Source organism: Desulfosporomusa polytropa, from assembly GCF_055380075.1.
The window spans coordinates 4699191-4814533 of sequence record NZ_AP042400.1 but is presented as its reverse complement, the minus strand read 5'-3'; the positions used below and the strand labels follow the sequence as shown (position 1 = coordinate 4814533).

Here is a 115343-nt window from a genome sequence, read left to right as displayed (position 1 = left end):
GACTATAACCTGCCGCTCAGCGAACAAATTTGTTGATCGATGTCGTCAAATCTTCGGCTAACTTAGCCAGCATCTTACTCGCCGAGGTAATTTCCTGCATAGTTGCAGATTGCTCTTGTGTAGTTGCCGCCACTGTTTCAGTCCTATCAGCATTACTCTGGTTCATGACACCAATGTTCCGTACTGATTCCACCAGCTTTTGACTATTTAAACTCATTTTTTGAGCAGACTCAACTACCCTATTCAATTCAGAAGCTATCTGCTGTACCATCTCTACAATAGTTCCGAAGGCCCTACCGGCAATATCAACCATCCCAGTCCCTGCATTAACTTCTTTTGTCCCCACCTGCATAGTAGCAACTGCTTTACTGGTCTCACCCTGAATTTCTCTGATAAGCCCAGAAATTTGTTTGGCAGCTACCTGCGATTGTTCTGCTAAATTGCGGACTTCTTCGGCTACAACAGCAAAACCTCTGCCTGCTTCCCCAGCACGAGCCGCTTCTATTGCCGCATTTAATGCCAAGAGGTTGGTTTGTGCCGCGATAGTGGAAATAGTATCAACAATTTGCCCAATTTCCCCTGAGTAATTTCCCAGTTTATTGATTACCTCTGCCAAGTTACCTACTGCTTTTTCAATACTATCCATCTGTGTTACCGCCGAATGTATTGCTTGTCTGCCCTCACTGGCAGTACTGGTTGTTTGGTTAGAGACATGGGTCACCGTAATTACCTGATCAGATATCCGATTAATTTCCTCATAAATCCGCTCTACAAGAGCAAGACTTTCTTTAACGCAAGATAATTCTACCTCAGTTGCTCCCGCTACTTCGGTAACCTCAGCTGCCACTTGATTAGACGCCTGTGCAGACTGTTCAACATTGGCTGTTAATTCTTCAGATGCTGCCGATACTTGCTCTGCCGAGCTACGTATGCGGTTAAACAATTCCTTTAGATTGGCAACCATTACCTGCAGACTCTGAGCCAACATACCAATTTCATCCTTGGTTCCGACTGGAATCTGCGCAGACAAGTTACCTTGGGCTACCAAATTGGCGGCCTCTTTAAGCTTACCAAGCGGACCGCTAACCTTACGCGTAAAGAAAAATGTAAGTAGTGCAAAGAACAAGACGGCAGCCATGACAAAGCTGGTTGTGCTGGCAATAATCAGCTTATTTAGGCTGTTAAACACTTCAGACTTCGGCATTACCATCAGCAGTTTCATCCCCGTATTGCCAATAGGACATATGCCTATGTAACTATCCTTTTTATCAATTGTTCCGTTTACCATTTTAATCTCATTTGCCGCTATAGCTTGTTCTCCAAGCTTCCGAACAACCACATCCTGATCTTCAGTGATCTTTTCCTTCATATTCTTTTCAGCGACCGGATGTCCCAGATACTGCCCGCTTGGGCTGACTATGAAGGCATATCCTGTTTGGCCAACCTTGATGTTCGCTACGTAATCGTTTATTTCTTTTAGACCTATATCCATGGTAGTAACCCCTATGACTTTGCCAGCTCGTTTGACCGGAGCCACACTGGTAATCATATTGGCTTTTAATACTTCATCATAATAGGGATCAGTCCAGGCTACTATGCTATTACTATTTAAACCTGCTTTATACCAATTCTGAGAATGATAATCGCTTTGCGGTGTACTAAATTCCCAGGTTAAATTAACCGTGTTATCCTTTTTCATCAGATATGGTCCATAGTACCTTTGAGCACTGTCGAATACATAAGGCTCATAAAAACAGCCGCCACCAAAAATCATCTTGTCAGATTGCATGTAATTAGCTAGGATTTTGAGTAGATTATCGACGTCTTTTTCACTTGTTTCCATATCTCTTGCTGTTGCTTCCGTTAATGTGGCAATATGAAACAAATCCCGTTCAACCTTTTGGGCTTCAAAACTAACTTGATATGATAATGATTTTTCTATCTCAGCAGCTAAAATTTCTTTACTCTGGAAATAATTAAAAACTCCCTGTAACGAAAAAACAGAAAAACTTATTGCAATAGCAACAAGAATAAATATCGTCTTAATACTCTTCATAAAACATCCCTCCTATCCATGCAACAGTAGCCTTTACACTGTAGATCCATACTAACTATGTGTAATACAATGTAAACTCCGCACCAATTTATCAGGGCGGACAGGTTTTAGCATATAATCGACTGCCCCCAATTGGGCAGCATCCTTTTCATGACTTGAATTGCCGGATGCAGTTAGAAAAATAATCTTTGCTTTTGGTACGATTGTACGCATATATTTAGCAGCATCCAGACCAGTCATTTCCGGCATACGGATATCCATCAGAACAATATCGGGCTGTACCTGGGCTGCAACCTGTAAAGCCAGCGCGCCGTCACTGGCCTCACCTACAACTGATATTTCTGGGCAATTCCTATCTACAATAAAACGAATTGCCTGCCGCTCTAACTCTTCATCATCTACGACAATTAGCTTATACACTTGCAATCCCCTCCTTTAAACAGTACGCTTTGTCATTAGCACCACAAGGGCTAACCTAAATAAAATAGCTTTCAATATAGATCAGTCCTTTTTCACTTTACAACTCTGACCAATTCGCAGGATATGTAACATAAAATACTTTGGCTTGATTCGGCGACCCGAAAACCACCTGGGTATCCTTTGGTATATAAAGAACATCACCGGCAACACATGTATACACTTTCCCGCCGGTTTCTACCGTAAAAGTCCCCTCTACTACATAATCCACTTCATCATATGTTAAATTCCAAGGAAGCTTAGAGCAGTCAAATGCCATAAAGCCTGCGGCAAGATTTGCTTGCCTGGCAGTAATCACATCTACCAACTTTATATTCTGTCCAGGAGGAGCCTGATCAAAAGGCTGTAATACAACGGCTGAGCCTTTCACTTGGGTCACTTTGGGATTGGCGCAAGCCGGTTTTAAAAGCTCGGATAACACTTTTCGAACTTGTGTTTCAAGAGTACTGGTTGTGTCCTCTGGCTTATCGTTGTTAATGCAAATTGCATCCAGTTGGCTGCCTTCAACTTGTAGTTCTTTGGTGTTTTTTCGGACAATTTGAATACCAAGCTCTTTGGCAAGATCTTGTGCCGAGGGAGTTAATACACATTGTTGCGGAATTACTACTCGTTTATCAGTTTCAGCCATTTGCCGCAAGGTTGTAGCAGAAATTAGTTTTTTCACATCCACACCCCCCTTTTCATTATTCTGATTGACTTGTTAATCTTGACATATGTAGTGCAAGTTCTTGTATACCTTCGCCACTCTTAGCAGATATACGATAGATCTGGCCAACAATACCTGCTTTACGCAGGTTACTTTCGGCATTTTCTGGACAAGCGTCACCATGGTCTACTTTAGTAACGATCCCAATAACCGGCCTGCGGAAAGCTGTGGAAAACTTAGGCGGAAAAGGACAGTTGCGGCGGGTTGCATCATGCAGGGCCCAGACTTCAACTGCAGCAAAACTGGCATCAATCAACACATGATAGTAGCGAGGTATTTCCAAATACTCACCAGGACAATCAATAAAAATGCTGGAATAATCCAATGACTGTGTTTTTAAATATACAAGCGATTCGTTCAACAGTCTTTGTTTTAAGGTAGTTTTGCCTGCGCCAACACCGCCCATAAGTAGAATCTTGTTTTTCATCGTCAACTCCGTGTCACGTCTGCTGCCGAAAACCCTAATATGGTGACAAGTGTATTCACTGCCGCCCGGACAGCCGCCTCTACATCGGCTACGTCGCCGGTCAGCACAAGTGAGCCGGTAAACCGATCAACAAATCCAATTTCAACATTGCCAGCCTTTGATGCAGCATCGGCAGCAATAATAGCGGCCTCACTTGGAGTGATTGTCATGATCCCCAAGGCTCCGTCACCACCTATTCCTAGACGTTCATGCAAGCCGCCTTGCGGATTAGGCAGGATATGAGCCATTGTAACTTGTTTACCTGGAACATATTCTTGAATCATTCGCTGTTTTTGTCCTGTAGTCATTCCCTTGTCACCGGCCTTCCGACTCTATTTAAAGCTATCAATCACCTGTTGATTAGGACGGGGAATGACTGTGCTATAGACCAGCATCCCCTTGCTAGCCGCCAATTCACTGCCGGCAGTAATGGCTGACTTTACAGCAGCCACTTCGCCTGTCACAATACTGTAGCCTTTTCCCCCGATGCCAAACGCCATATGCAGCCTAACAGGAATTACGGAAGCATTTTTGACAGCGACATCGGTGGCTTCAATCGAAGCAGCCACACTATAGGTCTCAATGATGCCAATGACCTTAACATTGCTTACGTCATTGCCGCCGCCAATGGCGGGCAGTATCGACGGATGAACATTGGGAATCACAAAGTGATCGACCGTGTGCTGCGCCCCCATTTCAACACCTGCGGTGATCGACTGCCTGACTGCTGAGACATCCCCATTGACTAACACCATATACTTTCCAGGACACAGGTGCTTAGCCACAAGCAACGTGACGTCAGCCGTCTTTGTCATGAGATCAGAGGCTTCAATGCCTTTCGCAATACTGGTAAACTCAATAAGGCCAATCGCATTAATCATGCGGAGCACCCCCTCTTCGAATCGTAATCGCTTGTAGTGAAACTTGTTCAACAATCCCTGTTATGCTGGCATGTATACATGCACCTAAGGCGTCAACCGGTATCTCCGCGATCAGCTGTCCTACGGTCACTGCGTCTCCACCCTTGACAACCGGAACTGACGGAGCCCCAATATGTTGGCTTAGAGGAATAGTAACTTGTTCCGGCTCATAAAGCGCTGGCTGCAACGGTGCTGCCGGTGGATACCATGATTGTAAATTCAGTCGCGAGACTAAACGAGCTGAGGGGATTAACCGGTATTCGGCCATGGGATCGGCTTGTCCCAATTCCCCTTCATACCGGAGATTATGAGTGCGGAATTCTTTTTTCAGCGCCATGTTCACCCGCATCGGCGAAATCCCCACCGGACAGGAGTAGGCTTCACAGACACCACATTCTGAACAGGTTAATGCACTGCGAAGAATTTGCGGGTTGCCTACCGAGTTATAATTGACGCACCGTACGATTAAGTGTGGTGGTAATTCATGTCCGATAATATGCCGTGGACACAGTTCAGTACAATAGCAGCACTGTTCACACACGGTCTTGGCAATCCGCAGTACCGATTCAACCGTCTGTTCTTTACTCTTAATCAGCAAATGGTCTGCTGGCAACACGATCAGCCCACCTGTTGTTTTGGTGACTGGACTGGATAAATCAGGTACCACTTTCCCCATCATTGGACCACCATCAATATAGGCGGCCGGGTCACAGGTAACGCCACCGGCCAAAGCCAGTACGTCGGCCATTGAGGTGCCAATGGGTACGGTAACGGTGACTGGTGACTTGACCGCCCCAGTCACGGTCAGGGTCTTGGTTGTCACGACCTCACCTTTCATGGCTCTGGCTACATTGATTAGGGTCTGAACGTTGTTGACGACAACGCCAATGTGGAGAGGGATACCGCCTGGCGGTACCCGCCGTCCGGTTGTCAGCCAGATTGTAATCACTTCGTCGCCGGCTGGGTAGATATCCCGCAGAATCTCAAGCCGGATCTGGGGCGGCAGCAAGGGCTCCAGCGCTTTGATGGCTGCCTGATATTTAGCCTTCAGCGCGATGATGCCTTCTTTCGCGCCAGTCGCCTCCATGGCATGAGTTAGGCCTTCAATCAGTAATTCCGGATAGTGGGCAGCTAATTGTTGGTCGGTTCTGAGCATTGGCTCGCATTCAGCCCCATTTACTATATAAATTTCGGCTTTGGCTTCGAGTTTAACATGAGTAGGAAAACCTGCGCCGCCTGCGCCCACTACCCCAGCTGCTTTTACTTTAGCGACAATATCATTCATAATGATCGCCACTTTCTGATGCAAAAGTCTCTTTATCAATAATTCCGACCACCATGGCATCAACAGGTATATGGCTATCAGGCAGACTTTGTCTGGCCGAAGAGCCGCTGGCAATCATAACGAGCTCGGTTTCACCAGCACCAATTCGGTCACCGACAACCAGGGTATCGCCGCGTCCCTCTAGATACACTTCGCCTGTTTCTTTGTATTTCATGACCACCGGCTGTACCACCAGAAATTTAAGTCCTCTCAGGGACTCTTCTTTACGTGTCGCCCACACATTTCCAATCACACGGGCAATGATCATAAAAATCGAACCCCTTCCCTGTAGACTTCTACTTTCTGTTGTTTGAGTACATCAATGGCGCCAGGCGTAAGGACTGTCGTCTTACCCAGTCGCACGACCCCGTTCAGTCGCAGGGCCTCTTTGTCTGATAGCAGTCTTTTCTCATAAGTTACCTCTGGGTGTGCTTGCCGTTCCTGTGGTGGTTGATCTGCCTCAATTGGCGTTGCCTCCCGCACTGGCGTCGGTAGTTCTGAGGACTTTTCGCCAAGCACCACGCCAAACTCGGCGACTTGGCGGATGTAGCCGGCAAACAGTTGCCGGTATGTTTCTGGTGTTTTAGCGGTGAAGCCCCACTGTACCTGCCCGATTTCCACCGGTATGCCAGTGGCGATGGCCCAGGCCACCAGCTTGGTGGTTGGGTCTGAGCTGAGGCCGAGGGCGATTTGGGCCAGTTGATCGGGGGTACATACTGGTACTTGCAGACGAGCCCAGTTTGACTGCTTAATGGCTTGTTCGTAAGTAACCTGAGTTACTTTGTTGGCGGCAAGTTCAACTGGGCCAACAACACAGACTTCCAGGCAGTAGTCCTGTCGATACCGTTCGGCTAATTCCGGCAGTTGGCGCACACCGTCTTGGTGATTGAGCACGATCAAGCAGCCAGGCTTAGTGTCTTGTGCCCGAGAGCTTGTGGCAAAAAGGGCTTGTAGCTCAGGTGACAACAAGATCTGGGTGATGATTTCCTTTAACAAGGCTTCGTTCATGAGCTACACCTCCAAAATGACACATTCCGTATCTGGTTTCACTAATGCTGCATTTGCTTCATCGGTATCCAGGTGCAGCTCTCCTTTGAATTCAGAGCTAACCCGGACAAGCACCTTCTGAAAGATCGCAGGCCGCTCACTGTCGACGCGCACATTCACTCGGTCTCCGTCCTTAAGATTCCATTTCTTGGCCTGATCACTGTGCATATGAATGTGACGAGCCGCAACAATCACACCGCGTTCTAATAGTGCGGTACCGGCTGGGCCTATGATTGTTAACCCCTTTGTCCCGGCAATCTGTCCTGAATCACGAAGTTCAGGCTTTATCCCTAGTTGAAAACAATCAGTAACACTCACTTCTACTTGGGTCTCTGGACGCACAGGCCCTAAAACGCGAACTTTTTCCATGCGTCCTTTCGGTCCCATCAAAGTTACGGTTTCCTGCGCTGCAAATTGCCCAGGCTGGGAAAGGTCTTTGTGTTTCTGCAGGGAGTAACCGGCGCCGAAAAGTAGTTCCAGGTGCTTCTCTGACAAGTGAATATGCCGATTGGATATACCGATTGTGAGGCTTTTACTTTCTCGCTGTTCACTCCGCCGTTTACAGATGAGCACATAAAACAGGCTTGAGAGCCGGTTGAGCAGCAAAATAATATCAGGGCGGCTGCACGTGCCGTCTGCGGCTGTAAAAGCGCGATTGGCGTAGAGTTCAACCTCTCGGATCTTGGACCTCAAACTATTTAACCGAGCGACAATCCACCCATCCTGATAACTCATCGTCGTATGCGGAATACCGAAATATTTGTCCGGATGGTGGGACATGTCCCTAATCTCAGCTTCCTGCCAACCGAACAATGTTCCAAACTCGATTGGCTGCTCTCTAACCTCTGCCGCCATGAGCTGCTGGGCCCGCAGGACCACTTCTTCTAGTTGGGCGGCTAACTTGGTTTCCCCAGCCTTCACTAGCATGGTTTGCATTTCCACCAGGTCACAGTCAAACTGATCAAGCTGTCCCCGCCAGGCAATGACTGGATGGGTTTTTAAAATCAATTCTTTACCTCTCAGATGTGTCATATATTCAGGTTTGGGAGATGAGACTCTGCCAGCAGAAGCTCTGCTGGCCGCATCCCCTTGGGTTGTCGACAGCACCTCCCCAGTTGCAGCAGTATTCTCCTGCTCCACCCTTACTACGGTCTCCTCTTCATACTGAACCTGTATCCCTTGCGAGCGCAAGAAATCCCGCGCTGAGGGCGTAATGATACTTCCCTGGGGAATGGTTATTGTACTTGATTTCGTCTTATGCCAATTGGCTCTAAGTATGTGTTCAGAAATAATCATAGGTATCACCTCCCGTTTGTTTCATTGGTAGCGGTTAGAGGTGATTTATTAATTGCCGTAGGATTTATTATCGCCGACAGGCAAAACATATTCTACACTAGCGTGCGGCCGTGGGATAACATGCACACTAACAATTTCGCCAACACGTTCTGCCGCTAAGGCACCTGCGTCGATTGCGGCCTTAACTGCCCCAACATCACCGCGGACCATCACAGCCACATAGCCGCCAGATACATGCTCTTTGCCACACAAAGTAACGTTGGCGGCCTTTAGCATTTGATCAGCAGCCTCAATGGCCGGAATTAACCCCTTGGTCTCAATCATGCCCAACGCAACTACACTGCGTACTTCTGCCATTTTATTTTCCTCCTCAGTGTTTTTTTATTAATGGTATTTATCAATTCAAAGTACACTTCATTGCCTTCATCACTTCTTCAACAACGGCTTTTACAATCTGTGCATCAACAGTACTTGCAGCATTACTGGTTGGTGCTCCGGCTGCGGGTTGAATTGCTGGGCGTTCTGGAATAGTTACATGCCAGGCGACCCGTTTGATGTTGATTAAATGTAAAGGCGTTACATTCTCCGAAACACTAGATCCGCCCCAAGTTCCACAACCCAGAGTAAACGAGGGAGCAAGTTCAGTTGTAGCACCAACACCACCTAACGCCGAAGGGGTATTTACCAACACACGGAAAATTGGCTTTCGCAGGGCAAACTCTCGGATTACCGCTTCGTTATTGGTATGGATGGCCAAGCTATGACCAATGCCGCCAATATCCAATAGCTGCATGCACTTTTCGCAACCTTCTTCCCAATCCTTAACCTGGTAGAACCCCAACACAGTAGTCAGTTTTTCGTAAGACAGCGGCCATTGTGACCCAACACCGTTCAGTGGAGCTACTAAACACTTGGCATGCTGCGGCACATTGATACCAGCCATTTTCCCAATAACTTGCGGATCTCGCCCAACTACGCGGGGATTCATGCTGTTGTTTGGCAACATGACCACCTTAGAGACCTTCTCAACTTCCTCAGGATCAAGAAAATGTGCACCAAAGCGCTTTAATTGCTGAATCAGTTCTCCAGCAATACATTCTTCGGCGACTATTGCCTGTTCAGATGCGCAAATTGTGCCATTGTCGAACGTTTTGCCGGCAACAATATACTCAGCCGCCTTTGCCAAATCTGCTGTTCGCTCAACAAAAGCCGGTACATTGCCAGGACCAACCCCAAGCGCCGGTTTGCCGCTGCTATACGCAGCTTTCACCAAAGCGCTGCCGCCAGTGGCTAAGATGACTGCTGTAATCGGATTTTTCATTAATTCTTGCGTAGCATCCATTGAGATATTTGTCAAACAACCAACTATGCCCTCAGGGGCTCCGGCGGCAACAGCCGCACGGTTCATAACAGCAGCAGCCTCAGCAGTACAACGAGCTGCTGTCGGATGCGGAGAAAACACAATCGCATTGCGAGATTTTAGGGCAATCATCGCCTTGTATATGACCGTAGAAGTTGGATTTGTTGTTGGTACAATCCCAGCAATCACGCCAACCGGCTCAGCAATCTTCCACAATTTTTCCCTTGTCTCAATGATCCCGACTGTTTTCATGTCCTTAATATAATCATACACATGCTTTGCGGCAAAATAGTTTTTGAAACACTTGTCCTCATACTTACCCATACTTGTCTCATTTATTGCCATTGATGCCAATCGGCACGCTTCTGCTTCTCCGGCATTTCGCATTGCCTTGATAATATCGTCTACTTGTACCTGTGAAAAACTTTTAAAGACAGTTTGCGCTTCTTTGGCTTTTTTCAGCAGGTTACGTACTTCTTGTACAGATGCCAAATCTCGGTCAAGTTCCATAGTATCCACCTTTCTCCCAGTTAGAACTTCAGTGCATTGGTTGCCACGTCAATTACAGCCCGCTGAAAAGCTTCGCAGGCTGCCCGGCAAGCACTTTGCGTCCCTGTTAAGAGCGCCCCGCCGAAGTTAGTCTCAGTCGGGGGACCGTAGAACACTTTCATTTCTACTTCCGCTGCTTTCAGCGCCGCATCAATTCCATACATTGCCTCAAGAGGAGGCGCAATCAGATAAGCTAATGGCTCACCCTCTGCAATGTCGGAAATTTTAGACAGATAACTCCCGGTTCTGGATATGGTGTGCGCAAACCAAGCTGTATCCCCACCATCACAAGTGTAAAAAAATGCTTCATTTTCCAGATGACTAATACAAGCGTCCATACCGGCGCTGACTTCAGCTGGCGAAGGCCCAGCCAACACGCCGATAATTTCACCAGACCGCGGTCCGGAGGCATGGGCTGCGCCCGCATAAAAGCTTTTTGCATAGACAACTTCCACTTCAGCTTTTTTGGTTGCCTCATCAAGAGCCGTATAGGTCGCATCGTCAATTGTAGCGGTAATTAGGCCAATTGATTTTTGATACGACTCCAATCCCAATTTTTCAGCAAAATCGGGTGCAACATTAGGAATGAAGCGTACAGCAAGAACCTTCGGCTTAATCGGTTCGATCATTTCATAGCCTCCCTTTTCCAACACTACTAGAGCTTTATTTAAAGTTAACGCCTGTCGCCTTGGCATCAAGGATTCTTTTTAGCAAATCTGCCAAATGTGCCCCAGCTTCCGCTGACGGCAAGCCGCCTTTATGAATATTACTGACTACCGTTCTTTCACTTTCAAGCATCCCGCGACGAGCATTATAGCCGATATAGGCGCTCATACTTTCCCCAGTCCCCAGACCAGGTCGTTCCCCAAGGAGAATAATAACGACTTCCGGTTTGAGTTCCTCACCAATTACGTCCATAATCCCCACGCGGGCATATTTAACAAAAATAGTTGTTCCCACAGCAATTCCCATGCTGTTTAGCCCTTGAATCATAGCCGGCAGCAAATTGGGAATATTGGCTTCCACTGCCTTGCTGGACAAGCCATCGGCAACTACTACCTGTACTTTGACCCCTTTTTCACACTGCTTGCGCAAAATTTCAATATTCTCAGCATCAAGTAATCTGCCCAAGTCCGGTCGCGTCAGGTATTCATCCTTGCTAGAACATTTCGTTACTACCGGTACCATGTTATATTGAGCGGCAAACTTCTCTGGAACCTCTCCCAATACAGAGTCCTGCGCCATGGCGTGATCAGCCCTAAAACGGAGCAAGGTATCTGTCAAAGGACGTACACCGGTACGCCATACTCCAATCCGAGATGGTGTTGCCAGTTTCATATCTTTATATAATTCTGCATTTACCGGCTTTGGAACTTGCAGATATCTCTGCAAATCTATCCCTGCCAGGTCGTCCAAATAGTCGTCTGTAAATTCAGCCTGTTCCTCAGAAGTCACTGGCTGCCGTAGAGTTACGCTGCTTTCAACAGCACCTTTTGCTGTTTGATTCATCTCCGCCAGCACCTGTTCCACGATCAGACGGATATTAGTTTCCACCCCCATAAATCCTGCCTCCTATTTCGTAAAGATGGTAGCGTCACCGGCCTTAGGCGTAAGCTTGCCGTCTCTCATAATACCCATTCGCTCTGCCCAATTTTCAAATTCCGGCAACGGCCTACGGTCATACACCTCACGCAAAGCTGAAATATCGTGATAACTGGTCGTCTGATAATTTAACATAACATCATCGCCCATTGGTATCCCCATAAAGTAGGTACAACCTGCTGCAGTTAGTAACACAGCCAGATTCTCAATATCATTCTGGTCTGCCTTCATATGATTGGTATAGCACGCATCTACCCCCATCGGCAGGCCTGTCAGTTTCCCCATAAAGTGATCTTCCAGACCAGCGCGGGTTACCTGTCGAGTGTCATACAAGTACTCCGGACCGATAAACCCGACCACGGTATTTACAAGAAACGGTTTATAATGACGTGCTAAACCATAACAACGCGCTTCCAAGGTAACCTGATCGGCATTATGATGTGCCTCTGCTGACAGCTCAGAGCCTTGTCCTGTTTCGAAGTACATGATATTGGGTCCAGTAGCTCGGCCTTCTTTCAGGCCTGCTGCATAAGCTTCATCTAAAATCTGGCTATCAATACCAAAGGCCTTATTTCCGGCTTCTGTACCGGCAATTGACTGGAATAAAAGATCAACTGGTGCACCCTTTTGTACCGCCCGCAGCTGAGTTGTAATATGAGCCAACACACATATTTGTGTAGGAATTTCCCATTCTTGTACAAATTGATATAGTGTCTCTAAACTGCGGATCACTGCCGGTAAGGTATCATCTACCGGATTCAGCCCAATTACAGCGTCACCCACACCATAGGCTAACCCCTCGCGAACACTGGCAAGAATCCCATCAACCCCATCTGTAGGATGGTTGGGCTGAAGGCGGGCAGCCAAACAGCCGGGAACACCAACCGTTGTATTGCAGTGAGCAATATTTCTAATTTTCCGTGCTCCTACTACTAAATCAAGATTGCTCATCAACTTAGCAGCCGCCGCTACCATTTCTGGCGTTAAACCTCGGCTGATACGGTGAAGATCATCATGTACAATGTTCGCACCTAAAATATACTGACGAAGTTCGGCCACCGACCAATTCTTGATCGACCGGTAGACTGGCTCGTTTACATCATTGTCAATTATTCTTGAAACCTCGTCCGCTTCCAGTGGCACCACTGGATTATTACGGAGGTCTTCAAGTGTTAGTTGAGATAGTACATACTTAGCAGCAATCCGTTCGGCGGCATTCTCTGCTGCTATACCTGCCAGGATATCGCCAGACTTTATCTCATTTGCTTTTGCGAGAACCTCTTTAACGCTTTTAAAACTAAAGCTTTGGCCCATAAGCCTCGTTTTCAGCTTCACGCGTTTCACTCCTTCCTTGCCTGGCAACACGTTATCGTGCAAACACCAGGGTTTTTACAATAACCGGAACTGCTTCTTCGTAAGGCAGGGGTTTTGCTATATCGAGAAAATCACCAAGCTTTAATTCTATGCCATCCAGACATACTATTTCTTGCTTAGGCAGAATGCACCGCAGGCTTTGTCCCAAGACCTTGCCGATGTCTTGCTGTGTTACAACTACTTTAGGCGTACCGTCTAGCTGCATCAACTCTGTGGCAAGCTGCTGGGCCAAGGCGACAATTGTCGTGAAATTAGTGTCTGGCAGCGGCGGCACTACTAAAGCAAATGTCCGATAGAGAGAATTGTCAAAATTACGAGCAAGATTCACCCATGTCCAAGTTCCATCAGACTTTAGCTCAGGATAGATTGCTGGGATATTTCTGAGCGGTAACACATTCTTACTGACCATGACAGTCGATCCAGATACATTTACAGTATGTACGCCTGCCCCAAGAACAGTGGCATGAATGGTTTCTTCTCCCTGATAAACCTGCAGCGATTTAAATGCCTTACTGTCACGATAAGCCTCGGCAAGTAAAGGCCCAACATCGCCGTGAACCCACCAATTATCGGGTTGCGGTTGATATACATAGCGAGCAACGCCACCGGAAAAAACGATGCCATCTAAGGCGACATCTGGCAGATGATTGGTCATTACCAATGCCGCATCGCCTGCTGCCGGTGGTTGATGAAACAAAACATGATCTACACAAGCTGTCATCTCAGCTAAACAGGTTTTAATGGCGGCCTGCTCTGCCTCAAATGAACAAGCAGGAAAAAGTGTCTTGCCTGATTGGTTTTCTAAACAGTTTGCCAATTTCTGCGCCGGGGGACTAATATAGGAAAGCCGACGCGACAGTGTGTCAACCTCAAATAGTCGCCCTCCCACATTTATACATGCTGTTCCGATGCAAACCCCGCGGTCAAAAATCGCGATATTGGAGGTACCACCACCAATATCCAAGTTCGCTACCCGAATATGCTGTCGCTTGGAAATCTCTTCGGCGCCAGATCCCTTGCCAGCAATTACACTTTCTAAATCCGGACCTGCGGTCGCAACCACGAATTCGCCGGCGAATTCTGCCAAGGCATGAACAATTTCTGATGCATTTTCTTTCTTGGCAGTTTCTCCAGTGATAATAACGGCCCCAGTGTCAACATCCTGGGGTTGAATGCCTGCACATTGATACTCATGAGCAATAATATTGCGCAAAGCAATTCCATCAACCCGGTTACGGTCCAGAAAGGGCGTAAAGTGCACAGCGCCCATATACACCACACTCTTTCGAGTGATTTCGATTTTCGGAACCTGAGTTCCCGGCATAACATTGACCAGTGTCAGCCGGGATAACACCATTTGAGTAGTCGTCGTTCCAATATCAATTCCAATACTGGTAAGCGTGATTTCCTTTGTCATAATGCTTCAGGATTACTTATTGGTATCAGCAGGCTTTATTGCTGCTTTAGCCGGTTTTTCTTCAGCTGGCATACTCGGCAATATGGCTTCCAGCTCCGCGTGTGGCCGGGGAATAACGTGACAACTGATAAGTTCGCCAACACGTTCAGCGGCAGCGGCACCGGCATCGACAGCTGCCTTCACTGCTCCGACATCACCACGCACCATTACAGTCACCAGCGCTCCACCTACTTTTACTTTGCCGATTAGCTGAACATTAGCCGCTTTTACCATGGCATCTGCGGCCTCAATGCTTCCCACTACCCCTTTTGTTTCAACCATACCTAAAGCTACTAATCCATCTTTGTATGACATTCTTTATTGCCCCTTTCCTAAAAGTGATTAACCCTACTACTTGTCCAACTCATCCAACACACCGAATTCTTCTTCGAAAGGCCGGATGTTTTTATTACCCCAGATGAAATAATAGACGATCGCTAGGACGTAAGCCACCGCAACCCATATTAGACTATCAACACTTGCCACTAACAGGCTAATTACGCAGAATACTGCAATTACCAAGCTGATGGCCGGTACAGCCGGAAACATTGGAACTTTAAAGGGACGGTTCATTCCTGGTTCCTTAGACCGTAGCACAAACAAGCTTACCAAACTGATAATGTACATGATTACCGAACCAAATACAGAGATGGTAATTACAACATTTGTCAAGCCTGTCAAGGCTGCCCCCAGCCCTACTAGTCCTGGCAAAATCAGCGCCCATACCGGTGTGTGATGTTCCGGATGAACATATGCCAGGAATTTCGGCAAGTAGCCGGTACGAGCCATAGCATACGTTTGGCGAGAGTAACCGACAATAATGCCATGCAGTGACGCAATCAAACCAAATAACCCAATAAAATTGATGGCCATAACCCAAAAAGATTTTTCACCAAGGACATTGCTTAAAGCCAATGGTAGCGGAAAATCCACTGCTTCAATCAATTTGACATCCGCAATACCGGCAGTAAGGAACAGTGTCGCAAAAGCCATGACTGTTAAAGTTCCCATACCAGTCAAAAAGCCAACAGAAATATCTTTTTGTGGATTGACCATTTCTTCCGCCGCCATAGCGCCGCCTTCAATGGCCAGGTAGAACCAAATAGCAAAAGGAACTGCCGCCATAATACCACTATAGCCATACGGCAAAAGTGGCTCAGCCATTACCCTGGACATTTCAAAATGCGGTATAGCCAAACACCAGTAAATCACTAGACCAATCAGCGCTACAATTGTTACAACCAGCTCAAATGTAGCAGATACCTTCATTCCCCAATAATTGATAAAGATAAATAGCAAAAATGCAATTATTGTCGCTGTCATCGCGGGAATATCCGGCATGATATTATGGATATACCCGCCTACCGCTAAGGCAATGGCCGGTGGCGCAAATACAAATTCAATGAGGCAACTGATCCCACTCATATAGCCCCAAAACTTGCCTAAGGCCCGCCGCGCATACGCGGATGGACCGCCGGCATGTGGAATAGCTGTTGCCAGTTCTGAATAAGAGAGAATAAATGTTATATAAAAAATAGTAACTGGGATAAGCGCAATGGCTAACCCCATTACCCCACCTGCACCAAAACCATAACTCCAACCAAAATAATTTCCTGAAATGACCAGTCCTACCGCCAAAGCCCAGAGATGAATGGGTTTCAAAACTCGCGTAAGTTGAGAATTCTCGCCTCCGGTATTGGCCTGAGCACTATTAACTATCGGTTTTTCCAAATTACTCATTACATACTCCTCCTTACTTTACTAATTGGATAATCAAGTACTACATAAAATAAATACGCTCGTTACTACTCCCCCCTAACCCGCAAGTTTCTATTCAGTTCACCCGCCACTTTAATGTCACTCATAAGGCTGGATGTTACTGCTTGGTTATATAAGATAAGACTTGGCTTGTGCCAAGTCCCTCAGGACGACGGCAGAAGCCTTAGTCGTTCTTATGTCAACAGAATTTTGTTATAAATTCTGGTAGACTAAAAAAGCGCCCTTTATGACTGTTAAGATTTCTCTTAACAGTCATAAAGGGCGCTTTTGCCCAGTATTCCCTTGTCTGTTTCAAACTTTACACTGACCGATTGCTATACCATAACTTTGAGTGCCGCAAATTATAGCATGGGCGCTATTGCCCGCACTATTATTATAAAAATTCGCAAAAGATTAATATTCAGATAAATTTATATATTGCTAATTCGCTATACATTAAGCATTTCCTGCAAGATATTGCTGAAAAATATAAAAAATTTGCCTAATCTGCTCCATTTTTTTGCTTCTGATTGGCTATAATCCGTTTAGCCAAATCAATCACCGTTACTCGCTCTTGCATAGCTTGGCGCAATAAATCCCGGTGCGCTTCCTGTTCAGAAATGCCCAGTTGATCTTTCATGATAATACGAGCATGTGCAATTACTTTTTGATTAGCCAATTGATCCTTTGTATCAGCCAATTCCTGTTTGATATTCTGCGTGTCCTTCCACCTGGCATAAGTGATACGAACCATAGCCAATAGACCACTTTCTGAGGTTGGTTTTACAAGATAGCCACAAGCATGCACACATTCGGCACGACTGATAAAACTCGGTTGACTGTAGGCAGTAAGTATAATAACAGGAATATTCATACTCTGGAAAATCTTTGCTACTTCTAATCCGTCCAGTTTGGGCATCATAATGTCTAAAATCGCCAAGTCCGGCGAAGTACGTTGCGCGACTTCAACAGCCTCTCGTCCATTGGAGCACTCTCCGCATACCACATAACCAGCGTTTTCAAGCATTGCTTTAACGTCTACCCGAGTAAGTGCCTCATCTTCCGCGATCAGTACCGACAATGGAATCATAATCTCCCTCCTTCCTGAATATAGGGAATGAGACCTTCGCTATTGTTGTACCAGTACGACGTTCAATCTGAAATGTGCCCCCCATTTGCTCACAGACCAATAAGTTGACTAAATACAATCCCAGTCCCTGACCTTTTTCACAAGATTCACTGTCAGTGTCTTGGGATTCTGTGTCTGCGACCACCATGTGGACAACTTTATCAGATTCTTTTACAAAAATACTAATTTCTCCGTTCATTGCCTCCTTGATGCCATGCTTTAGACTATTTGTGATGAGTTCATTGAGGACTAATGCGACAGAAACAGCCTGACTATCAGGAATTCTTACGTCTTGCCCCTGTACAGATATTCTGATGTTCTGCTCCAATAAAGTGTAGCTGTCTACCAAATTTTCGGCAATATCACCAGCTAGCTCTAGAAGATTTAGGGAACTCCAACTTTGATGCGCAAATACGTCATGGACCTTTGCAATAGAGATAATTCGGCTCACACATGCTTCGAACTCTTTTTCCACGACTTCTGATCCCATTCGTCGTCTTTGTAAATTTAAAAGAGATACAACATTTTGCAAATTATTTTTGACACGATGATGAATTTCTCTGATAATGGCACTTTGCACATCTAACTGGCGTTCTTTCTGTCTCAATTCCGTAACATCCTGAACAGAAACAACACATCCTGATAATTCCATATAATTCACTAACGGATGGGCTCGAAAAAGAAAATGAGAATTGTCCACCTTATACTCCATTGGAGAGGCAAGACTATCCACCATATCCTGCATCGACATAAAGGATAACGCTTGCATTAAATTGGCACCTAATGATGAATTAGGAAAATAGGCCTTACTTATCTGTGTTGCATTTTTATTTAAATAAATAATTTCACCTTTTTGATTAAGTACAAAGATCCCGTTACCTACCCACTCCTCCCAGGCAAAACCAGTAAACGTCAATGACATCAATGTATTACTTAGCCGTTCTGCTGTTTGACTAAGAAATTCGACTTGTTCTTCATGGCGAATTTCTGCTGAAATATCCTTTTCCATAATAATTACACCGATTATTTTGTCATTTTTACTGCGAAGTGGTACAACAGTCTGGTCAATAGGCACTCCCTCCTGGCTTAATCCCCGAACATTTCGGACAATCCCGGCCCGAGAGAACGCTTGAAATACTGCAGGCTCTTTAGTAGCGTAAGCAATCTCTCCAACTACACTTTGCTTGTACAATGAATGTCCTGAAGGACGCGCCCATGCAACCACAACAGCATCAATAGCATTTTTCGATAATACATCAATGAAAATGTCTGTTCCTGACAATTCAGCAACAATTGGCAACTGCTGTACGATTTTTTCAAGATCTTCGACTTCACTCATGCTTAAATCCGTATACTGCTTGCAAAGATTACGAACCACTAGCAAATCACATTCTTCTTTCACAGACTAAAGCCTCCGTAACACATTCATGATTAAGCCTTTTTAGCTTATTGTATCTGTAAAATATTATTAATTCGTAAAATAAAAGAAACGCGTTGATTAAGACACTTTTTAATGAAAAGTGCTTTTCAACGCCAGTTGCAATTCGGAAACTATACGCCCATTCTTACATGATTCCGCCATCTTTGTCAAGACTTGTCAATTATAGAATTCCACCATTATGTTCCTGCGACTTCGGTAAACAATTGAGTATTATCAAATATCCCAAAACCAACTGTTTATCGCTAATTAAAATCAGTACAACGATTTTAGTAAAAAAGAAGCATCTCTTGTCTGACAACAAAGAAATGCTTCTTTCTATTCATACTATTTTGCTAGAATTTTTGTAGTTCACTCAGGACAAGAATACGGAACAATGGTAACAGGACACTGAGCGACGTTAACCACACCATAACTGACGCTGCCAAGTACCCCACCTAGCATCGGATTCATTCCGCGGGATCCCATTATAATCATCCGTACACCGTTTGGTGAACAACTGCCCGCTGGAATAGTATCGTCAATCCCCGCTTCTTGGCAAATCTGATCCTTGGCATCACCTATTCTTAGTTTTATTTCATATTCTACACTGGAGTCGTCCAATATCTTCTTGGCCGACACAATTGTCTCTTGAAAAAGCTGTTCCTGATATTCGCGTATGGTGGCTTCCTTGAAAAACATTTTGGTATGAGCAGTATGAAAGCTAGATTGAACATTCAAAACGATGATTTTTTCTTGCAATGCTTTTGCCAAAAAAACAGCCAGATGTAATGCTTCAACGGCATTTTTTGATCCATCAAAAGGAACAAGAATATCTTTCTTCATGGCAATACCTCCAACCTTATAGTTTATCCCTTTGTAATAATTCGCCACAGATTATCTCTATTCCTTTATTTTAGTGCAAATATTGTTACAATTTGCAACTAAGAGGTTGTAGGAATTTTTCACTTCAACCCATACTCTTACGAATGGCATAGGAAAGCCTTCTTATCCCTTCTCTAATTTTATCTTCCGGCATATTGGAATAATTTAGTCTAAGCGTGTTTGTCACCCCACCATTAGGGAAAAAAGAGTCTCCCGGCACAAAGGCAACATCATGCAACAAACATTCTTTCAGAAGCTCTACGGCTTTCAGCTGCTTTGGCAGCTCCAGCCAGAGAAACAAGCCGCCTTGCGGCTGAGTACATGTTACTCCTGTTGGCAGCATCTCAGCTAGCGCCTCTACCATTGCGTTCCTGCGACCGCGGTATACCTTGATTATTTTTTGTATATTGGCTTCAAAATCATAATGAGCTATAAAATAGGATATTTCCATTTGCGTCTTGAGCGATGTACATAAATCGACCCCTTGCTTAAGTAAGACGCATTTTGCAATTACTCGGCCATCTGCAGCAAGCCATCCGATACGCATTCCCGGACAAAACGTCTTGGAGAACGTCCCTAGACAGATAACTAACCCCTTACCATCCATTGATTGCAGGGAAGGCAACATTTCATTCTCAAACCGCAATTCTCCATAAGGATTATCTTCAATAACCGGAACCTCATACCTTTGAACAAGCTTCATAAATTCTTGGCGCCGCTCGTTAGGCCAGGTCTTGCCAGTAGGATTTTGAAAGTCTGGAATAACATAAATTAGCTTTACTTTTCGGGTTGTTTGAAGAATTTTTTCCAATTCTTCAATAATCATTCCACCTTCATCAGTAGGTACTTCGATAAAACGCGGCCGGTATGATCGAAACACGCTGATAGCCGCTAGATAGGTCGGACTCTCACAGAGTATAACATCATCCTCATCGATAAACAGCTTGCCTAATAGGTCGAGAGCTTGTTGTGATCCAGAAGTAATCAATATTTCATTTGCTTCAAAGTTTGTTCGGAAATTTTGCTTCATACGAGCGGCGATTTGTTGCCGTAATGGTCCATAACCCTCTGTAGTTGAATATTGAAGCGCCTTTTTTCCTTCCGTTTCAAGGACTTTGACTGACACCTCCTTCATTTCTTCTATTGGAAATAATTCCGGTGCAGGCAACCCTCCGGCAAAAGAAATGACTTCTTCCCGCTCCGTAATCTTTAAAATTTCCCGGATTTCAGACGCCCTTAACAGCTCTGTCCGTTTCGCAAAATGAAATTCCATCAAATTACCCCCTCAGTTTGCTATTACGAATACTATGTACTTTGTATTCATAATAAGCAGCAGGAGAATCTCTGTAAATATCCAATATAAATACTAAAAGATACCAATTACTAATAGGAGAGGAAAATCAGCAAATGGATATAACCAAAATAGTAAGTAACATGCAACTTACCCCCGATTCTTCTGCACCCCTCTACTTACAACTGGCTAATAACTTTGCTTCTCGCATCTTGGAATCGGCCATTCCCTCTGGAACTAAATTGCCGCCTGAACGTGAACTGGCTCGACTGCTGGGCGTCAGTCGGACTACCACACTCAATGCCTACCGGCTACTTGAAGAGCGCGACCTGATCACAACAAGGCGAGGAAGCGGTACCTATGTAAATGACCTATCTCAAAGCCAAACAGCTTATACCATGCCCTGGGCACAGCTATTTACCCCGCAATATAAGTCTCCCTTGTCCTCCTTGTTGCGAACCTTAGTAGCAACGCCTACTGCCAACAATATCATCTCGCTTGCTGCCGGAATGCCTGACCCAGCACTTTACCCCTTGTCCTTGCTGGAAAGTGCGCTTACTACCAAGTCTCCTCCCCTGGACCCGGCTGATATGGGCTATATACCTACTGAAGGCTACTTTCCCCTCAGACGCGCTTTAGCGACCTGGCAAACTAATCAAGGTATTCGAACCGCCCCTGACAATATATTAATTGTATCTGGTTCGCAACAAGGGCTATATCTCACCATTAAGGCTTTTGTCGAGCCCCGGGATTACGTTATTGTGGAATCTCCTACTTACCTTGGGGCCATTCAAATACTAGAGGCTGCCGGTGCGCGCACGCTCTGTCTGCCTAACACCAAAGAATTGGACTTAGCCGTATTGGAAGACTACCTAGTGCGCTACCGACCAAAATTATTTTATACTATCCCCACATTTCAAAATCCTACCGGACGAGTGATGTCTTTGCAAAACAGGCAGGATTTAATCCGTCTGGCTGCCCGTCACCGCCTGGTTATCATTGAGGACGACCCCTATGGTCAACTATACTACGGCCAACAGCCACCGCCGTCGCTTAAATATCTGGATAATTACGGCGGGGTAATCTATCTGGGAAGCTTTTCTAAAATTCTGGCTCCTGGACTGCGCACCGGCTGGGTGGCTGCCGCCCCATCTGTCATTAATCATCTTGCCCAAGAAAAACAATATATTGACCTTCATAGCAACAATCTGTCACAACGAATCCTCCATGTCTGCTTAGAAACTAACGTTCTCACCGATCACCTAACCACAGTGCGAACAGAATATAAAAAACGCCGTGACGCCATGGTTAGCGCAGCCCGGCGTTATTGCAGCAACCAGCTTACTTTTACTACCCCCGAGGGCGGCTTCTATCTATGGTGCAATGTAACCACCCCGGTTTCTGCCCCCGAGTTACTGCACCGAACCGCCGCGGCAGGCGTATCGTATGTGCCAGGCGAGGCTTTCTATAGCAACCAGTCAACCAGCACCGAGATTCGGCTATGTTTTTCCACCCACAGCGAAGACCGCCTGGTTGCAGGAATGAAGATTCTTGGACGTGTTTTAACCTCCTGCGCATCTTGTCCTCCTGCCTCTACCGGCTTGGCAGGACGACCAATCCTATAGAACAGATACAATGGGAAAGGGAGTGCACCACCTTAGCTTGACGCACTCCTTTTCCCAGTGTTTCCAAGACTGACCCTACGCCAAACTAAAATTAATAAAGCCTCCCAAGTAAAAAAAACTGGAAGGCTAGGTCAAATACAGCTTTATTCTCGAACCTTAGAAAACAAGTTTAGACCTATCATATTTGATAAGTCTAAGCTTGTTTTTACTATAAAGGCAATGAAAATCCGACTACAAATTTCCCTAACCATTTATATACTAATGAGCAGCAACCGATGCTAATAGTGGGCAAAAATCACTTAGTAAGCTCTCTTGTCCAGGATTAAGAACGAGAAACTCTGAGTCCCATGGTCCTGTTAGCAATAGGCGCAATAATCGTAACGAGCCTGGGGTAACGTCGTACTGCATATTAGATTTTTCGCAAAACTCTTTAATTTTAGGCATTATGCCCTCTATGCTATAAGCACCGGTATCGATGATCATAAACCGAGTATAATTATTCAGCATTTTTTTTATTATCCGTAAAGCCTTCTGTTCGCCATAACGTTCAATCCATTCCCTATATGACCACATTACGTTGCCTTCCGGGTCTAGCCAGCCTTTAGTTATAAAGTAAGTACAAATCCCGTTTGGGATGCTTTCTCTCTCTTTTTTTGAACCAAGCAGTAAACTAATGCAGTCGTCAATCCGCGGAATTACAAGCTTAGCTTTGGTAGACTTTATTCCTACGAGGCCGTTTCCACAACAACCATACGCCATGAGAATGACATCAGCAGTATCTAATGCATCAATCTGCGCTTGAACTTTCTGGTGCAGAAGTTCAGGGAAGCTGTGTAAGCCCGATTCCATATACACCACTGGGTAACTTATACCTAACTGCTGCAAAACAAGCTCAACTTCATCTCTCATTGTCTGGCAAGCCAAAATTACTGTTTGCACTGTAATCACCCCCAATTATCTCCAGCAGTAATCATTTTTTATGCAACGTAAGTATGCTGGTTTCTTTTAGTGTCAAATCTTTTGTTTCTGGTGCCCAAACTACACATACCATTAAACCAAGAAATGTCAGTAGGGTGCTAATTAACATGGTATTGCCTATTCCGAGCGTATGTAAGGAATAGGGTAAGGCAAAAGTCCCAATTGCCGCGCCGATACGGCTGATGGCCGTTACTACTCCTACAGCAGAGGCACGGACATTAGTTGGGAATAACTCGTTGGGATAGATCCAATCAAGAGCACTTGGCGGACCGGAAAAAAAGGCATAAACAGCGAAACCCAGGAAGATTAACCATGCAGGTGCACCTGGAACTAAACCTAAGACTAACATGGACAATGTCATAAAAATAAAGCTCCAAATAATAAGTGGGCGTCTTCCAAAGTGATTTACAAGAGACATTGACGCAATAGTACCCGTCAAAAAAAATATATTGATAACAGCATAGCCGATAATCCAGTCATTACCAGCACCTAAATGGAACGCATCTAAAATCTGTGGTGCAAATGTATAAATGGCAAAGCACGGCGCTACCTGGAATGTCCAGAATAACCCAATAAACAAAATTTTTCTAAGGTAGTCTGGTTCAAGTAACTTGCTGAATCGAGTTTTTTCTGTTGTGGGTTCGTCTAAATCAGCAAGGCTGGCGTGAGTGCCATATATTTTTTTAATAATATTGAGAGCCTCTTCGGTACGTCCCTTACTTACAAGCCAGCGGGGAGATTCCGGAGTATCCCAACGGCCTACTACCAGTATTAAAGCTGGAATGGCGGAACTCCCGAGCATCCATCTCCAAGCGTCAGGACCTGTAGCTAATAGTAAATAACCTGCGATGCCGGCCACAACGGCACCGGCATACCATGCACTTGCCAATAATCCCATCGTGGCACCCCGATACCTACGAGGACAAAACTCTGTTAACAGAGAGGTTGCAATTGGGTAATCTGCCCCGACGGCAATTCCAATAAGAAACCGTACTATAACTAATTCCAAAGGCGTACTGATAAGCATTTCCATAAGCGATAAAATTATGATTGCAATAAGATCGAGTTGGTACATTACTTGGCGCCCAATCAGATCAGTCACATAGCCAAAGATTGCTCCTCCAACTAACAATCCGATAAGGGCTGCGGCGCCGATCATAGCTGTCCAAAATGTGTCCAGCTGGAGCTGAGGTTCCAGTTGTAATAAAGCCATCCCGATAATTGTCAGGATGTAGCCGTCCAAAAAAGGACCTCCGCTGGTATAAATCGTAAGTTTCTTCAAGAAAGGGGTTAACGGAGAATCTTCGATACCGAGTGATTGATTCACATTTTTCAGCCTCCTTGACGTAGAGCATTGTGTTCTTCCTTATTAATAATGAGCAATTATCATGCCAAATAGTGCGATATAGAGCTACACTGAAAAATTAATATTTATTCGATAATTAAGCCGCTTTAATATTTCCATCTTATACCTGTTTCTTTAGGTATAAGTGGGAGTATTAAAGCGGCTTAGTCTTACTTTGTAAAATCAGCTTTATCAGTTTTATAGGAGGTTGATTTAATTCCCAGCTTGCGTAACCGATAGTGTAGGTCTTGTCTGGAGATGCCTAACTGCTTAGCGCTATCGCTTACATTGCCATTAGTCATCTTTAACATGTTTTGAAGCAAATCTGTTTCGCACTGCCGTAGATACTCAACTAACGGTTTCCCTGTTGGTATATCCGTTACCGAGGTGTTGCTTGACTTATTTGCGGATAAATTACTGAGCATTCGTTTTACTAAAAAAGTGGGTAAGTCTTCAAGAATTACTTCTGCCGCCGTATGCTCAGCAATACTCATCGCACTTTCAATCACATGCTCCAATTCCCGGACATTTCCTGGCCATTTATATAAGGATAATAAATCTAATAGATCGGGGGATATCTGCGTAATATTCAAATTCAATTGGTCATTAAAGCGAGAAATAAACTCTTTAGCAAGCACGGGTATATCTTCTGGACGCTGCCGAAGCGGTGGGATATGCAAAATTACTGGCGTTAAGCGGTAGAAGAGGTCATCGCGGAAGGAACCATTACTCGATGCATCGTACAAATTTTGGTTGGTTGCGCTGATTATACGACAGTTGATCTTACGTTCGGTTTTGGCACCGAGACGACGGACACTCTTATCTTGTAATAGACGTAATAGCTTTGCTTGTAAAGGTACACTTAATGAATTGACTTCATCCAAAAACAAAGTTCCATTCTCAGCCTGTTCAAACAAACCAGGAGCATCAATGGCGCCCGAGAATGCACCCTTTACTGTACCCATGAGTAGGCTTTCCATCAACGTCTCAGGTATAGCGGCGCAGTTAACAGCGATAAAAGGTTGTGAACTGTAGGAGCTCGCATTATGGATTCCCTGCGCAAACAATTCCTTTCCTGTACCAGTTTCTCCATAAATCATTACAGTGGAGGATGTTAGTGCGATTTTCCGGGCTTGTTTTATAACTTGTTTGATTAAAGGGCTGATGCCCACAATGTCATTTAAACTAAAACTAGTGCCATTTGGTCGATTTCTCGATTTATTTTGGTCAAAACAATGCACAACCTTTGTTAATAGCTCATTTATAGAAGGAATGTCCCGGTTAATTGAATATACCGCCGTAAGTTCTCCATCTACAAAAAATGGGTAACAATTATAGCCAATATCAACCTTTTTCCCGGTATGTAAATGATAAGTCATATACTGATCTAATAGAGGTTTTTTACTATTTAGTACTGCCATGCGTTGGAGGTTTTCTAGGGGTAATGCATATACGTCGGTATCTTTCTTCCCTAACATATTTTGACGATTTGTGGCTTCCAGTCGTTCAAATGCCCGATTATAAATCAGAATGGTGCCGTCTTTATGTGCGGCATACACGCCTTCTGATATTGAATCTATAATTTCGTGCAATAATTGATTCTCTATAACTAATTCTTTCAGACTTTTCTGATTATTTTTAAGCATATATAGATTTCAGCCCCTTCGTACTACAGAATGTACATTGTTTACAGAAAAGAATCTTTTCAGTGAAAAAATTCTTTTCACTTGTCTGTAAGTCAGCAAATGTACTACTTTTGAGAAAAAAGGTGAAAGAAAATTCTACACTTACAGAAAAATCTATATTGATTTTAAAATTGGAATTATACGAAAAATTACGCTATTACGTGTTATTGGCATAACATCGTCGACATGGCATGAGAATTGCATTGATAAAAAGTGTGGATTTATAAGGATATCTTATTCCATTTGGAGAGGGGGGTCGATTAGACAGCTATAGTATATCATCTAATTGAGTTAAGGGCTATTTTAGATTTAGTAAGGGGAGGGTCGTGCAATGAGTCAAGAGGGAAAAAAAATTGATCAAATGTTATTTTGGCCTCCGCTATTGTTAGTTGCTATTATGTGCAGTGCAATTATTTTGAATCCAGAGGCTGGGACTAACGCCGTAAACAAAGTATTTTCTTTTTTAACTGGTAAAATGGGCTGGACATACGAAGTTTTTGTTCTGGCGAATTTGGGAGTAGTGCTATATTTCATATTTGGTAAATTTGCTAATAAGAGATTTGGCGGGGAAAAGCCAGAATTTAGCACCCTGAGTTGGTTAGGGATGCTTTTTTCCGCAGGAACCTCTGCCGCTATCGTATATTGGAGCCCTATAGAATTCTACTTTTATCTTACAGCTCCTCCTTTTGGTTTAGAGCCTATGTCACCGCAAGCCACAGCTCTGGCTACAGCGTATCCCCTGTTCCACTGGGGGCCAAGCAGCTATGCACTCTATGTCGGTGTCGGTGTGGTGTTCGGATACCTGTTTTTTGTTCAGGGGAAAGAAGTTTTCCGACCAAGCACGGCCTGTGAATCCTTGCTTGGTAAGCATGCCAACGGCTATCTAGGTAAAGCCATTGATATCTTCTACATGGTCGGGATTATTGCCGGGATCAGTACTTCCGTTGGTTTGGGAACGCCGCTGCTTAGTGAGGTAATTACCAAAATAACTGGCATTCCGCACACGTTAGGATTAGATGCAACAATTCTTATTATTTGGACAGTAATTATAGGTATTAGTGTGTACGGGGGCTTGGACAAAGGAATCAGACGGTTAAGCGATTTCAGAAATTGGTTGGGTTTTGCTTTACTGGCCTATGTTTTAGCAGTAGGACCAACCGCGTTTATGTTCAACAACTTTATTGATAGCTTGGGAGTCATGTTCAATAACTACTTTAGAATGAGCTTATATACTGACCCTGTTCTAAAGTCTGGCTTCCCTCAAGACTGGACAATATTCTATTTTGCCTGGTTTATCGCTTTCGCTCTTAGCACAGGAATCTATCTGGCGAGAATTTCCAGAGGAAGAACGGTTCGGGAATTTACAATAGGCGCTATGTTCTCAGGTGTTATCTGCGTCTATACGTACTTTATGGTCTTTGGCAACTACACAATGGATTTACAAGCCAGAGGAGTAATAAACCTCGCAGAAATTATTAAAGCGCACGGAGTACCGTATGCGATTGTAGAAATATTTTCTACACTTCCCTTCGCCTCTATCATACTACCCATAATTTTAGTGTTGCTATTTATTTCAACGGCAACCGTTATTAATAGTATAGCATATACACTTGCGATGGTAACTACTGCACAACTAAAAACAGGCGAAGAACCTGCTAAATGGAACCGGTTATTCTGGGCTGTGGTTTTAGGAGGCATTTCGCTGACGCTTATATTCTTGGGCGGTATGAAGCCACTGCAGGCCGCATCAGTTGCGGGGTCTTTCCCGACCATGTTTATCATGGCTATTATACTGATCGGTTTCATTAAAAAGGCAGGAAAAGAATGGGATGTCTCGGATGAAACGAAGCCTAGCGACTCAACAGATACAAAGGATAAGTAAAGACCCTAATGGCCCAGTTAATCCGAAAAGATAAATAACATCAAAATTTAAATTATAAACTGATGTAGGAGTGTGAAACAAATGTTCAGGTTTACAGCAGAGCAGCATGTGTATGACATTAACGGCGTAAAGATTGGGGGCCAACCGGGGGAATTTCCCACAGTGCTAATTGGCAGCATGTTCTACCGAGGACATAAAATTGTCATCGACTCGATAAAAGGAATTTTCAATGAGGCTGAGGCAAAAGCACTGCTTGATCAAGAAGCTGAAATGAGCGCAGAGACTGGCAACCCCAGAATCATCGATGTTTTGGGAGATACCCCGGAGGCGTTAGCGCACCATGTTGAGTTTATTCTGAAACATACTTCATCCCCGTTTTTACTTGATAGTGTGAGTCCGGAAATTCGGACAGGCGCCTTAAAATTACTAGGCAAAGACCCGGCTATTATCAACCGCCTTATCTACAACTCCATAGAAGAGAATTACACGGAAGATGAACTGAGCATTATTAAGGATTTTGGTATCAAAACTGCGGTCGTTCTGGCCTTCAGTAAAAAGCATCTTAAGCCAAGCAGTCGACTTAAGTTGTTAAATGGCGACGAAAAAACGGAGGGATTAATTGCGGCAGCAAAACGGGCCGGGATTGAGCAGTTTCTTGTAGACCCTGGTGTGCTGGACGTGGCCAGCAACAGTTGGACTACCAAGGCCATCTATGAAGTAAAGGAACAATTAGGTTACCCAGGAGGCTGCGCCCCATCTAATGCATTATATTTGTGGAAAAAGATGCGATCTAAAGGATCGCCTTACTTTGAAGCAGCAGGTACTGCAGTATTTACCTATCCTGTCACTCAGGGGGCTGATTTTCTTCTTTATGGTCCTATTGCAAATGCGCCTTGGGTTTATAGGGGAATTGCTACAACTGATGCAATGATGGGCTATAGCACCAAAATTACCGGTACCAAGCTGGGTACTTCTGAGCATCCGTTATTAAAGCTGTTTTAACCGTGGATCCTAGCTCCCGGTAGACATAATTAAAATAATAAATAAGAGGTGTTGGCAATGATTCCAAAGTTTGATGTATTAACACCTGAACAGGTGAAGCAAGTTCATGAGCAGAGTATGAAAATCTTAAATGAAATTGGTGTAGAATTTTCATACCAACCAGCCCTGGATGTCTTGAAAGCTAAGGGGCAAAAGGTAGAAGGTCAGCGGGTTTATTTCCAAAGACAGTTTGTGGAAGAACAAGTGGCTACTGCCCCTGCCGAATTTACTCTTCACGCCCGTAATTCGCAAAACAACCTAGTAGTTGGTGGCGAGAATATCATCTTTATGCCTGGCTATGGCTCACCATTTATTCATGAAGCAGATGGCACACGCCGCAACTCAAATATGAATGACTTTGACAACTTTGTTAAGTTAGCGCAAATGAGTCCTAATATGCATATGACTGGCGGCAATGTTGCCGAACCAAATGATGTGCCAGATTCAATCAGACATTTAAAAATGGTTTACAGTGCCATAAAACATTCTGATAAATGTTTTATGGGCAGCGCCTCCGGTTATGACAAAGCCAAAGATACTATCGAAATGACCGCCATTCTCTTCGGTGGAAAAGATGTCATTAAGAAAAATCCAGCTTTAATATGCCTTGTCAACTCAGTTACTCCATTAAAATATGATGACCGCATGCTCGGAGGCTTAATGGCCTATGCAGAAACTGGTCAGGCTATGGTAATCGCATCCTTGGTCATGGCCGGCTCGACAGGACCGGCAACAATGGCTGGCGCTTTAGCCTTGCAGAACGCGGAAGTATTGGCTGGTATCGCCTTAGCTCAAAGCATTAATCCCGGAACTCCCGTGGTTTATGGTTCAACATCGGCCATTACTGACATGCAGACAGGTTCACTGTCTATCGGTAATCCCGAAGGAGCGCTATTTACTTCTGCCAGTGCTCAGCTGGCAAGGTTCTATGATGTTCCGAGTAGAGGCGGCGGCGGCTTAAACGATGCCAAGATTGTCGATGCACAGGCTGGTTACGAATCCATGATGACGCTGATGGCCGCCAGCGTGACCGGGATCAACTTTGTATTGCATACAGCAGGTATACTTCAATATTTTATGGCCATGTCGTATGAAAAATTTATCGTAGATGATGAGATTGCTGGTATGCTTCTACGATATCTGAAAGGCATTGAGTTCTCGGATGATAATTTTGCCTTTGACGTCATTAAAAAGGTTGGTCCAGGAGGACATTTCCTTACGCAAAAACATACCCGGAAAAATCATGCCACAGAGCTGAGGCAGGCTACGCTTAGTGACCGATTGTCTTATGACGGTTGGGGTAAGGAGGGTCTGGATACTAACAAGCGGGCAGAGCGGAAATGGAAAGCTATGTTAGCTGAATACCAAGCACCGGAACTGGATAGCAAAGTCAACCAAACTCTTCAAGCTTTTATGGAGAAGAGAACATCTGAACTGAAGGGCTAGTTTTAGTTTCCTTACGACAGTGCTTAATAATACAAATCAAAAATTAACGGAGGTATAATGATATGAGTGATATTTTTGAAAACTTGAAGCAAGCTATTCTCGATGGTGATGAAGATTTGGTGGTTGAATATGCTCAACAAGTTATTGATGAAAAGATTGATCCGACTGCGGCAATACAACAAGGACTCATTAAGGGTATTGAAGAACTCGGCGCAAAATGGAAAGTAGGCGAGGCGTTCTTACCTGATGTCATGATGGGAGCAGATGCTCTTAAAGCTGGCCTTGATATGTTGGAACCAGTTATTGCCGCATCAGGCAACACTGTTAGTGAGTCTAAAGGGAAGATTATTGTGGGTCAAGTTGCCGGCGATATTCACGATATCGGCAAAAATATCGTTGGTGCGCTGATGACGGCCGCCGGATACAAAGTGTATGATATCGGTATTGACCAACCCTCAGAAAACTTCTTGGCGAAAGCCGAAGAAGTAGGCGCTAGCATCATTGCCGCTGGGGCCTTGCTGACCACTACTATGGCCGCCCAAAAGAATATTATCGAATATCTTAAATCTAAGAATGTGCGTGAAAAATATAAAGTCATGATTGGCGGTGGTCCAACCAGTCAAGCCTTCGCTGATGAGATTGGTGCTGACGCTTGGGCCGAAACTGCTGATGAAGCAGTTAGTCTGTGCCAAAAGCTTATTGCAGGCTAAGCATAGCAAGCAACTGACTTTCGAGTTAACTTGTTAGATCGGAATTTTAAGAAAGCAGCCTCAGCCCCTAGCAAAAGTTAGGCTGAGGCTGCTTTTGTACATAAAGAATAAGAGCGGTATGGAAATCCAGAATAACGTTGCATGCTGGGAGTGGAAGTATGGCTGAAATGAAAAAAAGAGCTAACGCAGAAGTGATTGTTGACTTTGAACCAATTGGCAGACGGGTCTATGCCAATATCGGTCAGACTATTTTAGCAGTGGCCAAGGGAATGGATTTGTTTGAACATGGCATCAGCGCTCCTTGCGGCGGCAAAGGATTGTGCGGTCGGTGTCTAATACGTCTAATAACAGGGCAAGTAACCTCACCCTCACTTACCGAAGAAAATATACTTACTCCGGAACGTCTCAGTCAAGGCTACCGGTTGGCATGCCAGGCAAGAATTGTCGGTCCCTGCAAAATTGAGATTCCGGTAACATCGCTGATTGGTCGCCAACAACTGCAAGTAGATGGTTGCTCGCAAGTAGTTGAAGTTGATTATTTACTTAAAAGGTATATGTCTGTGGCTACTCCGGGGACTAACTATGAGCCGTTAGGACTAGCCATCGATTTAGGGACAACCAAGATTGCCGCCTTTCTTATCAGGCTGACTACGGGAGAGATGGTGGTGGCAGAAGGTATTTTAAATCCACAAATTGCTTACGGCGAGGACTTAATGAGTAGACTGGCATATGCCTTGGAAGATGAGGCAAATGCTCAGCAGATAGTAAATGCTGCTGTCAGTGGAATTAATGAATTGGCCAAACGCTTAACTTTGCAACAGGGTTTGGATGTCCAACAAATTAGTCAGGCAGTTATTGTAGCTAATACGGCCATGCATCATTTGCTACTTGGTTTACCAATAAGGCAACTTGCCACATCGCCTTATGTTCCTGCCACGACTAGCCCAATTGAGATTGCTGCAGAAACTATCGGTCTTACGTTAGGGCCTCAAGCCCAAGTATATTTTACACCACCTATTGGCGGGTTTGTTGGCGGCGATCATGTTGCCATGATCCAAGCAACCGGAATTGATAAAGGGAAAGGTATAGTTTTAGGGATTGATATTGGAACAAATACCGAAATTGCCCTGTCGGTTAATGGAGAAAGGATTTCTTGTTGTTCCTGTGCATCTGGCCCTGCTTTTGAAGGCGCACATATTTCGCAGGGAATGCGCGCAGTTAACGGCGCTATCAGCGAGGTAAAGCTTTTTCAACAAGGCAAGGAAGTACTTTGGCAGACAATTGGCGATCAGAGGCCTATTGGTCTATGCGGTTCTGGCATTATTGATCTAATTGCCGAATTAAATAAGGGAGGAATCATAAGCGCAAATGGTAGGCTGAATCCGAACAATACCCGGGTTAGAATTAAACCGGGTAAAGCTCCTGAATTTATCGTCGTCTCAATAGAAGACAGTGGGTGTGATAGTGATATTGTTATAACTCAGAATGATATTGGTGAGATACAATTAGCTAAAGCAGCTATTGCTAGCGGGATTAGTAGTTTATTAAATGCCCTCAATATTAGAGTGGAGGACGTTGACCGAATCGTTATTGCCGGTGCCTTCGGCTCTTTCCTGCGACTTGAGAGCGCGATTACCATCGGTATGCTGCCGGATTTGCCACTGGAGCGGTTTGAACAGGTCGGTAATGCGGCTGGTGCTGGTGCATGTATGAGTTTGGTATCTTCGAAAGAACGTCGCCGGGCTGAAGCTATGACTGCTTCTATTGAACATTTGGATTTAGCGTTGCAGCCGAATTTCAAGAGAGAGTTTGCAAAGGCGTTAAAATTTCCGCGGTATATACTTCACCAATAGTAATAAACAGGCCCAGCAAGACCGACCCTACGTCAAACTAAAATCAATAAAGCCTCCCAAGTAAAAATCCTGGGAGGCTAGGAAAAATATAGTTTTATTCTCGAACCTTGCGGTAATCTATCAAATCATCCACTGTAACCACCGGCATATTGTTCTTTTGCGCAAAAGCCACTATTTCAGGCAATCGCGCCATGGTTCCATTGGGGTTTGTCAGTTCGCACAGTACACCATATGGTTTGAGACCGGCAAGCCGCATTAAGTCAACATTGGCTTCGGTATGGCCCGGCCGTTCTAAAACACCACCTGGTTTAGCTTTTAAAGGAAAAACATGCCCTGGATGCCGCAGATCTTGAGCACAAGCCTTATCAGCAATTGCCGCTTTTATAGTAGTAACACGATCAGCAGCTGATACACCTGTAGTAACTCCTTTTGCAGCTTCAATTGAAACGGTAAATGCAGTCTGAAAACTACTTGTATTATTGTCTACCATCATTGGCAATGCCAATTCCTGGGATTTCTCCTCTGGCAGACACAGGCAAACTATACCACTGCATTCACGAATTAGCATAGCCATCTGTTCTGTTGTCAGCGACTCAGCAGCAAAGAAAATATCACCTTCATTTTCCCGCTGTTCGTTATCTGTTACTAAAACTCCCCGGCCATTGCCCAGAGCGCTAAGTGCCCTTGTCACCCGCTCCTCTGCATTGCCAAATTGACTTAATAAATTCTGATTCAAAGTAATGCGCCTCCTATAGTAATAGTAGGACTTACTAGATCAGGGCAATTAGGTAGGCAGCTAGGAAACAATACTAAATAATACTTCAATTCTCCGTATTGATACTGACCGCCTTATCCTCTTTCGTCCGGACTATACCGTCGGCACTGGCATTTCACCAGTTCTGCTGACCTCTTCCAACACACGAAGAGCGCTCGCGGGCTCCCCAGTACAACTGGGATACCGCCGGTGGGGACTTGCACCCCGCCCTGAGAATAAGTCTCATAGTTGTTATTATACTCCTCGACCATTATTTGTCAACAACCTCTGTCCTGTGAGCCAGGGTGTGTTCATGAAATCAGTCCAGCATAAAACAACTGCCCTAGAATAGTGGCGAACCGCGCCAGTGTTATACCGGTCTTCCATTCAAAATGAAATGACAGGCAGCACTGTGTCTTTTAGAAATCTCTTTGAGCGCCGGTTTTTCTTGCCTGCAAATCTCCCTGCATTCCGGGCACCTGCTCTGAAATGGGCACCCTGGCGGCAAAGCAAGGGGACTTGGTATCTCCCCCGCCAGCGGCCGGACCGCTGCAACCCCTTTTTTTCTCACCGGGAAAACCGCCTGCAGAAGCGCCTTCGTATAAGGATGCATTGCTTCATTCAGCGCACCGCCCGCAAGCACCTCTACGATATTGCCGAGATACATAATGGCGATGCGATGGCTTATCTGCGATACCAGGGCCAAATCATGACAGATAAAAATCATGGACAGATTCTTTCCCTGTTGTATTCTGACCAGAAGTTCCATAATTTTTTCCTGCACAGATACATCCAGTGCACTGGTCGCCTCATCACAAACGAGGATTTCCGGCTCAAGCGCCAACGAACGGGCAATCCCGATGCGCTGGCGCTGCCCGCCGCTCATATTGCCGGGATAGCGGTCGGCAAAATCTTCCGGCAACTCAACCATGCGCAAAAGTTCTCCGACCTTTTTCCCGGACTCGCTGTCTTTTATCATATTGAAATTGCGCAACGGCTCGCAAAGGATGTCTTTGGTCTTCATCTTCGGATTGAAAGCCTGCGTCGGATCCTGAAACACCATCTGGATATGTCGCCGGCTCTGCCGCATACGCTCTCCCTTAAGCTGCGTAAGATCCTCGCCCCGGTAGCAGATCGCCCCGCTCGTCGGCGGATACAGCTGCAGGATCAGTTTTACAAGCGTGCTCTTGCCGCAGCCGCTTTCACCAACAACACCAAGTGTTTCTCCCTGATACAGCGACAGCGATACGTCATCGCAAGCTGTCAGCATGCGCCCGTCAGAGACCGGGAAACGCTTTACAACATGCTCGATTTCCAGAATTTTTTCCATTTCAGCCGACATATCTTTTCCCTCCGACCTGCGGTACGGCATCTAAAAGCTCTTTTGTATACGCCGACTGCGGCCGAGCGATAACATCATCCGTTCTGCCAGACTCTACGATTTTTCCTGCTTGCATGACGATCAGCTTATCCGACATATAGGCTGCCACACCGATATTATGTGTAACAATGACGATTGCCGTTTTATCCTTTTGGCAGATCTCCATCATTTCCTTTACCACTTGCGCCTGCGTCGTCACATCCAGGGCCGAGGTCGGCTCATCCGCCAGCAGCAGGCGCGGTTTAAAGAACATGGCCATGGCCACGCCGACCCGCTGGCGCATGCCGCCGCTCAGTTCAAACGGATAGCTCTTCATAATATTGTCCGGATTGGGCAAGTGCATCTTCCTGAGCATGTCCTCTGCTGCCTTGGCTGCTTCCCTTTTCGTCAGCGGCGAATGCTCGCGGATATACTCTACGAATTGGCTGCCGATACGCCGGATAGGGTCCAGCATATTGCCGCTGTCCTGAAAAACCATGGCAGCCTTTGTGCCACAGAGACGGCGCCACTCGGCAGACGTATTCTCCAATATATTTTTGCCTTCAAAGAGAATTATCCCGCCGCTCACACGGCCCTCATGTGGCAGGCAGCCAAGGATTGCGCGAATAACTGTTGTCTTGCCGCTGCCGCTTTCTCCCACAATCGCAAGGATCTCGCCTTCATCGAGCGACAAATTCACATTTCGGACGATTTCATATTCGGCGTAGGATACCGAAAGCTCCGATACCTCTAGTAACATCTCAGATCTCCTTCACGTGATGTTATTTTTTTGCCGGTCTAATCTTGTGGGTCAGCCAGTAATAATCGGACGGATACATCTTCGCGCCTTCGATCGAAGTTGCGCTGATGATGTTGGTTTCCGGATACCCCAGGAACAGAGCCGCGCCATCGTTCAGGATAAGCTGCTGAATATCAATGATGAGCTGGCGCCGTTTTTGTCGGTCGAACTCTGTGGAAAGCTGCGCAAACTTCGCATCCAGGGCAAGATTGCTGTAGCCGGAGCCGTTCTGCGGATTATCACCGTTGTTATTCGTTCGCCAGTACCAGTTTAAGAAAATTTCCGGATCGCCGGTATTGGCCGTTGTTATGTTCGAAATCAAAAGGCCATACTCGCCGTTAATCCCCATTTTATCAATCAAGTTATAGTCCACCGATTTGATTTTTACATCAAAACCAACCTTTTTCGCATCCGACTGTACGGCCTCCGCATAAATCGGCAGTTCCGCGCGGCTGTTGTACACTACAAAATCCACAGTAAGCTTCTTGCCGTCCTTTTCCAGTATGCCGTCGCCGTCCACATCCTTCCAGCCTGCTTCTGCCAAAAGCTGTTTAGCCTGCTCGACATTGTAGCTGTTCGGGTCCCTGAGCTGGTCGAAGCCGTAATCCATCGACGGCGGTACAGGGGCCTTGCCTTCGATAAAGGTTCCTTTCAAAATAACCTCATTATATACCTTTCTGTCGCAGGCGCTGATGAAAGCCGCGCGAACCTTCGGATCGCCCAGGACGCCCTTTTGATTAATCCGTGCCAGTACTGTGCGCAGCGAGGAAATTCTGTCGACATGGAACTTAGCAGTGTCGTTAAAGAGGTTTATGTCACCAGCTGCAATGTTAACCGCCATGTCCACCTCGCCGGACTGCAGCGCCATTGCCCGTGTGTTCGGATCGTCAATGGACGGGATTTCAACTGCTTCATAGGGCACTTCCCCGTCCCAGTAATAAAGGTTTTTTACCAGAACCGCTTTATCCTTGACGAAGGAATTACACATATAAGGACCGGTGCAAATGGGACCTTCCTTGGCAAAATTACGTCCCGCCTCAGCCGATACATCGACAATCAAAAAGAGCGGGTCGGCTAAGAATCCCGGCATATTCGGCTCCGGCTTTTCCGTACGGATCACAAGTGTTTGACCGTCAGCCGTCATGTCCTTATACTTAAAAAATGTCATTGCGCGTTTATTCTTGGCAAAGGCTCTTTCCAGCGAAGCCTTGACAGCTGCTGCATCCAGCGGTTTTCCGTTCGAGAATTTCACCCCGTCTCTGATCTTGAAGGTCCAGGTCATGTGGTCAGCACTGATCTGCCAGCTTTCAGCCAGCCAGGGTGTTACATTCATCTTCTCATCAAATTTTGTAAGGCTTTCCCCTATACCATAACGCATAACTACCCAGCCAAAATAATTTTCTGTCGGTTCCAGTGAATCTGCAAAATTTGTCACACCAATTCTCAGTGTCTTCTTGTCTGTTTCCTTTTTACTACTGCCGCCGCAGCCCGTCATAAAGACCGCTGCCATACAAATAGTAAGCAGCACGCAAATAATTTTCCCCAATTTTTTCATAAACCTCATCCCTTCCCATATGTTTATCTTAATCGCTGAGTCAAGACTCCCGCCTCTACAGGCGGCGTCAGTTCAGGTGGAGTAGACTCTCCACCTGAACCCCCGATGTTTCAGCTCTGCTGAAACGAGTTCACTCAGTTTGTCCGCTGTGGGTCCATGATGTCGCGCAGGCTGTCGCCCCAAAGGTTAAAAATTGCTACGACTATCAAGATCGCAGCCCCCGGATACAGCATCAGCCAGGGAGCCGTCTGGATATGCTGCCTTCCTTCATTGAGCATTAGGCCCCATTCCGGTGTCGGCGGCTGTGCACCAAAGCCCAAAAAGGACAAGCCTGCCAGTTCCATAATCATCGTACCGATATCCATGGCAGCCGTCACGACAATAGTCGGCAGGATATTCGGTAAAATATGGCGCCATAGAATATGTAGCGGTCTTGTCCCAGTGGTTACGGCCGCCGCGATAAAATCACGTTCGCGCTGCTTCAGCGTAAGGCTGCGTCCCAAGCGCGCATATTTAGTCCAGCTCACTGCCGCCAGCGCCAAAATCGTATTCAGTATATTGCCGCCCAGCATGCCGGCAATGGCAATAGCCAGCACGATACCCGGAAAGGCAAGCATCATATCCACCATACGCATAAGCACCGTATCCACCTTGCCGCCCGAGTAGCCTGAAACCACACCGACAGACGTTCCGACCCCCGCAATAATAACTACCAGCGACAGCGTCATCATCAGTGAGGTCTGCGTCCCGTAAAGAATGCGCGACAAGCAGTCGCGCCCGAGCTTATCCGTACCGAATAAATGCTCCGCCGACGGCGCCTGCAGCGACTGCCGCATCACCGCATCATATGGGTCATAAGGCGCCAACCATGGCGCGAATAGCGCAAAACCGGCAATCAACAGAACTAAAAACGTATACAGCCCGAACAAGAACTTGTCCTTTGTCAAAAACGTCACTCAGCGTCCTCCTTTCCGCAGCCGCGGATCAAGATAGGTATAGGAAATATCGACAAGCAGATTAATCCCCATATACAAAACAGCAATCCAGAGGACAAAGCCCTGTACTAAAGGATAATCACGCATCTCAATGGCGTGTACGGCCATCTTGCCGAGTCCCGGCCAGGAAAAGACCATCTCAATAACAGCCACGCCGCCCAACAGCCAGCCAATCGACAGTCCCAGCAACGTAATGAGCGGCAAACAGGCATTTGACAGCACATGCCGCCAGAGAATCTTCCGCATGGGAAATCCCCGCGAACGTGCACCAATGATATACTCCTGCCCCAGTTCCTCCAAAACCGCCGTACGCACCTGCCGCGTGTATTTGGCCGCCATCGCAATGGCCAGCGTAAGCGCTGGAAGCACCATCCGGTCCAGCGACACTACACCGCCTGCAACCGGAAAAAGCCTCAGCTTCAGCCCCAAAACATACAAGAGGATGAGTCCTACCCAAAAGCTCGGCATGGATACGCCTAAAAATGAAATTCCGCGGATCAGATAATCAACCGTGCGGTTTCTATACACGGCGGAAAGAATCCCGCAAGGTACTGAAATCAGGAGCATCATCACCAGAGCCGAGCCTGCTAGCACCAACGTTCCCGGCAGGCACTGCCAAAGGCGCTCAACTACCGGCATCTTCGCCGAGTACGACATACCCATATCCCCTTGCAAGACACCAGTAAACCAGCGGATATACTGTATATGAAAAGGCTGATCCAAGCCCAGCTGTACCCGCGTCTCCGCAATCGTTTCCTCCGAAACAATGGTATCGCCTACCTCCAGCAGCATCTCTACCGGATCTCCCGGCGACAGATACATCAGGCAAAATGTTAGAAAGCTCACACCGATAAGAGCAATCACCATTTGTACCAAGCGATGTACAATCTCTTTTCGATTCAAAGCACCATCTCCTCTAGTAAAAAATAAACTCCCTGCCATAAAAAGCAGGGAGTGATACAGCAAAGTGAAATAAAAAACTCCTGGTGTAAAACCAGGAGTGAATTCAGTAAAATACGCATATAGCACTTAACTGTAATCCCCTCCCCATACCACGTGGGTGAAAACGGTGATTGTCAGATAGGCAGTTCTCCTGGCTTCGGATCATGGCTTGCTTAAACCTTCCCAAGACTGTTGTCCCAGTGGTATACCTTAAGCTTGCTCCCCGTTACAGTGGCGGGACCGCGCCGGCTTTTAACCGGTCTTCCCTATTAAGCCCAAATGGGCACCTAACTCAATATATTCAGTTGTCTGTTAGAGAATATAATATTCTATATTTTTCCAACCATATCATTGGTCGACATAGAACGTCAATGATTATTTCACAACATTCACCATCAGGTAACTCACGCTTACAAAGCGAGGCTGGCGGCCAGCACCACCATTGCAAGATAGACGACAGTACCCACTACAGTAACAATAACTCCCAACTTGACGCCAAATATTGAAAGATTTGTTGGTAATACGCGAGATACAGCATCATATATATTATGAAAAAAGGACGCCACCAAAAGCGTAAAGATTATCTCCTCTGCCACCAGTGCACCGTTTTGTAGCAGCGTTCCGGCAACACCTATGGCCGCAATCATCGTAGGTATACCCGCCAAAATGACCAAAACTCCGGCTGCAGTCAAATTGACCTTGTGTAAAACAGGGGCAACACCTGACAGAATCCCGTTAATATTATCTGTATGCATAAACAGCGCGAAAACAAACGTAACCGGCACAAAAACTACAGCTATATCCCAAAATTGCCAAAAGGCCGTCCTAGCCGCAGCTACCAGATCGATCTTATCGGCTGTCGCACTGGAAAATGCCTGCTGATGTTCCGAATGGCTGGCGTCATCTTGTCGGAAGTTAATGCGATTCCATAAGATGCCAATTACTGTTACAAGAGTACTCATGCCAATGTTTATCGCCATAAATGCCATACCCAGTTTCCAGCCCAACCCGGCGATCAAAGCTGGACTGAAATAAAAGATAGTGAAATAGATGCCGGTAGGCAACGAACCCATCAGATAAACAGCAATGATGCCATTTTTATTTACAACAGCGTTACGCCCAAACTCTGCCAGCATAGCATTAGCCGCATACCTGTTCAGTAAACATAAAATAAAAAATGGGCCTAAAGCTTCCGGCAATTTACCCAGTGAAGTCATTGGCCGCAACACTTTGCTGAACCAATCGAAAAAACGTCCGTTTTTAAGAACAACCCCACAATAACAGCCTAAAAACATGGCCGGTAATGCAGTTTTCCACATTTTCAAAACATCTGCTAATGCTAATGAAATATCCATATTATTATTCCTGTCTTGTTAATATAAAATATTAAAACTCCTGACCGTTTATAGTCAGGAGTGATAACCAGTAAGCTAATATAAAGCTCCTGGCGGTTAGCCAGGAGCGAATTAAACTAGGTACACTTAAAAGTGCCTACTGTAATCCCCTCCCCATACCTCGTGGGTAACAAACGGTGATTGTCAGATAGGCAGTTCTCCTGACTCCGGATCGTTGCTTGCTTAAACCTTCCCAAGACTATCGTCTCAGTGGCATATCTTAAGCTTACTCCCCGTTACAGTGGCGGGACCGCGCCGGCATTTAACCGGACTTCCCTATTAAGCCCTTTAAGGCACCTATCTCGTACTATTCAGTTTTATATTATGGAATTAGAATATCATTCCTGGAAACAGTTGTCAAGCCTTAACCTGCGGACAGAGGTTCCCTATCCCACTATTCCTTTCTATACTTCTTAATCCATTCATCAGTAGAAATCACCTTAGAAAACCGCATAGCCTGAATTATAAGTATCGCCTTGTGAAGCTCCTCTGCCGTTATTTTACCAGCATCATTGGATACATCCAAAGTTCCGGTAGCATCTGACAGAAATTCGACAGAAAATCCAAGGTGGACGGCCTGCCTTGCCGTCGTATCGCAGCACATCTGGGTCATATAGCCGCAGATTACAATTGTATCTATACCCATCCCTTTTAAATAATCTTCAAGTCCGGTACCTGTAAAACTTCCCGGAAGATCCTTATCAAAAATACGTACATATTCTTTTTCCAGAAGCTCTTCACGAATTCCCCACCCCCTACTGCCTTTTACAAAAGCAGCAGCCTGTTGTGTTGCTTCATGTCTGATAAGAATTACCGGAATGTTATTTTGATTAGCTGCCTCTACAGCCTGAAGAATTTTATTAAAACTCCCCGGTGGGTAAGTAACCGGCATTTTTCCGGTAAAGTATTCATTTTGCACATCAATTACGAGTAACGCTTTTTTCACTGTCAATTCCCCCCATATTTCATTCTGGATTATGCTCACATCCTTTGTTATACTAATTATACTGACAGCTCCAATTGTGCCGCGAAAGTATGGAACCATTTCCGATTTCCTCATGAAAGGATTTAATGAAAAATGCTTGATCATACTGATTTGGCGATCATAAAACTATTAAAAACAAACTGCAAAATGCAGCTTAAAGATATCGGTGAACTAGTTCACCTAACAGGCCAGGCAGTTTCGAAGCGAATTTCACGAATGGAAGAGTTAGGTGTAATACAGGGATACTCTGTTTTGCTTGATGAACAACTGTTGGGAACAACCATAACAGCATATATAACCATATTCATGAAAACAACCAATCATCGAGCTTTCCATGTATTCTTACAAAGCCAGGAAGCAGTGGTAGAAGCTAGCCGAATCAGCGGCGATGGCTGTTATCTGCTGAAAGTTCAGGTTAATTCACAAGAAGCTCTGAACTGTTTTTTGGATTCTGTTTTGAACTATGGCAATTACCGAATAAATATTTCTATTGGAAAAATTAAATAGTAAACTGTATAGCTCCTCTATAATCTGACGTTTTACCAAAGAAAGATGCACTAGCTCGTCAACGAATGACTGACTAGTGCATCTTCTTTAGTTACTTATTCTGCTGCTCAGTAAGCATGGCCATAATTTTATCCGGTGTTACCGGCAGTATTGTTAGATTGGCATTAAGAGCATGGTTTATTGCATTTACGGTAGCTGCAGTAATGGGAATCGTCGCAATCTCACCTATGCTTTTGGCTCCATACGGACCATATTCTTCCCCTTTTTCAATTAAGATGACTCTGACAGGCGGCATATCTGGCGCATTAACAAGATGGTATTTGCTAAAGCGGCTGCCACGGGCGATACCTGACTTTTCATCATAAGCAAGATCTTCAGCGATTGCCATACCTAATCCCATTTGAATACCGCCGTGGATCTGCCCTTCGACAAAGCCGGTGTTAATCGCCTGACCAATATCATGTACGGCTACAACGTCCACAACCTTAACAAAACCAGTATAGGTATCTACAGCCACTTCCACAAAATTTGCTGCATAGGAACCCGGATTGGCGGGTGCTTGATAGGTAACAGTACGGATAAGTTCGACCTGATTTTTTTGTTGAATCATAGCCGCCATTTGACCATAGCTCATGCTGTTCTCGGAATTACCGTTACGCCAAATTCTGCCGTCTTCTAACACTATCTCTGCTTCATTGCACGTAAGAATTTTAGCCGCTTCGATTATGAACAAACTGCGCAATTCTTCGGCTGCCTGCATAGCATTGGCACCGCAAACATGAATTACCCGACTGGCCTGGCAGCCAATATCGTATGGACTGACATCGGTATCGGCTTCCGGAGCTTCAATCATATCCAGTGAAATATCCAAGACTTCTGCGACAATCTGCTTCATGGCTGTAACCGTACCATTACCCAGGTCATGTAAACCGGCATTAAGCATAATACTACCGTCTTCCAGCATTCGAATCGTCATTGTACCAAATTCCTGGTATGCGCCGTAATAACCATTTCCATGGGTAGCGCAGGCCATCCCGACTCCGGTTTGCCACCGACCCACACGCTTTGGCTGACTCCATTTTGCGTTCCAGCCAAACGTCTCCGCACCTTTACGCACGCAATCAATAATCCTGGCGTTACCTAGATCAGGCCCGCCGCTCGGATCAGCGTCATAGGGATGCACTAAGTTTTTCAGGCGAAATTCAACTGGGTCCATATTTAAATGTCTTGCTGCATTATCCAAATTGATTTCGGCAATTGTTTGAACTTGCGGCGAACCATAGCCCCGTGCAGCCCCCGCTATGGTTGTATTGGTATGTACAGCTAGCGCTTGATAATGTTGGTTCGGAATGCGGTATAGTCTAAACAGTTTTTTGGCCATAGCATAACAAATGGCACGACCATTTGAAGTATACGACCCGGTATCAACAATGTGTTTCATATCCCGCGCCAAAATCTTGCCTTCAGGGCTTACCATTGTTTTTACATAACCAATCGTCTTTGTTCTTGTACGAGTGGCTACAATACTTGCCCACCGGTCAAACTCAATTTTCACTGGTCTGTTCAAATCTTTAGCAAAATAAGCACAATATGCTTCAAGGGTTACTTCTTGTTTGCCGCCAAACGATCCGCCGATAGGAGTTTTGATAACTCGAACCTTGTGATACGGTACCCCTAACACCTTAGCCACAATGAGGCGCACCGAATATACAATCTGACAGGGGCTGTATACTGTCATTCTCCCCCGATGGTCTGGTACGGCAATACATACATGGTTTTCCATGGCCGCATGATGAATTTTGGGTGTTTCCACCCGGTCTTCAACCACTAAACCTGCATTTGTTTTTAGAACAGCTTCAACATCACCACAGTTAGCTTCCATTGTGAAAAATGGATTGCCGCTATCATGGAGAGCAACCTGTCCACTAAGTGCCTCCTCTGGATCAATAACAAATGGCAAAGTATCGTACTCAGCCTTGATAAGGTCTGCCGCCGCCAGAGCTGCCTCCTTAGTTTCTGCGACTACCGCTGCTACCGTATCACCAATATATCGTACTACTTCTGGAAAAAGCTCCTGATCCTCGACCGCATTCTGTCCGGCAAACCACATTTGCGAATTAAATTTTATCTGCGTTGAGTTGTCACGTTGATATATTTTTACAACGCCAGGCACAGCCATGGCCTCAGAAATGTCAATATTCTTGATTCGAGCGTGGGGAACCTGACTAAATACCAGTTGGGCATATAAAATCCCATCCACAACCATGTCCCCAGTATATTTTATGCTGCCGCTTGCTTTAGCCGCTCCATCCTCGATGGGTATGGACCTGCCAACATACTTAAAATTGTGCGCAGGTTTAGCGTCCATTTCGTTACCTCCTGATTCCATCGTAATTAATTATTTTCGCAAGCGTCAAACAATAGTCCGGTCAAGTCGTAAGCCAGGCCCTTAACAGCGGCCCTTTTGTACGGATGTGAAACCCGGCCTGTTATCATCTCGTCTACCGTTTCAACAAGCAGCTGTGATAAATCGTCAGCAAAATGTTCATCAACTACCCGTTGACTGAAGAATTGCTGTACTTTAAGCGGACATACCGGCACTTTCCCCAAAGCGCCCATTGCTGCCTTACCGACAATAATCATCTTTTTACTGCGATCATACATAATATTGGCAGCCAAACTCACCTTGGCAATCGTCACCTGTGACCGGCTGCCAATTTTCACAAACCCGCTGCGACTCTCCCCAGGAGTCGGAATAACAATTTCTGTTATTATTTCTTTAGCCTGAAGCCCGTTCAAGGCTTCTGTTAATGTCAGGATGCGAGGGCCTTTACTGCCTGCAGTATGTATACCGGCAGTAAAAGCAGCAAGTACCGGCAGACTGTCACCGGCAGGCGAAGCACTGGCAATATTGCCGCCAATTGTCGCCCGGTTTCTGATTTGCACCGAACCGACTCGACTTGCAGCCTGTGCCAGGGCGCTGGTTCTGGCCTTAATAATCGGACTGGCCGCGATGGCGGCAAAGGTCGTACCGCCGCCAATCCTTATTTCAGAACCAAAATCTTTTATATATTTAAGATCTGCGACTTGCGAAAGGTCTATCACCAATTCGGCCTTGTCCCCAATACCATTATTGATAAAATCAGTGCCGCCGCTAATAAACACTGTTCGGACAGAGGTCTGCGTAATTGCCCGCAAAACATCCTCCAACCTCAAAAAACCTGCGATTCTATAGCCGGTCATCTGCTTTAGCCTCCATTCAATTCGCCAGCAGCGGCCTTAACTGCTTTGATAATATTTACATAGCCGGTACACCGGCAAAGGTTCCCAGCAAGAGCCTCTTTTATCTCCGCTTCAGTTGGGTTAGTGTTTTTCATTAACAAGGCTTTGGTACTCATAACCATGCCTGGCGTACAGTACCCGCACTGTACAGCACCATTTTCGACAAATGCGTGCTGCACAGCATCCAGCCCGCCATTAGGCGCTAAGCCTTCAATTGTCAGTATTTCGACATCTCGGGCCTGATACGCAAGCACCATACAGGAATTAACAGCCGCCCCGTTCATGATGACAGTGCAAGCACCGCATTCACCTTCGCCACAGCCTTCTTTGGCACCTGTCAATTTCAGTTTTAGCCGCAGGATGTCAAGCAGCCTTTCCTGCGGTTCTACCTCTAACATATGCTGTTTGCCATTTACAGTAAGGTTAATTAGCATTTCTTCCCTCCTATCAGATTGTCGGGTATTTCTTTGCCGGAAATTTTGCTGCCTTACCCGACAATCAAAGTTTTTGCGCATTTGGCTTATGCTATGTTTTACAAAACATAAGGAGGGGGAAGACTGTAGAGATACAGGCTTCCCCGGGATACGGCCTGCTTACTCTTCTTCTTTCACGTCTACCACGTCGCTGGATGCCTTTTGGGTAAAGAACACCTTGCATGCCGCGATAATTTGAAACAGGAATATAAAGAGCACCAAAAATCCGCCTGCCGTTGCCAACGCCTTAACGCCGTCAACACCCTGAGCGCCGCCGCCGAAAGCTGCCATGACCACAGCCACGACACCGATGATAATACCCCAAATGATCTTGATGAAGCCGGGAGGCTCGGTACCGATGGGAACGTCCTTCATGCACATGGAACCTACGTTTGTCAGGGTAGCGTCAGCCGCCGTAACAAAAGAAATGAAGATGATAATGATATTCACAGGAATAACGATGGCCCCAAGGCCGAAGGGCAGATGCTTGAGGAACTCCCACAGGGCCATAACCGCGCCGCCCTCTTTGATAGCGCCCACCAGGTCGGCCGTACCGGTCATCTGCATGTACAGTGCGCTGTTGCCCCAGATACTGAACCATATCAGGCCGAACACCGAAGGAAGAATCCAGTTAACGACGAGAAATTCCCGGATGGTGCGCCCCCTGGCCATCATGGCCAGGAAGATGCCGGTTACCGGCGCATAGGCAATCCAGCAAGCCCAGTCAAACAAGGTCCAGGAGCGGGTAAGGGCTGCGCCACCGATATCGATGGGATCCAAGCCCCACAGCCAAAATTGATGCAGCCACACGCCCAGACCGGCGGTGCTGTTGCGCAGGATGAACAGCATGGGGCCGGTGAACAGCAGCAGAACCAGAATGCCGTAGTAGAACCAGGCGTTGAGGTTGCCTAGCACCTTCAGACCCTTGTCCATGCCAATGTAAGATGAGAAGGTGAAGCTGGCAATTAACACCACGCCGATCAGCACAAACAGAGGTATGCTTTCCTGTATGCCGTAGGTACGCAGGCCGGTGACTACCAACGTGATGCACATGGCAAGGCCGCCGCAGATGCCCACGCCCAGGGCCAGCATGGAAAGACAATCCACACAGGAAGACAGAACACCCTTGGTGATCCGCTGGCCGAAAACGGGCTGAAGGGTAGCGGTAATATTGAGCTTTTGCTTTTTGTTAAAATACAGGTAGGCTACCAGTACACCGCACAGAGCATAAATCGAATAGGGCATAAAGGTCCAGTTATAAAAACTGCGCCCCATGGCAAATCGCGCCGCTTCTGCGGTAAAGGGCGTAATGCCCAGCGTGTCCAGCTCGCCCCAGACATTACCGTAATAGATCAGAGGCTCGTTGACACCCCAAGTGACGATGCCTGTGGCAACGCCGCCAGTGAGGGTCATGGCAAACCAGGTCCAGAAGGGGTATTTGGGATGGGCCTCCGCGCCGCCCAGCTTGATGTTGCCTACTTTGGAAAACGTGATAATGGCCACCAGAATAGTACTGCTCATTAACGCATACTGGTATAGCCAGCCAAAGTTCTCCAAAGACCAGGTAAAGAACGCCTGAGAGCTTTGGGTCAGCGCCTTGTTATTCACAATTCCGATGATTGCCGCAATGCTGAAGAGAATGATGCCTGGAATAAAAACGTCCTTGCGGACACCGTCCCAAAAACCCTTGCCGGAGTTTTTCTCTACCGGAGTATGGATTTGTGTGCTCATAAGCTCTGCCTTCCTTTCGTGCGCACATTGTGCGCCTCATATATATTTCTATCGAAATCATCGCTCTCAATATATTAGCTGCATCCCCCTCTATGTTATGTGCTCTTCTCGGAAAACAGAGATATTATATGGATCAAGGCATTTGCCTTGGTCTTTTTTACCTAAAAGGAATAGGATAAGCTAGTAATAAGATTGCGTCTACCATCTGGGCTATCACCATTCTTATCTTTCATATCATTGTATTGCACAGCTAGAATGGCGTTTTTGAATACCGTGTACTCAATCCCATATTCAAAGCCTTTGGTGTCGTTAAGAGCGGCAAGGCCTCCAGCTACATCGCTAGATTCCGGAGTGCTCCACCATTCTGGGTCAAAGCCTTTATCAGCTTTTCTATAGCCTACCCAAGCACCATAGGAATGCACTTTAGCAGCGTTAGCACCCAGGTATTTCAGATTGCTATACCAAGCTTTGGCCTCAGAACCATTATTTGCTTGTTTCGCGTTGTCAGCTCCATTTTTGCCATATTCCGCTTTTAGGACAAATTTGTTAAAGGCATAACTGAACCCAATAGCCTTTGTTTTATATTCATTATAATCTTGACTGTCTGTAAAATAAGCTAAGCTCATGTCAAAGTTAGGAGAAAACGCATAGTTTAGATCAGCATACGCATAGTTAGGCGAATCCCAGCCTGTTGTACTATGATACTTGGCAGCACCTACGTTAACTTTCACTTTATTCCCAAAACTAATTTTCGCTCCATCCCAATCATGCCAGGTATCACAAGTAATACCTTTACCAACAGACATAACCATACGCCCTGCGGTAAAATTCACGCCCTCAAAAAGTTTGCCTGATAAATAGGCAAGATCTATATAGGCATCGCCAGCTTCGTTAGTTTTCTTGGATTCACTGTGAAACCGGGCATTAAAGGCTACATCATCTGACATCTGAGTAGCCATATTTAAACGCACACGCGTCTTCATCGTTGTGGAGTCGATACCAGTACTAGGATCAACCTTTGTCCACTCATAACGCTCACGGAACTCTCCCGAGAACTTAATATTACCCTGCTTCTTTTCTACCTTAGTCAGGCGAACATTTAAGCCTTCCAGTTCGGCTTCGTACTCCGCAGCCAATTTTTCAATGAGGGCTTTATCAGTTGCATTAGCTTTGTCAGCATGAGCTATCGCGCTAGCAACAACAGCAGCCATTTCATAGCGGCTAACTGCTCTTTCACCTTGATAACTGCCATCGCCGCCACCGGTAATGATGCCATCGTTAGCCAACTGCTGAACAGCGTCATACGACCAATGTTTCACCGGAACGTCCGCGAAAGGATTAGCGGCAAAAGCTGTCCCGGCAATACTTAGTCCAAATACTAGGGCTAACGTAGCTGCTATATTCTGTTTCATCTACTACCTCCTTGAATTCTTCATAAATATTTGTTACTATAATGTAATTGAATTAATTTTATTTCTTTTTTGCCGCTTTGCTCTGTTGCCACAGAGTAGGCGGCTTTTTTTTATTTTTCCGTTCAATATTCACCTCCTCATTTGCTCTCCAAAACGGAAATAAAATTATGTTGCAAGTCAGTTACACACTCCCCCCCTCTGGTGCTGTATACTCCCGGGTTATCACTGGTCCCTTTACTCATCTCTGTATCATCATCTTTCCGGGAGCCTACATCATTGTTCAATCCGGGCTTTATTAACTATTAATTACGTCTAAGAGGACGCCGGATTTCAGTAATTTATAGGCATTGGCAATATCGATGGTAAGATTGCGGTCTTGTACTAAAAAGGGGATGACCTCGCGGATCTTTTGGTGCACACTATGACCAGCATCACCCAATCTGAATTCTCCTTCTTGCCGCAAATCACAGGCTTGGGCAGCATGAATGGCTTCGATGCCAAGAATATAATAGAGGTTATCAACAATCTTCCGGGTCTTTTGCACCACATAGGGAGTATTGCTGCAATGATCTTCAATATCGCCAGCAACCGCATAAAAATCCATGCTTACCGGATTAGCCAAATGCCTAATCTCCGCATCAAGCGCAGTAAACGGTTTTTGAATTGTACCAAAAGCAATTACATGTTCCGGGTCAGGCGTCAAAAACCGTGGTAGACCAGTAAAGTGCCCAGTGCTTAACTTGATCGTTCGGAAGCAAGCGGCCCGTGAAAGGTGGCTGAGCGCTATGCCAATCATTTCAAAAGCTACTGCCCAGTTAACGACTTCAAAATTACCACAGGACATGATTGCATTTTGATTCATTAGCACACAAGGGTTGTCATCTGAAGAATTCATCTGAATATCCATAAGTTCTTCGAGATAATTGAGCGAATCGCGAACAGCACCATGAATATGGCAGGCGCAGCGGAAACAAAGTGGATCTTGCAGGGCATTCGCAATGTTTGGCACCCAAAGATAGCTGCCTTTGAGAAGGTTTCTTACATTGGCCGCGCTTTCGTTTTGCCCTTTGAAGCGGCGCACCCGGTTGATTTCCTCATTAAGCGGGCTGACATTACCCTTAAAAGCTTCCAGGCTGAAACTGTAAATTACGTCTGCCAGCGTAATCAGTTTTTTTAGTTCATATAAAACCAAGGCACCCTGACCTGCCGCCAAAGCATTAGAACTTACAAGTGCCAGTCCATCTTTCGGGCCTAAAAGAATTGGTTCAAGGCCAGCCTTTGTCAAAGCATCTTTAGCCGGCATCTTTTCGCCATGATAGTAGGCCTCGCCCTCGCCAATCATAGTTAAAGCAATATGTGACAAACAAGCAATGTCTGCTTCCCCGATTGAGCCGCGTTCCGGCACAACCGGAGTAATATTATTATTAAGAAGATCACGATACATATAAGCGATCACCGGACTCATTCCTGTATAGCCTAATAACAACGTATTGAGCCTTATTACAATCATGGCGCGCACTTCTGCCTGCGACGCTTCAGGACCTAAGGCTACGCAGTGAGACCTAATCATATTGATATTGAACTGATTATAGTAATCGGCCTCAATCTTTCTATCCTTATTGGCACCAACCCCGGTGTTAAACCCATAAACCGGAACATTACTGTTAGCAAGTCTGTAAACAAATTCTCTAGATTCTTCCATTTTCTGTTGCGCCGCTGGAGCAATCACCACCTGTACGCCATTGATGGCGACTTGCGCCACTTCATCAATAGTAAGATTATTGCCTGTTAACACCACGGTATCCTTATTCAAAATATCCGCCCCTCTCTATCGCTGCCTTTGAGGCATTATTACTAGTCAATAGCATCAAGTTTTCATAATTATCTCAAATCCCTATGCCTACCTTAATATTTGCAAAATTCGTGCCAAGCGGGCTTATTCTTGCTAAATAATTTTTGTCCCTTACTTTCAACCTTTTGCATTCAAATCGTACTACGTATTTCTATCGTAGTGCAACATAAGCAACAACCGCAATAAAACCTTGCGCATCATTTTGTTGCATACTGCTTTACAACCAGGCCAATATTGACTAAACTATTATTATCAGGTGGTGAATTGGAAACATGGATATCGATAAATCGTTATATTTACAAACTATTGCCAATTACATGCAAGATTCGGTCTATGTAATCAACAAGTTCGGCGAAGAATTATTCTACAATAACAAAATAGAGCGGTTTGAGCCTTCAGAGCGAAAACATATGCTTGAGGAACTGCGTGGTGTATTTTTTACAGGTAAACCGTCATTTGATAAATACAATACATATCGCACGGTAGATCACCGTGAAGTACATATGCTCTCAACCATAGTTCCCATTGAAAGCCACGGTGAAATTGTAGCCGTTTGCTCAATTAACAAAAATATTACCGAAATGACCAATTTACTTAATAAAGTATACAAACTGCAAGAGCAATTGCAATCGTACTGTGACGGCAGAAATGACTTACAAAACGGCACCAGCTATGATTTTGAATGCTTAATTGGTAAAAGTCCGCAAATGGGCCCAGTTATAGATAAGGCGAAAAAAGCTGCATTCAGCTTTGCCCCCATATTACTAACAGGCGAAACTGGTACCGGAAAAGAAATTTTTGCCCAAAGCATCCATAATTATAGTCCTTCTCGTTCCCATCCGTTTGTCGCTTTGAATTGTGCGGCTATCCCTGAAACCTTACTGGAGAGTATGATTTTTGGCACAACCAAGGGAGCTTTTACCGGTGCCGAAAACACACAAGGGTTGTTGGAACAGGCGGGAAAGGGGACCTTATTTTTAGATGAAATAAATAGTATGAGTTTAGTACTGCAGGCAAAGCTGCTGCGAATTCTTGAGGAGAAAAAATTTCGTCGTCTTGGCAGTAACCATGAAGCACCTGTTAACTGCCGGATAATTAGTTCTACCAACATTGATTGCCACACTCTGCTATCCGAAAACAAGATGCGAGAAGACTTCTATTATCGCATAGCTGTTGTTAATTTAACTATCCCACCCCTACGCGAACGCCAGGAAGATATTTTACTGCTTGCCAAATACTTCATTAGCAAATTCAACAAAGCCTATGGCAAACAGATAACCCAGCTTTCACCTGATTTGGAAGACATTCTTCTTAAGCATAGTTGGCCTGGTAATGTTCGTGAATTATGCCATGTATTTGAAAATGCCATTAGTTTTTCCGATAATGAGACAACCTTAACTTCGGCCTATCTTCCCGATTATTTTCATAAACAATCATTAGCATATATGCGACCCACAGCGCTTGGCAGCACCAGAAACCAATCGTTACCCCAAACACTTGACGAGTTAGAGCGCAAGCTGATTATCAATGCCCTCACAGCAAATAACGGTAACATTACCCAAGCAGCCCTATCACTTGGCATCCACCGGCAAAACCTGCAAGCTCGCATAAAAAAACTAAACATTACCAAAAATATACGTTTTTCTGTTGAATAACAAAAGGCCTGCTCTCACAAAATGAGCATCAGGCCTTTTTACTAAAAATATAAACATGCTTACTTCATTGCTTTGATTGCTTATCCTTTTGATTACTGACATTTTGCGTATATCATCAAAATATCAAAGAAGGAATGTCCCCTTTTAGAGGAACATTCCTTCTTTTTAGCCATAACGCCTTCGGCGCGGCCTATTAAATCGGCGCACTACTTATGTCCATTGCCCTTATCATTATTATGCTCATGAACTTTTTTGTTATCTTTCTTATCACCCTTATCTTGCTGCTGTTTATCCTTGTTACTATTTGGGTCATGCTTATGATCATAGCGCTCATCATCGCTACGATCCTGATTCCGACCCTGTTCGTAATATTCGTCATGATTTCTATCCTTGTCATGATCAAGCTCATGCTTGTCACCAGGATATCTATCGTGTTCGTCAATGTCTATGTAATTTATATCTAGACCACGTACATGGGCATCATCAACCAATAAAGTATATCTGCGTTTTAATTCCTGAACTTTAAGGCCGTGCAGCTTAGCGATTTCGCCCCAGCCCATATTTTTCTTACGGAGGACGACAATATCATCTATAGGCAGACCAGCGTACTCGGCAACCGCGTACATCATTGATATATCACCAAAACCAAAATCAAAATTAGCTTGCAGTCGCACGACTTCAGACGTTAGAATTGGGCGGTCGTAATGTGACGACAGCACATGGGCAAATTTCATGCTATCAGAATAAGTATCTGACTTATAAAAACTGACATCGCCAATACGGATGGCGGTTGTCGACGTCGAAACACTGGTCGCATCAACACTGATCGGAACAATACATGTCAGAGCTGCGGTAACTGCCAAAGCAGTAGTATAACGTTTTAATAACATAAATATCTCCCTCCTTTTCCTATTTATTTTATCATTTTGACCATCGAGTCAGCTATAGGGCTATAGTCCTGTTTTAATTAACCGGCTCATACCGAATCTCCCAGGTCAGCGTGCCTTTACGGCTAGCATCCCTAAAAATAGGCCGTTCGTGCATGCTATATCCTATTACTACAATTTCTACAGCTCTCTTATCTGCTGAAAATTTTTTATTTTTTGTACCAGGATATACTTTTTCAACCTCACCATTTTCCCATACAATTGTAATTACTGATTTATCGGCATGCTCGCCAGTCGCTTGGAAATTAACAATCGATATGTCTTGAGCGGCTCGTCCGCCAATAGCCTGCCGCAATTCTTTTTTCCCTTCAAAAGCTACCTCTGTTCCCCGAATAATCCGCAACGATGGCAGCGGTATAATCGTAACTTTATTAGCGAAGTCCTCGGTATCTGCTACGCTATTTTCAGGAATAGTAGCGTGCTTTTCCATTCCTAAGAATAGCATATAGGCGATTACTACCACTATCAACATAGCAAGAGCGCCTGCTATGAAACTTTTCCACGACTGTATCATAAACCCCACCTGCCTTATAAAAAACATATCTACTTCATTGCTTCAAATGCCGACTCTCTTTGTACTGATATTTTGAGTATAACATTAAACTATAAAAGAAGGAATGGCTCCTTTAATAGGAACATTCCTTCTTTTTTACTCGATAATACCTTCGCCAACCTTATTAAATCAGCACGCTACTTATGTCTGCTGCCCTTATTACTATCAGACTCAACCACTTTTTTGTTATCTATTTTATTGCCAGTATTGCCAGTATCTGAACAGCATTTAATCTTGTTCCCGCTGCTGTTCCGTTCTTGCTCTTGGGGTAATTTACTTTCAACAGAGAACTCTTCCGCGGTTTCAAACTGCATCTGCGTAGTGCGCAGCCCCTGACTAACCCAACTCTCTGCGCTTCTTACGTCTACCTGCGCTAGTCTCTTTCCAAACTTCTTATTAACCACATACATCAGCGAAAACAAAGCGACAAACCCCACCCCAGCGAACAGCCCCGCCCCTTGCCCGGGAATTAACGGCATACTAGCAATGATACCCACAATACTTAGCAAGGCCACCCAGGAGGTAACAGGAAACCCGGGAAGCTGACATTTTCCCTGAGGCGGACATCCCTGCTGCTTCCTCAATTTATAGTGTGTTGCCAAAATAATCAAGTAGGAAAAAAGCAAGGCAAACCCACCCGAACTAACTAAAAAGAGATATACCTGTGCTGGCAGCAACAACCCGAGACCAAGCCCGCCAAGCATGGCCGCACCCGAAAAAACAATACCGCGATAGGGGATATCGCCTTTATCTCTCACCCAGGACGGCGCATGACCTTCATCAGCCAGTGACCGCAGCATTCGCCCTAACCCAAACATGGCAGCCAGCATGGTTGATAGAATGGCCGTCACCAGCACAATGTTAATTGCATTACTGGCCCACCCTAAGTTCCAGGCTGTTAGTGCGGTTACCAAGGGACTTTGGTCTGGTGTCAATGCCGTAGTTGGGACAAGCAGCAATAAAGCCGTGATAGCAGTTACATATAAACCGACTAAACCAAAAACAGTATAGGTAATTGCTTGCGGCACTGTTTTATCCGGCCTGGCAGTTTCCGATGCAGCTAGTCCAATAATCTCAAAGCCTGCATAGGAAAACATAACAATCAACATACTCCCTGCAATGCCGCCAAGCCCTGTCGGGAATATCGGTTCTGTCACCAAGCCTCCTGCTTTGTCTTGCGCAGTCCCTGGCATTAACCCGCTAACAATGGCTACACTCAATACTACAAATCCGATAATGGCCAGTAGTTTTATCGCCGCAAGGCCCCCTTCCAACTTACTTAACCGATCGGCTCCAAACAGATTAAGAATGGTAACAACAATAATAACGGCTGCGCCAAGTACGGGAATAGAAACTCCCTGCAACCATGCTTGAAGCAACGATGATACAGCTATTGCCTCACTGGACATCGCCAGTACCATCCCTGTCCAGTATACCCACCCTACAATAAACCCAACAGCAGGGCCATACGCCTTTTCGGAAAATGTCCGAAAAGAACCTGGCGCTGGGTCAGCTACCGTCATTTCCGATAAAGCATACAGAATGGCATATACGAGAGCACCGCCCATTACAAAGGACAGTATGATTGCCGGTCCCGCAGCACGAATAGCAACAGCCGACCCTAAAAAAAAGGAGCCTCCGATTACCGTGCCTAGCGCCATCATGGTTAATTGCCAAGCCGATAAACCCTCACTTTGCCTTTTCAACCTAGTTCCTCCCTTGTTGAGCTACTTATCTACATTTACAAGTATCTACCAAGGGAGGGTATGTTATAACCAAATTTTTGAAAAGTTGAATTCTGCTGTACCCAGCCCAAATAAACGACAGTACCAGTTAAAAATATCGGGTTGCTATCTTTACTGATACTATTTTAGAAATAAACAATATGATAGTTCTCCTGCCATAACGATATACTAAAATGACATTCTCACAAGTCGAAGTAGACTTAATCCGTTTTTAACCCGATTTGTAGGTTTTAATGGGATCATGTTGAATAGTATATTAAAAACTGAGGCCAACTTATAAAAAATCTATTTAATCAATATATATCTCTGAAAGGATGGGGTGTTTATGATACGAATTGGAGTAATTGGACAGTCTGGAGAGATACCGGAAGAAACATGTATACTTGCTGAAGAAATAGGCAAAGAAATTGCGTTACGCGGTGCAATTCTTCTTACTGGTGGAACAAGTGGGGTAATGGGAGCAGTATCGCGTGGAGCGAAACAAGCAAATGGACTGGTCGTGGGTATTCTTCCCGGTGATTCTGCGGAAGTTGCGAATGAGTATATCGATGTCCCGATTTCGACGGGATTGAGTTTTGACTATAGAAGCCTAATATTAGTACATTCTTCTGATGTAATCATCATGATCGCCGGCGGCAATGGTACGCTGGGCGAGTTATCTGCGGCATATTTAAATCGTAAGCCTATCGTAATTGTCGAAGCGTCTGGAGGTTGGGCCGCAAAAGTTCGGGGGATGGCCTATGACGGTTCCTATCTTGATGAACGAAAATGGGTCAAACTTGACTACGCCAATACTGCCAAGGAGGCACTTGATATTGCGTTGAGTCGGATTTGCAATAAAGATGCGCCAAAAAACAGCGAAATCCGCTAGTAACTAGGCTATCATTTTGACTAACTATCTGATCGGCGTGAATGAAAGCCGCCATTTTGTTTAGTAACGGCGGGCGGAGACGCCTTAACTGGCGGAAGTTTGCTTGTGGTTGCCGGTTCCTTTTCCGCAGGCGAACCCTTAGTCGCCCGTTCTATTAAATAGTCAAAGGTATCATACATTTGAGCAATGGTGTAAGTAATCGTTATGTTGACACTCATAGTTTCACCATTAATGGTAAAATCAGATTCTGCAATAAGTCCTTTTAGCTTATCTGCCAACAGCAGGAGCAGACTCTTATTCGTGGTATTCGAGATGGCAATAAAGCTTGCTCCGTGCCACCGGCCGATAATATCAGAAGAGCTGATGGCAGTTGACAAAGTTTTTGCAACCATTTTTAGTATTTTGTCGCCTCTTGAAACGCCATACATATCGTTGATCGCTCGAAATCCAATAATGTTGATATATAAGATAGCAAATACTTTCCCCGTATCCGACATTTTTGTCAGCATGGTTTGCAGTCTGTTCTCAAGATATTGTTTACTGAATAATTCAGAAAGAGAGTCAATATAGGCTGCCTGTGTTAAAGCGTTCATTTTAGCCTGTCCTAACTTTTGACGAGTGTTATCGGTGATTAACTCAATAAATCCCGTAATATGGTCGGCTTTATCATAGACAGGGAAGGTTCTGATGGTGACCGGAACTAGATGCCCATCTTTGTGGGAAATAAATGCAAACACTTCCTGCATCTTTTTTTCTTCGATAATTTTTGTGATTAGGCATTGTTTTTCACAAAGCTGCTCGCCATTTAAATCTGTATGGGATATGATATTACAACACTTTTGCATAGCGATTTCATCGAATTGATAACCGGTGATTGTTTCAGCGCCGCTATTACAATACTGAATATTTTTATTTAAATCAGTGAAGTAAACACCTTCATCCAGATAATCCAGGATATTTTTTAGAGAAAGATTAAAATAATTGTCCATGATTGCGCCTCCTCCATTTACCAATTAACGATAAATTTCAACAAAAATCAGAAAATTCCTGTTTTTTTTAGTTTGCTAAATTGGAAAATAAGGAGTTACTGAAATACACGGAGAGGGGTTTTACTTTTGGCATCGCCCCAAAAGTAACAAAAGGTCTAGGCCCTAAGCCTCCAAAAGCTGAAAAGCCGGGCGATATTCCTAAAATCCGTAAACTCGCTACGCTCAAACAGTACGGATTTTTTAACGGAATACCGCCCGGCTTTTCTCCTGCGGAACGCTTTTTCCGACAAAGGCCGAGGGGTTACGGGAGGTGGCGGTACTATCTTGGGGGCTTTGAATTATACCTTCTCGGTAAAACTACCCAGTTTAATGGCCGGGAACTTGCTTGTGAGGGTTTTGAGAAAATTCTTTACGCCACCAGCCTGGCCACCGGCAGGCATAGCTGTCAAAAAAACGTCCGGATCAAAGTTAAGATTTCTAAGCTGAATCATATCTACGCCGGTTTCGCTTAAGAATTCGAGCCAAGCTGCCTGTTCCTCGTCTCTGTCATTGAGTCCAGGGAATAGCAGCATGTTTAGTGATACATACACACCATTCTGTTTGGCATAAGCAATGGAATGCTTAACGTCATCAAGGCTGTACTTGGCTTGGTAATACGCTTGGTAGGTGTCTGGCAAAGCACTAATAATACTTACCCGCATACTATCTAACCCGGCATCCACAATGGTTTGGATGCCCTGCGTAAATCCGGCGTTAGTGTTGATGTTGATTTGGCCTCGAGATGTTTTATTACGCACCAGCTTGATGCCTGCGGCAATGGACTCAGCGGCCATCGAAGGCTCACCTTCACAACCCTGCCCAAAACTAATGATGGGTTCTGGCGCATGAGTTAGGTGGTAAATACCAATAGCCGCAATTTCTTCTGGTGTAGGCGCAAAGGTAATGCGACTCTGCGGAGCAGGACAGCATTCGGCGGGTTGCAAGGAAATACAACCTAGACAATTGGCATTGCAGGCCGGGCTAACCGGGACACCGGCTTCCCAGCGTCGGTAAAACAGGTTTTGCGCAGTACAACAATGCCAGGTAAGTGAGCAGTTCGCCAAATGCTCTACCAGACGGTTGTCTGGCAAATCACGTTTTACCTGGGCAACTCGCTTCTTTAAGTCTGGCGTGTTATAACGATAGGGATGCCATTTGGCGTTATCTGCTGTTTTAACTGCAGCCACATAGATTTCATCATTGAACAAAGCAGCCGCAGTATAGCCATACAGCGGTAACTGCGGTGCTTTGGCCTGACGTTCGTAGGCTGGCAATAAAGTACGGGTATAGCCAACAGGCAACATCGCCGCCACAGCTAAGCGGCCTTTGAGCATTTGGGGCGTATCCCCTTTCATCTGTAGTGCGTTACGTCCTGGCAGAAACATTAGTTCCGCGCCTTCTGGCAGGGGAATCATGTCGTCCGGTTGTAAGGCGCGATAGTCTTGTCCTTGGCAACCAACCGCATGGCAGCCGGGAGCATCAAATATCTCACCATTTTTATCTGCATAGAGTGTTGTAATCATAATTTTTTACCCTTTGTTAAATTTATTCATAGCCTTGTTGAAACCCTCTTTGATAATACACTCCACCGCGTCAGCCGCCTGGCTGATGGCCTCGCTAATACCAGGGGCTTCCTCCGGCGTAAACCGTCCAAGCACATAGTTGGCTGTTTCCCAGCCCACAGGCGGCCGACCAATCCCAATGCGAATTCGGGAAAAATCATCTTTGCCTGATTCATAGAGCAAGGATTCAATACCACGGTGCCCGCCGGAACCACCTTTGAGTCTAAGCCGCAGTTTCCCTGTCGGCAAATCCAGGTCATCATAAATAACAATAATATCCTCATAGGATACCTTATAAAATGCCGCCAGCGGCACTACCGCCCGACCACTTAAATTCATAAAGGTTTGAGGTTTTACCAATAATATGGTTTCCTCACCCCGGTATTCAGCCACTGCGGCATTATGGCGCTCACGCCAGGACGATACCGTCCATCGCTCAGCCAGCTTATCTACCGCCATAAAACCAATATTGTGGCGGGTGGCGCTATATTCTTGTCCGGGGTTACCCAGACCAACTACAATTTTCATTTACTCCTCCGACACTTTGAGAATTTCATCAACAGTAACAAATTTGTAGCCCTGCGCTACTAAGTTGTCAATGATTATGCAGGTAGCCGCCACCGTCTGCTCACGCGGCAAAGCGGCAGCAATACCATCACCATCATGGAGCAGAATGATTGAGCCATTTCGTACCTTACCTAACGTTCGCTCGGCAATAACTTCGGCTCCAGGATTTACCCAGTCGCGGCTGGACACTGACCATTCAACCACCTTTAGCTGATACTCGGCCATAGTATCCATCACAACAGCATCACGGAAACCATGCGGTGGCCGCATGACATGCGGTATATAGCCAACAGCACTGGCAATTGCCTCATTCGTCTGTGTTATCTCTGTTATAATTGCTTGGCGGTCAAGTTTTAGCAAATCCACATGATTATAGGTGTGGTTGCCCAGTTGATGGCCTTCGGCGGCAATCCGTCTGATTAATTCTGGATATTTGGCGGCATTTTGACCAATTACAAAAAAAGTAGCTGGTACTTGCCGTTCTTTTAGCACATCCAAAATTTTACCAGTATAGGGCGGATAGGGCCCATCATCAAAGGTAAGCGCTACCAGCTTCTGACTTGTCCGGCTTTCCGAAAATACCGGACCATAAAAATGATTAGCTGGCAATACAGCATTCAAGGTTAAAATAAAGCCGGCAATAATGCCAAGAATAGCTACGCTAAGCCCCAGCCGTACTGGTCGTCTAAGTATCCGCAGATAGTCAAAAAGCAAGCTGATAATCACTACTATCGTGAGCAATCCCAGCATGCTAATAAGGCGGACATTGGTATCAATCATGGTATAGTAACCCCGTTTCCGGAGATTTCTTTAAACATGATAAGCCAGGGTCCCTGAGAATCATAGGTAGTCCCCCCCGGATAGTAACCTAATTTTTCATAAACCCGGATAGCCGGATGATTATCTGGCCGTACTTCCAAGCGTACTCTTTGCACCTTATTATCCTTAAAGTACTTGTCGGCTTCAGCCATCAGTGCGCTGGCAATACCCTGGCCGCGGGCGCTTGGCGCGACAGCAATGGATAAAATGCGAGCGCTGGCTGCCTTACCAGGAGTAGCGGCAGAACGAAGAAAAGCCAGTTTGTTAAGCACAATGATTTTGACAGGGTTTAGACCAAAGCCATATTGGCCTGTAAGCCAGCGCCAGGCCCACTTCATTAGGTGCCCGTCGATAAGAGCCTGCCACCAAAGTCGGCTTAAGATCACCGGGGCAAAACAATATCCCAGCACTTCTCCGGCTTGGTTTTTAGCAAGTAAGGCTGCTGACGGCTCTGCCTGATAAACCAGTGTAAACACATCCTGCATGGCCTGCGGTTTAGGCAAACGGCCGCCGCAATGATGCAGTACACTGTCCATAAAACTTTCGGTAAACAGTCGGGCAATATCCGGCACATCTATCAGCCGGGCCCGCACAATTACATATTTATTCATATAGAAGTTTATTTGCAAATAGGGCGCGATATTCGCGCCCTATTTGCGTACCTCCCATTATAGCCAGTGAGATTGCCACCTACGCTCACAATGACCGAAGTGATAACTTAATCGTCAAACAGCTTGCTAACCGATAATTCGCCAAAAATCCGAATGATGGCTTCACCAAGAAGCGGAGCTACCGACAACACCTTAATCTTGGGAGAGCGAGTTGCCTCTGACATCGGAATGGTATTAGTAACAATAAGTTCAGTAATATTGGATTTTTCAATGCGTTCTACTGCAGGATCGCTTAATACGGCATGGGTACAGCAAGCATATACGGCTTTAGCACCCATTCTGGCCAAAGCGTTTGCCCCCTCGGTCAAGGAACCGGCTGTATCGACAATATCATCGACGATAACCGCGGTTTTGCCCTCTACATTACCGATTAGATTCATAACTTCAGCTACACCAGGAGCTGGACGACGCTTTTCAATAATAGCAATCGGCGCATGCATCCGATCGGCAAACAACCGTGCTCTTGATACGCCGCCAAGGTCAGGCGATACTATAACAAGGTCTTGCAAATGTAAAGACATAATATATTCAGCCAGCGTAGGAACGCCTGGCAAATTATCCACCGGAATATCAAAGAAACCTTGGATCTGCCCGGCATGTAAATCCATAGTAACAACCCGGGTAGCGCCAGCTACTGTCAGGAGATTCGCCATTAGCTTGGCCGAGATTGGCTCACGACCACGCGTTTTCCTGTCCTGACGGGCATAAGCATAGTAGGGAATAACAGCAGTGATATTTTTGGCCGAAGCCCGTTTTACTGCATCAATCATGATTAATAGTTCCATCATATTGTCATTGACCGGCTGGCTTGTCGGCTGAACAATAAACACATCTGTGCCGCGCACACTTTCGTCGATCATTACCTGAATTTCACCATTGTTAAATTTACCAACAAAGGCATCGCCCACTGTCAGTCCAAGATAGGCGGCAATCTCCTTGGCCAATACCGGGTTGGCGTTGCCACTAAATATTCGCAATCTCTTTGTATCTTCCATTTATCTTACCTCCGCTGTTTTTCCGCCCAGCCCTCAATATTATTTTGACGCGCGCGCGCTACTCCCAGAGAACCGGGGGGAACGTTTTTGGTAATGGTCGAACCGGCAGCCACATAAGCGCCACTGCCAACTGTCACTGGCGCTACCAAATTGGTATTGCAGCCAATAAATGCATCATCTTCAATTGTTGTACGATGTTTATGTTTACCGTCATAGTTCACGGTAATCGTGCCTGACCCAATGTTGACGCCAGAACCCATATCGGTATCACCAATATAGCTAAGATGCGGTAACTTACTTTTTTCACCGACAACGCTGTTCTTTACTTCAACAAAATTGCCAACCTTCACTCCATCTTTGAGCCAGGTATCGGGCCTCAGGTGTACATAAGGACCAACAATCACATGATTACCCACCGTACAGTCATGGGTATAACTAAAATGAATGGTAGTCTCATCCCCTACGGTGGTATTGCTCAAACGGGTATTGGGACCAATTAAGCAATTGGCACCAATTTTACTCTGCCCCTCAATCCAGGTAAACGGATAAATAATGGTATCCGGTCCGATCTCAACCTGGGTATCAATAAAAGTGCTGCTGGTATCCATAATCGTAACACCGTTTTCCATTAGGTCATCAAGTTTGCGCCGCCGAATAATATTTTCAGCCTCTGCCAGTTGCAGACGGGAATTTATCCCTAGCGTTTCGCGGTAATCATCTGCTTGTACTGCCCATACTTTTTTGCCCTGTTTGTTTAAAATTGCGATAACATCAGTCAGGTAATACTCGCCTTGGGCATTATTACAGGTCAACCCATCCAGTGCCGCCAACAATTCCCTGGCCGCAAAACAATAAATGCCGGTATTAATCTCACCTACCGCGAGCTCTGCCGGACTGGCATCTTTTTGTTCCACAATTTTTTCCACCTGTCCGGCTGAATTACGAATGACCCGCCCATACCCTGCCGGATCAAGCATGACTGCTGTAAGTACCGTAGCGGCAGCGTGGGCCTTACCATGCTCAGCATACAGCTTGGCCAACAAGTCTCCGGTCAAAAGCGGCGTATCGCCACATAATACCATAACCGTGCCAGCAAAATCACTTAGTTCTCTCCGGGCCTGCATCACTGCATGCCCTGTCCCTAGCTGCTCAGTCTGAACAACAAATTCGGCCTGACCAGCTAACGCATCAGCTACACTTTGCGCGCCAAAGCCTATGACGACAACTTTCTTGTCAGCCCCCGCGAACCTGGCTGCATCAAGCACCTGCTGAACCATTGGTTTGCCGCCTACCTGGTGGAGAACCTTAGGTAAGGCTGATTTCATCCGAGTGCCTTTGCCGGCTGCCAGGATGATAGCCATCAAATTTGACATCAATATACCTCCATTCCTGACTGCTTATCAAGCAATTCAGGCTCGGTCTTGAGTGAACTATTCTCCTTTCGACACTAAAATGCAAATTCCTCCAGCAACTAAAAATAAAGTGGGATGTACTATAAAAGAAGAAGAGCGTCTCCCTACTAGCCTGATGTTAATACCGGTCTAATGTCTGTTACCTTAGTATGTTCATCAACATCATGTAAAATAAGCAGTGATAAGTAGTCTTCCACTAATTTATGTTCAGGTTCGGCGGTAGCTACCAACACACCGATGCCGGCAACTTTAGCCCCCACTTCTTGGGCTAGCGCGACCATGCCACTCGCCGTAGCACCGGCTTTCATAAAATCATCAATAATCAGTACCTTGGCACCACTAGGCACCGCCCGCTTAGGGAGCGACATGGTTTGAATACGTTTAGAAGAACCGGAAACATAATTTATACTGACAGCTGATCCCTCAGTCACCTTGCTGCCGTGTCTTACGGTAATAAGCGGCAGATCAAATGCCCGCGCGGTCATAAAGGCTAGGGGAATGCCTTTAGTCTCCACTGTCAAAATGTAATTGGGCTCCAAATGCGCCAGCCGCTCCATAAATATTTCTCCCACTTTAACCATCAAATGGGGGGTAAATAACAGGTCTGACATATATAAAAAACCACCAGGAATAATACGGTCAGGTTCAGCTAGCCGACAGGCCAGCTCCTGTAAAAGTTTATCCGTATCTCTGGTTGATACTTTGGGAATAAACCGGACACCGCCTGCCGCTCCGGCTACCGTCTCAATTGTCCCTAACCCGAAATGACCCATGGTTTCTTTTATAGTTGTAATATCCTCACATACGGTTGACTTGGCAGCCCCAAACAGCTCACTAAACTGACTAAGTGAAAATAAGTGCCGAGGCCGATCAGTCATAATCTTGGTCAACGCAGCTATTCGCTCCATTTTCCGTACTTTATCCATGTTTACTTCCTCCACGATCAGGGAAATACCGAATATTATCTCCTAAATATATTTTTTTATTCACATTCTCTATAGAGCGCACAATTCCTGCCACTTATAAAAATTTTGTATTATGGCAATTAAAAAAACGCGGGAACTATTCCGCGTTCAATTAGCAGGTTTGGGAAAACCAGCTTCTTACTAACTCCAAATCACTTGGCTTATCTACATCAATGCCCAATTCCGCATAGGGGGAGCAAATCACCGCACCCTTAATCCCCAGAATATCACTTACCCGAGCTTCTACCTGCGTTAGCCTCAGTGTCCCTACAATAAACTGCACCACAAAAGTCCAACCTAATAAGCAGCATAGCCTAATAGGGTTTTTCCGATTGGCAATAATACGCTCGGCAACTTGTACACATTGCGGAACAATCCGGGGATTAACAAGAAAGATGTTTCCCCCGGTAAATGTTCCTTCTTTTAAGCGGACATAGGTTCGTTTATTACCTGGGAAACGGCGTTCATGATCACGCTGAGCAACAACAGGATAATATACATCTGCACTCACGTTGGCACATTGGCTAAGAAAATCATCAATAGCCGCCGGGGTCAGTAACGGAATATCAGCAGTTACCACCAATGTCAGGTTTTCATGTCCTAATGCCTTCATACCTAAGCTGATGGTTTCCATAATTGTCTGGCCGCCATTTAGGATGACAGTCTTTTCCGGGAAAGAGCATTTGCCCAGTTCTTCAGCCGGACCGGCAACAAAAATGCGGGAAATGTGACTGCTGGCCGCAAGTGCCCTAGCCACAAACTCCACCATTGGTTTGCCGTCAATATCAATCAGGGCCTCGTAAGACTGCGCTGTATAGCGGTTTAAATGCTCATTATTTTCTCCACCAGCCAGGATTATGGCATCATACATTAAGTTACACTCCTTTTGCAATGTTAGGCCTGACGGCGTTCGTTCAACTCCTGCAATAATGTCTGTTCTGAATTCTCCATATGCTCGCGAGCAATTTGCTGAGCCAACTCGGTATTGCGGTCAGCAATAGCCTCTACCAATTGACGGTGTTCTTCTATCGATACTTTCATCCGCCCCGGATACTGTATAGAGATCGAGCGAAACCGGGTAATCTGCTCTCTAAGATTATTGATAATGCCTACTAACCGATCATTACGGCTGGCCTTATATAAGACATCATGAAATTGGCTGTCAACTTCAACTATTTTATCAATATCGTCTCCCTCGATTAATTTACCAATTTCCACCAGGAGTCGTTCCAGTTGTTCCAATTCATCTTCCGTAATACGCTCAACCGCAAGACCTGCAGCCAAAACATCAAGTGCAGTACGTATTTCGAAGACCTCATTAATGTCTTTAATTGACAGATCCGCCACATAGGTTCCCCGCCGGGGAATCATAATAACAAAGCCTTCCAGCTCCAATTTACGAATGGCTTCTCGCACCGGTGTCCGACTTACCCCTAGTTCTTCTGCTAGTTGAATTTCCATCAACCGCTCACCGGGGTTTAACGTTCCATTAACAATGGCCTCGCGTAATGTTTCTGCTACCACTTCTCTAAGCGGTTTATAGCTGTCTAATCTAATAGGTACTAATCGCCTCTCCACAATCACTCCACCTTTGAAACTGTTTCTGCCACAAATATTTCAGGTATGCCCTCAGCCTTTAGCTGATCAGCAATAGCCTCTGCCTGCTCTTGGCAATGAGCAAGACCAAATACGGTTGGCCCACTACCAGACATGAGGGCTGCCATAGCTCCGTATTTGAGCATAGAATCTTTAATCTTAGCAATTTCCGGGTATACGGGAATAGTAACACTCTCCAACACATTAACCAAATTTTGGGCTACCCCCGCCAAGCTGCCTTCAGCAAGGTAGTTACGCATAGCTGCAATATCCGGACGCCGCATAACTTTGTCCGCTTTGAACTGCTGATACACCCAGGCAGTAGGCACTGCAATTGCCGGCTTAGCAAGCACAATATAACAGTTTTTGAGCGGCGGCAACGGTTCGAGTAGTTCTCCCCGCCCGGTTGCCAGCATGGTACTGTTATACAAACAAAATGGCACATCCGAACCAAGCTGGGCAGCAAGCTTACTCAGCTCGTCCAAACTCAGATTAAGTTCCCATAAGCTATTTAGTCCCTTAAGCACCGCGGCGGCATCTGCACTGCCACCAGCTAAGCCTGCCGCCAATGGAATCTGTTTGTCCAACTTGATATGAACCCCTTGTTTTACGGACGCATACGGCTTGAGCAGAGCAGCCGCCCGATAAGCCAAGTTGCTGGCATCTGCGGGTAACCCGGCAATATTGACACTCAATACAATATCGTTTGGCTGACTGGTTAACGTTACCGTATCAGCAAGCCGAACGGCCTGCATAATCATAGTTACTTCATGGTAGCCGTCAGGGCGTTTATAGAGGACATCTAGCGCCAAATTGATCTTAGCATAAGCATTAAGTATTAGCATACCCTGTCCTTATACGGCAAGCTGCTTCAACGTAATGGTCTCTTGTGAAGTCAACACTTGATCAATTTCAAGCAGGATAAGTAACCGGTCCTCTAGTTTACCTACGCCTTGAATATATTTGGCATCCAAAATAAACGACGGGGGCGGCGGCTCTACATCAGCAGCCGCTATCTGAACTACTTCAGCAACCGCATCGACAATAACGCCAACCGTCTCGCCGTCTATCTCCACAATAATAATCCGACTGTCATCATTGTATTCAGAAACGGCAAGTGTAAAACGTTTCCTGAGGTCTATTACCGGAATAATCTGACCGCGCAAGTTTATGATGCCTTCCATAAACGGAGGCGTTTGCGGCAATTTGGTAATAGGCACCAGACGGTTTATTTCTTGCACTTTGGTAATTGGTAACCCATATTCTTCCTGGGCCAATCGAAAAATTACCAGTTGGAACTCTTGATCAACAATTGCATCATTTTTTCCCATCCTTGACACCTCCACAAGCAGTTTATAATATATATATTCTACCTGTTCGGGTAGTTGCCTGCAACTGCCAATTTGCTTTCTACATTTTTTTCCTTATCCTTTGCCCCCGATACCGGCAACTACCAATTGACGATCGTCCGGTTTGCATAGGCAGTCAGACGTTTGTTGTTGCTCAAACCCTGCAATCGTAGTCATTACAGCATCATAGTTTTCATAAAAAACAGCAATCAAATCATCGGCTGCGGCTTGCTTCAAGGCGGCAGTCACTGCCGCGGATTCATCAAGAATAGTGGTTACTTGCATAGGCGTAAGGCCTGCTTCTAAAGCGCCTTGCAGCAGCAAGGCCGCGGTCTCACCCGGCTGCCGCCCGCGCAAATCACCATCTTCTTTAACGTAGATACTGTCAAATCCCTGACCAGCAGCCCTGCCAAGACTAATAATAACATCATCCCTCCGGTCACCGGGAGCTGCAATAACTCCAATTAACCTTCGCGGCTTAAGTCGCCGCAAGGTACTTGCCAATGCCTGACAACCCGCCGGATTGTGAGCATAATCAACACAAACCTGAAAACCGGCTATCGCCATCAGCATAAGCCGCCCTGGGTTTTGGTTAAATTCTGTCACGCCTTTACGAATAGCCTCTAGGGAAAGTTTCTGCGACCAGCAGGCAGCAACGCCAATAACCGCGTTTTGAATATTGTGATAAGCAAACCCATGCAAGGTAAGTGGAATATCCACAATGGCAATCAAAGCTTGCTCTTTTTTTCCATCGGCTAGATATATTGCACCATTTTTGACAAAACACGCCCTGCCGCCTTCCCCTAGATGACGGCGAACAATAATATTGTCAGACTGGGTACTAAAATAAATAATTTCACTCTTTGCCCGTACTTTGAGCGCTGCCACTCGACTGTCATCCGCATTTAAAAGCACAATACCGTCTGGTCGCACGCGTTCAATAACCAAGGATTTTATATAGGCTAAATCTTCAAGATCCTCAATACCGTCTTGACCAATATGATCTTCAGTAATATTGGTAATTATGCCGACATTCGCAAAATCATAGCCCAAGCCACCTCGAACGATACCACCACGAGCCACCTCCAGCACCGCCGCCTCCACCGCAGGGTCAGACAATAGCATAGTTGTACTGGTCGGACCAGTCGTGTCGCCTTGCGCGATACACTCCTGATCCACATAAATGCCGCTAGATGTGGTCATACCTGTTTTATAACCAGCTTGCCTAAAGATATGAGCAATAAGCCTTGTTACTGTGGTTTTCCCATTTGTACCAGTAACGGCTACTATCGGTATCCGGCCATCAGCCTTATCAGGAAATAAATAATCAATAATGGCCGCGCCCACATCATGAGCCAGCCCTGAGCTTGGATACAGATGCATTCTAAGGCCGGGTGCAGCATTAATTTCGATAATGGCCCCCTGCCCGGCAGTCAATGGCTGACAAATATCTGGCATAACCAGGTCAACACCAGCCACATCTAAACCAGTAAGTCGTACTGCCCGTTCCACCAGTTTGATGGTCTCCGGGTGAATATCGGCAGTTACATCTTTAGATGTGGCACCAGTACTCAAGTTTGCATTGTCCCTGATATAAACAAGCTGTCTGGCAACAGGAACAGACGCTGCAGTTAGGCTTTGCCGGAACAAAGTCATAATAGCCGCGGTATCTAATTGCAGATAGGTTAGTGGTCGACTGTGACCATAGCCGCGCGCTGGGTCTAGATTAGCCAATTCTACAAGTTCTACAATTGTATGGATACCATCGCCAACAACATGAGCCGGTATCCGTTCAGCCCCTGCCGCCAGTTTACCATTAACAACACACAGTCGATACTGGCGACCTGCTACATATTCTTCTACTAACACCCGTTCATCATACTCTGCAGCCAACTGATAGGCTCGTTCCACCTCAGCTGTATTAAAAATATTTAGTGTAACCCCCTTCCCGTGATTACCATTGACAGGTTTCAAGACAACCGGTGCACCGATCGTAGTAAAAGCAGCTATAGCCTCCGTCAAATCTGTAACAATATAGCCCATCGGTACAGGCACGGCATTTTGCCGCAACAATGTATTGGTAAGAAACTTATCTCCCACCAAATCAACAGCCAGCGAACTTGTCTGGCCTGTAATCGTGGCCCAAACCCGCTGCTGCTTATTGCCATAACCAAGAATAAGAAAATGTGCTTCATAATCGGGACGTAAAACAGGAATACTCCGCCGCCGCGCTGCTTCATAAATGGCCGCTGTACTTGGTCCTAATCTGTTCTCTTCCCCAATGTTCTTCAGCATCGCCACTGCCTCTGGTACATTAAAATCGTGCCCTTTAAGCACAGCCATGAGTAAGCAATAGGCACTCTCAGCGGCAGCTAACCCTACCTGCCCTGACCTACAGCCAAAAACAACATGATAAACACCACGGCGACCAGACCCACGGGTCTTACCAAAGGCAGAAGCATACTCTTGACCGCACAATGACTGTAGTTCAAGCGCCACATGCTCAAAAATATGTGCTAAATAGGTTCCTTCCTGTAAACGTTCCACAAAACCACCAGGGTAACCCCGCGAGCAGCTATGCTTGCTGAGTCCTGGCAATAATGCTAATAAACACGTGACAAAACCGTCTATACCATTGCTGGCTATATCTTCATAGCTACCAATATCAATGGTTGCTTTAATGACAGGGCGGTAACTGTAAATGTTAGCTCCAGCAATAAAGCGTGTAGACAATAATTTCATGTTGCAATCCCCTTTAGCTAGTTAGTAGCAAGTTGCAGCGGCAGCCTTAGATTTAAATCAAAACCAAATCCTGAAGGTAAAATATGTAATAGCACATTAGATATGGCTAATGGTTGGCAGCGGGTAGACTCAGAAATGTTGGAATAAATAATACTCTTCCCGTCAATAATCGTCACTGTCTGGGACCCAATCACCTGGCAAAGTCGGTCAGGGCCAACAACAAGGGCCGTATCTTCGTCAATGCCAATTCCTAAAACATGCGGGTTCTGGGCTACTGCTTCCAGCAGCCGGTTAATTCGCCCGCGTTGGGCAAAATGTTGATCAACTACCCCCTCTGCCAAAAGCCCCATACCCTGAGCCATGATTAGGGACGATTTTTTGGGAGCATCATTAGAATTACCAGCCACAATCATAGTTTCACTCATAACGGCCGCCCCGGCACTAGTCCCGGCAATAACAGCCCCTTGTCGAAAAGCAGCACGAATGGCGGCGTCAACTGCCGATCCGCCGAGAATACTGGTAAACCGCAATTGGTCGCCACCAGTGAAAAATATGCCGGTAGCCTGCTTAATAACCTCAGCCTGTTCTTTTTGGTTTGCCGTTTCTCTGTCAGCAACAGCCACAATGGTTACCACTGCCGCCCCCAGTTCAGAAAATAGTTCCCGATATTCATTACCCACAATGCGGGGCTGGCCGGTGGCGGTAGCAATCACTACAATCCGGCTATTCCGACCACCAGCCATATCAATAAAACGGCGCAAGATCAAGCACTCGCCTACTTTATCTTCATGACCACCAATGATAAGCAAACTACCTATTGCATCATTCATCCTAGCATAACTCTCCCGTTTATTTTTTATTCCTATTTTTGCCAAAATTGTATAAGTTTTATTCAATAGGTTTTACTAACCATTTTGTCTGCTCATGAATACAATAAAGCAGAAAAATGGGAGAAAACGGAGGTCGAAGCATCTATGAATATTAGAAGGATCTATTTACCCGAGTCATTAAAAACAATCAAACTGGCTGAAGGGGAAAGCTACATCTCCTACTGCCAAAAGCTTTCTGCTACCACCATGGACGTAACACCGATCCCTTGCACTGACAGAGTCAGCTTTGCACTACCCAGAGCTAATATTCTCCTAGTTAAATCCCAACGCCAACTAACCTTATTTGATGGTAACAACCCAGTCCGACAGTATCCAGTTGCCATCGGCAAGCCGTCAACCCCCACACCTACCGGCAATTATGCCATTGCCACCAAAATTACCAACCCGGGCGGGGTACTGGGAACACGCTGGATGGGCCTCAATTATGATGCCTACGGGCTTCATGGCACAAACGCCCCCTGGCTAATTGGTCAAATGGTTTCGAACGGTTGTATCCGGATGCATAATGCACATGCCGAAGAGATTTTCACCTTAATAAATATCGGCACTCCGATGTATATTCGGGATTAACTTACTTAATTGTTCTGCCACCCAGCAGGCTTTATCACGCCTGATAACAAGAAATTCAAGCAAAGCCTGCCGCTCCGCCTTATCAGGCAGCCATTCTTCGGGAATGCCCTCAACAAACAGAGTAAATTTTGCATCCTCAATATTCTCAACAGCCGTGGCATACTTAAATAATTGCGCCGGCCTTAGATAATATTTTAAAAGCACGCCATAGGAACGGCGATGATTTACCGTAATAGTTTCAGCCAACTCCTCGAGCATAGCAATTGTCCATTTGCCACGACGAAACAAATGAGAATTATCAATGGCATAAAGCTTATAGCCGTCACGTTCTTTGCGTATAAGCAGATTTTTTCTATTTTCCGTCCGGTCGGGATTATGGAACAAATGGTCAAACAGCATAACGCCCGCCATTTGTTCTTTATTTACTGCCTGATGCAGATTGTATTTGTTTACATAGCCAACTCCTTGCAAATACTCACACCCAAAGTGCCAGCCTGGCAGTACGGCGGCAGCAGTTAATCGCCGGCTACTGCCCAGTACTTCCGGGGAAATGTAAATAGGTCCCCCTGGCGGAAAGCAGAGCTTTAGCCAATCACCAAACCGAGTGGCTAACAGCTCATTTACCAGAACCTTGGTTCCAAGACGGTTGGTCGATAACTTAACAACACATACTTTTACTTCCCCACAATCATTTTCGGCACGAAATAGTTGCGGAGATGTCGCTCCCAGCCCCACCGGACCGATATATTTTAGTGCCCGATACATTAGGCCACCTCCTATACCCCACTCACCAAAAATCCCGGTAGCTTAGCGCCTCCGGGATTTTTGTGTGAGTAGCCGCCATATAAAACAATACCCAGGGATTATTACCGTCCCTGGGTCGCTATTCTCAACCTTTTGCATTAACCGTAGTGCTATTTACCAGCCAACTAGCGATCCAGCCAGTAGTAGTACCGTCAGTAAGCACTACTTTATACCAACCAAAGGCCTGTTCTTTGACAGTTAGTGTCGCATTTTTATTAACCTTGGTTACAACTGGAAAATTAGTGCCAGGTCCACTTCTAATATTAACCGTATTGCCTGTTACTGTTACCGTTCCGCTGACACCAGTGGCTGTACCGGCGGTCGGTGTCATTGGGCCGGTAACGATAACATTTTGTTCACCAAACCCTGCTATGTTCCCACCACCAGTTTCTGAGGCTGATACATTTTCATCAGTAAACTGGCTAGCGCTGACTTTATCTGTAGATGTAGTGCTTTCGACCACACCGACTTCGTCGACAGGACTTAATGCAAATACATCCATCTCGGTGGTAGTAACCACTCGTGCCCAGACTTTAAGTACAATAGTAATGTGCACCTTGCGATTGTCATGATGACAGTGGAAATCATAGTCAACAAATTCAACAGTTGCGTCAGCAGTAGCCTTCATATCAGGTTCCGCACCATCAATCACAATATCCCGTGTCCAACGGATATGTCTTTTTTCAAACGCATGTACCGGCTGATTGGGCAAATCGGCAACATACATTACCTTTACCTCTAATTCACCGCGCACTATGACCTTATCTGGAATAACATCAACTTTGTTAATTTCCAGTTCTTTTACATATACATCAACCACTTGTTCAATATCCGGCTTCTCTGCCGGAACAAACAAATCCAATTCCACAACCCGTTGAGCCATTTCAGCACCTAGAACTTGTTCTACCTCAATTGTCTCCGGACCTGGTTCTGGGCAGCCGCATTCCAGTTCAGCACTATCGACAGTAGTTACGCCAGCAACTGTTTTCACTGTCATGCCTGAAGTATTACTTGAGCCTGAGGCTGCTCTTGTTATATCGTCCATCGTTTCCCCCCCTCTCCATGAATACCCCTCAACAAATCTACCCTTTGGGTGTAGTTGGCATAGTTCCTGTTCCAAGAGTAACTTCCCGATCAGTCATAACTTTGGCGGTAACTTTCAAGATAACTGATACGTCAAACTCCCGGCAATTGCGGTGATGATGATGGCCATGGTGGTCACAATCGTGATCATGGTCATGATCATGATCATGGCAGTCATCGTGATTGTTATTGTTATCGTTATCGTCGTCATCATCATCTTCGTCATTTTCATCACAATCCATAGGCTCAAAATTCTTGTATTTATAGGCACGATGATGGTCTTCAACATCATAGTCAACAAACTCAACAACAACGCTGGCCTCAGCATCCATCCCACGGCGTGCGCCAGGAATATCAATATCAAGAGTCCATCGATAATGCTTAACTTCTACAGCATGAACAGGCTGCTCAGGCAAAGCGGCTACATAAATAGCTTTTATCTCGAACTCACCCCGAACGATAACTTTATCGGTAATTACATCAACACTATTTACTTCTACTTCTTTAACAAATACATCAACAATTTGTTCAATGGAAGGTTTTCTTTCCGGAACAACCACGTGAATATCCAGTGCTTTTTGTTTTTCTTTTTCCCCCACGATTTGACGCACGATAATAGTTCCGGTTTCAATGCCAAGAGTGCACTTGTTATTGGCTCTATCGTTCATGCAGATTCCCCCCTTTGTATATTCTAATTATATATATGCCTGCACTAATTTTTATGTGACAAAAATGTATGGTTGCAGGCAAATCCCTAACTTATAACTATGACTACTATCGGGAAAACATGCCCTAGAATTCGACTCTAAACCATCAAAAAAAAAAGCATCTGTAGTTAATCGCACTACAAATGCTTTCTTCTTATGCTTGTTTCGCTTACCGTTTAGGGCATACTAATTTACTTTTTTCCCTACTTTCATACATTTCTACCTCAAGGAAAAATCGTTCTACAATTATCTTGTTAACCATTTCTTGTACCTGCTTGGCTGTATCGTCAACACCGGTTTCAATGGAAACCGCAAGTGTTTTCCGCTCTTCCAGTGTCAAAGTTGGTGGTACTGCTAAGTTGAAGGTAGGTTCAAACCATTTGTTAGCATAGTTACTAATAAAACTCATCATCCGTGTCGCAACATGCTCAATGAAATCATGTTCTTCTGATATATTGAATAGCCATTCCCGAATAAGAATCTCTATTTCCGTTAAATTAGGTTCAGATTGAGTAGGAAATGGAATCACCTTTGCTGCCAAAGCGCACTCCTCCTATAGTCACCAAAATTATATAACCCATTATAGGTATTTACCTCTTTGACTTTCATATGCAGATTTATTTTATTATCGCATGTAATTATTTGAAATATATTTAGTCTATATCTTATCACTTACCACTATTTTCTAAAGAAATTCTAAAATTGTCTGGCTATACTAATTTATACTACTGTTGGGATACGAAAATTGCGGTTGACGTACGGCGCTTTCCTCCACAAGTTTGATCCGTACGTCTGCCGTTAACATATACAATACATAGGGATAAACCGATAGCAAATTATCCACACAGTAACACGAATTATATAGTAAACTGGAGGTGCTTAATTATCTATCGAACAGCACGTAAACTGCACCTATGGTTGGGACTTATGCTTGCGATAGTACTACTTATCGAAGCAATTACCGGCTTAATACTGGCCGAACCCGGACTAGTGGGACAAGTAAAATCGGAAATGCCCACAAGCAGGCCAGCTGCTAATCTAGCACAAGGAACAATTCCAGAGGGTAAAGACTTGATGTCACAAGGTCAAGAACAAATGCAGACAAGAACAAAACCAGTTCCCTCCGGTGTCTTGGGAATGGCTAAAGGACTCCATCAAGGGAAAATCGGCAATCTGAATTTAAAGTGGATTATTGACCTTACAGCAATCGGTCTTATACTGCTCACGCTAACAGGAATATATCTGTCGATTCCCCTACTTAGATCACAACGAAAAAAAGATAACCATACCCCAAATACTCTTTAAAAGAGGCTGAACTTCTTGACTTTCAAGATTTCAGCCTCTTTTATTAGCAATATATTTTGCGATAAAGAAGTTTGCAGGCACAGGTAGGTGGTGTTGACAACGCTACACCACTAGCGTTTGACTTCCGCGCCAACACACCACCTACCTGCAAAAGTCTTTAACACGTTGTATATATATATCGAAAACAACATAACATTTTTTCCGTCTTGTTCATAGTATATACCAGATGCTCTTTCCCCTATAGAGGTGAAAATCTACTATCTAAATAATAAGGAGGTACTACAGTTCATGAAGGCTTACAAAAAATATCCCTACTGGAAGTGCGATGATGACTATGACAAATGCGGCTGTAACGACAAACATTCCATGGATGATGACTATCATGATATGGATATGTCTTGCTGCACTCCCAAAATGAAATGCCAGCCTACCAAAGAATGTGTCAAAACTTTTAAATGTTACTATAAGCTTTATAGAATGTGCACCTATCGATTATATAAAGTATGTCCGTCTTGTGGCCATGAGTTCGATTATCATGAGCATCGTGGAGGCTGTCCAAAGTGTATGTAACTGTGAAATAGCAAAAATCCGCGCCGATTAGCGCGGATTTTTTATTGACCAAATTGAAGTATTCCTATTTTTTTATAAACTCTTGCACTACATACACAGACCCTGCGGAATTAGTACGAACACCAACACCTACCTCAGTAAAGTTAGTATTTAAAATATTGGCACGATGACCAGAACTATTCATAAAAGCTTTTTCAGCAGCTGTTACATTACTGTTGATGGCCAAATTTTCACCGGCATAGCTATAGGTAATACCGGCTTGCTGCATCCGTTCGAAAGGAGATTGCCCTTCTGGATTATAATGGGAAAAGTAGTTACGATTAATCATATCTTGTCCATATTTTTCTGCTAAACGCACCAGATCCATGTTAAGTTTGAGCGCAGGCAGACCATTGGCTGCGCGGTCTGCATTCAATAGCTGAAATGCTTTAGCTTCGTCCGCAGTAAGCCCTGAGGTATTTGTTGTTGGTTGGGCTGTCGAGCCCGTAGTGGCAGTACCTGGCGTAGCTGCCGGAGTTGTCGGAGTTTCCGGAGTTGTTGTCGTGTTTTTCGCGACCGCCTCACTGCTGCCTCCTTTTTTTCCACCAACAAACATCGCTAGCAAACCAAGCGCCACTAAGCCACCAATAACAGCCTTATTATCGGCATTTTGAATAGACTGTTCTTCCACTTCCGCAGCATAGGCAGTTGTCGCCCATGCACCACCAAAAGAGGTAGCAAGTAGCGACATTATTACCAACCCAAAAATTGTTTTAGTTACCCATTTTTTAACCTTCATGAATTTTACATAACCAACCTTCTAGTCTTTGTTTTTACAGATATAGCACCTCTGTATTAGCATTTTATTGATTTAAAATTGGTTACCCAATCCTATGTTATGTAAATATTCGACTCATTTTTTTAAATTCCTGTCACCAACATCCCGCCAATTTATGTCACCTACTTACAGCTAACATTTTTTCCGCACTCTCGCAGACTTTCCCCTGCGAAGATTCTGCTCAATATATATACTATCGCTTGCCGATAACCCATATATCTCATAAATTACTTTATTCAGTTCGGCATAAATACCCTTATCTTCAGCCCCACAACTATCCTGATCAGCCAACTGTCTTGCTAAACCAACTACCACTCCGACATGCCGATCGTCAATGATGAGCGGCAGCTTTTCGACCATTTCGATATCCACTTGTGCCATGGACCGCCCTTTTTCCAATGTCACCGTCTGGTAGTAAAAATTCATTAACCGGGAATTTAGGATAGCCGCCAGATAATCTAAACTAAGCTCCCCCTTATCTACCACCACCGAATGAATATTATTCAGATGGTAGTACCCTGACCTATCTACAGCAGCAATTAGACTATCACCGGTTTGCCGCAAGAAAATCTTAGGCTGAGCCATAATGTTCTTGTCCCAACCGCCTTTATTTAGCTTGGCCGGATTAACGTCCAGCCAGTCGCCCTGATAGGAAAGGCCAAAAGGCAATACCTGGGCTGAGGATACTAATCCTGGTCGCCATGTTTCGCCTTGCCTCAGCTTACTCTTTATATCTGCCTGTACAGTCAGTGAGCGCATGCCTGTCCTAATTTTTGTTATATCACCAAAGCGGCAGGAGGTTTGATCAAGTTTATCGACAATAGCTTTATCCCTTGCCGAAAAAAACAACCGAAATCGTTTATACACTTGTTCAGAAAAGTACGTTTGCGGATATTGATAGTCGGTAGTTTCCGTCTCTGCTTCATTCATTTTCTTGACCGTTACTATGGCCGTTGCTTTAGCTTCCTCACAGCCTTCTCTTTGCAAAATAGTAATCGCCGGAATTCCCACTGCCACGCCGCAAAACACAGTAGTACTCACCAATGCCAGTTCCTGTATCCTACAACTATCCAAGATAAATTCGCGAATTTTAGAGTAGTATTGTCCCAACAAATAGCTGTCAGGCGTTATATAGCCAAGATAGCCCCCCGGCTTTAACGCCAAAATACCGCGTTCCAAAAACAACGCATAATAGCTAAGTTTATATTGTGCCGAGTGCGGATAGTTCTCCCGCAAATACTTAGCCTGTTCGGCAGTTACTTTACCTACCCGGTTTAATCCAAAGCTGATATAGGGTGGATTGCCAATAACATAGTCATATTTCCGAGTCCAAAAATCGACTAACTGCAAGCGGTCCTTGTCGGTATAATCAGCTGCCGCTACAGGATTATCCTCCCATTTAATCAGGCTGTCACCGATAAGCAGGTTCATACTATCCGAACCTACCGATAATGCATCTTGCTTCTCCTGCAAGCGCTCTTGTGCCCTAGTTATTGCAGCTTCATCCATATCGACCCCATACAAACAGTGGTGCACAATGTGGTAATGCAGGTTCTCAAAGCGCCAGTAGGCTCTGCCGTCAAGACAATATTCGCTCAAGCCGGTTTTGATCGTGTATTGCTGCACAGCATACTTTTCTTGCAACATAGACAGTTTTCCGGCTAACTTAGCCAATAGCAAATCATAGGCCGCTATCAAAAAATTACCTGACCCACAGGCTGGGTCAAGTACTCGGGGCACTGGGTTTGCCACTATATCATGATTTGCCAGCGTGCGCTCCAGAATATATTCCACAATAGGTATCGGTGTATAAAAAATGCCGGCAGCCTTGCGAGCAGTCCGACTGCCTTGTTGTTCTCCTGCTATTACCACATTAGACCTCCGCATACAATTAGTGTTCAATATGACCAATAGTTCGTTGAAATAACATGCTTTTCCTTTTTACTTATATAAAAAGGAACTACCACCTGTGCCCGGAACGTCTGTAAGGCGCGCATATCTATTTCCTCTATTATCTGATTGGCGTTTTCGGCATACCTAACCGGAATTTTCCTCTGGTCTCCAGGCCACCTACGCCATCAACGCCAGTTACCGATGCCGTAATGGCGTCACTTACATCAACGGTCTTATTAATAGACGTTATTTAAATACGATATTTACTGCATCTTTCATTATAATTCTTATTTTTGTTCACACTATCAAAAAAGCATTTTTAACTGTGAAATCATTTTCGTCGCAACTGTAATTGAACCAAACTACTATGGGAAAAGGAGACAAGAACCATGAGTACAAAATTACAAACCGTTCCAAACCGTTGGTTAATAGCCATTATGGGAACCTTGCTGCAAGTTGCATTAGGAACCGTCTATGCCTGGAGTTTTTTCCAACAACCGGTTATGACAGCTAACAACTGGACAAACGCCCAAGCCGCCTGGACATTCAGTCTGGCTATTTTCTTCCTCGGATTAGCGGCTGCCTGGGGTGGCGTTAATCTCCCCAAATTCGGCCCGCGAAAGCTTGCCATGAGTGGCGGAACCTTGTTTAGCCTCGGCTATTTTATTGCTGCATATGCCTTCTCCATCAAGAGTCTCCCCCTCCTTTATATTGGATATGGTGTTATTGGTGGCATAGGTCTGGGCCTTGGCTATGTAACTCCTGTGGCAACTGCCGCCAAGTGGTTTCCAGACAAGAAAGGTTTTATCACCGGAATGGTTGTTATGGGTTTTGGATTTGGCGCACTTATTATGGCTAAGATCCTAGCGCCTATCTTCATGTCCATAACCGACGGAAATCTTGTGCTGGTATTTTCTTATGTCGGCACAGTTATGCTCCTCATCACCCTGCCGGCAGGTTATCGTCTTGTTAATCCGCCCCCAAACTTTGTGCCAAATGGTTACAATTCGCCTTTAGTTTCGGCCGAAGTTCAGGCTTCCCAGGACATCATTACCGCCAAACAGTGTATTATCTCTGGCAAATTTCTGATGATGTGGACAGTATTCTTCTGCAACATTATTGCCGGAATTATGTTCATTGGCTTCCAATCGCCCCTGTTGCAGGATCTTTTGAAGAAAACGATGGACCCGGCTACCTTGACCAACCCACAAGTGGTTGCTGAACTAGCAGCTGCCGGTGCTACTTTAATTGCTGTTAGTTCTATCTTTAATGGTGTAGGCCGCTTCTTCTGGGGCGGGCTGTCTGACAAAATTGGCCGAGTCCAAACCTTCCGCCTAATCCTTGGCACTCAGTTTTTGGTCTTTATTATCCTATTATTTGTTAGCAATCCAATTGTCTTCAGCACGCTTGTCTGTTATATTCTTCTATGCTACGGCGGTGGCTTTGGTTCCATGCCTTCATTTATACTTGATGTCTTTGGGCATAAACTAATGCCGGTAGTTTACGGCGCCATCCTCACCGCATGGGGATGCGGCGGAATCGTAGGCCCTCAGATAGTAGCTTTTCTTAAAGATAATTTCCCAAGTGAGGCAGCTCAGTATACCTTTATTTCTGCTTCGGTACTCCTGCTGTTGGGACTGCTTATTACCTTTACCTTAAACAATAAAAAATTCACGCCTACTGAAGCTACTCAAAAATCCGTTTCGTAACCTACGTTAACCAACTAAAAACTATCCCATAGCAACATTGGCTATACCACCTGTCCTACTACGTCAGCCGGAACCATCCGGCTCTGAATCTCTTTGCTTTAAAATATTGATAAGTATGCGCGCAAACCGTTCGCTTTCTTCCTGGGGTATTTGGTCTGGCGGGCATATGACACCAGGATTTGTTTTAAACTCTACCCCCAAGAAAACGCCCTTACTTCTTTCTCTTGGCTTGTGGTTTGGATTGGCCATGGCATCCACCTCCCGGTAAACTATATGCGGCCTCAGGTTGTCTGCTTGCCTTCTGCTATATATAACGTGTTAAAGACTTTTGTAGATAGTGGTTGCCAAGAATATGCGCATCAAAATGATTACTAAAGTTATAAATACAGATGCGGGATCGTACATCTATAGAAACGAGATTGTAAAAGAAGTACAACGTTCTCGGATAAAGGAGGCCCTGGATGTTACGCCGTAAAAAAGCTTGTAAAACAATCAACCAAATACCTGCTACAGACTTAGCTGCTGCTGATAAATCAAATACACTGAAAGTGGCTAGAAACTCAAAGCCCGGATCTACACCATGAACGTCATCTACACCCGGGTTTCCACCGAGGACCAAGCGCGAACCGGTTATTCCCTTGATGATCAAATAGCCCAGTGCCGTCACAAGCTCGTTAGCCTGGGATTAACCAACATACAAGAATACATAGATGATGGCTACTCAGGCGAGTTTTTAGACCGACCAGCGCTTGACCACTTACGGGAAGCGTTGCGGCAGGGACTAATTAACACCATTGTTGTGTATGACCCGGACCGGCTTAGTCGCAACCTGACTAACCAACTACTAATTGCTGATGAAATAGAAAAGGCCGGCGTTCAGTTGATGTTCGTCACTGGTGATTATGACTGTTCGCCAGAAGGTCGCTTATTCTTCTCAATTCGGGGAGCTATAAGTGCCTTTGAAAAGGCTAAGATCAGGGAAAGAACCCTGCGCGGTAAAAGGGCAAAAGCAAAACAAGGGAAGATACCTCTCAACAATAATCCTTATGGCTTCGGTTGGGATGCCGCAAACTCTATCTACACAATTAATGATGAAGAAGCCGCTGTTGTGGCACAAATATACGATATGTGTATCAATAATTATTGGGGCAGCCCGCAAATAGCAACTGAATTGACTGCCAAGGGCATTTTTAACCGTGCTGGCAGGCCTTTCAACCCGATGAGCATCTACAGAATACTAACCAAAGAATTATACTGTGGTTTAGCTTATTCCGGCCAAATTAGCACAACAAAGACCGGACAGCATACCCGCAAACTTATAAAGCGCCCCAAAAGCGAGTGGTTAGCTATTGAAGTTCCGGAAATTGTTAGTCGAAATACATGGGAGAAGGCACAACAAGTAATTAAGCGAAACTCGGATATATCAAAGCGCAATGCCAAGCGGGAATACTTCCTGCGAGGAATTGCCCGTTGTGGTGTCTGTGGCAGAGGTTTGGTGGCCAGCCACATGAAGGATCATGGCACAACACGCTATTATTACCGTTGTGTGACTAAGAGCAGCCCTCAGTACCACCTTAACCCAGAGCGTTGCCCCAACAGATATATCCCGGTTGAGGCTTTGGAAGAAGATGTATGGCAGACCCTTGTTGCCATATCCACAAGAGCTGTCTCCCTATCAGATTATCTTCAAACTGAGCAGGTTCCTGATCGCTCGCGCGACATTGCTGAATTAACCAAAAGGCAAAACTATGCACAGAAAAAACGATTGGATATTATGAAGTGGTATCAAGCCCACCTCCTTGATACTCAGGTTGCCGAAGCTGAACTAGCTGCAGTAGCCAAAGAACTCGCAGTCATGGCAGAACAATTGACTGGATTGAAAAATGTTCAGGATAAAATAAAAAAGCCGCTGACAATATCACCGGCAATTGTTATGAACGCCACAACTGTTGAAGAAAAGCGGAAAATTTTATTGCATTATAAATTACAGGTACATGTTAAGAGAACAGGAAAAAACTATGAATTTTGGTTTAAGCAGTAGCCACTCGGGAGGGTGGCTTTCGCATTTAGATAACAGCTTTGTTGATAGGGGTAAAGGCTACCTTTTCTGCAATAAACACTGGGTCATACGCATGAATAAAAATGCGGTTAGGGGAGCTGGCAAAATTGGCCCCTGCAGATAAAATAGCTTCAAAATGTGATTGACAGGCCCCGGCAAATATAACTAATTCATCGCGGGAGGGCTCAAACAGGCGGGCTTTTTTTACGGCTGCGACAAAATGTTTGGAATTACGGTAGTTATTGATATCACTTATATCCTTTTTACCATTGCCAATTAAAGCATCATGACCTGTAAACACCAGAATATCTGGCCGAACTTCTTCTAATAAACCGGTAATAACGTCTGCTTGTTTGGTTTCTTCTACCCAACGGCCTTCTGCCCATATATTAAGCTGACTGTAGGTTTTTAAACACATTTTGAGGTATTCCTCATCACCGTCAAGATGTAATACTCTGCCAGGCACATCAAAGAAAGTGAATTTCTTGGTAGCTTCAGCCCGTCTTAATTCAATTTGTTCTCGTTCGCGGCTGCGGCGTATCAGTACCTGCCGCATTGTATTATTATGCATGCTTTCCATGCGGACAATTTCATTACGCAAATGTTCTGCTTCAATTGGCTCTAAATCATCGATAGGCGAATCAGCCACTAGCCGCAAATGCAGCCCCTTTAACACACAGTGTGTTTGCTGGGTATCGTCAACAAATATGTCAGTTACTTTGAAAACAATGTCGCCACCATGAGATTTCCTAATAACAAGGTCGCCTACTTGAATGTCCACCTCAATCCCCCCTTAACCAGTTGCTATAACTATTACATCCTATGTAACGCCTAGCTAAAGTGCCACAAAATTACTGGCTATAACTGGTGGCAAATACCTTATCTCCACTATATACTATAGTGAGCCCCCATAAGGCCGCTTTCAACATGCTATATTTCTACACGCATCCTTACTCCGAGGTGATGGACGTGATTTGCGTGGTCGTTCCGGCCAAGAATGAGGGAGGACGCATTAGCACTGTATTGCAAAATTTGGGAACATTGCCCATTGACCATATTATCTTAGTGGCCAATGGCTCTAAGGACAGTACAATGCGCGAGGTTTTACAAATGCGTCTCCCCAAACTCCAGATTATCTATTTCCATGAATGTTTAGGAATTGACACGCCCCGCGCCATTGGAGCCAAAGTGGCTTTGGCTCTGGGCAGCGACGTTGTCGCTTTTGTTGATGGTGACATGGTAGGCACCTTTAACGAGAATTTAATGGAGCTGGTTGACGGTGTATTATTGAAACACCTGGACATGGCCTTGACCAATTGTTATCCTTCTCCTCCCCGTCATATTGAACGCTATAACCCTACCTTTCAATGGCGACTCAATCTTAATAAAGAACTAGGCCTTGATAAAAAAATTAATTTAGCTAGCCCGGCCCATGGCCCGCATGCCGTCTCCCGCCGTCTTTTGGAAACAGTTCCGCTTAGAGAACTGGCTGTTCCACCTGTTACCATGGCACTTGCGCGTATGCACAAACTGAAGATTGATGTAGCCACTACCATTCCCCATTACCGCCTAGGCTCCTCTGTAAAAAATCAAATTCATACCAACAAAATCATTGATACCATTGTCGGTGATTGCTTGGAAGCTATTGCCGCCTTCCATGACCAGATTCGTAACCGTCAATGGCAAAACAAAACCTACCTAGGTTATCATATTGACCGACGCTTAGATTTGATAGATATGTTTCTAAACGAAAAGCCCTGCTCGAAATGAGCAGGGCCTTACAGTTTTATTGGATTTCATTTATCCAGCTTTGACCAGGCGTTAGCAATAGCGGCAAACTCGTCGAGCGATAATTGTTCACCCCGTCTCCCACCATCTACGCCAGCCTGCGCTAGCACTTGCTCTAAATCTTCTTTGTTAAGTCCAGCCGCCTTAAGCCCATTAGCCAACGTTTTCCGGCGTTGGGCAAACGCGGCCTTAACAACCCGGAAAAACATTTTTTCACTAACAAGTTCAACTGGCGGCGCACTGCGCACAGTACAACGGATAACGGCTGATTCTACCGCCGGCGCCGGAATAAAGGCCTGCGGCGGCACAATAAACATAATTTCCGGCTCGGTATAATACTGAACAGCTACCGACAACGCACCATAGTCTTTACCACCTGGCTTGGCCACCATGCGCTGCGCCACCTCTTTTTGTACCATAGTAACAAGCAATTCGACAGGCAGGCGCTCCTCCAGAAATTTCATGATAATCGGAGTCGTAATATAGTAAGGTAAATTAGCGACAACTTTGTATTTTTCTTTGTTTATTTCCCGGGAAATGTCAATTTTTAAAATATCGCCGTGAATAACTTTGACATTACCATACCCCTCCAGCGTCTTACCAAGCACCTCTATTAAGCGACGGTCAAGTTCAACGGCAGTAACCTCAGCTCCGGCTTCGGCTAATCCTTGCGTCAAAGTGCCAATCCCTGGTCCAATCTCAAGTATAGGTTCTCCCTCAAGAACCTTTGCCGCTGAAACAATGCCATCCACAACATTACCATCAATTAGAAAGTTTTGCCCTAATTTCTTGCTCATATGAATACCAAAGGTTTTTACTATATGTAAGGTTACCTCTTTTTGTGCAATACGCGGTCTAATCGCCATAATTTGGTTCCTCCACACCGCTATTGGGGTTAGCAGCATCATCCACTTTATTTAACGCCCCCTCAAATTCAGCGCGAGTAACGCCATAATGATTGAGCCGATATAGAAATCCCTTAGCATTAGCATACCCAATACCCAGACTTTCTCCAATCGCCGCCCGACGGATAGTGGCATCTGGTACACCAGTCAATCTGCTTACAATAATATCCTGCCAGCTAAACTCACTTGACGGCTGCCACTCATGTAGCCGCACTTTACTAAGTGCATCGCGAATGGCTTCTGGCGAAGCCTGTTCAATGCCAATATCATTATTCGCATAGGCTTGTTCTCTGGGTACAAACGCATGCTTGGCTTCAGGAAAGCGCTGAGCTACGAATTTACGAATGCGCTCACCCGCACTATCCGGATCAGTCAGGATAATAATCCCTCGTCGTTTATAGGCATCATCAATCCGGCTTATGGTACGCGGCAATAGGTTAAACCCCTCGGTAGCAATACATTCCGCTTCCACTGCCCGTCTTACGGCCGCAATATCCTGTTTGCCCTCAACTACTATTACCTCTTTAATCATTTCGCACTCCATCTTTTAACATAAAGTAATATGAATATAGTATCACTTTTATTGACTTTTTATCTATATATTTCACATTATAAAGTAAGCATACTCCAGTTTCCTGCTCCATCCAAGGTCAATTTCTTTTTATGATAACTATTGAGTGTACCCCGGTGGCCAACACTGATCATCGCCGTACTTTGCAGGTGCTCCTGAAGCAGCTTGTACAATACCCGCTCGGTAGGTTCATCAAGGGCTGAGGTTGCCTCATCCATGAACAGCCACTCAGGCTTATGAATAAGGGCCCGTACAAAAGCAATCCGCTGCTGCTCGCCCAGTGACAGCATATGAGACCATTCCCCCACCCTATCAAGCTGACCCTTCAGCCCATCTAACCGGCAAAGCGACATGGCGCTATAAAGTTCTTCATCACTAACGGACTGCCGGGGACCGGGGTAAAGCAAAACCTCCCGCAGCGTGCCAAGCGGTAGATAGACTTTCTGCGGAAGAAACAGAGAACTTTGGCCTTCAGGCATGGTTATATCTCCCTGAGCATAAGGCCATAAGCCGGAAAGCGTCCGCAATAGCGTACTTTTACCGCTGCCGGAAGGACCAGCCACCAGCAAAGAATCGCCTGCTGTCAATGACAAATTAAGTTCGGACAACAACCGCCGCCCATCCGGCAAATCAATATTCAGGTCAGAAACCATCAGTGCCGGCGCAGCCGTCTGATGAATCGCTGCACCGGTATCAGCTAACGCATTTACTTTCTCCATATTACCAACAAAGCCGGTTAGCCGGTCAACGACTGACTTCCACTCAGCCAGCAAGGGGTAGCTTTCAACAAAAAATGATAGTGAATCTTGCACCTTGCCAAAGGCCTCTGCCGTCTGGAGCAAGCCGCCAAGCTGAATCTCTTTGGCAAAGTACCGCGGAGCAGCTACTAAAAACGGAAAAATAATTGCAATTTGTCCATAGCCTGAGGTAAACCAAGTCAGTTGTTTCTGGCGTTTCATAATCTGCCAGAAATTATCCAAGACGCTGCCGAATCTGCCCATAAACGACTGACTCTCACGGAATTCACCGCCATAAAAGGCAATGCTCTCACTATTTTCTCTCAGCCGTACCAAGCTAAAACGGAAATCAGCTTCATAGCGCTGCTGATCAAAATTGAGCTTGGTTAATGGTTTACCAATTTTGTGAGCCAGCCAAGTCCCGACAACTGCATACAATATGGCAGCCCATACCATATACCCGGAAATCGTCACTTCTGTCTCGCCTACAGGAATTGTAATTGTACCTGACAACTGCCACAAGATAGCGATAAAGGCTACTAGTATAGCCACCGCTTTTAAAAGACCTAGCGACAAACGCAGGCTGTAATTGGTAAATAGCCGCAGATCCTCACTAATACGCTGATCAGGGTTATCGGTGCTATTTTCGATAAGCTGCAGCCGGTAATAGGTCTGTTTTGCCAGCCAACTGTCCAAATATTGCTGCGTCATCCACCGTCGCCATTTTATCTCCAGCATCTGCTGTAGGTACAGCTGATACACAGCAACAATTATGTAAATAGCAGCCAGCCCGCTAAACTCAAGCAGAGCGCTGAAAGCTTCTTCGCTATCCAAATTCTGCAGGGCGTTATAAAAGCGATTATTCCATTTATTAAATAATACCAAAATATAAACATACGCTAAATTCAGCGTTACAATTACCGTCGTTAGTCCCCACGCCCGCCACTTTTCTTCCGAAAGCCAATAGCCGCGAGCCAGTTCCCAACAATTTTTCAAAAAACGGGGGTTAATACCAGCCAATAGCACCAGTCCCTTCACCACAAATGTAATTGTACATACTTCGTTACTCGAACTAGCTACTCCTTCTAAGAGCTGGAAATTTCGAGTGTCTTTCTACTACGCGGAGGTCAAACACTGGTGGTGGAGCGTTGTCAATACACTCTCAAAAGGAAATGGCAGAGCACAAGACTCTGCCATTTTTCTTACTCATCTAAGATATACACCTTTACTGTTCGGCGGCCAAACCGGTAGGCTTCACTGGCACTTTCCATACACAAATCAATTTTGTCGCCAACAATGGCACCACCGGTATCAGCTGCCAGCCCCATCCCATATCCAGGAACATATACCTGGGTACCTAACGGGATAACGTCCGGATCAACAGCAACAATACCATGGCCTGCGGCAATTCCGGTGGCTGTCAATCCCTGGGATGAACCATCTGTCGGTAAGTAGGCACTAGCTTCCATATAGCGCACACCCCTAAAGCGCATTGCTCCCCGCGAGGTATCTACCATATCCCGGGTTCCCACCCGGATAATTTGAGGTTTAGCATGTACTGCCACAACTTCGGACAGAACATCGGCAGAAACTTTAACACCATCTTCAAACTTAACACGAACTGTAGCTTTCTTAAGACCATTCTCTCCCGCCTGCACTGTTTCTTCTACCCCATTCTCCATGGTGGGATCAGGCTGACGGATAATCTGGTATAGCTCAGGAATTTCCTGCTCCTCAATCTTCTCACTTAATGTAATGGCCTTAATGTTCATGCCGGCAACAGGCTTAGTGTCATCTCCAGGCATCAACCTTACCTTGTCTTGCGGTATTCCCACCTGATCGGCAACCTCGCGCACCGTGGGCTTAGCTGCAAATAAGTTAATGTTTTTCCCCTGATATATAACCGTTACTGGTACGGCGCGAAATACCTCAATGACTGTCCCAGCAGTCACGCTGGTTGTTGACAACCTGATTTCATCGTCGGGACTAAGTGTAAGTCCTGCTTGCTGCAGAATTTTATACGGACTTGAGTACAAGGTACTGACAGTATAGTTTTGACCATCGGTAATAATATGTACCTGTTTGTGTGCCCAAACAAATCCGGTTGCCACCAGTGATGCCAGCAGCAGCGCAATAATAAACACTACTTTATGCTGACCATACCTTGCTAGTATAGACCTTTCATCACTCATGAAATACCCCCTTCCTATGAGCCAGGAGATTATATCATAACCTGGTTAATAAGTCAAGAAATTAACCATGATTATCCAGATATTGCTCGAATTATTCCCATTTATTTTACATACTATGTATACCAGAATAAAAAAATTCGATGATATTTTATTACTGTAAAATATTCACCGAATTACCAAATTATTCCTGCTTGTATAAAATTTTTATTTTCTCTCGCCTGCTATATACAACGTGTTAAAGGTTTTTGCAGGTTAGTGGTGGATTGGCAGCTTACGCAATACCAAAAAGCCGCTTAGTATTTGTTGTTGCCGCTTCTGCCAGAGCCGCGAACTCCATATTCCGTACTCGCGCCACTTCTTCAGCGGTGAATTTAACATACGCAGGCTCATTGCGACGGCCCCGATAGGGCTTAGGTGTCAAATAAGGGCAGTCTGTTTCCACTAACAGCCGCTCAAGAGGTACGTTAGCCGCTACTTCTTTGAGTTTGCCATCTTTGGCGAAAGTAACCGGACCCGCAAAGGAGATGTAAAAACCCAGCTTGATAACTTCCTTGGCCATTTCTAAGCTGCCGGAAAAACAATGAAACACACCAGTTAGACCTTTGGCTTCTTTTTTAACTATCGCTAACAGATCGCCATGCGCATCCCGGTCATGAATAATAATTGGCTTATTGCATTGACGCGCCACATCCAGTTGTCGGATAAACACCTGCTGCTGAACCTCACGCGGTGATAAGTCATAATAATAATCAAGTCCAATTTCGCCAATCGCCACCACCTTAGACTTACAGGTCCAAGCAGCTAGCTGCTCATAGTCACCCGCTTTGGTATCTTGAGCGTCATGGGGATGGATACCAACACCAGCATAAATAAATGCATGTTCTTCTGCAAGTGCAATCGAACGAGCCGAGGATTCCATACAAGCACCCGCATTCAATATTCCCACAAGCCCGGCTTCCTTGGCCCGCACAATGACCGCAGCCCGATCTTCGTCAAACCGGTTATCATCAATGTGAGCATGTGAATCAAACAGCATCTTACTTCACCCTGCTGCCAGAAGGCATATCGGCAGTCACAAGCTGCAATTTATCCTCACACGAAGCAGCCAATACCATGCCGCGGGATTCTATGCCCCTGATCTTAGCTGGTTTCAAATTGACAACCATCACAACATTTTGCCCTACGAGTTGCTCAGGCTCATAATGTTTGGCAATCCCCGAGATGATGGTACGTTGCTCTGTGCCAAGATCTACTGTTAAGAGCAGTAACTTGTCGGCTTTTTTAACCTTCTCTGCCGCTAGCACTTTTACTACCCGCAAATCAATTTTGGCAAATTCATCAATGGTAATTTCCGGTGAATCAGGCACAGCTGCAGCTTCAGGCTGAGGCGCAGGCACCGTTGCCGTTTGCGTCGGCAGTACCTCAGCGTCATTAACGGGTTTTTCCTCAATGCGCGGGAATATCGGCTCAGCTTTCGCCACAACAGTACCAGCCGGCAAACGTCCCCAGGCTTGGGCCTCATTTAATTGTACGCTGGCAAACTCAGTTTTTAGACCAAGCTGCCGCCAAATTTTTGGAGATGTTTGCGGCATAAAGGGCGAAATCAAGATAGCTACAATTCGTAGCACCTCGGCTAAATTGTACAGCACAGTATTTAGTCGACCTTTTTTAGCAGGGTCTTTGGCCAATGCCCACGGTCCGGTTTCATCAATATATTTATTGGTACGCCCAATTAGCGCCCATACTTCCTTGAGAGTAGCATTAATATCCTGCTGCTCCATATGCTGTTCATACCGAGCGGCTGTAGTCTGTGCTAACTCAATTAAGTCCTGGTCAATAGCATCAGCCTCACCAGGCGCTTCGATTACACCGCTGTTAAAGCGACCAATCATGCTCAGACTGCGATGCAGCAGATTCCCCAGATCATTAGCCAAATCGGCATTAATCCGATTAATGAGTGCATCCCGCGAAAAGTTACCGTCAAGACCTAAGGTGATTTCCCTTAGCAGAAAATAACGGATAGCATCGGCGCCAAATTCATCAATCAATGCCAGCGGATCAATCACATTCCCCTTGGACTTAGACATCTTGTCGCCTTCGACTACCAGCCAGCCGTGGCCATATACCTTCTTGGGCAATTCTATCCCCAGTGCCATCAAAATTACTGGCCAGATAATGCTATGGAAGCGCACGATCTCCTTACCAACCAAGTGAATATCTGCAGGCCAATATTTAGCGAATTTTTCTTTGTCATTTAAATAACCGGCTGCAGTTATATAGTTGGTCAACGCATCAAACCATACATAAACTACATGTTTGGTATCAAAGGGAACCGGGATTCCCCAATCAAAGGTTGTCCGGGACACGCACAAGTCTTCCAGACCACCCTTGATAAAGTTGATCATCTCATTACGACGTGAAGTTGGCTGAATAAAATCCGGATTTTCCTCAACATATTTCAGCAGCCGTTCCTGATACTTAGCCATCCGGAAAAAGTAGCTTTCTTCCTTGACAATTTCGACTGGCCGACCGCAATCCGGACATTTACCGTCAGTTAGCTGACGTTCCATCCAGAAGGTCTCGCAAGGCGTGCAATACCAGCCCTCATATTCTGCTTTATAAATATCTCCCTGATCATAGATTTTTTGAAAGACCGCCTGTACCAACTCATGGTGCCGCTGATCGGTAGTACGAATAAAATCGTCATTAGATATGTCTAATTTTTCCCATAAATGTTTAAATGAGGCCACAATTTTATCTACATAAGCCAGCGGTGTAGTATTGGTTTCCGCCGCCTTGCGCTGAATCTTTTGCCCATGCTCGTCAGAACCTGTCAAAAAAAGTACATCAAAGCCAGCTAACCGCTTATAACGGGCAATACTGTCCGCAATGGTAGTACAGTATGCATGTCCAATATGCAACCGATCACTCGGATAATAAATAGGCGTAGTAATATAAAAAGGTTTCTTTGACATAATATCCTCCTTCAGTGAGCGCACTGCTTATGTTTTTTCCAATTATAACCATCAGAAATATGATTGTCAATAGTTGTATTTTTCGACAGAACGTAGTAGTATATGACAATGACTAGGAGTTTTATTCCTCGTAAATGACATATTTACAAAAAAAATCTTATTTTTGTAAATAATTGGGTTGACACGCTTTGTAATATTTGGTATTATTTAGTTGAGCGATTTTTGTCGAATATTGTTATTCAGTGTTCTTAAAAAATAAGTGTAGAGTGAAGGGAGACAGGAAAATGAAATCAACTGGCATTGTACGTAAAGTAGACGAACTAGGTAGGGTGGTTATTCCTATCGAGTTACGCCGCACTCTTGATATCGCAGAAAAAGATGCTCTCGAAATTTATGTTGATAGCGACCGCATCATTCTCCGCAAATACGAACCAGCCTGTGTATTCTGTGGCAATGCAGCCGACGTAACCAACTTCAAAGGTAAAAACGTTTGTAAAGATTGCCTCGCATCTATGGGACAAACTGCTGTCTAATCAGATACAGGGCTTGTAAGAACAGCTTGGTATACCTGCCTTTTAGGCAGACCATTTAGCGACGCCACCTCACGGATGGCGTCCTTTTTGTTTACTCCCTGCTCAATTAACCCTTGGACAGCTTGCACTAAACCCAGTGTTGACAACGCAAGGGCAGGCTGGCCCTGAGCTGAATCCTCAGGATTACCTTCTACAACAAGAGTAAACTCCCCTCGCGGCTGATTTTCACTGAAATGCTGCCTTAGCGTATGTAGACTGCCTCGTACAAACTCTTCAAATTTTTTAGTAAGTTCCCTGGCTGCTACCGCCTGACGGTCACCAAATGCAGTTGTCAATTCATCCAACGTTGCCCGCACCCGGTGTGGCGCTTCATAAAACACCAACGTATGCGGACAGTCAGCTAGTTTAGCAAGAAGTTGCCGGCGGTGTTTATTTGTTTTTGGCAAAAAACCAACAAAGGTGAATATGGTCGTGTCTAGTCCTGATGCAATCAAGGCCGTCAGTGCCGCATTAGGTCCAGGCAGCGGTACAACAGGTATCGCTTTAGCTATTGCCAAACGCACCAAGTCCACACCAGGATCAGATATCCCCGGCATGCCTGCATCACTAACTAGTGCAATACTCTCGCCACGTAACAGCCGGTCAATAATCTCCGGCCCCCGCTCGACTTTATTATGCTCATGATAACTAATAAGTAGAGTATGAATGTCAAAATGGTTTAGTAGGTTACGCGTGTGCCTGGTATCTTCAGCCGCAATAGCAGCCGCTTCTTTCAAAATTCGCACAGTCCGAAAGGTCATGTCCTCCAGATTCCCCAGGGGAGTTGGACATAAATAGAGCGTGCCTGGTTCGGTCACTCAAGTTCACCTGTCCTGCTCATAGAGCTTCATAATATCCTCAGAATAGTTCCCAGTAGTAGTATAAACAAGCAAGGGCGGCAATACATCAATTCCTGGCTTTGCCCCCCGCACACCCTCAATAAGCACCATGTTAGGCTTCTTATCCACTCGCGGATAAACAAACTGCAGCCGTTTGGGCTCAATACCAGCCTGGCACATGGCTAACGTAATCTCTGCCAACCGCTCAGGCAAGTGGACCATCGCAAACCGACCGCGGTATTTGACAAGATACCGCGCAGCAGCAACAATATCGGTTAAGCTGGCTGTCAATTCATGCCGTGCCATCGCTACCTGGTCGTTGGGGCTTATGTACCCACCCCCAATTGGACGATAGGGTGGATTAGAAACAACCAATTCAAAATTGCCCCCAGGCAGCAAATCAGTAATAAGGCGAAGATCACCGTTTATAATCCGCAGCTTGTCCTCCAGCCCATTGAGCTTAGCACTACGGCTTGCCATATCAGCCATAGCCGGGTTTAGCTCAATACCGGTAACCGCTGCCGCTCCACGTGCTACTAATAATAGCCCGATAACACCAGTGCCTGCGCCAAGGTCTGCTACTTTGCCGCTTTTGCGCACACTAGCAAAATGAGCCAACAGCACAGCATCAAGCGAAAAACAAAATTCTTCCGGGTGCTGAATAAGCTTTAAGTTGTTCATAATCAGATCATCTACCCGTTCACCGGGTTTCAGAACTACTTGCTCAGACGCCATTATTCCTTTTCCACTACTTCATCCCAAGGAATAATCAAGGTTTTTCCCTCAGGCAAACTAATGGTAGCTGTCCGTTTTTGGCGGTTGATAGATATAACCTTGCCTTCACCATCAACGGTGACTACTTCCTTGCCGACTGTTGGCGGCATAACCTTTTTCGGGCAGCTACAGCCGCTATAGCAATCACTTTCGTATTTAAGGCAACACATCAGACGACCACAAATACCTGAAATTTTGGCTGGATTAAGTGACAAATTCTGTTCCTTAGCCATGCGAATAGACACAGGCTCAAAATCTCCCAAAAAGGTAGCACAACATAGCGACCGGCCACAGCAGCCAATACCATTCATCAGCTTGGCCTCATCTCTTACCCCAATTTGCCGCAGCTCAATCCGGGTACGAAAGACACTAGCCAAGTCTTTTACCAATTCGCGAAAATCAATCCGACCTTCGGCGGTAAAGTAAAATATGATCTTATTGACATCAAAAGTATATTCTACATCCACCAATTTCATAGGCAAGCTATGAATCTCTATTTTTTGCTCGCAAATTTTAAAGGCTTCTTTTTCCTTTTTGCGATTGTCTTTAACCTTTTCTTCATCCTCAACTGTCGCTTTACGCAATACAGGTTTTAACGGAGCAACAATCTGATCATCCGCCACCTGTCGCGGCCCAATAACAACGTCACCGAATTCCAGTCCTCTTGCCGTTTCGACAATTACATGATCGTCATCATGAATTTCTATGGAGCCTGGGTCAAAATAGTATATTTTACCCGCCTTTTTAAAGCGGATACCCACTACTGTCAACATGTTACTCTCCTTTTTCAGGCCAATCCTTCAAATTTATTAATAACTCCTCAAGAGCTAAACGAGTGTTGGCGTTGCCCTCGATGGCACGAATGGTATTTTTAACGGCAGTAACAGCCGCCATGCTGCGGCTCTCAGGCCAGTCAGGCACCAAATCGGCAAGTTCCTGCACACAGTCAATATTGTATAGCAACTGTTGGCCATACTGACCTGCCACTACCAGTAAATCTCGCAACAGATACAAAAAGAACTCCAATACAGTTACTATCTTCTTGGTTTCAAGACCAGCAAGCTTAGTTGTTTGTTCCCAAACGCCACTCATGTCTACTTGCTGGGTACTAGCAAGTAGCTGCAGCGCCATATCCCTGGATACCAGACCCTCTGGGGCCAGTAAGGTAAGGGCCTTTCCCATCCTGCCGCCGCTTAACCGCGCAGCAATAGCTGCAGCCGCTGGCGGATACCCTTTATCTACCAGCGCTTGTTCCAGCATAGTGGCAGACAAGGGGTGAAAAGCAACCTTACGGCAGCGGGACAAAATTGTCGGCAAGAGCGGTTTACTAGTTCCGGCAATGAGAATAAAAATAAGACCCGGCGGCGGCTCCTCCAACAGCTTGAGCAAACTGTTAGCCGCTTGGACAGTCATCAACTCAGCATCTTCAATCAGGCAGACCCGTCCTGCGCCAACAGCTGGGGTTAACGCTGCAACATTTTTAAGCAAACGAATCTGGTCAATTTTGATGGACACACCATCAGGAGCAACCTGAGTAAAGTCAGGATGCGCCTTGCGGCCAAATAGCAAGCAAGAGTGGCATTGTCCACAAGGTTTTTCACCATCATTGCTGCAGAGAATGCCTGCTGCTAAGCGATCAGCAAGTAACCTTTTACCAATACCCGCTGGTCCGGCAAACAATAAAGCATGGGGTATTTTGTCGGTAGACAGCATGGCTTTAACTATACTCACAGCATCTTGATGGCCAACTATTTCATCCCAATTCATCGACATTAGGTGAACAAATCTACCAGCATGCCCCGAACTGCGTCATGCTTGGCCATAATGGATAATTGCCGGTCTTGACCGACGCGCACATCTTCGGTCATCTCAGCCAACTTTTCGTCAACTTTTTTAATGGTTGTATACAGCTTCTGCCGGCCATGACGATCCCAACCCGCGCGGGCTTCGAGGCTGTAAGCCCGTGAAACGGCTTCACCAATAAACTTACGAACCAGCTCCCGGTATGACTTAAGCTCGCTGTAAGTGGGCATCTGCGACAAACGACGTCCACTTTCATCAATTTGAGTCATGAGCGTCTGTAAACGTTCAGTCGACTGCGTTTCTTGCGTTTTTAAGAGGTCAGCGGCAAAATAATCCCCTGTCTTTTCGGTCTTGTTCGGCAACTCTCGATCAGCCACCACCGGTTGCTTGCTTACCCCCAACGTATTTACTTTCATGCCCATCTGATTTTAACCCCTCCTGCCCTAAAAATACATGGCAGACCACATTCTTATTATCCTTTAAATTATAAATGGTTTTCGTAAAATAATCAAATATTTGCCAGCAATCTACCAAAACCAAAAGCAGAGCCTGGATTATGCTCTGCTAATAATTTCATCGACGATTTGATAGATTTCACTATGAATTTGCTCAATTGCCTTTATTTTCCCCTTATAGGTACAAGCCACTTTATGCCAGTCATAGGCAGCGGCAATATCACAGGCATTTGTGAAGCAATACGACAGATACTCACTGCTTTGTTCATGAATATCCTTGCTCCCGCCAGTCTTGTTTTCCCGTCCGCGCATAAGTTCCTGGCTGACAGCCGGGGGCATTTCCAAAAAGATGACTTTATCCGGTACCGGCAGCCCACACTTGATAAACTCAAAGTCCCATAACCACGCCAGGTAGGCTTCTTTTGCGGCCTGATCTTTAATTTTGGCCGCCTGATGAATCATATTAGAAGTGGTATACCGGTCAGCAATAACAATGCCGCCATTCAGATAGAATTCCTCCCACTCCTTTTTATACGAAGCAATCCGATCTACTGCATAAAAAGCAGATGCCGCATAGGCGTTAACATCCTCCGGCCGGTTACCAAATTCACCATTTAAATACATCTTCACCAACGCCGATGATTGACTCTGATAATTGGGGTAATCCACCTTCCGCACATTCAAACCCTCGGCCTTCAGGCGGGTAACTAACTGTCCGGACTGAGTGGCCTTGCCACTACCGTCAGTCCCTTCAATAACTATTAATTTACCATGCATTTAATCCACTACCTTTATCGTTTTAAGCAAATAATCTTCCGGACCAGAAATATGCAGCCCGGCATTTTGCAATGTATGACAATAGTCAACAATCTCTTGGGTAATCCGCTCACCCGGACAAAGCATGGGGATTCCTGGTGGGTAAAATGTAACAATTTCGGCACAGATCATGCCAATCGCATCGTCAAAAGGCACCATGCAGGTATTGCCGAACAGCGCCTCCCTTGGCGAGATAACCTGTTCAGGCGGCAGCGGATGTTTACCAACCCTGGTTATTGCATTGATTGCCGAAAAGTCGCATGTACCGTTATGTGTGGCTGCCATATCCTTCAATGCCGCCACCATCGCGTTTACCTCAGCCATGCTATCGCCTAATGTAATAAGAAACAGGATATTATATACATCTGATAATTCTACCTGAATTTTATAAGTATGCCGCAAAATCCGTTCAGCCTCTGCACCTGTTAATCCAAGGCCCTTGACAGTAACCGTCACCTTAGTCGGATCAAGACTATAGACACCCGGATTGCCTACTTTCTCATTACCAAAACAGTATAGGCCCGGAATCCTGTTAATCTCCTGTCTAGCTTGGTTAGCCAAGTCAACGGCACGTTCAATTAGTTCAGCCCCTTCTGTCGCCATCTGCATGCGGGCAATATCTAAAGACGCCATTAATATATAATTCGGACTGGTTGACTGCACCAGCTGCAGCATAGCCTTAAGGCGCGGCACCCGAATATGACCCTGCCGGCAATGAACAATCGAACACTGTGTCATAGCTCCAATAATTTTATGCGAGCTTTGGGCCACAATATCAGCACCGGCATCCAGCGCCTGGATGGGTAAGCGTGTTGAAAATTTAAGATGGGGGCCATGGGCTTCATCAACAACAACCGGAATATCATAGCCATGAACAATATCCACAATTTTTTTTAGATCAGTTGCTACCCCATAGTACGTCGGATTAATTATCAGCACCCCTTTGGCGTCAGGATGCTGCCTTAGCGCCTCGGCAACCGTCTGTGGCGTAACCCCCATCGTCAGTCCCAGCTCATTATCTACCTCTGGCTGGATAAATACCGGAATCGCACCACTCAAAATAATGCCCCCAATAATAGAACGGTGAGCATTACGCGGTATAATGATCTTATCGCCAGGCCCCGCAACAGTAAGAATCATGGCATAAATACCGCCGGTTGTCCCATTTACCATAAAATAGCTGTAGTCAGCCCCATACAGATCGGCGGCTAAATCCTGCGCCGCTCTGATCGGTCCGTGTGGCTCGTGCAAATCATCCAGCTCAGCCATATTGGCCAAATCAAGTTTTAGCGCTTTCTGCTGCACGACCTCATTAAAAAGAGGATGCATTCCCTTACCCATTTTATGTCCTGGGGTATGAAAGGGAATTGTTCCGTCATCTATATATGTATTCATTGCATTCAACAATGGTACTTCCTTCTGATTAAGCACGCCGTCACCACCTTTACCTTCCTGCCTCTATTATACCCTTGCAATTTGTAAATATTTTGGCACACAGCCTTACTAATGTAGATGAATGTCCTTGAGGGATACGTTCGAAGCCTGGTAACGCCGGAAATAGTGAGTATGCGACAGTTTTGCCGCAACCGCCCGAATTATCCGACTCCCTAATGCAACGTGCAACAAGCCATAAGCTAGCGCAATGGCTGCCAGTGTATAACCATATTGGATACCAAAACCTAGCCCCAAGGAGATCCCCCACTGCAAGGCATCTCCACCGGCTGCATAACTCATGGCATAAGCAAATACAGGCACAGTGGCAATATAGTAGAACAGCGTAATAATGAATGGACTCACTTCAATGGCCTTTTGCGGACAATAATTCATACACGCCATACAACTGTCACAGGAAAAGGTCCAGTAGGGCCGTCCTTGCCTGCCAACCATCTTCAGGGCTTTCCTGGGGCAGATTGATTGGCATAGCGAGCAACCATTGCACTTATCTGACGCAAAAAACAATTTAGCTAAGATAAATTGTGCCATAATTAGATACATTAGCGACACCTTGGCTAACGCTATCCCTACCAGCAACTGTACCATTCCATCATAATGTTTATTGCCAGCCAGTACTGTCTGTAGCATGACTTTCACCTTACTTTGTGCCATCTCGATAATTACAGCAGCGTTTTGTTTACTCAGCCCCCAGTGAAGTGCCGTCCAGTTACTCGGCATGTCTACACCCATGACTCCCTGTACACAATAGCCTCTAAGCCACAGCAAAAATGCAATTAAATATCCTGCAGTACCCTCCAGCCCCGGGAAAAACGCACCTTTTATCCGAATACCAGCTCTGGTTGGTAAAACAATAGCATGAAGGTTACGCCCATTAGGCAAACACCAGATATATTTCATTATCAACCAAGGTGCCGTAAACCCATGAGTTGGATAAGTAAACACAGCCAGTGACTGGGGCGGGACAGAACCCCACTTTTCCCCTGCTTTTATTTGTACCAGCTGACTGCCAATACCTATTGTCTCAGCGACCTGCGCACACCATCGAGCAACAGTATAAGAATTGCCTGTGCCTGTCATGAAAAAGGCAATTAATGAATGGTAGATATAACCGTCCCTCCTTATGATTGCTTTATTTATATGAAAATTCTTTGCAAAAATATAAAAGTCCTGCATTTTTCTATTATTTTACATAATATTTAGATGGCTACTTTCGAAAAAAAAACTTACTTAATCTAACCTTACCCTTTCGCCATGTGTAGATTACCACCAGACAACCAATTATTGTTGTCAACAACTGATATTGCTTAATTGTTTCAAACGTTGCTAATATATATAGCATTACGACAATCGTGCCAAGAGCGACTATCCCATACATTTTTCTCCAAACCTCAGTTTTATCAACCATGGTCTTCTTGGAAAGAAGTAAATTAGACCACAGTATGGGACCAGCCTCCTGGCGCCTACTTAGCATGCCTTGACTGATAACCGGCACTGGCATAGTATCATCCAAGCTATTTCTCTGCATTCGACCGCAATGTCGGCAGTACTTCACATTACTAGCAAGTTGCTTTCCACAGAAATCACAATACATGACTATTCCTCTCACCAATTCTTTTTTCTATAGTGTTCCCAAATATTCACTGCATTTCCTCTTCGGCAACGTTTCCTATTTTACTAAATACGCTGAATAAACTATAATGACAATTATACATTTTATCAGGAGGCATCGCCATTATGGAACAATTTGAAAAGGTATCTATTGTTAAAAAGGCCAACGTATATTTCGAGGGAAACGTAACCAGCCGTACGGTGATCTTTGCCGATGGTAGCAAAAAGACACTAGGAATCATGCTCCCAGGCGAATATGAATTTGGTACAGCTGCAGCTGAAATTATGGAAATATTGGCAGGTGAATTGACTGTATTGCTACCAGGACAAACTGACTGGCTTACTTATAAAGCGGGAGATAACTTCCAAGTTCCGGCTGAATCACGTTTCAAACTGAAAGTACTAACAGTAGCAGATTACTGCTGTTCTTATATCGAAAAATAGAAAACCATGACTGGCTTTAGCGATCACACAGAAAAAGCAGTATTCTTGGCGGAACAGAGTGGTAGGGTCTGCATGGAACGATAATTTTGCCCTCGGGAAACCGAGGGCTATTTTTTAGTCTACCAGAATTTATAACAAAATTCTGTTGACATAAGAACGACTAAGGCTTCTGCCGGCGTCCTGAGGGACTTGGCACAAGCCAAGTCTTTTCTTATCCTCCGGGAATAGAAGAGACGATGAGACAGGTTCATTATTCGCTAATAACAAGAAGGGACTTTGTCGGCCTAGTGCCAACAAAGTCCCTTCCTTGTTACTAATTTAGCTGCAACACATTAATGAATCAGGCTCTGACAGAATTCCTTTTTGATTTCAGCCAACAAGCTGGTATTAGTAATTAAATCATAACCAGTTAAGGCCATGGCTTTAGCTGCGCGTAATAGCGCCTGATGAGCAGCAGACGTAAACGTAGCTGCCGCCATTTCTGCAGTATGTGCTACTAAGGCTTCATTGCCAATACCAATATACGGGTGAATGGCTGGTACAACATAACTCACATTGCCCATATCAATAGAACCGAAGGTCTCTGGCGGCGGATTAATAGTAGTTTCGCCTACTGCCAGTAGATTTGCACTAAACGCTTCCGATAATTTCTGATTGGTATTCATATCATCATAAGAAAGTTCATAATTGCTTATGGTTAATTCCGCGCCAGTAGCCAACGCTGCTGCCTGCGCACAATTTTTCACCTTCATTACAACTTCATCCAGCACCTTGCGCCTTCTCGCCCGCACATAGAATTGGGCAACAGCATATTCTGGCACAACATTGGCCGCTACCCCGCCTTTGGTAATAATACCGTGAATCCGGACATCAGCGGTAACATGCTGGCGCAGCGCATTAGTAGCATTAAAGGTCTGAATAACCGCATCCAAAGCGTTAATTCCTTTTTCCGGGGCAGATGCGGCATGACTAGTCTGGCCTTTAAACTCAAACTGAAGAGCATCCATAGCCAGTGATACACCACTGGCATGGGTTTTATTATGAGGATGAACTAGTATCGCCGCATCAACCTCAGCCAAAATTCCTTCACGGGCCATAGCTACTTTAGCACCCATGGTTTCTTCTGCCGGTGTTCCTAAGACAATTACCCGGCCACCAATATCGGCAAGCACCTTACTCAAACCAATACCGGCGCCAACAGCCATGACACCGATCATATTATGCCCGCAGCCGTGACCAATCTCCGGTAAAGCATCATATTCACCAAGAAAAGCAATCGTCGGACCAGCCTTGCCTGAATCATAGACAGCCTTAAACGCTGTTTCATAACCACAAATATTCATTTCAACTGTAAAACTATGTTCACGTAACAATTCAGTAAGTTTAGCGGCAGATTGAAATTCCTGTAACCCTAACTCAGGGTTGTGACCAATTGCATCGCTAAGGGTAAACAATACCGCTTGTAAGTGATCAAGTTCTTGCATGATTTGATTTTTCATCATCATGTCAGCTCCTTATATGTCCTAGAACGGACCCCATTTCATCAAAATGGCAGGTGTAATCGCCAATATACACAAAACAAAAAAAACAACCTGCAGCGGCAGTACCCATCTGGCCCATTTCGACCAAGGGATACCCGCCATACCCAAACAGCCCATCAGCACGCTGGAGGTAGGGAAAATCATATCAGTAAAACCGTTGCCGAACTGATAAATAAGCACCGTAGTCTGCCGAGTTATTCCGACCAAATCGCCCAGGGAGGCCATGATTGGAATGGTGAGCGCAGCCTGGCCGGTACCGGAGCTTACAAAGAAGTTAATGATCATTTGCACCACAAGCATGGCATACCCGGAAATCAAGGTTGGCAGCCCAGCAAGGGGAGCTGCCAGCGAGTTTAGAATAGTGTCAATAATCTTGCCATCAGTAGCTAATACAACAATAGCACGAGCCAAGCCGACGATAATTGCCGTACCAACCATATCCTTGGCACCAACAGTAAAGGCATCAGCAATATCATTAGCACTCATTTTAGCGGCTATCCCAGCTAAAATTCCCATACCAAGAAAAACAGCGGCAATTTCATCGATATACCATTCCCATTTCAAGACACCAAAAACAATCAATACCATGCCACCTACCAGTAGCGCTAAAACCCATTGTTGCCCGGTTGTCAGTGTTGCTTCACTTTCTTTTAGATGCTGCAATTTTTCTCGGGTAACCGTATCTTCTTCATAGGTAGGACTAAGTTCCGGATTGTCCTTCACCCGTTTGGCATACCACATAACAAACGCAATCGCTATTATGGTGCTGACAACCCAAACACCAGTACGATATTCAATTCCAGAAAAAGCCGGTAACTCGGAAATACCCTGAGCAATACCCACCGTGAACGGATTAAGCATAGCTCCGGAAAAGCCAGTAGTTGCTGCAAGAAACGGAATGCACATGCCAGTTATCCGGTCATATCCCATGAGCAAGGCCATCGGTACAAATATGCCAACAAATGGTATAGTTTCCTCAGACATGCCAAATACGGCGCCACCAACAGAGAACATGGTCATCGTTATCGGGATTAATAAAATTTCTTTACCTTTTAATGCTCGAATCATTTTCATGATTCCCGCATCAATAGCACCTGTCTTTTGGATAACCGCAAAAGTGCCGCCGACAATTAGAATAAAGCCAGCAATATTAGCTGCTTTTTCCATACCTTTTAGCGGTGACATGAACACTTCTTTGATACCCTGAGGCTTGCTATCAACCTGATGATAGGTATTGGCAACAACAATTGTTTTTCCGGCGTTGTTTTTCGCCCGATCAAATTCACCACCAGGTACAAACCAGGTAGCTGCTGCCACTAAAAGAATAATGAAAAAAATAATAGCAAATGTATGCGGCACACGAATTTCTTCTATTTTTTTTTGCACACTGTTTCCCCCTGCTTTTTTGTAGTAACCATTCGCAAATAGCGAACTGTATGTAATCAAGGTCGTTTCAACCCTGGATACTTATTATACCAAATTATGCAATGTATTTCCTTGAAAAAAATGTAAAACTAGCGATAATATTTTACATTTAGCTGAATGCATACTTAAAAAATATCCCCAGACTTCGAAAAGTCCGGGGATAGGTGTCACGGTAACACGTTGTATGTAATTTCGCTAAATGCCCCATTGCAAATCGTTACCGCGGTAATGCGCGTTGGGGAATCTCTCAGTAATGACCAGTATAAGGTCATTGGGGTCGCTATTGTCGACAAAGGCAGATTTGGTTTTATATAGCGACAGTACATATCTATCGGATATGGCAGTCAGTATCCCTTCATGTGTGTCTCCAGAAAAATTACGGGGAGGATACGCCGTGTAGCCATCGGCTGCAGCATCTGTGCTATACTTCCAGTTACTTGTTTGATACGGAGGTTTGATCTTGACGATTACGGATCTTTGTGGGTGATTATGTATATCCTGGGAAAATTCAAGGCTGAAGTTATAAGCCGTATTGCTCTGTATTTCTAACGGGACGGTTGCTTGGCAATGATCAGGGAACATTTTATTATGATTACCGCTTTTCCATGTCGTCAGACCAATTTGGGAGGTATCTCCATTATTGGAGGGAGGAGTGGAATTCGGGTACTTAGCAATGGAGTTGGCCGGAGGGAAGGTTGCGTTGTACGGGAAGTTGCTGCCAAGGCTATGGTCTGGCGCTGTACCAATTTTCACTGTGCTGCCGGTCAGATTGATCACACTAAAAGTCCACTTAAACTCTAATAGGTTGTCTACCGTTCCCAGCCAAATGCCGTCCTGCCCTTCGTCGCTGCATGCCAGCACCGTTCCTGGGCTGGTTGCAGCAATGACAATGGTAAAGAATAGGATGGCGGCAGTTCTGATGACAGTCCTCATGATGAAAGTCCCCTTTCCTTATTTAGTCTTATGTTCAGATATATCGTTGTTCGGAGTCATTGGCATCTTTTCCAGGGCAATGGCAAACCTGACTAGTAAGGCTTCCTGCTCGTGGGAAAGAGCGTGGTCGCTTCTGATCGTCTTGTATGCTTCGGTAAGAAGGCGGGCATCATTGGCGGATAGGGTACGGGCCAATCGAATAAACGCTTTTTGCCCGTTCAGTCCTTCACGCTGTAAATACGCACTAATTCTATGTCCGGCAGGACTGGCGTGTTGGCTTACTTGAGTATTAGCGTTCTGAATAGAATCGACGTCCTGCATGGTAACAAGGGTGACAAAAACCACAGGCAGATGTCCGTTAAGCTTTTCGTCATCCGCTTTCTGCTCTCTTAGCAGTGACGTATAGGCAATAATATATGTTTGAGGGTTGCCGGCCCCGGTAGGTCCATGTTGCGCATACAGGCCATCATGTTTCGCAGCCTCGTCTTTGTCTACCGCCTCGTCCCCAATTGTATAAGCTCCCGGGAAATCCGAATCAAGGCTCCCGGATTTAGCAATTGGATATGCAGCGAAATACACTTGGTCCGAATCATCGTTTTCTTCATTAATATCAATGACATCCTCGGTTAGTTCGGCAGCACTCATTAAAGCTCCAACAAATGCAACCGGATTTCCTTCCAGCAGGAACTCTGTCGTATCAACAAGCAACGCAGCAGTATGAAGGGAAGTTTTGAATACCCCACTTTCTAATGAGGTGGTCTCCTTTACCCGATTAAAGGCAAGAAGAATATCTACATTACTTACCATGGGTGAGCCGTGATTGAACGAGTATGAAGCATCAACGTTTCTCATGGTATATATCACTTGTGCATCAGGATATACATTAAAGTGACCATCATAATATGTGTCCATCCAGGAAACAACAAAGGAAGTGCCTGATCTTGCCGGTATATTTTCGGGAATTCCAGAAGGGGTAAAGACGAAAGGCCTTTCTTGGGGATCTGCCGTCGCCGTCTGAACCGCTTGGTCGATCCCGTTGCGATCTTGAAAGGGTTCGTTTTTCAGATCCATATCATAAGGAGTCGTATTGATGATGTGAATAATAGCGGTTCTTCTGTTCGTAACATCCCATACAACGTTGGGTCTACCCGGTTCTGCCGGTCCAGACAATTCTTCTTTTTCTGCGTTAACTGGTACGAACACGGTGATTGTCAGCAATAGTGAGAGTAACAGACAAACTATCGTTTTATTGGCACCCATTTCCATACCTACCTTTCATTCCAGTGATTTCCATTCAGTATCGATACTGTTTATAAGTTGCCGGCAACAATACCCTCCAGTTCAGCTCGGGTCATCTCGCCTGCTTTGCGAAAAATAATCTGTTTCTGGGAATTGATTACAAGTGTCGTAGGAATTGTTTGAATCGCAAACTGCTTTGCCAACTCTCCTGATTCATCTAATAAAACCGGCAGGTCATAATGATTTTCATTCAAATACTGAGTTACTTTTTCCGCTGACTCTCTGCGGTCAACTGCATAGAATGTCAACCGGGAGCCGTATGCCTTGGCGAAATCGTTTATTTCCGGCATTTCGTTCCGGCAATCCGAGCACCAAGCAGCCCAAAAATTCAGCACAATCAACTTTCCGTCGTAATTCACCTGAACATTTTCACCACTTACTAGCGGCAGACTAAACTCAGGCGCTTGATCGCCAACTTGCACTCCCGGCGCTCCATACGTCGTCACCGTGACAACCGCCGTCAACAAAAGCACCACAACCAGACAAGATAGTTTCCTAATCTCCCCTATATGCACTCCAAAACTTCACTCCTTTGGCTTTTTTTGTAATTTCTTCATAATTATATCACTGTGTTATTGCAGATTACAATTCAAAAACTCGCATATTTACTTAAAGAATTCTTTATAAACAGAATTTAGTTATAATTTCTGGTAGACTAAAAGTAAGAAAAGAGCTGTGGCATTAGCGATACATTTATATCGCTAATGCCACAGCCTTATTTCCTTATACCTTTGAAAGAGACCGCTTTTTGTCTAACTAAGTAGGCACAAGCGGTCTTTTGCCTATCGCCTTGCTGAAGCTCACTTAAAAAAGCTACTGAACATCTGAATAACAGCCGGGCCTAAGAGAACTACGAATAAAGAGGGAAAGATAAACAGTACCAACGGCAACAGCATTTTAATCGGAGCCTTCATGGCTTGCTCTTCAGCCCGTTGGCGGCGTTTTTGCCGCATAGATGCCGTCTGTACTCTGAGAACATTACCAATACTGACACCTAATTGATCGGCCTGCACTAACGAAGTAGTAAACAGGGAAAGATCTGGCACTTCACAGCGAGTCCCCATCGCCACCAGTGCCTCACGTCTGCCTATCCCCATACGTATTTCTTGCAATACCCGGTTGAATTCGTCCACAAGCGCACCTTTCATTTTTTCCACCAGTTTAGACAGCGCCCCATCAAAACCTAACCCTGCTTCCACACTAACTGTTAAGAGGTCTAGCACATCTGGCAAATCCTTTTGAATGCTCAGTTTGCGTTTAGCAATTTTTCGGTTTAAAAGTAGAAATGGCAGTAGTTGACTGACCAAAAAAGCCATGAGCATCAATCCAATCACCTTGTTACCAGCTGTGCCGGTCAATACTCCCAGCATGCCGGCAATGACCGGCAGCGCCAACGCCATAAAGCCCATCATACCGAGAAACTCATCATTGGTCAATTTGGCAAAACCACCGGCCATTATCAGTTTTTGCTCAATAGTGGCACGTACTGCCTTAGGAGTAAGCTTGGTCAGAACTGTTGCCATATCACCGCTTAGCGGTGCTAATATCCGTTGCCTAAACGGTTTTGCCAGTTCGTCCTCAATATCAGTTCGCGCTGATACCATGCTGTCTAGTGCCTTAAGTCGCATCTCAACCGGGCCGTTAAAAGGTATAACTGTATGCAGTATCAGGTATAGGAATACAAATGTCGTTATGAAGGTTAATGCGATAATGGCATTCAACATGAGCGGTTCCTCCTTTATGACAGTCGTTACTTGGGCCAGAAAGTCTCATTCGGTAACTGGATGCCATTGGCTCCCAGTTTTTCTAAGAATTTAGGCCGAATTCCCGTTGGCTTGAAATGACCGGTAATTTTGCCATTTCCATCCCGGCCGGTTTGTTCAAATACAAAGATATCCTGGAGGGTAATAACATCACCTTCCATGCCTTGCACCTCAGTCAGATGGGTAACTCGACGACTGCCGTCCTGTAGGCGCGACTGCTGTAAAACAAGGTCTACGGCTGACGCAATCTGTTCTCTAATGGCTCTGACCGGCAAATCCATACCAGCCATAAGCACCATGGTTTCCAGCCGGCTGAGCATATCGCGCGGCGAATTGGCATGACCGGTAGTTAACGAACCATCATGACCCGTATTCATCGCCTGCAACATATCAAGCGCCTCCCCGCTCCGGACTTCACCAACAACAATCCTGTCTGGACGCATCCTGAGACTGTTGCGAACAAGATCGCGCATGGCTATGGCCCCTTTGCCTTCAACATTGGCAGGCCGCGTTTCCAAGGTAACAACATGTTCCTGCCGCAATTGCAATTCGGCTGCGTCCTCAATGGTGACAATCCGTTCATCTTCTGGAATAAAGGACGAGAGGATGTTTAGGGTGGTTGTCTTGCCTGAGCCAGTACCACCTGATACCACGATGTTAAGCTTTCCCTCAACACACGCCTGCAAAAATTCAGCCATTTCCTGATTCAGTGTACCGAAACGAATGAGATCATCAACCAACAGTGGGTTTTTCGCAAACTTACGGATAGTAAGACACGGTCCCTTTAAGGCCAATGGCGGGATGATGGCGTTAACCCGTGAGCCATCTGGCAATCGCGCATCCACCATCGGTGAACTCTCATCAATGCGGCGGCCTATTGGCGCAACAATTTTTTCGATAATATGCATAACATGGGCTTCATCCCGAAACCGCACATCTGTCAAAACCAGTTTACCCTTGCGTTCTACATATACCTGTGTAGCACTATTGACCATAACCTCTGAGATAGAATCATCCTTTAATAGTGGGTCAATTGGACCATAGCCTAACACTTCATCAACAATTTCAGCAATAATCCGCGAACGTTCACTGCGTGGTACAGGCACAGTCTCTTCATCCATAGCAGCATTGGCAATCCGGGCTACCACATCTCCCAATACTTTGATATCAGCATCTTTGTCGATAAGCGCCCGACTTTCTTCCTGGCTCATTTCTTCGATTATTTTTTTATGAATTTTTACTTTCAGGTTCTGATAAGGATCACTTCTAAGCAACGGAACCGCTTTTGGTTTTTCTGCTCCTTTAACAGCCTGTTCTGGTTGATTTTGGGCGGCTTCCAACCGTTTTAACAGCGACATAGTTTCCTCCTTGTAAAATTATGGTATAGACGAATTGGCAGCCACCGACTCATAGGGAACAAGGGCACCACTATATACACCGTAGTCAGACGCAGTTCCCGAAGTATCTCCGGCTATTACTATTCGCATGAATTTCCCGCTCACATTGTTAAGAGTGCCTGAACCACTCACGCTCTCTAAAAAAAAGCCCGCAAAACCAACAATTTTCACATCATGACGTCCAGTGTCATTGGTTATGGTTTCAATAAGCGGCACAACAATTACCCGTGGCGATCCCTGCTCTACCGTGTTATATGTTGTCCCTGGATCAGCATTGATGCGATAATTCACACCGTCACTAGTGCCGCCGGACATATTGCCTGTTTCTGTAGAGACTAACTGCCCAACTGACAGTTTGTCCTCATAACCATACTTAATATTATCGGTATAGTTGCGTGAACCCGTACCACCTAACGCCAAAGCGTCATAGTTGCCAGCATAGCCATCGCCAGCCCCCACTTTGAGGTCATAGGTTTGTCCATAAACAAAATCCTGTTTGACCACCCCGAAAGGTACTACCCCGATTACACCACTGGTCGGTTGCAAAATAGCAGCTGCTTGTGCCCGCACATTGGCTGTAGTCATACCAAATATTCTGGCGAAAACAAATTCTACCTGCCGCGTAACAGTGATCGCTACTATTTTATTCGATGGAACTGCGATAGTCACCTGATCATCTAGGTGACCATTTTGTGCAGCATAATCCCGGCTGCTTATCTCAGCTCGCACCCTATCACCCGGCAAATCCTGGAGCCCCGCCAAAGCTGCCGCATCAGCCATATTAACAAGCTCAACCCGATTTACATAAAGCAGACCACCGTCAATCACGATTGCCGCAAAACTAAGCAAACCCGTTAACGCCGCAACTAGCAGTACGGACGCCGAACCACGCTGATTGGTGATTAGTTTTATCATGGCTGTTCCACCCGCATGACTGATCGGCCAGTGATTACCGGCGGATCAGGGGCAAAAGCACTTTCAATAATATCTTTAATCATTGGTGTTGTTACTTCAATCGGTTTACTAACTATTACTGTCACCGGCTTACCCTGTTCTCGTAGGCCAGCCGGGTAGGTAATACTGACAGTCAAGCCATTATTACTGATACTAGCAACAGAATCAGCAACTGCTATTCGTGCCGCAGCATCATCACCAACAGCCGCAGCCCGGGCCCCTTCACGAGCTGCGGCTGTCAACACTAGATACTGGTTAATTACCTGACCAAATTCTAGTATGGCAAACAGGAGCAATACAATGATTGGCAACACTAACGCTGTTTCAACAATTGCCTGACCGCGATTGTCCTTAAGATAACGCTTATTATTCACACGGGTTCACCCCCTTAAAAACAATCCCCCTGCGCTTTATAGCCAGGAGGATTATAAACGCTGCGGTATGAGGTTTCCGATCTATAAGTGCAACAAACTAGTAACAAAATACCTTTCAGCAGGGCTATTCTGTTACCCCAGAGCTGTAACAACCTCCGCGAGTTTGGTTTTAATGGCAGTACCTACACCAGTAAAGGCTCCCATTGCAAATATGGCTACAAGGGCCAGAATCAGTCCATACTCTACCATACCTTGTCCTTTTTCATTGAGATAACGAGCTGCGAAAGCTTGCCAGTAAATTTTTAACATTTCCCATACCCCCTACTTTTTTCGATTTATTTTAGTAAGTAATCTCGTCTGGTTCTGATTTCATTATACCAGTAAGAAGGTATGGTAACATCGTCCGTAAGTCTCAACTTTATTAGGTATCAAGGCTTATTCTGATTAGGCTTCTGCTAGGTGCTGAGTCCCGGGATCACGTAAGGTAAAAAGTCCTAGCGCAGGCCGCTCCTCCTATTACTTAAGCGGCACTGTAACAAAAATCCGCGTGCCTTTACCGATCTCTGATTTTATGGTAAGTTCACCTGCTAATAGATTAATACGTTCATTCATGCCCATCAGGCCAAAGCTCTCGTTACCAGCAGCACTGGCGGTGTCAAAGCCCTGCCCGTCATCCTCAATTACTGCGGAAACCACACCTGGGCGAAAATCAATACGTACCCAGACATTGGACGCTTTAGCATGTTTTTCGACATTGTTGAGGGCCTCCTGGATAATGCGGAACAGCCCAATCTCAATATGTGAATCCAGCCGTTTTTCCTCGCCCAGGATCTTAACTTCGGAAAAAATATCGCAACGATCCTTTATTGTTTCCAGTACCCGCCTGATGGTGGGCACTAATCCCAAATCATCTAAGGTCATAGGTCTAAGGTCAAAAATAATGGTCCGGGTTTCCCGTAAAGCCACACGTACCTGCTCTCTTAGATCCTTAAGTTCATTTTTAGCCCGGGCAATATCCACATCGACCAAACGCTCGCATACTTCAGCCCGGAAAACAATATTAGCCATAGCCTGAGCTGGGCCGTCATGAATTTCTCGGGCGACCCGACGGCGTTCTTCTTCCTGCGCTCTGATGATTTTGGCCCCAAAAATCTGACTAGCCTGAAGGGTTTCAATCTGAGTAACAACAGATCCCATCTGAGTGCCCAAATAGCCCAGCACAGCTCCTACTTGCGAAACTAGACTTTCCGCCTTTTCTACCGTATTCTTCAACGATTTAAGTCTCAGTTCCAGTTCATCGCGCTGACGGCGTAAGTTTTGTTCCTGCAGCCTGGCCATAGCCATTTCAAGCTGAACATTACTGGTATCCTCATAGGAGGCTTTAATATCCGCCTCAGAATATTTCCGAAAATTGCGACTAACCTCCATCAGCCTAAGGCGAGACCGTCGCTCTTTTTTTTCGAGCTCGTCTACTTTAAAAATAATCTCTGCTGTTTCTTCTTTTATGCGTTCAACATCTCGCTTGACCTTTTCCATTTCAGTCTTAGCCGCTTCATATATGTCAAATATCTGCGTTTTACTTTTTTCTACAGTAGCAATCGTCGTTTTTACAATTTTATCCAGAGATTTCACGTCAAGATTTTTCATTCATTCACCGCTCTTGCTTTTTCAAGTGTTATAAAGCAGATTCGCCATTCTAGCTATAACTCCTGCTAAAAATATACACCAACAGAGGGTGGAAATATCTCCCCCCTCTGCTACTTTGCTATATGTCAATAGTAACGATTCTTTGAATAGTCACGATTCCCAGCACCTGTCCTAAAACAGCAGCTCCTAGCATAATCTGACCAGCAGGATGAGTAAACAGTAGGTCAACATAACCAGGATTAATCAGCTTGAGGGCCAATAGCAAGACTACTGGCAGCAGGCTAATAATAACCCCTGACATCCGGCCCTGCGCGGTCAGCGTCTTAATCTCCCCTTTAATGCGTATCCGTTCACGGATAGTACCGGCAATACTATCAAGTACCTCTGCCAGATTTCCACCTACCTGCCGCTGAATTAACACAGCGGTAATAACCAGATCAAGATCATCACTATCCACTCGCATAGCCATGTTAGTCATTGCAGCTTCTGTAGGCACGCCAAAATTCATCTCTTTCAGCGTCCGGCCAAACTCAACCGAAATAGGCGGCATCATCTCGCGGGCTACCATTTCAATGGCCTGCATAAAACTATAACCTGTCCGTAGGGCATTGGCAACCAGGACAAGCGTATCACCCAGCTGATCATTAAAGGCTTTTGCCCGTCGTTTTGTTTTAACTTTTAAAAAGAGGAACGGCAGGCCATAGCCGCAAATACCACCAAACGCCGCCCCCAGCAAACCGCCTTTTACCATAAACAGCAAGCTATTAACCAGGGCAGATCCCAGACAGATAACCAAAAACTCCTGGCTCTTCAATGGCAACCCGGCCTGAATAAGCCGATGTTCCATTCGCCTTGTCCACGAACCGTCCGCTAACGCGAGCTGTTCCCCTAGCCACCTGATAATTGACCGCCACCCAGTAAGCGGGCGCGTGGTGCCTGATTGATTTGCCGGCAGTTTTATTTTATGTACAACGTCGGTGGCAAGATATTGCTTTATTCGCTGACTAACAGCCACCTTCCTGCGGCTCTGCCAACGAAATATAATTACACAAACAACCAGTAGGTTAAGAAACAGCACAAACCCAACTATAAGTAGCATGCTCTCTCTGTCTCCTCTCTAGACGAATAAACGTTTAAAACGCCCAACAACCCCATCTACCGGCTGCTTTTCCTCTTGTTCTTGCCAGTCATCCTTGTCAGCAACCAGCCGGGCTAATTCATAGATACTGTGCGCCACCGATGTTCCGGGATGGCTGATAACAAAAGGCTCCCCTCTATTCACTGAGGTAACCACCACTTTGCCATCACTGGGAATTGAGGCAGAAAACTTATACTGCAGACTTGCCTCCACCTCGCGAATATCGATATCAGCGTTAGTATCGGCCCTATTTAATACTACCTTAACTTTATCTTGTCCATAATTCAGCGACTCCATGATTTCCAAACACAACTTGATATTTTTAATTGTGGGCAAATCCAGCGCAGCCACTACCAATATAATATCGGAAGCATCAAGCACAGCGAGCATACTATCAGAAAAGGTGGGTGCCGTATCAATTATCGTATATTTGAAAGCAGCGCGCATGGTCTTAAGAATGGCTACCATGTGACTACCGGTCACCGTCTCTGCCTGTTCCGGGCGTATCGGCGCCGGCAGCAATTTGATATGATCACCAAACTGTGCCAAATATCCCTCTAACACATGACCGTCCAGGTGATCGATATCACGAACCAAATCAGCAATAGTGGCACAAGGTATCAGATTTAAAAATAATGCAACATCACCAAACTGCAAATCCGCATCAACAATACCCACATTTGCGCCTGTTTTTTCTGCCAGAGCTACCGCCAGATTTGTCGAAATAGTTGTCTTGCCAATACCACCTTTGGTGCTAAATACTGTAATAATTTTGCCCTTTCTCTCTGGTTTCGGCTCAAATTTAAGTACATTATTAAGTACATTGCGGCGTTTTTTTTCGTTGATAACTCCCTGCTTAATAGCCTGGATCAGTTCATCACCACTAAAAGGCTTAACCAGATAGTCTTTAGCCCCAGCAATCATGGCCCGCCGCAAGTATTCCTGTTCCCCCTGTACACTCATGATGAGAATGCAGGCGTTAGGCACTTCAACGGCAATTTTTTCGGTAGCTGCAATGCCATCCATACCAGGCATATTAATATCCATCAGAACAACATCAGGCTGTAATGTTTTTACCATTGCTATAGCCTCAGCACCAGATTCGGCCTGCCCAACAACCACCATCTCAGTCTCAAACTCTAACAGTTTACAAACACTTTCCCGAGTAGCTGCAATATCATCAGCAATAAAAACCGTTATCTTTTCACTCATCAAGGTTACCCCCTAAATGGGTTTTCTTTAGCAAACTCTTTCATTTCCGTGGTTTGTGCCGGAATGTACTCGTCAGGATTGACAATAGTCGGTGTAATAAAAATGATTACTTCCGTTTCCCCC

Annotated in this window: 112 protein-coding genes and 3 riboswitches (1 of these 115 only partly in view); of the genes, 18 read left to right on the top strand and 94 right to left on the bottom strand. The window is 45.3% G+C overall.

Annotated elements, in window-relative coordinates; all coding sequences use genetic code 11:
- Nucleotides 1–16 precede the first annotated feature (16 nt).
- The 22 genes from ACZ449_RS24155 to ACZ449_RS24050 all read right to left on the bottom strand — a co-directional run bounded on the left by ACZ449_RS24155 (nucleotide 17) and on the right by ACZ449_RS24050 (nucleotide 21095).
- The gene (locus ACZ449_RS24155; RefSeq protein WP_464258590.1) at nucleotides 17–2056 is read right to left on the bottom strand and encodes a methyl-accepting chemotaxis protein; all 2040 of its coding nucleotides are present in this window, start codon (nucleotides 2054–2056) and stop codon (nucleotides 17–19) included.
- Between the two features lie 51 nt (nucleotides 2057–2107).
- On the bottom strand, nucleotides 2108–2476 hold the full coding sequence (locus tag ACZ449_RS24150) for a response regulator (protein ID WP_464258589.1): 369 nt from the start codon (nucleotides 2474–2476) through the stop codon (nucleotides 2108–2110).
- Nucleotides 2477–2573: 97 nt separating this feature from the next.
- Nucleotides 2574–3197, bottom strand: coding sequence for a cupin domain-containing protein (locus tag ACZ449_RS24145; protein WP_464258588.1), 624 nt, complete (start codon nucleotides 3195–3197; stop codon nucleotides 2574–2576).
- A gap of 19 nt (nucleotides 3198–3216) precedes the next feature.
- Nucleotides 3217–3666, bottom strand: a complete 450-nt coding sequence (locus tag ACZ449_RS24140; RefSeq protein WP_464258587.1) for a EutP/PduV family microcompartment system protein — start codon at nucleotides 3664–3666, stop codon at nucleotides 3217–3219.
- Between the two features lie 2 nt (nucleotides 3667–3668).
- On the bottom strand, nucleotides 3669–4013 hold the full coding sequence (locus tag ACZ449_RS24135) for a BMC domain-containing protein (RefSeq protein ID WP_464258586.1): 345 nt from the start codon (nucleotides 4011–4013) through the stop codon (nucleotides 3669–3671).
- A 24-nt stretch (nucleotides 4014–4037) separates the two neighbouring features.
- Nucleotides 4038–4586: a BMC domain-containing protein gene (locus tag ACZ449_RS24130; RefSeq protein ID WP_464258585.1), complete on the bottom strand. Its 549-nt coding sequence runs from the start codon at nucleotides 4584–4586 to the stop codon at nucleotides 4038–4040.
- Complete coding sequence (locus ACZ449_RS24125) at nucleotides 4579–5910, bottom strand: 4Fe-4S dicluster domain-containing protein (RefSeq protein ID WP_464258584.1); 1332 nt, start codon at nucleotides 5908–5910, stop codon at nucleotides 4579–4581. The genes ACZ449_RS24130 and ACZ449_RS24125 overlap by 8 nt, the downstream gene beginning before the upstream one ends.
- A complete protein-coding gene (locus ACZ449_RS24120; protein ID WP_464258583.1) occupies nucleotides 5903–6217 on the bottom strand; it encodes a EutN/CcmL family microcompartment protein in 315 nt (104 codons plus the stop codon). The genes ACZ449_RS24125 and ACZ449_RS24120 overlap by 8 nt, the downstream gene beginning before the upstream one ends.
- Complete coding sequence (locus ACZ449_RS24115) at nucleotides 6214–6843, bottom strand: hypothetical protein (RefSeq protein ID WP_464258582.1); 630 nt, start codon at nucleotides 6841–6843, stop codon at nucleotides 6214–6216. Before ACZ449_RS24115 ends, ACZ449_RS24120 begins: the two co-directional genes overlap by 4 nt.
- 117 nt (nucleotides 6844–6960) lie before the next feature.
- Complete coding sequence (gene pduL / locus ACZ449_RS24110; RefSeq protein ID WP_464258581.1) at nucleotides 6961–8292, bottom strand: phosphate propanoyltransferase; 1332 nt, start codon at nucleotides 8290–8292, stop codon at nucleotides 6961–6963.
- Nucleotides 8293–8340: 48 nt separating this feature from the next.
- Entirely contained in the window at nucleotides 8341–8649 is a 309-nt protein-coding gene (locus ACZ449_RS24105) for a BMC domain-containing protein (protein ID WP_464258580.1), read from the bottom strand.
- 40 nt (nucleotides 8650–8689) lie between these two features.
- Nucleotides 8690–10162: an acetaldehyde dehydrogenase (acetylating) gene (locus ACZ449_RS24100; protein WP_464258579.1), complete on the bottom strand. Its 1473-nt coding sequence runs from the start codon at nucleotides 10160–10162 to the stop codon at nucleotides 8690–8692.
- 20 nt (nucleotides 10163–10182) lie between these two features.
- Nucleotides 10183–10830, bottom strand: a complete 648-nt coding sequence (eutL, locus tag ACZ449_RS24095; RefSeq protein WP_464258578.1) for an ethanolamine utilization microcompartment protein EutL — start codon at nucleotides 10828–10830, stop codon at nucleotides 10183–10185.
- A gap of 34 nt (nucleotides 10831–10864) precedes the next feature.
- Entirely contained in the window at nucleotides 10865–11761 is an 897-nt protein-coding gene (gene eutC / locus ACZ449_RS24090; RefSeq protein WP_464258577.1) for an ethanolamine ammonia-lyase subunit EutC, read from the bottom strand.
- Between the two features lie 12 nt (nucleotides 11762–11773).
- Nucleotides 11774–13138 carry an ethanolamine ammonia-lyase subunit EutB gene (locus ACZ449_RS24085; protein WP_464258576.1) on the bottom strand — a complete coding sequence of 455 codons (1365 nt, stop codon included), beginning with the start codon at nucleotides 13136–13138 and terminating at the stop codon, nucleotides 11774–11776.
- A 31-nt stretch (nucleotides 13139–13169) separates the two neighbouring features.
- Entirely contained in the window at nucleotides 13170–14594 is a 1425-nt protein-coding gene (locus tag ACZ449_RS24080; RefSeq protein WP_464258575.1) for an ethanolamine ammonia-lyase reactivating factor EutA, read from the bottom strand.
- Nucleotides 14595–14606: 12 nt separating this feature from the next.
- Nucleotides 14607–14948, bottom strand: a complete 342-nt coding sequence (locus ACZ449_RS24075; protein WP_464258574.1) for a BMC domain-containing protein — start codon at nucleotides 14946–14948, stop codon at nucleotides 14607–14609.
- 36 nt (nucleotides 14949–14984) lie between these two features.
- Nucleotides 14985–16373 carry an ethanolamine permease gene (eat, locus tag ACZ449_RS24070; RefSeq protein ID WP_464258573.1) on the bottom strand — a complete coding sequence of 463 codons (1389 nt, stop codon included), beginning with the start codon at nucleotides 16371–16373 and terminating at the stop codon, nucleotides 14985–14987.
- A gap of 520 nt (nucleotides 16374–16893) precedes the next feature.
- Nucleotides 16894–17481: an ANTAR domain-containing response regulator gene (locus ACZ449_RS24065; protein WP_464258572.1), complete on the bottom strand. Its 588-nt coding sequence runs from the start codon at nucleotides 17479–17481 to the stop codon at nucleotides 16894–16896.
- Nucleotides 17447–18922: a sensor histidine kinase gene (locus tag ACZ449_RS24060; protein WP_464258571.1), complete on the bottom strand. Its 1476-nt coding sequence runs from the start codon at nucleotides 18920–18922 to the stop codon at nucleotides 17447–17449. The genes ACZ449_RS24065 and ACZ449_RS24060 overlap by 35 nt, the downstream gene beginning before the upstream one ends.
- Before the next feature lie 387 nt (nucleotides 18923–19309).
- The gene (locus ACZ449_RS24055; RefSeq protein ID WP_464258570.1) at nucleotides 19310–19783 is read right to left on the bottom strand and encodes a universal stress protein; all 474 of its coding nucleotides are present in this window, start codon (nucleotides 19781–19783) and stop codon (nucleotides 19310–19312) included.
- Nucleotides 19784–19907: 124 nt separating this feature from the next.
- Nucleotides 19908–21095, bottom strand: coding sequence for an aminotransferase-like domain-containing protein (locus ACZ449_RS24050; protein ID WP_464258569.1), 1188 nt, complete (start codon nucleotides 21093–21095; stop codon nucleotides 19908–19910).
- Nucleotides 21096–21229: 134 nt separating this feature from the next.
- Between ACZ449_RS24050 and pdxR the strand changes: the two genes are divergently transcribed.
- Complete coding sequence (gene pdxR, locus ACZ449_RS24045; protein ID WP_464258568.1) at nucleotides 21230–22738, top strand: MocR-like pyridoxine biosynthesis transcription factor PdxR; 1509 nt, start codon at nucleotides 21230–21232, stop codon at nucleotides 22736–22738.
- Between the two features lie 258 nt (nucleotides 22739–22996).
- Here pdxR and ACZ449_RS24040 read toward each other — a convergent pair whose 3' ends face one another.
- The 3 genes from ACZ449_RS24040 to ACZ449_RS24030 all read right to left on the bottom strand — a co-directional run bounded on the left by ACZ449_RS24040 (nucleotide 22997) and on the right by ACZ449_RS24030 (nucleotide 26707).
- Entirely contained in the window at nucleotides 22997–23677 is a 681-nt protein-coding gene (locus ACZ449_RS24040; protein WP_464258567.1) for a DUF1638 domain-containing protein, read from the bottom strand.
- A 31-nt stretch (nucleotides 23678–23708) separates the two neighbouring features.
- Nucleotides 23709–25043 carry an MFS transporter gene (locus tag ACZ449_RS24035; protein WP_464258566.1) on the bottom strand — a complete coding sequence of 445 codons (1335 nt, stop codon included), beginning with the start codon at nucleotides 25041–25043 and terminating at the stop codon, nucleotides 23709–23711.
- Between the two features lie 188 nt (nucleotides 25044–25231).
- On the bottom strand, nucleotides 25232–26707 hold the full coding sequence (locus tag ACZ449_RS24030) for a sigma-54 interaction domain-containing protein (protein ID WP_464258565.1): 1476 nt from the start codon (nucleotides 26705–26707) through the stop codon (nucleotides 25232–25234).
- Nucleotides 26708–27077: 370 nt separating this feature from the next.
- On the opposite strand from ACZ449_RS24030, the gene caiT reads away from it, so the two are divergent.
- The 5 genes from caiT to ACZ449_RS24005 all read left to right on the top strand — a co-directional run bounded on the left by caiT (nucleotide 27078) and on the right by ACZ449_RS24005 (nucleotide 33678).
- Entirely contained in the window at nucleotides 27078–28628 is a 1551-nt protein-coding gene (gene caiT / locus ACZ449_RS24025) for an L-carnitine/gamma-butyrobetaine antiporter (RefSeq protein WP_464258564.1), read from the top strand.
- Nucleotides 28629–28709: 81 nt separating this feature from the next.
- On the top strand, nucleotides 28710–29630 hold the full coding sequence (gene mtgA, locus ACZ449_RS24020; protein WP_464258563.1) for a [methyl-Co(III) glycine betaine-specific corrinoid protein]--tetrahydrofolate methyltransferase MtgA: 921 nt from the start codon (nucleotides 28710–28712) through the stop codon (nucleotides 29628–29630).
- Between the two features lie 57 nt (nucleotides 29631–29687).
- Nucleotides 29688–31115, top strand: coding sequence for a glycine betaine--corrinoid protein methyltransferase (mtgB, locus tag ACZ449_RS24015; RefSeq protein ID WP_464258562.1), 1428 nt, complete (start codon nucleotides 29688–29690; stop codon nucleotides 31113–31115).
- 62 nt (nucleotides 31116–31177) lie between these two features.
- On the top strand, nucleotides 31178–31825 hold the full coding sequence (gene mtgC / locus ACZ449_RS24010; protein ID WP_464258561.1) for a glycine betaine-specific corrinoid protein MtgC: 648 nt from the start codon (nucleotides 31178–31180) through the stop codon (nucleotides 31823–31825).
- A gap of 158 nt (nucleotides 31826–31983) precedes the next feature.
- Nucleotides 31984–33678 carry an ASKHA domain-containing protein gene (locus ACZ449_RS24005; protein ID WP_464258560.1) on the top strand — a complete coding sequence of 565 codons (1695 nt, stop codon included), beginning with the start codon at nucleotides 31984–31986 and terminating at the stop codon, nucleotides 33676–33678.
- A gap of 94 nt (nucleotides 33679–33772) precedes the next feature.
- Here ACZ449_RS24005 and ribB read toward each other — a convergent pair whose 3' ends face one another.
- The 8 genes from ribB to ACZ449_RS23965 all read right to left on the bottom strand — a co-directional run bounded on the left by ribB (nucleotide 33773) and on the right by ACZ449_RS23965 (nucleotide 42423).
- Nucleotides 33773–34414: a 3,4-dihydroxy-2-butanone-4-phosphate synthase gene (ribB, locus tag ACZ449_RS24000; protein ID WP_464258559.1), complete on the bottom strand. Its 642-nt coding sequence runs from the start codon at nucleotides 34412–34414 to the stop codon at nucleotides 33773–33775.
- A 111-nt stretch (nucleotides 34415–34525) separates the two neighbouring features.
- Nucleotides 34526–34674: riboswitch (FMN riboswitch) on the bottom strand.
- Between the two features lie 128 nt (nucleotides 34675–34802).
- Nucleotides 34803–35774: an ABC transporter ATP-binding protein gene (locus ACZ449_RS23995; RefSeq protein WP_464258558.1), complete on the bottom strand. Its 972-nt coding sequence runs from the start codon at nucleotides 35772–35774 to the stop codon at nucleotides 34803–34805.
- Nucleotides 35764–36552, bottom strand: coding sequence for an ABC transporter ATP-binding protein (locus ACZ449_RS23990; protein WP_464258557.1), 789 nt, complete (start codon nucleotides 36550–36552; stop codon nucleotides 35764–35766). Before ACZ449_RS23990 ends, ACZ449_RS23995 begins: the two co-directional genes overlap by 11 nt.
- 22 nt (nucleotides 36553–36574) lie before the next feature.
- On the bottom strand, nucleotides 36575–38146 hold the full coding sequence (locus ACZ449_RS23985; protein ID WP_464258556.1) for an ABC transporter substrate-binding protein: 1572 nt from the start codon (nucleotides 38144–38146) through the stop codon (nucleotides 36575–36577).
- Nucleotides 38147–38280: 134 nt separating this feature from the next.
- Complete coding sequence (gene nikC / locus ACZ449_RS23980; RefSeq protein WP_464261937.1) at nucleotides 38281–39093, bottom strand: nickel transporter permease; 813 nt, start codon at nucleotides 39091–39093, stop codon at nucleotides 38281–38283.
- 9 nt (nucleotides 39094–39102) lie between these two features.
- Entirely contained in the window at nucleotides 39103–40083 is a 981-nt protein-coding gene (gene nikB, locus ACZ449_RS23975; RefSeq protein WP_464261936.1) for a nickel ABC transporter permease, read from the bottom strand.
- Nucleotides 40084–40207: 124 nt separating this feature from the next.
- Nucleotides 40208–40389: riboswitch (cobalamin riboswitch) on the bottom strand.
- A 104-nt stretch (nucleotides 40390–40493) separates the two neighbouring features.
- Nucleotides 40494–41438, bottom strand: a complete 945-nt coding sequence (locus tag ACZ449_RS23970; protein ID WP_464258555.1) for a hypothetical protein — start codon at nucleotides 41436–41438, stop codon at nucleotides 40494–40496.
- A gap of 173 nt (nucleotides 41439–41611) precedes the next feature.
- Nucleotides 41612–41793, bottom strand: a riboswitch (cobalamin riboswitch).
- 78 nt (nucleotides 41794–41871) lie between these two features.
- Entirely contained in the window at nucleotides 41872–42423 is a 552-nt protein-coding gene (locus ACZ449_RS23965; RefSeq protein WP_464258554.1) for a cysteine hydrolase family protein, read from the bottom strand.
- A 132-nt stretch (nucleotides 42424–42555) separates the two neighbouring features.
- Between ACZ449_RS23965 and ACZ449_RS23960 the strand changes: the two genes are divergently transcribed.
- Nucleotides 42556–42969, top strand: coding sequence for an Lrp/AsnC family transcriptional regulator (locus ACZ449_RS23960; RefSeq protein ID WP_464258553.1), 414 nt, complete (start codon nucleotides 42556–42558; stop codon nucleotides 42967–42969).
- Nucleotides 42970–43060: 91 nt separating this feature from the next.
- Here ACZ449_RS23960 and ACZ449_RS23955 read toward each other — a convergent pair whose 3' ends face one another.
- From ACZ449_RS23955 to ACZ449_RS23930, 6 genes are all read right to left on the bottom strand, one after another.
- The gene (locus ACZ449_RS23955) at nucleotides 43061–45337 is read right to left on the bottom strand and encodes a xanthine dehydrogenase family protein molybdopterin-binding subunit (RefSeq protein ID WP_464258552.1); all 2277 of its coding nucleotides are present in this window, start codon (nucleotides 45335–45337) and stop codon (nucleotides 43061–43063) included.
- Between the two features lie 26 nt (nucleotides 45338–45363).
- A complete protein-coding gene (locus ACZ449_RS23950) occupies nucleotides 45364–46212 on the bottom strand; it encodes an FAD binding domain-containing protein (protein ID WP_464258551.1) in 849 nt (282 codons plus the stop codon).
- Nucleotides 46213–46217: 5 nt separating this feature from the next.
- Nucleotides 46218–46685: a (2Fe-2S)-binding protein gene (locus ACZ449_RS23945; RefSeq protein WP_464258550.1), complete on the bottom strand. Its 468-nt coding sequence runs from the start codon at nucleotides 46683–46685 to the stop codon at nucleotides 46218–46220.
- 159 nt (nucleotides 46686–46844) lie between these two features.
- Nucleotides 46845–48455, bottom strand: coding sequence for a BCCT family transporter (locus ACZ449_RS23940; protein ID WP_464258549.1), 1611 nt, complete (start codon nucleotides 48453–48455; stop codon nucleotides 46845–46847).
- A 161-nt stretch (nucleotides 48456–48616) separates the two neighbouring features.
- Nucleotides 48617–49867, bottom strand: coding sequence for an S-layer homology domain-containing protein (locus ACZ449_RS23935; RefSeq protein ID WP_464258548.1), 1251 nt, complete (start codon nucleotides 49865–49867; stop codon nucleotides 48617–48619).
- A gap of 295 nt (nucleotides 49868–50162) precedes the next feature.
- Nucleotides 50163–51680, bottom strand: a complete 1518-nt coding sequence (locus tag ACZ449_RS23930; protein ID WP_464258547.1) for an HAL/PAL/TAL family ammonia-lyase — start codon at nucleotides 51678–51680, stop codon at nucleotides 50163–50165.
- 311 nt (nucleotides 51681–51991) lie between these two features.
- On the opposite strand from ACZ449_RS23930, the gene ACZ449_RS23925 reads away from it, so the two are divergent.
- On the top strand, nucleotides 51992–53374 hold the full coding sequence (locus ACZ449_RS23925; protein ID WP_464258546.1) for a sigma-54 interaction domain-containing protein: 1383 nt from the start codon (nucleotides 51992–51994) through the stop codon (nucleotides 53372–53374).
- A gap of 206 nt (nucleotides 53375–53580) precedes the next feature.
- Here ACZ449_RS23925 and ACZ449_RS23920 read toward each other — a convergent pair whose 3' ends face one another.
- The 3 genes from ACZ449_RS23920 to ACZ449_RS23910 form a co-directional block, all read right to left on the bottom strand.
- On the bottom strand, nucleotides 53581–54264 hold the full coding sequence (locus ACZ449_RS23920) for a hypothetical protein (RefSeq protein ID WP_464258545.1): 684 nt from the start codon (nucleotides 54262–54264) through the stop codon (nucleotides 53581–53583).
- Nucleotides 54265–54337: 73 nt separating this feature from the next.
- Nucleotides 54338–54835, bottom strand: coding sequence for a hypothetical protein (locus tag ACZ449_RS23915; RefSeq protein WP_464258544.1), 498 nt, complete (start codon nucleotides 54833–54835; stop codon nucleotides 54338–54340).
- 176 nt (nucleotides 54836–55011) lie between these two features.
- The gene (locus ACZ449_RS23910; RefSeq protein WP_464258543.1) at nucleotides 55012–56580 is read right to left on the bottom strand and encodes an amino acid permease; all 1569 of its coding nucleotides are present in this window, start codon (nucleotides 56578–56580) and stop codon (nucleotides 55012–55014) included.
- A gap of 364 nt (nucleotides 56581–56944) precedes the next feature.
- On the opposite strand from ACZ449_RS23910, the gene ACZ449_RS23905 reads away from it, so the two are divergent.
- Entirely contained in the window at nucleotides 56945–57490 is a 546-nt protein-coding gene (locus tag ACZ449_RS23905) for a TIGR00725 family protein (protein ID WP_464258542.1), read from the top strand.
- 20 nt (nucleotides 57491–57510) lie between these two features.
- On the opposite strand, the gene ACZ449_RS23900 is transcribed toward ACZ449_RS23905, so the two are convergent.
- The 14 genes from ACZ449_RS23900 to ACZ449_RS23835 all read right to left on the bottom strand — a co-directional run bounded on the left by ACZ449_RS23900 (nucleotide 57511) and on the right by ACZ449_RS23835 (nucleotide 72026).
- Entirely contained in the window at nucleotides 57511–58479 is a 969-nt protein-coding gene (locus ACZ449_RS23900; RefSeq protein WP_464258541.1) for a sensor domain-containing diguanylate cyclase, read from the bottom strand.
- 338 nt (nucleotides 58480–58817) lie between these two features.
- The gene (locus tag ACZ449_RS23895; RefSeq protein ID WP_464258540.1) at nucleotides 58818–60041 is read right to left on the bottom strand and encodes a radical SAM family protein; all 1224 of its coding nucleotides are present in this window, start codon (nucleotides 60039–60041) and stop codon (nucleotides 58818–58820) included.
- A gap of 6 nt (nucleotides 60042–60047) precedes the next feature.
- Entirely contained in the window at nucleotides 60048–60608 is a 561-nt protein-coding gene (pth, locus tag ACZ449_RS23890; RefSeq protein WP_464258539.1) for an aminoacyl-tRNA hydrolase, read from the bottom strand.
- The gene (locus ACZ449_RS23885) at nucleotides 60609–61427 is read right to left on the bottom strand and encodes a polysaccharide deacetylase family protein (protein ID WP_464258538.1); all 819 of its coding nucleotides are present in this window, start codon (nucleotides 61425–61427) and stop codon (nucleotides 60609–60611) included. It lies immediately after the preceding gene.
- Entirely contained in the window at nucleotides 61424–62077 is a 654-nt protein-coding gene (locus ACZ449_RS23880; RefSeq protein ID WP_464258537.1) for a GNAT family N-acetyltransferase, read from the bottom strand. Before ACZ449_RS23880 ends, ACZ449_RS23885 begins: the two co-directional genes overlap by 4 nt.
- Before the next feature lie 107 nt (nucleotides 62078–62184).
- Nucleotides 62185–63132 (bottom strand): ribose-phosphate diphosphokinase, encoded by a 948-nt coding sequence (locus ACZ449_RS23875; protein ID WP_464258536.1) that lies wholly within the window; start codon nucleotides 63130–63132, stop codon nucleotides 62185–62187.
- A 5-nt stretch (nucleotides 63133–63137) separates the two neighbouring features.
- A complete protein-coding gene (gene glmU, locus ACZ449_RS23870; protein WP_464258535.1) occupies nucleotides 63138–64505 on the bottom strand; it encodes a bifunctional UDP-N-acetylglucosamine diphosphorylase/glucosamine-1-phosphate N-acetyltransferase GlmU in 1368 nt (455 codons plus the stop codon).
- Between the two features lie 146 nt (nucleotides 64506–64651).
- Nucleotides 64652–65470 carry a pur operon repressor gene (purR, locus tag ACZ449_RS23865; RefSeq protein WP_464258534.1) on the bottom strand — a complete coding sequence of 273 codons (819 nt, stop codon included), beginning with the start codon at nucleotides 65468–65470 and terminating at the stop codon, nucleotides 64652–64654.
- Between the two features lie 151 nt (nucleotides 65471–65621).
- Entirely contained in the window at nucleotides 65622–66380 is a 759-nt protein-coding gene (locus ACZ449_RS23860) for a nucleotidyltransferase family protein (RefSeq protein ID WP_464258533.1), read from the bottom strand.
- A 23-nt stretch (nucleotides 66381–66403) separates the two neighbouring features.
- On the bottom strand, nucleotides 66404–67087 hold the full coding sequence (locus ACZ449_RS23855) for a GntR family transcriptional regulator (protein WP_464258532.1): 684 nt from the start codon (nucleotides 67085–67087) through the stop codon (nucleotides 66404–66406).
- A gap of 2 nt (nucleotides 67088–67089) precedes the next feature.
- A complete protein-coding gene (ispE, locus tag ACZ449_RS23850; RefSeq protein ID WP_464258531.1) occupies nucleotides 67090–67950 on the bottom strand; it encodes a 4-(cytidine 5'-diphospho)-2-C-methyl-D-erythritol kinase in 861 nt (286 codons plus the stop codon).
- A 9-nt stretch (nucleotides 67951–67959) separates the two neighbouring features.
- Nucleotides 67960–68436, bottom strand: coding sequence for a chemotaxis protein CheW (locus ACZ449_RS23845; protein ID WP_464258530.1), 477 nt, complete (start codon nucleotides 68434–68436; stop codon nucleotides 67960–67962).
- Between the two features lie 93 nt (nucleotides 68437–68529).
- Complete coding sequence (gene cphA, locus ACZ449_RS23840) at nucleotides 68530–71196, bottom strand: cyanophycin synthetase (protein WP_464258529.1); 2667 nt, start codon at nucleotides 71194–71196, stop codon at nucleotides 68530–68532.
- Nucleotides 71197–71213: 17 nt separating this feature from the next.
- Nucleotides 71214–72026, bottom strand: coding sequence for a cyanophycinase (locus ACZ449_RS23835; RefSeq protein WP_464258528.1), 813 nt, complete (start codon nucleotides 72024–72026; stop codon nucleotides 71214–71216).
- A 144-nt stretch (nucleotides 72027–72170) separates the two neighbouring features.
- On the opposite strand from ACZ449_RS23835, the gene ACZ449_RS23830 reads away from it, so the two are divergent.
- Nucleotides 72171–72656 (top strand): L,D-transpeptidase, encoded by a 486-nt coding sequence (locus ACZ449_RS23830; protein ID WP_464258527.1) that lies wholly within the window; start codon nucleotides 72171–72173, stop codon nucleotides 72654–72656.
- Here ACZ449_RS23830 and ACZ449_RS23825 read toward each other — a convergent pair.
- From ACZ449_RS23825 to ACZ449_RS23810, 4 genes are all read right to left on the bottom strand, one after another.
- A complete protein-coding gene (locus ACZ449_RS23825; RefSeq protein ID WP_464258526.1) occupies nucleotides 72618–73421 on the bottom strand; it encodes a HipA family kinase in 804 nt (267 codons plus the stop codon). The two genes, ACZ449_RS23830 and ACZ449_RS23825, sit on opposite strands and share 39 nt — an antisense overlap.
- A gap of 124 nt (nucleotides 73422–73545) precedes the next feature.
- Nucleotides 73546–74457 carry an SPOCS domain-containing protein gene (locus ACZ449_RS23820; protein WP_464261935.1) on the bottom strand — a complete coding sequence of 304 codons (912 nt, stop codon included), beginning with the start codon at nucleotides 74455–74457 and terminating at the stop codon, nucleotides 73546–73548.
- Between the two features lie 85 nt (nucleotides 74458–74542).
- On the bottom strand, nucleotides 74543–75211 hold the full coding sequence (locus ACZ449_RS23815; RefSeq protein WP_464258525.1) for a DUF3794 domain-containing protein: 669 nt from the start codon (nucleotides 75209–75211) through the stop codon (nucleotides 74543–74545).
- Between the two features lie 208 nt (nucleotides 75212–75419).
- Entirely contained in the window at nucleotides 75420–75791 is a 372-nt protein-coding gene (locus ACZ449_RS23810; RefSeq protein ID WP_464258524.1) for a hypothetical protein, read from the bottom strand.
- Between the two features lie 251 nt (nucleotides 75792–76042).
- On the opposite strand from ACZ449_RS23810, the gene ACZ449_RS23805 reads away from it, so the two are divergent.
- Together ACZ449_RS23805 and ACZ449_RS23800 are read left to right on the top strand one after the other, a co-directional pair.
- Nucleotides 76043–76555: a PepSY domain-containing protein gene (locus tag ACZ449_RS23805; protein ID WP_464261934.1), complete on the top strand. Its 513-nt coding sequence runs from the start codon at nucleotides 76043–76045 to the stop codon at nucleotides 76553–76555.
- 288 nt (nucleotides 76556–76843) lie between these two features.
- Nucleotides 76844–77125 carry a hypothetical protein gene (locus ACZ449_RS23800; protein WP_464258523.1) on the top strand — a complete coding sequence of 94 codons (282 nt, stop codon included), beginning with the start codon at nucleotides 76844–76846 and terminating at the stop codon, nucleotides 77123–77125.
- Nucleotides 77126–77189: 64 nt separating this feature from the next.
- Here the strand turns inward: ACZ449_RS23800 and ACZ449_RS23795 are convergent, their stop codons facing one another.
- From ACZ449_RS23795 to ACZ449_RS23785, 3 genes are all read right to left on the bottom strand, one after another.
- Nucleotides 77190–77855, bottom strand: a complete 666-nt coding sequence (locus tag ACZ449_RS23795) for a CAP domain-containing protein (RefSeq protein ID WP_464258522.1) — start codon at nucleotides 77853–77855, stop codon at nucleotides 77190–77192.
- A 219-nt stretch (nucleotides 77856–78074) separates the two neighbouring features.
- Nucleotides 78075–79814 (bottom strand): Eco57I restriction-modification methylase domain-containing protein, encoded by a 1740-nt coding sequence (locus ACZ449_RS23790; RefSeq protein ID WP_464258521.1) that lies wholly within the window; start codon nucleotides 79812–79814, stop codon nucleotides 78075–78077.
- 139 nt (nucleotides 79815–79953) lie between these two features.
- Entirely contained in the window at nucleotides 79954–80076 is a 123-nt protein-coding gene (locus tag ACZ449_RS23785) for a sporulation peptidase YabG (RefSeq protein ID WP_464261933.1), read from the bottom strand.
- Nucleotides 80077–80224: 148 nt separating this feature from the next.
- On the opposite strand from ACZ449_RS23785, the gene ACZ449_RS23780 reads away from it, so the two are divergent.
- Nucleotides 80225–81544: an L-lactate MFS transporter gene (locus tag ACZ449_RS23780; RefSeq protein WP_464258520.1), complete on the top strand. Its 1320-nt coding sequence runs from the start codon at nucleotides 80225–80227 to the stop codon at nucleotides 81542–81544.
- A 63-nt stretch (nucleotides 81545–81607) separates the two neighbouring features.
- Here the strand turns inward: ACZ449_RS23780 and ACZ449_RS23775 are convergent, their stop codons facing one another.
- Nucleotides 81608–81793 carry a hypothetical protein gene (locus ACZ449_RS23775; RefSeq protein ID WP_464258519.1) on the bottom strand — a complete coding sequence of 62 codons (186 nt, stop codon included), beginning with the start codon at nucleotides 81791–81793 and terminating at the stop codon, nucleotides 81608–81610.
- A 212-nt stretch (nucleotides 81794–82005) separates the two neighbouring features.
- On the opposite strand from ACZ449_RS23775, the gene ACZ449_RS23770 reads away from it, so the two are divergent.
- Both ACZ449_RS23770 and ACZ449_RS23765 read left to right on the top strand, forming a co-directional pair.
- Nucleotides 82006–82128, top strand: a complete 123-nt coding sequence (locus tag ACZ449_RS23770; protein ID WP_464258518.1) for a hypothetical protein — start codon at nucleotides 82006–82008, stop codon at nucleotides 82126–82128.
- Nucleotides 82125–83585 (top strand): recombinase family protein, encoded by a 1461-nt coding sequence (locus tag ACZ449_RS23765; protein ID WP_464258517.1) that lies wholly within the window; start codon nucleotides 82125–82127, stop codon nucleotides 83583–83585. Before ACZ449_RS23770 ends, ACZ449_RS23765 begins: the two co-directional genes overlap by 4 nt.
- Nucleotides 83586–83610: 25 nt before the next feature.
- Here the strand turns inward: ACZ449_RS23765 and yabG are convergent, their stop codons facing one another.
- Nucleotides 83611–84384: a sporulation peptidase YabG gene (gene yabG / locus ACZ449_RS23760; protein ID WP_464258516.1), complete on the bottom strand. Its 774-nt coding sequence runs from the start codon at nucleotides 84382–84384 to the stop codon at nucleotides 83611–83613.
- Between the two features lie 188 nt (nucleotides 84385–84572).
- Here yabG and ACZ449_RS23755 point away from each other — a divergent pair, with 188 nt between their 5' ends.
- Nucleotides 84573–85373, top strand: coding sequence for a glycosyltransferase family 2 protein (locus ACZ449_RS23755; protein ID WP_464258515.1), 801 nt, complete (start codon nucleotides 84573–84575; stop codon nucleotides 85371–85373).
- Between the two features lie 26 nt (nucleotides 85374–85399).
- Here ACZ449_RS23755 and rsmA read toward each other — a convergent pair whose 3' ends face one another.
- From rsmA to metG, 6 genes are all read right to left on the bottom strand, one after another.
- Nucleotides 85400–86257, bottom strand: coding sequence for a 16S rRNA (adenine(1518)-N(6)/adenine(1519)-N(6))-dimethyltransferase RsmA (rsmA, locus tag ACZ449_RS23750; RefSeq protein WP_464258514.1), 858 nt, complete (start codon nucleotides 86255–86257; stop codon nucleotides 85400–85402).
- On the bottom strand, nucleotides 86247–86828 hold the full coding sequence (gene rnmV, locus ACZ449_RS23745) for a ribonuclease M5 (RefSeq protein WP_464258513.1): 582 nt from the start codon (nucleotides 86826–86828) through the stop codon (nucleotides 86247–86249). Before rnmV ends, rsmA begins: the two co-directional genes overlap by 11 nt.
- Before the next feature lie 77 nt (nucleotides 86829–86905).
- The gene (locus ACZ449_RS23740) at nucleotides 86906–88615 is read right to left on the bottom strand and encodes an ABC transporter ATP-binding protein/permease (protein WP_464261932.1); all 1710 of its coding nucleotides are present in this window, start codon (nucleotides 88613–88615) and stop codon (nucleotides 86906–86908) included.
- Between the two features lie 191 nt (nucleotides 88616–88806).
- Nucleotides 88807–89796 carry a 3D domain-containing protein gene (locus tag ACZ449_RS23735; protein WP_464258512.1) on the bottom strand — a complete coding sequence of 330 codons (990 nt, stop codon included), beginning with the start codon at nucleotides 89794–89796 and terminating at the stop codon, nucleotides 88807–88809.
- Nucleotides 89797–90067: 271 nt separating this feature from the next.
- The gene (locus tag ACZ449_RS23730) at nucleotides 90068–90832 is read right to left on the bottom strand and encodes a TatD family hydrolase (RefSeq protein WP_464258511.1); all 765 of its coding nucleotides are present in this window, start codon (nucleotides 90830–90832) and stop codon (nucleotides 90068–90070) included.
- Between the two features lies 1 nt (nucleotide 90833).
- Nucleotides 90834–92771: a methionine--tRNA ligase gene (gene metG / locus ACZ449_RS23725; RefSeq protein WP_464258510.1), complete on the bottom strand. Its 1938-nt coding sequence runs from the start codon at nucleotides 92769–92771 to the stop codon at nucleotides 90834–90836.
- Nucleotides 92772–93055: 284 nt separating this feature from the next.
- On the opposite strand from metG, the gene ACZ449_RS23720 reads away from it, so the two are divergent.
- On the top strand, nucleotides 93056–93304 hold the full coding sequence (locus ACZ449_RS23720) for an AbrB/MazE/SpoVT family DNA-binding domain-containing protein (RefSeq protein ID WP_464258509.1): 249 nt from the start codon (nucleotides 93056–93058) through the stop codon (nucleotides 93302–93304).
- On the opposite strand, the gene rsmI is transcribed toward ACZ449_RS23720, so the two are convergent.
- From rsmI to ACZ449_RS23675, 9 genes are all read right to left on the bottom strand, one after another.
- A complete protein-coding gene (rsmI, locus tag ACZ449_RS23715; protein WP_464258508.1) occupies nucleotides 93301–94104 on the bottom strand; it encodes a 16S rRNA (cytidine(1402)-2'-O)-methyltransferase in 804 nt (267 codons plus the stop codon). The two genes, ACZ449_RS23720 and rsmI, sit on opposite strands and share 4 nt — an antisense overlap.
- Before the next feature lie 63 nt (nucleotides 94105–94167).
- Nucleotides 94168–94917 (bottom strand): tRNA1(Val) (adenine(37)-N6)-methyltransferase, encoded by a 750-nt coding sequence (locus ACZ449_RS23710; protein ID WP_464258507.1) that lies wholly within the window; start codon nucleotides 94915–94917, stop codon nucleotides 94168–94170.
- Nucleotides 94917–95729, bottom strand: a complete 813-nt coding sequence (locus tag ACZ449_RS23705) for a PSP1 domain-containing protein (RefSeq protein ID WP_464258506.1) — start codon at nucleotides 95727–95729, stop codon at nucleotides 94917–94919. The genes ACZ449_RS23710 and ACZ449_RS23705 overlap by 1 nt, the downstream gene beginning before the upstream one ends.
- 1 nt (nucleotide 95730) lies before the next feature.
- Nucleotides 95731–96729, bottom strand: coding sequence for a DNA polymerase III subunit delta' (gene holB, locus ACZ449_RS23700; protein WP_464258505.1), 999 nt, complete (start codon nucleotides 96727–96729; stop codon nucleotides 95731–95733).
- Complete coding sequence (locus tag ACZ449_RS23695; RefSeq protein ID WP_464258504.1) at nucleotides 96729–97181, bottom strand: YaaR family protein; 453 nt, start codon at nucleotides 97179–97181, stop codon at nucleotides 96729–96731. The genes holB and ACZ449_RS23695 overlap by 1 nt, the downstream gene beginning before the upstream one ends.
- A gap of 132 nt (nucleotides 97182–97313) precedes the next feature.
- Nucleotides 97314–97991 carry a dTMP kinase gene (locus ACZ449_RS23690; RefSeq protein ID WP_464258503.1) on the bottom strand — a complete coding sequence of 226 codons (678 nt, stop codon included), beginning with the start codon at nucleotides 97989–97991 and terminating at the stop codon, nucleotides 97314–97316.
- Nucleotides 97992–99425 carry an aminotransferase class I/II-fold pyridoxal phosphate-dependent enzyme gene (locus ACZ449_RS23685; protein WP_464261931.1) on the bottom strand — a complete coding sequence of 478 codons (1434 nt, stop codon included), beginning with the start codon at nucleotides 99423–99425 and terminating at the stop codon, nucleotides 97992–97994.
- A gap of 108 nt (nucleotides 99426–99533) precedes the next feature.
- Nucleotides 99534–100658: an EFR1 family ferrodoxin gene (locus ACZ449_RS23680; protein ID WP_464258502.1), complete on the bottom strand. Its 1125-nt coding sequence runs from the start codon at nucleotides 100656–100658 to the stop codon at nucleotides 99534–99536.
- A 31-nt stretch (nucleotides 100659–100689) separates the two neighbouring features.
- Entirely contained in the window at nucleotides 100690–101076 is a 387-nt protein-coding gene (locus ACZ449_RS23675; protein WP_464258501.1) for a zinc ribbon domain-containing protein, read from the bottom strand.
- Nucleotides 101077–101219: 143 nt separating this feature from the next.
- On the opposite strand from ACZ449_RS23675, the gene ppnP reads away from it, so the two are divergent.
- On the top strand, nucleotides 101220–101537 hold the full coding sequence (gene ppnP / locus ACZ449_RS23670) for a pyrimidine/purine nucleoside phosphorylase (RefSeq protein ID WP_464258500.1): 318 nt from the start codon (nucleotides 101220–101222) through the stop codon (nucleotides 101535–101537).
- Nucleotides 101538–101869: 332 nt separating this feature from the next.
- Here ppnP and ACZ449_RS23665 read toward each other — a convergent pair whose 3' ends face one another.
- The 14 genes from ACZ449_RS23665 to ACZ449_RS23600 form a co-directional block, all read right to left on the bottom strand.
- On the bottom strand, nucleotides 101870–103042 hold the full coding sequence (locus tag ACZ449_RS23665; protein ID WP_464258499.1) for a M20 family metallopeptidase: 1173 nt from the start codon (nucleotides 103040–103042) through the stop codon (nucleotides 101870–101872).
- Between the two features lie 18 nt (nucleotides 103043–103060).
- Nucleotides 103061–104464, bottom strand: coding sequence for a YfcC family protein (locus ACZ449_RS23660; protein WP_464258498.1), 1404 nt, complete (start codon nucleotides 104462–104464; stop codon nucleotides 103061–103063).
- 234 nt (nucleotides 104465–104698) lie between these two features.
- A complete protein-coding gene (locus ACZ449_RS23655) occupies nucleotides 104699–105436 on the bottom strand; it encodes a hypothetical protein (protein ID WP_464258497.1) in 738 nt (245 codons plus the stop codon).
- Nucleotides 105437–105454: 18 nt separating this feature from the next.
- Nucleotides 105455–106696, bottom strand: coding sequence for a hypothetical protein (locus tag ACZ449_RS23650; RefSeq protein ID WP_464258496.1), 1242 nt, complete (start codon nucleotides 106694–106696; stop codon nucleotides 105455–105457).
- A 50-nt stretch (nucleotides 106697–106746) separates the two neighbouring features.
- On the bottom strand, nucleotides 106747–107250 hold the full coding sequence (locus tag ACZ449_RS23645) for a TlpA family protein disulfide reductase (protein WP_464258495.1): 504 nt from the start codon (nucleotides 107248–107250) through the stop codon (nucleotides 106747–106749).
- A 285-nt stretch (nucleotides 107251–107535) separates the two neighbouring features.
- Nucleotides 107536–108459 carry a type II secretion system F family protein gene (locus ACZ449_RS23640; RefSeq protein WP_464258494.1) on the bottom strand — a complete coding sequence of 308 codons (924 nt, stop codon included), beginning with the start codon at nucleotides 108457–108459 and terminating at the stop codon, nucleotides 107536–107538.
- Between the two features lie 26 nt (nucleotides 108460–108485).
- Nucleotides 108486–109856: a CpaF family protein gene (locus ACZ449_RS23635; protein ID WP_464258493.1), complete on the bottom strand. Its 1371-nt coding sequence runs from the start codon at nucleotides 109854–109856 to the stop codon at nucleotides 108486–108488.
- An 18-nt stretch (nucleotides 109857–109874) separates the two neighbouring features.
- Complete coding sequence (locus ACZ449_RS23630) at nucleotides 109875–110810, bottom strand: pilus assembly protein TadG-related protein (RefSeq protein WP_464258492.1); 936 nt, start codon at nucleotides 110808–110810, stop codon at nucleotides 109875–109877.
- A complete protein-coding gene (locus ACZ449_RS23625) occupies nucleotides 110807–111223 on the bottom strand; it encodes a TadE/TadG family type IV pilus assembly protein (protein WP_464258491.1) in 417 nt (138 codons plus the stop codon). The genes ACZ449_RS23630 and ACZ449_RS23625 overlap by 4 nt, the downstream gene beginning before the upstream one ends.
- Before the next feature lie 132 nt (nucleotides 111224–111355).
- Nucleotides 111356–111532: a Flp family type IVb pilin gene (locus tag ACZ449_RS23620; protein ID WP_464258490.1), complete on the bottom strand. Its 177-nt coding sequence runs from the start codon at nucleotides 111530–111532 to the stop codon at nucleotides 111356–111358.
- 207 nt (nucleotides 111533–111739) lie between these two features.
- On the bottom strand, nucleotides 111740–112870 hold the full coding sequence (locus ACZ449_RS23615) for a sensor histidine kinase (RefSeq protein WP_464258489.1): 1131 nt from the start codon (nucleotides 112868–112870) through the stop codon (nucleotides 111740–111742).
- 118 nt (nucleotides 112871–112988) lie between these two features.
- Nucleotides 112989–113969, bottom strand: a complete 981-nt coding sequence (locus ACZ449_RS23610) for a type II secretion system F family protein (RefSeq protein WP_464258488.1) — start codon at nucleotides 113967–113969, stop codon at nucleotides 112989–112991.
- 18 nt (nucleotides 113970–113987) lie between these two features.
- Nucleotides 113988–115220 (bottom strand): AAA family ATPase, encoded by a 1233-nt coding sequence (locus tag ACZ449_RS23605; protein ID WP_464258487.1) that lies wholly within the window; start codon nucleotides 115218–115220, stop codon nucleotides 113988–113990.
- Between the two features lie 5 nt (nucleotides 115221–115225).
- Nucleotides 115226–115343, bottom strand: partial view of a type II and III secretion system protein family protein gene (locus tag ACZ449_RS23600; RefSeq protein ID WP_464258486.1) — the end only. It continues 1112 nt past the right edge of the window; only the last 118 of its 1230 coding nucleotides appear in the window; its start codon lies off the right edge, out of view; it ends in the stop codon at nucleotides 115226–115228.

Bases quoted from the DNA above. Each gene is read 5' to 3' on its own strand.
- ACZ449_RS23995 (WP_464258558.1), bottom strand. From the start codon at position 35,774: ATGTCGGCTGAAATGGAAAAAATTCTGGAAATCGAGCATGTTGTAAAG.
- ACZ449_RS24130 (WP_464258585.1), bottom strand. From the start codon at position 4,586: ATGATTAATGCGATTGGCCTTATTGAGTTTACCAGTATTGCGAAAGGC.
- ACZ449_RS23960 (WP_464258553.1), top strand. From the start codon at position 42,556: ATGCTTGATCATACTGATTTGGCGATCATAAAACTATTAAAAACAAAC.
- ACZ449_RS23640 (WP_464258494.1), bottom strand. From the start codon at position 108,459: ATGTTGAATGCCATTATCGCATTAACCTTCATAACGACATTTGTATTC.
- ACZ449_RS23630 (WP_464258492.1), bottom strand. From the start codon at position 110,810: ATGATAAAACTAATCACCAATCAGCGTGGTTCGGCGTCCGTACTGCTA.
- pdxR (WP_464258568.1), top strand. From the start codon at position 21,230: ATGGATATAACCAAAATAGTAAGTAACATGCAACTTACCCCCGATTCT.
- ACZ449_RS23775 (WP_464258519.1), bottom strand. From the start codon at position 81,793: ATGGCCAATCCAAACCACAAGCCAAGAGAAAGAAGTAAGGGCGTTTTC.
- ACZ449_RS23815 (WP_464258525.1), bottom strand. From the start codon at position 75,211: ATGAACGATAGAGCCAATAACAAGTGCACTCTTGGCATTGAAACCGGA.
- ACZ449_RS23635 (WP_464258493.1), bottom strand. From the start codon at position 109,856: ATGTCGCTGTTAAAACGGTTGGAAGCCGCCCAAAATCAACCAGAACAG.
- ispE (WP_464258531.1), bottom strand. From the start codon at position 67,950: ATGCTAATACTTAATGCTTATGCTAAGATCAATTTGGCGCTAGATGTC.
- ACZ449_RS23730 (WP_464258511.1), bottom strand. From the start codon at position 90,832: ATGCTGTTTGATTCACATGCTCACATTGATGATAACCGGTTTGACGAA.
- ACZ449_RS24030 (WP_464258565.1), bottom strand. From the start codon at position 26,707: ATGCTTAAAAATAATCAGAAAAGTCTGAAAGAATTAGTTATAGAGAAT.
- ACZ449_RS23795 (WP_464258522.1), bottom strand. From the start codon at position 77,855: ATGTCGCTACTTGCTACCTCTTTTGGTGGTGCATGGGCGACAACTGCC.
- ACZ449_RS24135 (WP_464258586.1), bottom strand. From the start codon at position 4,013: ATGACTACAGGACAAAAACAGCGAATGATTCAAGAATATGTTCCAGGT.
- ACZ449_RS23935 (WP_464258548.1), bottom strand. From the start codon at position 49,867: ATGAAACAGAATATAGCAGCTACGTTAGCCCTAGTATTTGGACTAAGT.
- ACZ449_RS23800 (WP_464258523.1), top strand. From the start codon at position 76,844: ATGAAGGCTTACAAAAAATATCCCTACTGGAAGTGCGATGATGACTAT.
- purR (WP_464258534.1), bottom strand. From the start codon at position 65,470: ATGGATAAAGTACGGAAAATGGAGCGAATAGCTGCGTTGACCAAGATT.
- ACZ449_RS23605 (WP_464258487.1), bottom strand. From the start codon at position 115,220: ATGAGTGAAAAGATAACGGTTTTTATTGCTGATGATATTGCAGCTACT.
- holB (WP_464258505.1), bottom strand. From the start codon at position 96,729: ATGTCGATGAATTGGGATGAAATAGTTGGCCATCAAGATGCTGTGAGT.
- ACZ449_RS23665 (WP_464258499.1), bottom strand. From the start codon at position 103,042: ATGATGATGAAAAATCAAATCATGCAAGAACTTGATCACTTACAAGCG.
- ACZ449_RS23830 (WP_464258527.1), top strand. From the start codon at position 72,171: ATGAATATTAGAAGGATCTATTTACCCGAGTCATTAAAAACAATCAAA.
- metG (WP_464258510.1), bottom strand. From the start codon at position 92,771: ATGTCAAAGAAACCTTTTTATATTACTACGCCTATTTATTATCCGAGT.
- ACZ449_RS23675 (WP_464258501.1), bottom strand. From the start codon at position 101,076: ATGTATTGTGATTTCTGTGGAAAGCAACTTGCTAGTAATGTGAAGTAC.
- ACZ449_RS23990 (WP_464258557.1), bottom strand. From the start codon at position 36,552: ATGTTACTAGAGGTATCGGAGCTTTCGGTATCCTACGCCGAATATGAA.
- ACZ449_RS23720 (WP_464258509.1), top strand. From the start codon at position 93,056: ATGAAATCAACTGGCATTGTACGTAAAGTAGACGAACTAGGTAGGGTG.
- glmU (WP_464258535.1), bottom strand. From the start codon at position 64,505: ATGTCAAATTTGATGGCTATCATCCTGGCAGCCGGCAAAGGCACTCGG.
- ACZ449_RS24125 (WP_464258584.1), bottom strand. From the start codon at position 5,910: ATGAATGATATTGTCGCTAAAGTAAAAGCAGCTGGGGTAGTGGGCGCA.
- ACZ449_RS23915 (WP_464258544.1), bottom strand. From the start codon at position 54,835: ATGATACAGTCGTGGAAAAGTTTCATAGCAGGCGCTCTTGCTATGTTG.
- ACZ449_RS23835 (WP_464258528.1), bottom strand. From the start codon at position 72,026: ATGAATGATGCAATAGGTAGTTTGCTTATCATTGGTGGTCATGAAGAT.
- ACZ449_RS23735 (WP_464258512.1), bottom strand. From the start codon at position 89,796: ATGAGTGATGAAAGGTCTATACTAGCAAGGTATGGTCAGCATAAAGTA.
- ACZ449_RS23885 (WP_464258538.1), bottom strand. From the start codon at position 61,427: ATGATTGATACCAATGTCCGCCTTATTAGCATGCTGGGATTGCTCACG.
- ACZ449_RS23620 (WP_464258490.1), bottom strand. From the start codon at position 111,532: ATGTTAAAAATTTACTGGCAAGCTTTCGCAGCTCGTTATCTCAATGAA.
- eat (WP_464258573.1), bottom strand. From the start codon at position 16,373: ATGAGTAATTTGGAAAAACCGATAGTTAATAGTGCTCAGGCCAATACC.
- ACZ449_RS23780 (WP_464258520.1), top strand. From the start codon at position 80,225: ATGAGTACAAAATTACAAACCGTTCCAAACCGTTGGTTAATAGCCATT.
- nikB (WP_464261936.1), bottom strand. From the start codon at position 40,083: ATGGCAGGGAGTTTATTTTTTACTAGAGGAGATGGTGCTTTGAATCGA.
- rsmI (WP_464258508.1), bottom strand. From the start codon at position 94,104: ATGACCTTTCGGACTGTGCGAATTTTGAAAGAAGCGGCTGCTATTGCG.
- rsmA (WP_464258514.1), bottom strand. From the start codon at position 86,257: ATGGCGATTAGACCGCGTATTGCACAAAAAGAGGTAACCTTACATATA.
- ACZ449_RS23685 (WP_464261931.1), bottom strand. From the start codon at position 99,425: ATGAATACATATATAGATGACGGAACAATTCCCTTTCATACCCCAGGA.
- ACZ449_RS23825 (WP_464258526.1), bottom strand. From the start codon at position 73,421: ATGTATCGGGCACTAAAATATATCGGTCCGGTGGGGCTGGGAGCGACA.
- ACZ449_RS23950 (WP_464258551.1), bottom strand. From the start codon at position 46,212: ATGACCGGCTATAGAATCGCAGGTTTTTTGAGGTTGGAGGATGTTTTG.
- ACZ449_RS24075 (WP_464258574.1), bottom strand. From the start codon at position 14,948: ATGTCATACAAAGATGGATTAGTAGCTTTAGGTATGGTTGAAACAAAA.
- ACZ449_RS23905 (WP_464258542.1), top strand. From the start codon at position 56,945: ATGATACGAATTGGAGTAATTGGACAGTCTGGAGAGATACCGGAAGAA.
- ACZ449_RS23945 (WP_464258550.1), bottom strand. From the start codon at position 46,685: ATGCTAATTAACCTTACTGTAAATGGCAAACAGCATATGTTAGAGGTA.
- ACZ449_RS24105 (WP_464258580.1), bottom strand. From the start codon at position 8,649: ATGGCAGAAGTACGCAGTGTAGTTGCGTTGGGCATGATTGAGACCAAG.
- ACZ449_RS23650 (WP_464258496.1), bottom strand. From the start codon at position 106,696: ATGGGTGCCAATAAAACGATAGTTTGTCTGTTACTCTCACTATTGCTG.
- ACZ449_RS24080 (WP_464258575.1), bottom strand. From the start codon at position 14,594: ATGACAAAGGAAATCACGCTTACCAGTATTGGAATTGATATTGGAACG.
- ACZ449_RS24055 (WP_464258570.1), bottom strand. From the start codon at position 19,783: ATGAAGAAAGATATTCTTGTTCCTTTTGATGGATCAAAAAATGCCGTT.
- ACZ449_RS23655 (WP_464258497.1), bottom strand. From the start codon at position 105,436: ATGAGGACTGTCATCAGAACTGCCGCCATCCTATTCTTTACCATTGTC.
- eutC (WP_464258577.1), bottom strand. From the start codon at position 11,761: ATGGGGGTGGAAACTAATATCCGTCTGATCGTGGAACAGGTGCTGGCG.
- ACZ449_RS23970 (WP_464258555.1), bottom strand. From the start codon at position 41,438: ATGGATATTTCATTAGCATTAGCAGATGTTTTGAAAATGTGGAAAACT.
- ACZ449_RS23895 (WP_464258540.1), bottom strand. From the start codon at position 60,041: ATGATTACAACACTCTATGCAGATAAAAATGGTGAGATATTTGATGCT.
- ACZ449_RS23690 (WP_464258503.1), bottom strand. From the start codon at position 97,991: ATGCATGGTAAATTAATAGTTATTGAAGGGACTGACGGTAGTGGCAAG.
- ACZ449_RS24120 (WP_464258583.1), bottom strand. From the start codon at position 6,217: ATGATCATTGCCCGTGTGATTGGAAATGTGTGGGCGACACGTAAAGAA.
- ACZ449_RS23845 (WP_464258530.1), bottom strand. From the start codon at position 68,436: ATGGGAAAAAATGATGCAATTGTTGATCAAGAGTTCCAACTGGTAATT.
- ACZ449_RS23880 (WP_464258537.1), bottom strand. From the start codon at position 62,077: ATGAATAAATATGTAATTGTGCGGGCCCGGCTGATAGATGTGCCGGAT.
- ACZ449_RS23875 (WP_464258536.1), bottom strand. From the start codon at position 63,132: ATGGAAGATACAAAGAGATTGCGAATATTTAGTGGCAACGCCAACCCG.
- ppnP (WP_464258500.1), top strand. From the start codon at position 101,220: ATGGAACAATTTGAAAAGGTATCTATTGTTAAAAAGGCCAACGTATAT.
- eutL (WP_464258578.1), bottom strand. From the start codon at position 10,830: ATGATCGAACCGATTAAGCCGAAGGTTCTTGCTGTACGCTTCATTCCT.
- caiT (WP_464258564.1), top strand. From the start codon at position 27,078: ATGAGTCAAGAGGGAAAAAAAATTGATCAAATGTTATTTTGGCCTCCG.
- ACZ449_RS23680 (WP_464258502.1), bottom strand. From the start codon at position 100,658: ATGCAGGACTTTTATATTTTTGCAAAGAATTTTCATATAAATAAAGCA.
- ACZ449_RS24050 (WP_464258569.1), bottom strand. From the start codon at position 21,095: ATGGAATTTCATTTTGCGAAACGGACAGAGCTGTTAAGGGCGTCTGAA.
- ACZ449_RS23925 (WP_464258546.1), top strand. From the start codon at position 51,992: ATGGATATCGATAAATCGTTATATTTACAAACTATTGCCAATTACATG.
- ACZ449_RS23610 (WP_464258488.1), bottom strand. From the start codon at position 113,969: ATGCTACTTATAGTTGGGTTTGTGCTGTTTCTTAACCTACTGGTTGTT.
- ACZ449_RS23820 (WP_464261935.1), bottom strand. From the start codon at position 74,457: ATGACAGTGAAAACAGTTGCTGGCGTAACTACTGTCGATAGTGCTGAA.
- mtgA (WP_464258563.1), top strand. From the start codon at position 28,710: ATGTTCAGGTTTACAGCAGAGCAGCATGTGTATGACATTAACGGCGTA.
- ACZ449_RS23955 (WP_464258552.1), bottom strand. From the start codon at position 45,337: ATGGACGCTAAACCTGCGCACAATTTTAAGTATGTTGGCAGGTCCATA.
- ACZ449_RS24100 (WP_464258579.1), bottom strand. From the start codon at position 10,162: ATGGAACTTGACCGAGATTTGGCATCTGTACAAGAAGTACGTAACCTG.
- ACZ449_RS23695 (WP_464258504.1), bottom strand. From the start codon at position 97,181: ATGGGCATGAAAGTAAATACGTTGGGGGTAAGCAAGCAACCGGTGGTG.
- pth (WP_464258539.1), bottom strand. From the start codon at position 60,608: ATGAAAATTGTAGTTGGTCTGGGTAACCCCGGACAAGAATATAGCGCC.
- ACZ449_RS24155 (WP_464258590.1), bottom strand. From the start codon at position 2,056: ATGAAGAGTATTAAGACGATATTTATTCTTGTTGCTATTGCAATAAGT.
- pduL (WP_464258581.1), bottom strand. From the start codon at position 8,292: ATGATTATTTCTGAACACATACTTAGAGCCAATTGGCATAAGACGAAA.
- ACZ449_RS23985 (WP_464258556.1), bottom strand. From the start codon at position 38,146: ATGAAAAAATTGGGGAAAATTATTTGCGTGCTGCTTACTATTTGTATG.
- ACZ449_RS23765 (WP_464258517.1), top strand. From the start codon at position 82,125: ATGAACGTCATCTACACCCGGGTTTCCACCGAGGACCAAGCGCGAACC.
- ACZ449_RS23940 (WP_464258549.1), bottom strand. From the start codon at position 48,455: ATGAGCACACAAATCCATACTCCGGTAGAGAAAAACTCCGGCAAGGGT.
- ACZ449_RS24005 (WP_464258560.1), top strand. From the start codon at position 31,984: ATGGCTGAAATGAAAAAAAGAGCTAACGCAGAAGTGATTGTTGACTTT.
- ACZ449_RS23710 (WP_464258507.1), bottom strand. From the start codon at position 94,917: ATGGCGTCTGAGCAAGTAGTTCTGAAACCCGGTGAACGGGTAGATGAT.
- mtgB (WP_464258562.1), top strand. From the start codon at position 29,688: ATGATTCCAAAGTTTGATGTATTAACACCTGAACAGGTGAAGCAAGTT.
- ACZ449_RS24065 (WP_464258572.1), bottom strand. From the start codon at position 17,481: ATGATTCCATTGTCGGTACTGATCGCGGAAGATGAGGCACTTACTCGG.
- ACZ449_RS23900 (WP_464258541.1), bottom strand. From the start codon at position 58,479: ATGGACAATTATTTTAATCTTTCTCTAAAAAATATCCTGGATTATCTG.
- cphA (WP_464258529.1), bottom strand. From the start codon at position 71,196: ATGAAATTATTGTCTACACGCTTTATTGCTGGAGCTAACATTTACAGT.
- ACZ449_RS23705 (WP_464258506.1), bottom strand. From the start codon at position 95,729: ATGTTGACAGTAGTGGGTATCCGCTTTAAAAAGGCGGGTAAAATATAC.
- rnmV (WP_464258513.1), bottom strand. From the start codon at position 86,828: ATGATTAAAGAGGTAATAGTAGTTGAGGGCAAACAGGATATTGCGGCC.
- ACZ449_RS23920 (WP_464258545.1), bottom strand. From the start codon at position 54,264: ATGTTATTAAAACGTTATACTACTGCTTTGGCAGTTACCGCAGCTCTG.
- ACZ449_RS23615 (WP_464258489.1), bottom strand. From the start codon at position 112,870: ATGAAAAATCTTGACGTGAAATCTCTGGATAAAATTGTAAAAACGACG.
- ACZ449_RS24140 (WP_464258587.1), bottom strand. From the start codon at position 3,666: ATGAAAAACAAGATTCTACTTATGGGCGGTGTTGGCGCAGGCAAAACT.
- mtgC (WP_464258561.1), top strand. From the start codon at position 31,178: ATGAGTGATATTTTTGAAAACTTGAAGCAAGCTATTCTCGATGGTGAT.
- ACZ449_RS23770 (WP_464258518.1), top strand. From the start codon at position 82,006: ATGTTACGCCGTAAAAAAGCTTGTAAAACAATCAACCAAATACCTGCT.
- ACZ449_RS23860 (WP_464258533.1), bottom strand. From the start codon at position 66,380: ATGTATGATGCCATAATCCTGGCTGGTGGAGAAAATAATGAGCATTTA.